87 protein-coding genes (1 of these 87 running past the window's edge) are annotated in these 89,819 nt (G+C 52.3%); 44 read left to right on the plus strand and 43 right to left on the minus strand.

Annotated features, from left to right (window positions below; genetic code table 11):
* Window positions 1-43: the beginning of a PAS domain S-box protein gene (locus ACVL1J_RS02775; protein WP_491665094.1), read on the minus strand. Its footprint begins 4,931 nt before the window's first position; 43 of the gene's 4,974 nt are visible here — the first part of the coding sequence; it begins with the start codon at window positions 41-43; its stop codon lies beyond the left edge, outside the window.
* Window positions 44-117: 74 nt separating this feature from the next.
* Here ACVL1J_RS02775 and ACVL1J_RS02780 point away from each other — a divergent pair, with 74 nt between their 5' ends.
* Window positions 118-993 (plus strand): DMT family transporter, encoded by an 876-nt coding sequence (locus ACVL1J_RS02780; protein ID WP_341237337.1) that lies wholly within the window; start codon window positions 118-120, stop codon window positions 991-993.
* 71 nt (window positions 994-1,064) lie between these two features.
* On the opposite strand, the gene ACVL1J_RS02785 is transcribed toward ACVL1J_RS02780, so the two are convergent.
* The 5 genes from ACVL1J_RS02785 to ACVL1J_RS02805 form a co-directional block, all read right to left on the minus strand.
* Window positions 1,065-1,631: a fasciclin domain-containing protein gene (locus ACVL1J_RS02785; RefSeq protein WP_341237338.1), complete on the minus strand. Its 567-nt coding sequence runs from the start codon at window positions 1,629-1,631 to the stop codon at window positions 1,065-1,067.
* Between the two features lie 145 nt (window positions 1,632-1,776).
* A complete protein-coding gene (locus ACVL1J_RS02790) occupies window positions 1,777-2,205 on the minus strand; it encodes a universal stress protein (protein WP_491665095.1) in 429 nt (142 codons plus the stop codon).
* Window positions 2,206-2,321: 116 nt separating this feature from the next.
* On the minus strand, window positions 2,322-2,864 hold the full coding sequence (locus ACVL1J_RS02795) for a histidine phosphatase family protein (RefSeq protein ID WP_491665096.1): 543 nt from the start codon (window positions 2,862-2,864) through the stop codon (window positions 2,322-2,324).
* A gap of 111 nt (window positions 2,865-2,975) precedes the next feature.
* The gene (locus ACVL1J_RS02800; RefSeq protein WP_491665097.1) at window positions 2,976-3,740 is read right to left on the minus strand and encodes a TerC family protein; all 765 of its coding nucleotides are present in this window, start codon (window positions 3,738-3,740) and stop codon (window positions 2,976-2,978) included.
* Between the two features lie 68 nt (window positions 3,741-3,808).
* Complete coding sequence (locus tag ACVL1J_RS02805; protein ID WP_491665098.1) at window positions 3,809-6,880, minus strand: ATP-binding protein; 3,072 nt, start codon at window positions 6,878-6,880, stop codon at window positions 3,809-3,811.
* A 215-nt stretch (window positions 6,881-7,095) separates the two neighbouring features.
* On the opposite strand from ACVL1J_RS02805, the gene ACVL1J_RS02810 reads away from it, so the two are divergent.
* From ACVL1J_RS02810 to ACVL1J_RS02860, 11 genes are all read left to right on the plus strand, one after another.
* Window positions 7,096-7,602, plus strand: a complete 507-nt coding sequence (locus ACVL1J_RS02810) for a YgjV family protein (RefSeq protein WP_341237342.1) — start codon at window positions 7,096-7,098, stop codon at window positions 7,600-7,602.
* Between the two features lie 305 nt (window positions 7,603-7,907).
* The gene (gene metH, locus ACVL1J_RS02815) at window positions 7,908-11,702 is read left to right on the plus strand and encodes a methionine synthase (RefSeq protein ID WP_491665099.1); all 3,795 of its coding nucleotides are present in this window, start codon (window positions 7,908-7,910) and stop codon (window positions 11,700-11,702) included.
* Between the two features lie 157 nt (window positions 11,703-11,859).
* A complete protein-coding gene (locus tag ACVL1J_RS02820; protein ID WP_341237344.1) occupies window positions 11,860-13,977 on the plus strand; it encodes an FHIPEP family type III secretion protein in 2,118 nt (705 codons plus the stop codon).
* On the plus strand, window positions 13,974-14,912 hold the full coding sequence (locus tag ACVL1J_RS02825; protein ID WP_491665100.1) for a hypothetical protein: 939 nt from the start codon (window positions 13,974-13,976) through the stop codon (window positions 14,910-14,912). The genes ACVL1J_RS02820 and ACVL1J_RS02825 overlap by 4 nt, the downstream gene beginning before the upstream one ends.
* Window positions 14,912-16,297: a FliI/YscN family ATPase gene (locus ACVL1J_RS02830; protein ID WP_341237346.1), complete on the plus strand. Its 1,386-nt coding sequence runs from the start codon at window positions 14,912-14,914 to the stop codon at window positions 16,295-16,297. Before ACVL1J_RS02825 ends, ACVL1J_RS02830 begins: the two co-directional genes overlap by 1 nt.
* Window positions 16,294-16,710: a hypothetical protein gene (locus ACVL1J_RS02835; RefSeq protein WP_159569207.1), complete on the plus strand. Its 417-nt coding sequence runs from the start codon at window positions 16,294-16,296 to the stop codon at window positions 16,708-16,710. Before ACVL1J_RS02830 ends, ACVL1J_RS02835 begins: the two co-directional genes overlap by 4 nt.
* Window positions 16,701-17,780: a FliM/FliN family flagellar motor switch protein gene (locus ACVL1J_RS02840; RefSeq protein ID WP_159569206.1), complete on the plus strand. Its 1,080-nt coding sequence runs from the start codon at window positions 16,701-16,703 to the stop codon at window positions 17,778-17,780. The genes ACVL1J_RS02835 and ACVL1J_RS02840 overlap by 10 nt, the downstream gene beginning before the upstream one ends.
* Before the next feature lie 12 nt (window positions 17,781-17,792).
* Complete coding sequence (gene sctR / locus ACVL1J_RS02845) at window positions 17,793-18,446, plus strand: type III secretion system export apparatus subunit SctR (RefSeq protein ID WP_008248351.1); 654 nt, start codon at window positions 17,793-17,795, stop codon at window positions 18,444-18,446.
* Between the two features lie 3 nt (window positions 18,447-18,449).
* Window positions 18,450-18,716 carry a type III secretion system export apparatus subunit SctS gene (gene sctS, locus ACVL1J_RS02850; RefSeq protein WP_008248350.1) on the plus strand — a complete coding sequence of 89 codons (267 nt, stop codon included), beginning with the start codon at window positions 18,450-18,452 and terminating at the stop codon, window positions 18,714-18,716.
* Window positions 18,710-19,510 (plus strand): flagellar biosynthetic protein FliR, encoded by an 801-nt coding sequence (locus ACVL1J_RS02855; RefSeq protein ID WP_159569205.1) that lies wholly within the window; start codon window positions 18,710-18,712, stop codon window positions 19,508-19,510. The genes sctS and ACVL1J_RS02855 overlap by 7 nt, the downstream gene beginning before the upstream one ends.
* Window positions 19,507-20,568, plus strand: a complete 1,062-nt coding sequence (locus tag ACVL1J_RS02860) for an EscU/YscU/HrcU family type III secretion system export apparatus switch protein (RefSeq protein ID WP_341237347.1) — start codon at window positions 19,507-19,509, stop codon at window positions 20,566-20,568. Before ACVL1J_RS02855 ends, ACVL1J_RS02860 begins: the two co-directional genes overlap by 4 nt.
* 28 nt (window positions 20,569-20,596) lie before the next feature.
* Here the strand turns inward: ACVL1J_RS02860 and ACVL1J_RS02865 are convergent, their stop codons facing one another.
* The 28 genes from ACVL1J_RS02865 to ACVL1J_RS03000 form a co-directional block, all read right to left on the minus strand.
* Window positions 20,597-22,381 carry a hypothetical protein gene (locus ACVL1J_RS02865; protein WP_491665101.1) on the minus strand — a complete coding sequence of 595 codons (1,785 nt, stop codon included), beginning with the start codon at window positions 22,379-22,381 and terminating at the stop codon, window positions 20,597-20,599.
* A gap of 26 nt (window positions 22,382-22,407) precedes the next feature.
* Entirely contained in the window at window positions 22,408-23,862 is a 1,455-nt protein-coding gene (locus ACVL1J_RS02870; RefSeq protein ID WP_341237349.1) for a hypothetical protein, read from the minus strand.
* A gap of 45 nt (window positions 23,863-23,907) precedes the next feature.
* A complete protein-coding gene (locus ACVL1J_RS02875) occupies window positions 23,908-24,648 on the minus strand; it encodes a hypothetical protein (RefSeq protein WP_341237350.1) in 741 nt (246 codons plus the stop codon).
* 26 nt (window positions 24,649-24,674) lie between these two features.
* Window positions 24,675-25,556, minus strand: a complete 882-nt coding sequence (locus ACVL1J_RS02880) for a hypothetical protein (RefSeq protein ID WP_341237351.1) — start codon at window positions 25,554-25,556, stop codon at window positions 24,675-24,677.
* Between the two features lie 10 nt (window positions 25,557-25,566).
* The gene (locus tag ACVL1J_RS02885) at window positions 25,567-26,760 is read right to left on the minus strand and encodes a hypothetical protein (protein WP_341237352.1); all 1,194 of its coding nucleotides are present in this window, start codon (window positions 26,758-26,760) and stop codon (window positions 25,567-25,569) included.
* A gap of 31 nt (window positions 26,761-26,791) precedes the next feature.
* On the minus strand, window positions 26,792-27,349 hold the full coding sequence (locus ACVL1J_RS02890; RefSeq protein ID WP_159569198.1) for a hypothetical protein: 558 nt from the start codon (window positions 27,347-27,349) through the stop codon (window positions 26,792-26,794).
* Between the two features lie 19 nt (window positions 27,350-27,368).
* Window positions 27,369-27,602: a hypothetical protein gene (locus ACVL1J_RS02895; protein ID WP_159569197.1), complete on the minus strand. Its 234-nt coding sequence runs from the start codon at window positions 27,600-27,602 to the stop codon at window positions 27,369-27,371.
* A gap of 60 nt (window positions 27,603-27,662) precedes the next feature.
* Window positions 27,663-27,809 (minus strand): hypothetical protein, encoded by a 147-nt coding sequence (locus ACVL1J_RS02900; protein WP_159569196.1) that lies wholly within the window; start codon window positions 27,807-27,809, stop codon window positions 27,663-27,665.
* Window positions 27,810-27,819: 10 nt separating this feature from the next.
* Window positions 27,820-28,035: a hypothetical protein gene (locus ACVL1J_RS02905; protein WP_008248331.1), complete on the minus strand. Its 216-nt coding sequence runs from the start codon at window positions 28,033-28,035 to the stop codon at window positions 27,820-27,822.
* Window positions 28,036-28,043: 8 nt separating this feature from the next.
* Window positions 28,044-28,385 (minus strand): hypothetical protein, encoded by a 342-nt coding sequence (locus ACVL1J_RS02910; RefSeq protein WP_491665102.1) that lies wholly within the window; start codon window positions 28,383-28,385, stop codon window positions 28,044-28,046.
* Window positions 28,369-28,905: a hypothetical protein gene (locus tag ACVL1J_RS02915; RefSeq protein WP_341237354.1), complete on the minus strand. Its 537-nt coding sequence runs from the start codon at window positions 28,903-28,905 to the stop codon at window positions 28,369-28,371. Before ACVL1J_RS02915 ends, ACVL1J_RS02910 begins: the two co-directional genes overlap by 17 nt.
* Before the next feature lie 3 nt (window positions 28,906-28,908).
* Window positions 28,909-29,250 carry a hypothetical protein gene (locus ACVL1J_RS02920; protein WP_341237355.1) on the minus strand — a complete coding sequence of 114 codons (342 nt, stop codon included), beginning with the start codon at window positions 29,248-29,250 and terminating at the stop codon, window positions 28,909-28,911.
* Entirely contained in the window at window positions 29,237-30,160 is a 924-nt protein-coding gene (locus ACVL1J_RS02925) for a hypothetical protein (RefSeq protein WP_341237356.1), read from the minus strand. Before ACVL1J_RS02925 ends, ACVL1J_RS02920 begins: the two co-directional genes overlap by 14 nt.
* Window positions 30,161-30,429: 269 nt before the next feature.
* Entirely contained in the window at window positions 30,430-32,157 is a 1,728-nt protein-coding gene (gene sctC / locus ACVL1J_RS02930; RefSeq protein ID WP_341237357.1) for a type III secretion system outer membrane ring subunit SctC, read from the minus strand.
* Entirely contained in the window at window positions 32,141-32,809 is a 669-nt protein-coding gene (locus ACVL1J_RS02935) for an HrpE/YscL family type III secretion apparatus protein (RefSeq protein ID WP_474563462.1), read from the minus strand. Before ACVL1J_RS02935 ends, sctC begins: the two co-directional genes overlap by 17 nt.
* Entirely contained in the window at window positions 32,802-33,545 is a 744-nt protein-coding gene (locus tag ACVL1J_RS02940; protein ID WP_341237359.1) for a hypothetical protein, read from the minus strand. The genes ACVL1J_RS02935 and ACVL1J_RS02940 overlap by 8 nt, the downstream gene beginning before the upstream one ends.
* The gene (sctJ, locus tag ACVL1J_RS02945) at window positions 33,542-34,339 is read right to left on the minus strand and encodes a type III secretion system inner membrane ring lipoprotein SctJ (RefSeq protein ID WP_341237360.1); all 798 of its coding nucleotides are present in this window, start codon (window positions 34,337-34,339) and stop codon (window positions 33,542-33,544) included. Before sctJ ends, ACVL1J_RS02940 begins: the two co-directional genes overlap by 4 nt.
* 3 nt (window positions 34,340-34,342) lie before the next feature.
* Window positions 34,343-34,867 carry a hypothetical protein gene (locus tag ACVL1J_RS02950; RefSeq protein ID WP_341237361.1) on the minus strand — a complete coding sequence of 175 codons (525 nt, stop codon included), beginning with the start codon at window positions 34,865-34,867 and terminating at the stop codon, window positions 34,343-34,345.
* On the minus strand, window positions 34,833-35,594 hold the full coding sequence (locus ACVL1J_RS02955; RefSeq protein WP_159569187.1) for a flagellar motor protein MotB: 762 nt from the start codon (window positions 35,592-35,594) through the stop codon (window positions 34,833-34,835). Before ACVL1J_RS02955 ends, ACVL1J_RS02950 begins: the two co-directional genes overlap by 35 nt.
* Window positions 35,591-36,610 carry a hypothetical protein gene (locus ACVL1J_RS02960; protein ID WP_341237362.1) on the minus strand — a complete coding sequence of 340 codons (1,020 nt, stop codon included), beginning with the start codon at window positions 36,608-36,610 and terminating at the stop codon, window positions 35,591-35,593. The genes ACVL1J_RS02955 and ACVL1J_RS02960 overlap by 4 nt, the downstream gene beginning before the upstream one ends.
* Before the next feature lie 113 nt (window positions 36,611-36,723).
* Entirely contained in the window at window positions 36,724-37,101 is a 378-nt protein-coding gene (locus ACVL1J_RS02965) for a hypothetical protein (RefSeq protein ID WP_341237363.1), read from the minus strand.
* Between the two features lie 146 nt (window positions 37,102-37,247).
* Entirely contained in the window at window positions 37,248-38,879 is a 1,632-nt protein-coding gene (locus ACVL1J_RS02970; RefSeq protein WP_491665103.1) for a FecR family protein, read from the minus strand.
* Between the two features lie 270 nt (window positions 38,880-39,149).
* The gene (locus tag ACVL1J_RS02975) at window positions 39,150-40,280 is read right to left on the minus strand and encodes an acyl-CoA dehydrogenase family protein (protein ID WP_159569183.1); all 1,131 of its coding nucleotides are present in this window, start codon (window positions 40,278-40,280) and stop codon (window positions 39,150-39,152) included.
* A gap of 11 nt (window positions 40,281-40,291) precedes the next feature.
* Entirely contained in the window at window positions 40,292-42,280 is a 1,989-nt protein-coding gene (locus ACVL1J_RS02980; RefSeq protein ID WP_341237729.1) for an acetyl/propionyl/methylcrotonyl-CoA carboxylase subunit alpha, read from the minus strand.
* Window positions 42,273-43,436, minus strand: a complete 1,164-nt coding sequence (locus ACVL1J_RS02985; RefSeq protein WP_341237730.1) for an acyl-CoA dehydrogenase family protein — start codon at window positions 43,434-43,436, stop codon at window positions 42,273-42,275. Before ACVL1J_RS02985 ends, ACVL1J_RS02980 begins: the two co-directional genes overlap by 8 nt.
* Window positions 43,437-43,471: 35 nt before the next feature.
* Entirely contained in the window at window positions 43,472-45,100 is a 1,629-nt protein-coding gene (locus tag ACVL1J_RS02990) for an acyl-CoA carboxylase subunit beta (RefSeq protein WP_341237731.1), read from the minus strand.
* A gap of 96 nt (window positions 45,101-45,196) precedes the next feature.
* A complete protein-coding gene (locus tag ACVL1J_RS02995; RefSeq protein WP_341237732.1) occupies window positions 45,197-46,105 on the minus strand; it encodes an SDR family oxidoreductase in 909 nt (302 codons plus the stop codon).
* Between the two features lie 120 nt (window positions 46,106-46,225).
* Window positions 46,226-46,855 (minus strand): hypothetical protein, encoded by a 630-nt coding sequence (locus ACVL1J_RS03000; protein ID WP_341237733.1) that lies wholly within the window; start codon window positions 46,853-46,855, stop codon window positions 46,226-46,228.
* Window positions 46,856-47,027: 172 nt separating this feature from the next.
* Between ACVL1J_RS03000 and ACVL1J_RS03005 the strand changes: the two genes are divergently transcribed.
* Entirely contained in the window at window positions 47,028-47,717 is a 690-nt protein-coding gene (locus ACVL1J_RS03005) for an SDR family NAD(P)-dependent oxidoreductase (protein WP_341237734.1), read from the plus strand.
* A 7-nt stretch (window positions 47,718-47,724) separates the two neighbouring features.
* Here the strand turns inward: ACVL1J_RS03005 and ACVL1J_RS03010 are convergent, their stop codons facing one another.
* Complete coding sequence (locus ACVL1J_RS03010) at window positions 47,725-48,342, minus strand: TetR family transcriptional regulator (protein ID WP_159569177.1); 618 nt, start codon at window positions 48,340-48,342, stop codon at window positions 47,725-47,727.
* 125 nt (window positions 48,343-48,467) lie between these two features.
* Here ACVL1J_RS03010 and ACVL1J_RS03015 point away from each other — a divergent pair, with 125 nt between their 5' ends.
* The 12 genes from ACVL1J_RS03015 (at window position 48,468) to ACVL1J_RS03070 (ending at window position 62,703) form a co-directional block, all read left to right on the plus strand.
* Complete coding sequence (locus tag ACVL1J_RS03015; protein ID WP_341237735.1) at window positions 48,468-49,733, plus strand: efflux RND transporter periplasmic adaptor subunit; 1,266 nt, start codon at window positions 48,468-48,470, stop codon at window positions 49,731-49,733.
* A gap of 10 nt (window positions 49,734-49,743) precedes the next feature.
* Complete coding sequence (locus tag ACVL1J_RS03020; protein WP_341237736.1) at window positions 49,744-52,908, plus strand: efflux RND transporter permease subunit; 3,165 nt, start codon at window positions 49,744-49,746, stop codon at window positions 52,906-52,908.
* Window positions 52,901-54,346 (plus strand): efflux transporter outer membrane subunit, encoded by a 1,446-nt coding sequence (locus ACVL1J_RS03025; RefSeq protein ID WP_159569174.1) that lies wholly within the window; start codon window positions 52,901-52,903, stop codon window positions 54,344-54,346. Before ACVL1J_RS03020 ends, ACVL1J_RS03025 begins: the two co-directional genes overlap by 8 nt.
* 146 nt (window positions 54,347-54,492) lie before the next feature.
* Complete coding sequence (locus ACVL1J_RS03030) at window positions 54,493-54,828, plus strand: YegP family protein (protein WP_341237737.1); 336 nt, start codon at window positions 54,493-54,495, stop codon at window positions 54,826-54,828.
* A 148-nt stretch (window positions 54,829-54,976) separates the two neighbouring features.
* A complete protein-coding gene (locus tag ACVL1J_RS03035; protein ID WP_341237738.1) occupies window positions 54,977-55,939 on the plus strand; it encodes a metal-dependent hydrolase in 963 nt (320 codons plus the stop codon).
* A gap of 15 nt (window positions 55,940-55,954) precedes the next feature.
* Window positions 55,955-58,147 (plus strand): acetyl-CoA hydrolase/transferase C-terminal domain-containing protein, encoded by a 2,193-nt coding sequence (locus tag ACVL1J_RS03040; RefSeq protein WP_341237739.1) that lies wholly within the window; start codon window positions 55,955-55,957, stop codon window positions 58,145-58,147.
* A gap of 56 nt (window positions 58,148-58,203) precedes the next feature.
* Window positions 58,204-58,596: a hypothetical protein gene (locus tag ACVL1J_RS03045; protein ID WP_341237740.1), complete on the plus strand. Its 393-nt coding sequence runs from the start codon at window positions 58,204-58,206 to the stop codon at window positions 58,594-58,596.
* Between the two features lie 63 nt (window positions 58,597-58,659).
* Window positions 58,660-58,947, plus strand: a complete 288-nt coding sequence (locus tag ACVL1J_RS03050) for a hypothetical protein (RefSeq protein WP_341237741.1) — start codon at window positions 58,660-58,662, stop codon at window positions 58,945-58,947.
* Window positions 58,944-60,368: a TolC family protein gene (locus tag ACVL1J_RS03055; RefSeq protein WP_491665104.1), complete on the plus strand. Its 1,425-nt coding sequence runs from the start codon at window positions 58,944-58,946 to the stop codon at window positions 60,366-60,368. The genes ACVL1J_RS03050 and ACVL1J_RS03055 overlap by 4 nt, the downstream gene beginning before the upstream one ends.
* Window positions 60,369-60,385: 17 nt before the next feature.
* Complete coding sequence (locus ACVL1J_RS03060; protein WP_491665105.1) at window positions 60,386-61,798, plus strand: multicopper oxidase family protein; 1,413 nt, start codon at window positions 60,386-60,388, stop codon at window positions 61,796-61,798.
* 27 nt (window positions 61,799-61,825) lie between these two features.
* Window positions 61,826-62,320: a cupredoxin domain-containing protein gene (locus ACVL1J_RS03065; RefSeq protein WP_341237692.1), complete on the plus strand. Its 495-nt coding sequence runs from the start codon at window positions 61,826-61,828 to the stop codon at window positions 62,318-62,320.
* Between the two features lie 20 nt (window positions 62,321-62,340).
* The gene (locus ACVL1J_RS03070) at window positions 62,341-62,703 is read left to right on the plus strand and encodes a copper-binding protein (protein WP_341237691.1); all 363 of its coding nucleotides are present in this window, start codon (window positions 62,341-62,343) and stop codon (window positions 62,701-62,703) included.
* A 2-nt stretch (window positions 62,704-62,705) separates the two neighbouring features.
* On the opposite strand, the gene ACVL1J_RS03075 is transcribed toward ACVL1J_RS03070, so the two are convergent.
* From ACVL1J_RS03075 to ACVL1J_RS03085, 3 genes are read right to left on the minus strand one after another with little or no spacing between them, the layout of a single operon-like run.
* The gene (locus ACVL1J_RS03075; RefSeq protein ID WP_159569166.1) at window positions 62,706-63,470 is read right to left on the minus strand and encodes a histidine phosphatase family protein; all 765 of its coding nucleotides are present in this window, start codon (window positions 63,468-63,470) and stop codon (window positions 62,706-62,708) included.
* A 6-nt stretch (window positions 63,471-63,476) separates the two neighbouring features.
* Complete coding sequence (locus ACVL1J_RS03080) at window positions 63,477-64,565, minus strand: phosphotransferase family protein (RefSeq protein WP_491665106.1); 1,089 nt, start codon at window positions 64,563-64,565, stop codon at window positions 63,477-63,479.
* Window positions 64,565-65,794 carry an acyl-CoA dehydrogenase family protein gene (locus ACVL1J_RS03085; protein WP_341237690.1) on the minus strand — a complete coding sequence of 410 codons (1,230 nt, stop codon included), beginning with the start codon at window positions 65,792-65,794 and terminating at the stop codon, window positions 64,565-64,567. Before ACVL1J_RS03085 ends, ACVL1J_RS03080 begins: the two co-directional genes overlap by 1 nt.
* Before the next feature lie 84 nt (window positions 65,795-65,878).
* Between ACVL1J_RS03085 and ACVL1J_RS03090 the strand changes: the two genes are divergently transcribed.
* From ACVL1J_RS03090 to ACVL1J_RS03105, 4 genes are all read left to right on the plus strand, one after another.
* Entirely contained in the window at window positions 65,879-67,000 is a 1,122-nt protein-coding gene (locus ACVL1J_RS03090) for an SMP-30/gluconolactonase/LRE family protein (RefSeq protein WP_341237689.1), read from the plus strand.
* A gap of 31 nt (window positions 67,001-67,031) precedes the next feature.
* A complete protein-coding gene (locus ACVL1J_RS03095) occupies window positions 67,032-67,538 on the plus strand; it encodes a Dps family protein (protein WP_159569162.1) in 507 nt (168 codons plus the stop codon).
* 91 nt (window positions 67,539-67,629) lie between these two features.
* On the plus strand, window positions 67,630-68,178 hold the full coding sequence (locus tag ACVL1J_RS03100; RefSeq protein ID WP_159569161.1) for a sigma-70 family RNA polymerase sigma factor: 549 nt from the start codon (window positions 67,630-67,632) through the stop codon (window positions 68,176-68,178).
* On the plus strand, window positions 68,175-68,888 hold the full coding sequence (locus tag ACVL1J_RS03105) for an anti-sigma factor (RefSeq protein ID WP_159569160.1): 714 nt from the start codon (window positions 68,175-68,177) through the stop codon (window positions 68,886-68,888). Before ACVL1J_RS03100 ends, ACVL1J_RS03105 begins: the two co-directional genes overlap by 4 nt.
* Window positions 68,889-68,954: 66 nt before the next feature.
* Here ACVL1J_RS03105 and ACVL1J_RS03110 read toward each other — a convergent pair whose 3' ends face one another.
* Together ACVL1J_RS03110 and ACVL1J_RS03115 are read right to left on the minus strand one after the other, a co-directional pair.
* Window positions 68,955-70,742 (minus strand): DUF4394 domain-containing protein, encoded by a 1,788-nt coding sequence (locus ACVL1J_RS03110; protein ID WP_341237688.1) that lies wholly within the window; start codon window positions 70,740-70,742, stop codon window positions 68,955-68,957.
* Between the two features lie 88 nt (window positions 70,743-70,830).
* Window positions 70,831-71,541 carry a Crp/Fnr family transcriptional regulator gene (locus tag ACVL1J_RS03115; RefSeq protein WP_159569158.1) on the minus strand — a complete coding sequence of 237 codons (711 nt, stop codon included), beginning with the start codon at window positions 71,539-71,541 and terminating at the stop codon, window positions 70,831-70,833.
* Between the two features lie 143 nt (window positions 71,542-71,684).
* Here ACVL1J_RS03115 and ACVL1J_RS03120 point away from each other — a divergent pair, with 143 nt between their 5' ends.
* Window positions 71,685-72,206 (plus strand): Mpo1 family 2-hydroxy fatty acid dioxygenase, encoded by a 522-nt coding sequence (locus ACVL1J_RS03120; RefSeq protein ID WP_159569157.1) that lies wholly within the window; start codon window positions 71,685-71,687, stop codon window positions 72,204-72,206.
* 18 nt (window positions 72,207-72,224) lie between these two features.
* Here the strand turns inward: ACVL1J_RS03120 and ACVL1J_RS03125 are convergent, their stop codons facing one another.
* Window positions 72,225-72,596 (minus strand): DUF1840 domain-containing protein, encoded by a 372-nt coding sequence (locus ACVL1J_RS03125; protein ID WP_341237687.1) that lies wholly within the window; start codon window positions 72,594-72,596, stop codon window positions 72,225-72,227.
* Window positions 72,597-72,647: 51 nt separating this feature from the next.
* Here ACVL1J_RS03125 and ACVL1J_RS03130 point away from each other — a divergent pair, with 51 nt between their 5' ends.
* Both ACVL1J_RS03130 and ACVL1J_RS03135 read left to right on the plus strand, forming a co-directional pair.
* Complete coding sequence (locus tag ACVL1J_RS03130; protein WP_341237686.1) at window positions 72,648-73,190, plus strand: hypothetical protein; 543 nt, start codon at window positions 72,648-72,650, stop codon at window positions 73,188-73,190.
* The gene (locus tag ACVL1J_RS03135) at window positions 73,190-74,500 is read left to right on the plus strand and encodes an MFS transporter (RefSeq protein ID WP_341237685.1); all 1,311 of its coding nucleotides are present in this window, start codon (window positions 73,190-73,192) and stop codon (window positions 74,498-74,500) included. Before ACVL1J_RS03130 ends, ACVL1J_RS03135 begins: the two co-directional genes overlap by 1 nt.
* A 7-nt stretch (window positions 74,501-74,507) precedes the next feature.
* Here the strand turns inward: ACVL1J_RS03135 and ACVL1J_RS03140 are convergent, their stop codons facing one another.
* Window positions 74,508-76,073, minus strand: a complete 1,566-nt coding sequence (locus ACVL1J_RS03140; RefSeq protein WP_341237684.1) for a YifB family Mg chelatase-like AAA ATPase — start codon at window positions 76,071-76,073, stop codon at window positions 74,508-74,510.
* A gap of 87 nt (window positions 76,074-76,160) precedes the next feature.
* Window positions 76,161-76,391 (minus strand): accessory factor UbiK family protein, encoded by a 231-nt coding sequence (locus ACVL1J_RS03145; RefSeq protein ID WP_159569152.1) that lies wholly within the window; start codon window positions 76,389-76,391, stop codon window positions 76,161-76,163.
* A gap of 211 nt (window positions 76,392-76,602) precedes the next feature.
* On the opposite strand from ACVL1J_RS03145, the gene ACVL1J_RS03150 reads away from it, so the two are divergent.
* The 12 genes from ACVL1J_RS03150 (at window position 76,603) to icmF (ending at window position 89,570) form a co-directional block, all read left to right on the plus strand.
* Entirely contained in the window at window positions 76,603-77,322 is a 720-nt protein-coding gene (locus ACVL1J_RS03150; RefSeq protein ID WP_159569151.1) for a TorF family putative porin, read from the plus strand.
* A 70-nt stretch (window positions 77,323-77,392) separates the two neighbouring features.
* The gene (locus ACVL1J_RS03155) at window positions 77,393-77,731 is read left to right on the plus strand and encodes a P-II family nitrogen regulator (RefSeq protein ID WP_159569150.1); all 339 of its coding nucleotides are present in this window, start codon (window positions 77,393-77,395) and stop codon (window positions 77,729-77,731) included.
* Window positions 77,732-77,752: 21 nt separating this feature from the next.
* Window positions 77,753-79,207 (plus strand): ammonium transporter, encoded by a 1,455-nt coding sequence (locus ACVL1J_RS03160; protein ID WP_341237683.1) that lies wholly within the window; start codon window positions 77,753-77,755, stop codon window positions 79,205-79,207.
* A 162-nt stretch (window positions 79,208-79,369) separates the two neighbouring features.
* Window positions 79,370-80,659: a glutamate--cysteine ligase gene (gene gshA, locus ACVL1J_RS03165; protein WP_341237682.1), complete on the plus strand. Its 1,290-nt coding sequence runs from the start codon at window positions 79,370-79,372 to the stop codon at window positions 80,657-80,659.
* On the plus strand, window positions 80,656-81,618 hold the full coding sequence (gshB, locus tag ACVL1J_RS03170) for a glutathione synthase (RefSeq protein WP_341237681.1): 963 nt from the start codon (window positions 80,656-80,658) through the stop codon (window positions 81,616-81,618). The genes gshA and gshB overlap by 4 nt, the downstream gene beginning before the upstream one ends.
* Window positions 81,618-82,082, plus strand: a complete 465-nt coding sequence (locus tag ACVL1J_RS03175; RefSeq protein WP_341237680.1) for a PTS sugar transporter subunit IIA — start codon at window positions 81,618-81,620, stop codon at window positions 82,080-82,082. Before gshB ends, ACVL1J_RS03175 begins: the two co-directional genes overlap by 1 nt.
* Window positions 82,051-82,320, plus strand: a complete 270-nt coding sequence (locus ACVL1J_RS03180; RefSeq protein WP_159569145.1) for an HPr family phosphocarrier protein — start codon at window positions 82,051-82,053, stop codon at window positions 82,318-82,320. The genes ACVL1J_RS03175 and ACVL1J_RS03180 overlap by 32 nt, the downstream gene beginning before the upstream one ends.
* Before the next feature lie 3 nt (window positions 82,321-82,323).
* Entirely contained in the window at window positions 82,324-84,075 is a 1,752-nt protein-coding gene (gene ptsP, locus ACVL1J_RS03185) for a phosphoenolpyruvate--protein phosphotransferase (RefSeq protein ID WP_159569144.1), read from the plus strand.
* A gap of 119 nt (window positions 84,076-84,194) precedes the next feature.
* Window positions 84,195-85,331, plus strand: coding sequence for a homoserine O-succinyltransferase MetX (gene metX, locus ACVL1J_RS03190; protein WP_341237678.1), 1,137 nt, complete (start codon window positions 84,195-84,197; stop codon window positions 85,329-85,331).
* Window positions 85,328-85,969, plus strand: coding sequence for a methionine biosynthesis protein MetW (gene metW, locus ACVL1J_RS03195; RefSeq protein WP_341237677.1), 642 nt, complete (start codon window positions 85,328-85,330; stop codon window positions 85,967-85,969). The genes metX and metW overlap by 4 nt, the downstream gene beginning before the upstream one ends.
* A gap of 9 nt (window positions 85,970-85,978) precedes the next feature.
* Entirely contained in the window at window positions 85,979-86,308 is a 330-nt protein-coding gene (locus ACVL1J_RS03200) for a DUF4212 domain-containing protein (RefSeq protein WP_341237676.1), read from the plus strand.
* Window positions 86,268-89,570: a fused isobutyryl-CoA mutase/GTPase IcmF gene (icmF, locus tag ACVL1J_RS03205; RefSeq protein WP_341237675.1), complete on the plus strand. Its 3,303-nt coding sequence runs from the start codon at window positions 86,268-86,270 to the stop codon at window positions 89,568-89,570. The genes ACVL1J_RS03200 and icmF overlap by 41 nt, the downstream gene beginning before the upstream one ends.
* The last annotated feature ends 249 nt before the right edge of the window (window positions 89,571-89,819 follow it).

Below are 89,819 nucleotides of genomic sequence, written 5' to 3' on the forward strand. Positions count from 1 at the left end.
GTTTTTCATCATCCACGACGATTATTCGGAACTGCTCGAGCATTCAAAACTCCGGTCGTCGGCTTGGTTAAGCGGATTCGCTGATTACAATGTCTCACAATTACTGGATTTCATTGAATGAATCAATACCCTCTTTTGAGAAACGCTTCATTGGCGTTTCCCTTTGTCCTGATCTGGACCAGTGCGTTTCCTGCTGCAAAAATCGGTCTCATCGACAGTCCCCCCTTGTTGTTTCTAACCTTGCGGTTTTTGGTGGCCGGCACCTTGATGCTGGCCTGGGCGCACTGGCGCGGTACGCTTCGCAGGTTGACCCTTCAAGAGTTGGGCGTGTTAAGTGCCTTGGGTTTGTTGAACCATGCACTTTATCTGGGTCTGAGCTGGACGGGTATGGGCAGCCTGTCTTCGGGTTTGTCCACGATCCTGATTAGTGCAAACCCTATTGTTGTGGCCGTGCTTTCGTCGTTTTTGTTGCGTGAACCCCTCACGCGCCAAAAAGTGCTGGGTTTGGCTCTGGGCTTTCTGGGGGTGGCCTTTATTGTTCGAAACCGGATTGGATCAAGCACCGATACCCTGGAGGGATTTTTGCTCGTGCTGGCCGCACTGCTGACCTTGGCATTTGGCACGGTGCTGTATAAAAAATGGCCAGTGCGCACCGACATCGTGACCGGAACCGGTTTCCAGATCATTCTCAGTGGTCTCATGCTGTTGCCCGTTGCTGTCTTCATGGAAGACTGGTCCGCAATTGCCTGGACGCCATCGTTTGCAGGCGCATTTGCCTGGTTGGTGCTGGTGGTGTCCATTACCGGGTATCAACTGTGGTTCAACTTGCTCGAGCGTGGCAGTGCCAGCGCGGCCAGCGTGTGGTTTTTCCTCACACCGCCCCTGGGTTTGCTGGCGGGCGCCTGGCTACTTGACGAGCCCCTGAACTGGATCGATTTCATCGGGATCGTCCCAGTGGTTTTGGGCATTGTTTTGGTGACCAGGTCCCGTTAGAAAGGGCGCAAAAAAAGGCGAACCACGAGGGCTCGCCAAAACAGCAATTTTAGGTCGAAGATGACGACAGATCAGGAGTTGGGCAGCAACACGCTATTCACCACATGAATCACGCCATTGGATTGGGTGACGTTGGCAATGGTTACTTCAGCAGTACCGCCTTTTTCGTCAACCAAGATCACTTTGTCGCCCTGCAGCTTTGCGCCCAGTGAGGCACCCGAGGCTGTTTTCAGCGTGGCCATGCCACCCGCCTGAACAATCTTGTTGCTCAAATCAGCCGCTGTAATATTTCCGGGGACCACATGGTAGGTGAGCACACCCTGCAGCGCAGCCTTGTTTTCCGGCTTCAAGAGCGTATCCACTGTGCCGCTTGGCAATTCCGCAAAGGCAGCATTGGTTGGGGCAAATACAGTGAAAGGACCTTTGCTTTTCAACGTATCAACCAAGCCGGCAGCTTTAACTGCCGTGACCAAGGTGGTGTGATCTTTTGAATTGACGGCGTTGTCGACAATGTCTTTGCTTGGCAGCATGGGTGCACCGCCCACCATGATTTCGGCGTGAGCAGGCAGGCTAAAAGCGGCGGCTGACAGTGCAATGGAACCGATCAGGCTTGCTGTCGTGAGTTTTGATTTCAACATGTTTACTACCTCCAGTTGGAATTTCAAGCTACAAGATTTTCCAAACGTCATGGCTCGCAGGCCAGAATCGTTAACAGTTCGAGGTCACTGAAGGCAGTAAGTTCAAAGCATGCGGGTTAAGTTTTGTTAAGGATGCCTTATCGTATTATTTGGTGATCAACACGGCACATTTGGCTTGGGTCACTACTTCATTGGCAACACTGCCCAACATCAAACGGTTCAAGCCGGAATGGCCGTGCGAGCCCATGATGATCAAATCCGCGTGTGATGCCTTGGCCACGTCCAGAATGGCTGTCGACGGGCGCTTGCCTTGTTTGATCACCGTGTCAACGGAATCAGCAGACATTTTGCGTTTGGGCACCATGGCCTTGATTTGCTCGAATGCCTTGTTGGCTGTTTCTTCCGAACGTTTGTTGAATTCAGCTTTCTCAGCCTTGTCCAGGTAAAAATAAGGGGCAGACACGTACACCACGGTGAGCTGTGCCTTGCTGCTGGCAGCCAATTCCACGGCCTTGGCTGCAGCGGCCATGGAGCATTCAGACGCATCGGTGGCCAATAAAATACTGGTGAACATAGTGTAAATCCCCTTCTTGTTGAATATTGTTTGCTTCAGGGCATGCCTGTTTGTGAAATTCGAGTGTACAAGTTGTTAAAGGTTCAGGCAAAACCACAGGCGCACCGCAATGTCAGCTAATCAGAATTGATTGTGCCCACCACTTGAATTTCCCCATTCTGACCAAGCTTGAAAAGAATGATCTGGCCTGATGCCGGGTACACACCAGTCAAAGCGGTGGTGTTTACCTGGTGCGTCACATAGAGTATTTTTTCTGTTGGTCCAAGCGCAGCGATGTGCTTTTTCAAGGCAGCGGTTTGGTTTTTACTGTGGCTTCGGTCTCGAAAAAATGAATTCAAGGCGGGCAATTCCTGCACTTTGCCAAGTCTTAGTTCTTTGGCGGTGTCCAAACAGCGGCACCACTGGCTTGAATAAACCGCACTCAGCGCAATGCCTTGTTTTCGAATGGTTTCTCCCAGTGCGCGGGCTTCCTGTCGCCCTGTTTCATTCAGATTACGTTGTGTGTCGCAACGGCCAAGCGTGAAATGTTCCGGGTCACCAAAGCCGGGTGCCGTGGCATGTCGCATGATGGCGTGCACCCCTTCTTGTTTCCACACCGCCCAGACGTTTTCACTGTTGGCAACGGTTTTGGCTGGAAGCAAAGCCAGAGGAAGCCACATGAAAAGGACTTTGAATACACGAGAAAGCATGGGCATTGCCTGAACTACCAGGTACCAGAAAAACAAAAAGCCAGTTTACACTGGCTTTTTGTCTCGGAAACTACAGCGCTTTTACACTTCGGCTTGCGCCATTGCTTTCAGCTTTTCACGCTTGGCGCGTGAGCGCAGGTTCAGCAATTCGACCAGCAAAGAGAAGCCCATTGCGCTGTACAGGTAAGCCTTCGGTACATGTTGACCAAAGCTTTCTGCGATCAGCAACATGCCCACCATCATCAGGAAGGCCAGGGCAAGCACCTTAACCGATGTATGGGCTTCCACGAACTCGCCAATTGACTTGGCAAACACCATCATGACGCCCACGGCCACCATCACCGCAGCGATCATAACCTCGATGTCATCTGCCATACCCACCGCAGTAATGACCGAATCCAGGCTGAACACGATGTCCAGAATACCGATCTGAATGATGGAGTACCAAAACAGTTTGGCACCGGTTTTCTGAATTGCGGCGCCGGCCTCGAGTTCTTCTTGAACCTGGTGCGGGGCTTCCACTTCCAGATAAATTTCTTTGGAGGCTTTCCACAACAGAAACAGACCACCGAAGAAAAGCACCAGGTCTCGGCCAGTAATGGCCTTCTCCAATACGGTAAACAGCGGTTCGGTCAAACCGATGATCCAGGAAAGCGAAAACAGCAGGCCCACACGGGTGGCCATCGCAAACATCAAACCAAATTGGCGCACGCGGTCACGAATGTCTGCGGGTAGCTTCGACACCAGCACTGTGATGAACACAATGTTGTCGATACCCAGCACAATTTCCAAGGCCGTCAAAATCGCAAATGCGACCCAAACGTTTGGATCCATTAATAATTCCATAAAACACCCCGTTTTTTAGTCAATTTCAACAGCCCGCTATTTTGCACCACATTTCGCATGGTGGGTGATCATTTCGTATTCTGACTGCTTATTGCCAAGCGATTTAACAACAAATTGAACTGAATGGGTTTTGCAAAGTGATAGTTAAATCCAGCAGCAACCGCCCGTTCAATGTCGCTGTCAAATGCATACCCGGTTAATGCGGCCGCCTCACAGTGTTGATTGGGGCCAGCGTTTTCCCGTATTTTCTCAATTACTTCATAACCCGACAGTTTGGGCATGTCGATATCAAGCAGGATAAAGTCATAGGGTTCGGTCATGGCCTTATTCAGGGCTTCTTTGCCGTCTCGGGCCACATCCACAGAGTGAGCATCCTTTTGCAAAAAGGTCTGAATCAGTTTGATATTCAGTGGCGTGTCGTCTGCAACCAGAACCCGCAAGGGTCGGCTTGGCAGGATGCGCTCCTGACTTTGTTCGTTGAGCTGGTATTCCCGTTTCAGGGTTACTGAAAACATGACCTGAGTGCCATGGCCCGGCTCCGATTCAAGTTGTATTTCTCCGCCCATGGCATTGACCAGGCTTTTCACAATCGACAAGCCCAGTCCTGTGCCGCCAAACCGGTTCTCGCGGTCGGTGTGTACCTGTGAAAACGGTTTAAACAACTGCGATTGCTTTTCTTTTGGAATGCCGAGTCCGGTGTCGCTGACTGCGAAAGTTAGCAAGTCTTCCGTGGCGTTAAGTGGCGTATTGATTACTTTTAGGCTAACTTTGCCGTGAGAAGTAAACTTGATGGCGTTAGATAGCAAATTTTGAAGTATTTGCCGCAAGCGACCCATGTCGCCTGAATAAATTTGATGATCCTCGAGCTTGTTCTCAAGCTCGAATTTGACACCTTTGGATTCGCAAGTCAGGCGAGGAAGCTCAGTGCTGCCCTTGAGTAACTGGTCCATCAAGAATGGTGACTCAATCAGTTTCACCATGCCTGACTCCAGTTTCGAGAAGTCCAGAATGTCATTCAAGATGGCAGACAAGGTTTCCGACGACTGAACGAGATAACCCGCCTGCTCTTTCAAGTCGCCTGGTGGCAAGTCCATTTCAAGCAAACGAGCAAAACCCATGATGCCATTCAGGGGGGTGCGAATCTCATGACTCATCGTGGCCAAAAAGCGGCTCTTCTCCGCGTTGGCGTCTTTTTCAGCCTTGGCCGCAATGGCCGTTTCACGCAACCGGCCCTCCAGTTCCAGCTGCACCGTGCGGTCCAGGTGGGTACCCACTACACGGGTGGGTCGGCCATCTTGATCCCGCACAACCAAGGCTCTGGCCAGTATGTGCACCCAGTGACCCTTTTTGTGGGCCATGCAAAACTCGGCTTCGTAGGAGTCTTTTTCCGGGTCGTCCAGGGCATCTGCCAGTGTCTTCTTGGCAACCTCCAGATCATCCGGTGCGGTCAGCCGCTCCCAAGTGTCAAAGTCGTTGCTTAGTTCATGGTCTTCGTAACCCAGCAAGCGCTTCCAGCTGGGTGAAAAATACACTTTGTCGGTGCCCACTTGCCAATCCCACAGGCCATCGTGAGAGCCCTCCATGGCCAGCTTGAAGCGTTCTTCACTTTCTGCGAGGCTGTCGCGCATCAGGCGTTCCTCGGTTACGTCTTTGCACATCAAAATGATGCCGCCGCGGTGCCCGTCGGGTCGAAGCCAGGGCTCAATGGCCCAATCCAGCCAAATGGTCTGGCCATCGGGGCTGGTCCAGGGGTCTGATGTGGCCGACAGGCTTTCACCCGCCAGGCCAGCCCTGTGCGCCTGGCGCCAGCGTTCATGCAGGTTGGGTACCACATCGTAGTGATTTTTACCCACCAGGCTTCCATTGTGCCCGGTTGCAAAAGTTTGTACCCAGCGCGCCGATGCCGCTACATAGTTCATCTCCGTGTCGAACATCGCAATTGGAACGGGCGCTTGTACAATCAGGGCCTCGACAACCCAATAACTTTCTTTGGTTGATTTCAGCGCATTTTCAAGCGACAGGCTTTTTGCAGTCAGCCCACGGGTCAGGTCCAGAATGTCTCTGGAAATGGGTTGCAACTCGGTGGGCAACTCATTCATGGAAGCCTCGAGTGCCTTCGGATCATTTTTGCGCACAAGATCCAGATAGGCGCTTGCTTTGGCAGACAAGCTGCGGCCCAAAGCCAACACCAGCAAGAGCGTGGCGACTGTCCCGATAATCAGGGCCAGAATTGCACCGATCAGCGCTTTCGAGATGGGCGAGGAAACCGTGTCCAAAGACGTGACTGTGGCAGAAATCCAGCCCAAATCGCTGGTTTCCGCGCTTTTGTTGGGCGCAAAGGCCACCAGGTAGTTTTCCCCGTCACTCAGCCTTTCAATCGACCAGTTGCTTTCTCCGGCCACGGCCTTTTGAAAACCTGCCATGGCAGTCCAGGCTGTGCTGTCTTGAAAGTCAGCCAAATCCAGCCGGTTGCCCATTCTTAAGGTCCCGTCTTTGGCCAGAATGACAGTGGGCGCAGACGGGTTAATGGTGTTGAATACGTCCTGCTCAATTTCGGAAATGAAATATTTCCAGTCCAGATGAATCCCGATCACGCCAATAATTTCGTCTTGCCGGTTTCTCAGTGGCGTTGTGAAATCAATAAACTGGTATTTCTCTTCGGCCCGGGCAGGCAACAGGGCCGCCAACAATGCAGCCTCATGCACATCCATGATCGCGGGTTCGGTCAAACCTCGCTTGAACCACGGGCGTGCGGCCACGCTTTTGCCAACCAGCAGGTTGTCAAGCGCTGCCAATACCGTGCCATCTGGCGCAGCCACACCAATCCACAAGTATCCCGGCGTGTGGTCACGCATAATTTGCAGCAGCCTGGTTTGTTCCTCCGGCGAGTAGTTTCCGAAAGACTGCTCGATCCGGCTGGTGTAGACCAGGTCGCGCAAGTGTGCCTTCAGGTGGCGGTCAACAGACTGAGCGACTTGCTCGGTTTGCGCCGTGGCATTCACGCCAGCCTGATTGATGGTGTTGTTGCGCAAAATCCAGTGGGCCGTAAAGGCCACAGGAATTGACAGCAGGAACAGGGCGATCAAGCTACCTGCGATCAGGCGGCTGGTGAAGCTTGCCCGAATATTGAAATTAAGCATGAAGCTGAATGTATGTAAATTGTGGATGGGTCACTGTAACTCACCACACGACAAGGCTCAATCGTTAAACAGGATCAATTTATGTTGTAGATCAAGGGATTGAATCAATTCAATTTGATTTCTGCTTTGTACGAGCCTGTTAACAATTCAAAGGTAGTATGTCGCTCTAACTTGAACACTGAGCGGAATCTTTCGAATTGGACTCTTGGGATCTGTTGACCAGAGCAGTTGGTATTTTGGCCTTTGGTCTGAGTATTGCGGGTTTTTGCGTGATCTCTGAACGTGGCACCAAGCTGTTGTTCGCAATTTCTTCAATGGCCTGGGGATTTCAATATTATCTGTTGGGTGTTCACACTGGTTTTCTGATCATGCTGCTTACGGGCGTGCGCCAAGCGGTCACCATCTATTCAAATGTCATGAGTCGTCGCTTGCGCATGGCATTGGTTGTTGGCTTTTCCAGTGTGGCGGTGGGCATTGCCGCATTCACCTGGCAGGGCTGGCTGGCCAGTTCTTTGCCTCTTTTTGCTACCTTGTTGGGCACATGGGCCTTGTTCATGATGGGCAATGTGGGCATGCGCAAAGCCACATTGGCCACCAATGCGTTGTGGGCAGTGCATGGCTATCTGTTTGATTCCTGGGAGTTGTGCCTGACCATGATCGTGATTACGGTGGCCAATCTGTATGGTCTGTACCGTTTGCGCGGGGCCACTGCGGTGCCGTGAAATGGGGAAAAGCGGGAAATTCAAGGATGCGGGGGGAAGCAAGTGTGCTGTGCTGTTTTGCCGGCTTTGCAAGGCTTCCCGGCGGATTCGCAGCGCGGGGCGGTTCCGACAGGAACCGATGCGAAGACGCCAAAGCGTTTCGCATGCCCCAAGCCAGAAGCATCAAGCCGGAATCAGAAGCATTGCTTAGGCAAGATTGCGCAGCACACTTGCTTCACCGTATGTCCAGAGTGCAACGCTTCTTAGCATTTCCCTGCTAAAATGCAGCCTGTTTTCAAACCCTTGCATCATATAGAGGCCCCGCGATGAACACGCGCCCCGCTTCTTCGCCTGCCGAGCACAACAGCCTTGTTGTCAACGGCGCCGCAGTCGAAGCCCAACTCCGTGAATTACTCCAAAAACGCATCCTGATTCTGGACGGTGCAACCGGCACCATGATCCAGCAGTACAAGCTCACGGAAGCCCAGTACCGGGGCGAGCGTTTCGCTGATTTTCACCGCGACATCAAGGGCAACAACGAGTTGCTGGTGCTGACCCAGCCCGCCATCATGACCGAAATTCATGAGCAGTACCTGGCAGCCGGCGCCGACATTCTGGAAACAAACACCTTTGGAGCCACCACTGTGGCGCAGGCCGACTACGAGATGGAACACCTCGTGGACGAAATGAACCGTGCGGCGGCCCGCCTGTGCAAAGCAGCCTGTGTGAAATATTCCACACCGGATAAACCCCGTTTTGCAGCGGGTGCCCTGGGCCCCACACCCAAAACCGCGTCGATCAGCCCCGATGTCAACGACCCCGGCGCGCGCAACATCACATTCGACCAACTTGTTGAAACCTACTACCAGCAAACCAAAGGCCTGGTCGAAGGCGGCGTCGACCTGCTCTTGGTTGAAACCATTTTCGACACGCTGAACGCCAAAGCTGCGCTGTTCGCGATCGACCAGTATTTCGAAGATTCCGGCAACAAGTTGCCCATCATGATTTCCGGCACGGTGACCGATGCCTCTGGCCGCGTGTTGTCAGGCCAAACCGTTGAAGCCTTCTGGAACTCGGTTCGCCACGCCAAGCCCATCACCATTGGTTTGAACTGCGCCTTGGGTGCATCCCTCATGCGCCCCTACGTGGCCGAACTCAGCAAAATTTGCGATGTTCCCATTTGCGTGTACCCCAACGCCGGTTTGCCCAACCCCATGAGCGACACCGGCTTTGACGAAACACCGGAAATTACCTCGAGCCTGGTGAAAGAATTTGCGCAAGCTGGCTTCCTGAACGTGGCTGGTGGTTGCTGCGGTACCACGCCCGATCACATTGCCGCCATTGCCAAAGCCTTGGAAAACAAACAGCCGCGTGCCATTCCCACCGTGGAACCCAAGTGCCGCTTGTCCGGCCTTGAGCCACTGAACGTTGACGATTCCAGCCTGTTCATCAACGTGGGCGAGCGCACCAACGTAACGGGTTCCAAAGCATTCGCTCGCATGATTTTGAACGAGCAGTACGACGAAGCGCTCAGCGTGGCCCGTCAGCAAGTTGAAAACGGCGCGCAGATTGTCGACGTGAACATGGACGAAGCCATGCTCGACTCCAAAGCCGCCATGGTGAAGTTCCTGAACCTGATGGCGTCTGAACCTGATATTTCACGCGTGCCGGTGATGATCGATTCTTCCAAATGGGAAGTGATTGAGGCCGGCCTGAAATGCGTGCAAGGCAAGGCGGTGGTCAACTCCATTTCCATGAAGGAAGGCGTCGACGAATTCAAACGCCAGGCCAAATTGTGCAAGCGCTACGGCGCAGCCGTTATCGTCATGGCCTTCGACGAAAAAGGTCAGGCCGACACCTACGCCCGCAAAACTGAAATTTGCGAACGTGCTTACAACATTCTCGTGAACGAAGTCGGTTTCCCTGCTGAAGACATTATTTTCGACCCGAATATTTTCGCGATTGCCACCGGCATCGAGGAACACGACAACTACGGCAACGACTTCATCGAGGCCACCGGCTGGATCAAGAAAAATCTGCCGCACGCCAAAATTTCCGGTGGTGTGTCCAACGTGTCCTTCAGTTTCCGCGGCAACGAACCCGCACGCGAAGCCATTCACACCGTGTTCCTGTACCACGCCATCAAGAATGGCATGACCATGGGCATTGTGAATGCCGGCATGATGGGCGTGTACGACGACCTGGAGCCCGAACTCAAAGCCCGCGTAGAAGACATTGTGCTGAACCGTCAGCCCAAGCTGGCCGAGAACGACCCCGATTTCGGTAAAACCGCCACCGAGCGAATGATCGAATTCGCAGGCACCCTAAAAGCGGGTGGCAAAAAGCTGGAAGAAAACCTGGAGTGGCGCAACCAGCCAGTACAGAAACGCCTGGCTCACGCCTTGGTGCACGGCATCACCAACTTCATTGTTGAAGACACTGAAGAATGCCGGGCTGAAATTGCAGCCAATGGCGGGCGTCCAATCAATGTGATTGAAGGCCCCCTGATGGACGGCATGAACGTGGTCGGCGACCTGTTCGGTGCCGGCAAAATGTTCCTGCCGCAAGTGGTAAAAAGTGCCCGCGTCATGAAGCAGGCGGTGGCCCACCTGATTCCCTACATTGAAGAAGAGAAAAAGCAATTGGTGGCTGCCGGTGGCGATGCCAAAGCCAAAGGCAAAATCCTGATTGCCACCGTGAAAGGCGATGTGCACGACATTGGCAAAAACATTGTCACGGTTGTTCTTCAGTGCAACAACTTTGAAGTTGAAAACATGGGCGTGATGGTGCCCGCTGAGCAAATTCTCGCCAAGGCCAAAGAAATCAACGCCGACATCATTGGCTTGTCGGGTCTCATTACGCCGTCGCTTGAAGAAATGGCTTACGTGGCAAGCGAAATGCAACGCGACCCCTACTTCCGGGACCGTGGTATTCCCTTGTTGATCGGTGGCGCCACCACCAGCCGCGTGCACACCGCCGTGAAAATTGCCCCGCATTACGAAGGCCCCACGGTGTATGTGTCGGATGCAAGCCGTTCTGTGGGCGTGGCCTCCAATTTGTTGTCCGATGAGTCGGCCGACACATTCAAATCGGATTTAAAAACTGAATACGAACGCGTTCGTGAACAGCACGCCAACAAAAAGGCACAACCGCTGATCAGCATTGGAGCTGCGCGCGCCAACAAACAGAAAATTGATTGGGCCAGCTACACACCACCCAAGCCCAAGTTCATTGGCAAGCGTTACTTCAAGAACTACGACCTGGCCGACATTGCGCAGTACATCGACTGGACCCCTTTCTTCCAAACCTGGGATTTGCATGGCGGTTACCCCCGCGTATTGCAAGACGACCTGGTTGGTGAAGCTGCCCGCAAAGTGTTTGAAGACGGCCAGGCCATGCTGAAAAAATGCATCGAAGGCCGCTGGTTGCAAGCCAATGCGGCAATCGCCTTCTACCCGGCCAACACCGTGGATGATGATCACATTGAAGTGTATGCCGATGAAAGCCGCAGCCAAGTGCTGTTTACCTACAGCCCTTTGCGCCAGCAAGGCGAAAAGCGCGAAGGCATACCCAACAAATCACTGGCCGACTTCATTGCACCGAAAGGCGCAGGCGAAGACTACATCGGCATGTTCGCGGTAACAGCCGGTTTGGGTGTGGAAAAAAAGGAAGCGCAATTCCAGGCTGAGCATGACGACTACTCCTCCATCATGTTCAAAGCCATTGCCGACCGCTTGGCCGAAGCCTTTGCCGAATGCCTGCACCACCGTGTGCGCAAAGACCTTTGGGGGTATGTCGCCGATGAAGCCTTGAGCAATGAAGAACTGATTGCCGAGAAGTACCAAGGCATTCGCCCCGCACCGGGTTACCCTGCCTGCCCCGAGCACACCATCAAGCGCAATATGTTTGAAGTAATGCAGTGTGAAGAAATCGGCATGACCTTGACGGAAAGCCTGGCCATGAACCCGGCTGCAAGTGTTTCAGGCTTCTACTTCGCCAATCCCGAAAGTGATTACTTCAATGTGGGTACGGTTGGGCAAGATCAATTCAGAGCCCTACTGGAGTACTCGGGCCGAAGTGAAGAAGATTTGAAAAGGGCATTGAGCACCAACCTGACCTGACATGTCGAGCATCCACAGCGTCGCCCCACCCGGCGCTGTGTAGTCGAAATCGATTCATCGCAATTTTTGTCCAGAAAAGACGAACTTTGTTGAGTTTGAACGCCACCTAGTAAGCACTAGAAAACCGAATTCAAGGTTTGTTGGCTGAGGACTCGCGATGATCGAAGTGTTAAACAGGTTTGCAAGGCTGGCTTCTGCACGGTCCGAGGTGGTTGGTGCATCTCTCATCATCCTCATGATCGTCATGATGGTGATACCCATGGGCCCGGGCATTCTCGATGTACTCCTGGCCATCAATATTTCTGTGTCGGTCGTGCTTGTAATCAGTGCCGTACTCATTGAAACCCCGCTGGCATTTTCTTCATTTCCTGCGCTTCTTTTGATGACAACCTTGTTTCGGTTGTCTCTCACCATTTCCACTACACGACAAATTCTACTAGAGGGTGATGCCGGACATATTGTCCAAACCTTCGGTGAGTTCGTCGTGGGCGGCAATGTAGCCGTTGGTTTAACGATTTTCCTCATTATTTCTGTTGTTAATTTTCTGGTGATTACCAAGGGTTCCGAGCGTGTTGCTGAAGTGGCTGCGCGTTTCTCACTCGACGGCATGCCCGGAAAGCAAATGTCCATCGACAGCGATCTGCGTGCCGGGTTAATTACTCAAACAGTTGCGAAACAACGCCGTTCCGACCTTGAAAAAGAGTCGCAGTTATTTGGTGCAATGGACGGTGCGATCAAGTTTGTAAAAAATGATGCAATTGCCGGGCTCGTTATCACGGTGGTTAACCTGCTGGGTGGTTTAACGGTCGGCATGATTCAGAAGGGAATGACCTTTTCTGAAGCGGGGTCGGTGTACACCATTTTGTCAGTAGGCGACGGACTGGTCGCTATCATTCCATCGTTGATGGTTTCCATCGCGGCCGGTTTGATTGTGACGCGTGTTACCAAAGGCGAGGCTGACGGATCCAACACTGCGCAAGACATGTTGAAAGACCTCAGCCGAAATTCAAACGCACTTCAAATCAGCGGCATTTTCTGTTTTCTGTTCGCATTCGTTCCTGGCATGCCCAGTTATGTATTCCTCGCCACTTCGGCAACGCTGCTGTGTGGTTGGTACTTCATCTCGAGAAAAACTGACAAAGCCGCAGACGTCGATGTGTCCACGCAGTTCAGCGACATGCTGTCTGCCAGCGGTAAAAGCGTCAAGATGGACGACATCTTGCACACCAATACTTTCGCACCCCTTGAGGTGCGGTTGCCTGTAGACATCGAGCCCACTGCTGCCAATCAAATTCAGAATATTTGCAGAATTGCGAGAAACCGGCGAGTAGAACATTTGGGCATTCTGTTTCCGTTGTTCGAGTTCACCAATCACACCGAGAGTTTTGTCGAGTTCTATGTGTACGGCGTACCGGCCATGTCCATTCATATCTCCGAAAAGCGGCTCAGCATTCGCAGCGATCAGTCACTGGTGCAGGCCGTGCCTGGTATTGAATTCGTGATTGAGAAAGATGTTGTTACCGGTAAATACGACATGCTGTGCGACCCCCTTCAGAAAACACTTCTCGATCAGCACAAGCTGGAATACCTGACATTCGAAACAAGATTGGTATCGCAAATTGAAGCGTTGTTGGTCCAGAAGGTCGACCAGCTATTCACCTTGAATGAATATCAAAGACATATGACCACTCTGGGTGACAAGTACACAGAACAACTCAAGGAACTTGAGCGCGTGTTACCCGTTACCAAAGTGGTGGAGGTGTTGCAACGCTTGCTTGGCGAATCAGTTTCAATCAAAAACATGCGTTCAATTTTGAATTCATTAATTGAATGGGGGCAACGCGAGCGAGACCCCATGGTTATCGCCGAGCAGGTACGCCGTGGCTTGTTCGAGCAAATATGCCATCAACATACCCACGAGCGAAAACTCAAAGTCTTTATGTTGGGCGTGGAATTTGAGCAGTTGATACGAGAGTCGAGTCGAAGTGACGGCAATGGATCATTTGTTGACATTGATTCCAGCTCTCTCAATGAACTAATCGAAATTGTCGAGGAGCAGTGCATGCCGCATCTGGTTGGAAACTATGTGCCCGCCATTGTGTGTTCAATGGATTGCCGGGTGTTTTTTCGCCAAATCATTCAAGACTCATTGTTCATCATTCCGGTTCTTTCTCATCAAGAAATTTCTTCAAACATGGAAATTCAAGTGTTAGGCAACATCAATCTAAATCTTCAAGCGAGAAACAATCCATTTGCTGACGGAGTCACATCATGATCCACATTCAGGTTAAGGCCAAGTCAGGATTGCATGCCGGTGCAGTCTGGCGACTGGACAACTCGCTGGTCAGCCTGGGTGCAAACTCTCAGTCAGATGTATTCCTGTGCGATCCTGAAATTCCGGATACCTTGATCACACTCAGAAAAAGCGGGCGTCGGTTCAACATCGAGACCCTGCATTCAGAGGCCAGGTTAACCGCACCTGATCAAAAAAAGGTAGACAACACGCTTTTCCCCTCGCAACTGCTCACGCTTGATTTCAAGCACATACAAATCGAGTTGCAGATCGTCAACGGCACCAGTGGGCTGATGTCGTCATTGAATGACGGGTTCGCCAGAACTCTCCATCAATTGGTGCAACTCTTACGGGGCATAGGAGCCAGGGCAATCGTCGCCTTACTATTCATTATCGGCTTGTTGTTGACCACAGTCGTTTTGTTCTTCGGCACGGCGGGTGTTGTCAAGTCAGAGGCCAGCGTTATCAAGAAACCAAACTTGAACAACACCTACAAATTGAAACCGCTTTCTACCCTTGAGAGTCGCATGGCAGAGAACGTGGCAAACGAGATCAACGATTTTGCAATCAGAGCCTCCACGAACCAGCTCTCGGTAAAGGTGGATGATGACCGTGTGGATATCGACGCGGAGTTGTCGAGGGCGCAGTCCATCAAGTTTGAAAAACTCCTGGATCGCTTGGTCATCGATTACGGTGAGAAAGTGGATATCCGTGCCCGCCTGGCGTTGACTGAAGAGCAGCGTCGTATCGATGAAATCGCCATTGAGCAGGTTGTTCTTGGTAGTCGCCCTGTCGTTATCCTGCGAGACGGGGCAAGGCTGTACGTCGGCGGGCAGTATCAAGGTGTTAATTTGCTCAGCGTCGATTCCCGAAAAGTAGTTTTTCAGGGCGAAGCCGTTTATGAGGTTGTCCTCTGATGCGCAGCGCCACGGCCCTGTTGGCACCTGCAATCGTCAATCAGCTTCAAGCCAGGATTGGGCAGATCAACCCCGTGAAACGTGTTGGGTATGTCAGTGAAATTATTGTTTCTACAGTCAAGGCGATTTTGCCCGATGTGGTGCAAGGTGAGTTGTGTGAAATTGAAACGTCTGGCGGGCATAAAATCCTTGGCGAGGTTATCGCGTTCTCTGAAAATATTGTCACCATCTCGTGTCTTGAGTCTGTCGCCGGAGTCGCTTTGGGTTCCCGAGTGTTGCCCTTGGGCCGAGCGCACAGCATTAAGGCGTCAGATCACTTGCTTTCATCGCTCCTCGATGGCATGGGCCGCAATCTGGATCACCCGTATGACCGTCGATCCGGCGTCTTGTCGGTCGATTCCGATGCACGACCTGTTATTCAGGTGGCACCTCCAGCCAGTAAAAGACCACCCGTTAGCGAGCCGCTCGTCACGAAAGTGCGGGTCATTGATGGACTGCTTACCCTTGGTATTGGCCAAAGGGTGGGTATTTTTGCACCCCCTGGTTGTGGCAAAAGCACCTTGATGGCCCAAATTGTTCGCGGTGCGAATGTGGATGCTGTGGTGTTTGGTCTTGTGGGTGAACGTGGTCGTGAGTTGAGGGAGTTCATCGAAAAAGAAATCACCGATGAAATTCGCAAAAAAAGTTTTTTTGTGTGCGCTACTTCTGACCGATCGGCAATCGAGCGTGTTCGCGCTGCGTTTACCGCCACATCCATTGCCGAATATCTAAGGGACCAGGGAAAGTCTGTTTTGTTGGTTGTGGATTCGTTAACGCGTCTTGCCCGCGCGCAGCGTGAACTGGGTTTGATGGCCGGGGAGCCTGCCACACAGGCGGGATTCACGCCTTCTGTGTATTCAATTTTGCCGGAATTGATCGAACGTTCTGGTCGAACGGAACAAGGGGATATTACGGCCGTTTTCACAGTACTCATGGAAGGCGAGCGGATTGAAGACGATCCAATTGCCAGCGAGGCCAAAAGCCTTCTCGATGGGCACATTGTACTCAGCACCAAACTGGTCGAACGAAGTCATTTCCCCGCAATTGATCCCTTAAAAAGTCTGTCTCGTGTCATGGGTTCAGTCAGCAGCGCCAAAACCCAGGAACTGGCCTCACTGGTCAGGCGCGCCTATTCGCTTTATCAGGAAGTTGAGCTGTTGATTCGGCTTAATGAATACCAGCCAGGTACCGATCCATTGGTTGATGAAGTAGTGAACATCAAGGCCAGCCTCGATGAATGGTGCAAACAGTCCCGGTCTGAACCCGAGTCACCTACCGTGGCATTGTCGCGTCTCGGTACGCTGATTGTCGGGTTTGAGCGACTGGTTCAAGAGGCGAAAGCGTGAACACCTTCACCAAAGACCTCCAGCAAATCATGGCGATCCGGAAGCTACGGGTGGATTCATCGCGCCGTAAACAGAAACTCAAAGCGCTTGAGCAAGATCAGGCCGCGCGAACCATTGAAAGTACCCAGGCGCATTTTGAGCAAATGGAGCAAAGGCTCATTCAAATAGAAGTAGAAACCCTGCAACGTTTGACCAATGGCAACTTTGTCAAAGTGGATCAGCTGCTCAGCTTCACAAAGCTTCAGCAACAGGGCATCAAAAAAATAAAAAACATCCAGCAGTCCATCGATCAATCTCATCAACAGTACGAGTCAGCACAGCTTGCGTACCAGGAAAGTTGCTTGAAAGTGAATCAGGCCGAGAAAAAATTATTGGGAATAGAAGAAGTACTTCTACAGAAATTATGGAAATAGCTGAACACATCAATGAGCAAGAAGTGGCGCAGGTTTGGGCACTGGATCGACTTCGAACGGTGCGTTACGACGCGACCAGTTCCACAATTTTTGCCCGATCAAGATCAATGTCTCAGCGCATTTATTACTTTGATACCGACAGGCATTCTGATCTGGTGATTCGGCGCACAACTGGATTACCCCACAAAAGTACGATCAGCGACCTGATTTGGGTCAGTGCTAATTTCCCTGAGGGAAACGAGATTCAGATTGGTCTGGATTCAGCTTATATTTTTGAGCAAACTGGCAGTTTGATTACACCCCAAACCGTGGATTGGGGTGGTGAGGGCATCGTTCCGCTAATTGATATCGTCAGTGCCGTCCTGAACGAACTCGAGTCAATTCTCGGGCTTCATGTCGAGGACTTTTTGCCGGCACATCAAATGCCCACCTCAAACCCCAGCGACTACCTGGCCGTGGATTACAAGCGCCAAAACAAACTCATTCTTTTGTCAGACAAGCAAACACTGAAGCTGCTTGAAGCAAAGGCACGGAACTATTGCCTGCGCTACTGGAATGACTACGAGTCCATGGGGAAGAAAGTATTTTTCGAGTTGAGTGTTTATTTGTATCCAACAAAAAGAAAGTGGTTGAGTACCGAACTCGCAGAACTTGAACAGGGTGATTTGGTTGCACTGCAAAATTTTAGGGTCAATGCATCGTCTCGATCAATACGCGGTTCACTGCGATTTAAAGGCGATAAATTTTCAAAAAGAAACTATGAGGTATTCATCGAAATGAACGAAGACGACACACGACTCCACTTTGGTAGCGACGATCTTTCCGACACATCCAGTCTTGATGAAGAGAATCTTCCACCACACGAGCAAATCGAACTAGAGATTCATGCGGGTAAAACCAAGATTCTTTTTAATGAGTTGTGCAGCGTCCAAGAAGGCACCTTGATTGAATTAAGAGAGCATGCCTTGCCAATGGTGACCTTGTGTGTAATGGGTTCGCCAATACTTGAGGGCGAGCTGGTGCACTTTCAGGACCAATTGATGGTTCAAGTCACAAAAAGACTCGACTAAGAGAATTTCAACATGGATCAAAGCATCAATCCAATTGGTCTGATTGTCACGATAGCCTCGCTATCCGTATTGCCATTGGTGGCGGTAACGGCCACTTCATTCCTGAAAATATCGGCGGTGTTGCTCATATTGCGCAATGCAATTGGTGTGCAGCAAGTGCCGTCAAACATGGTGCTGTACGGAATTTCCATGGTGATGACCCTGTTGGTGATGGGCTCTATATTGACTGAGGCTGGCCAACGTTTCGCACCAGACGGCAAAATGCCGGTCAGCGGAACCGAAGTGCTCGAGTCGATTAATGCCAGTGTGCCGCCCTTTAAAAAGTTCATGTTGGCCAATGTCAATCCGGGTTACCTCAACAGCTTTCATGAAACGGCACAAAAATTCCAGAAAAAATACGATGCACCTGAAGTCGAGAAAACAGATCTGTTTGTTGTGCTTCCGGCTTTTGTTGCCTCCGAACTTGCTGAGGCTTTCAGAATCGGATTGTATCTTTACCTGCCTTTCGTGATCATTGATCTGGCCGTTTCAAGCGCCCTGATGGCCTTGGGCATGATGATGGTGTCACCCATGTCACTCACCGTTCCCGCAAAAATTGTTTTGTTCGTCGCAGTCGAGGGATGGGCAAAGGTACTCCAGGGTCTGGTCAATTCTTACTTGGTGTAAATCATGCTGATTTATTACGTCAATCAGGCATTGTGGATTTCATTGCTTGTTGCCGCCCCTGTGGTGGTTGTCACAATGGTTTTGGGGTTATTGCTTGGTTTCCTGCAGGCTATTTTTCAGTTGCAGGATCAAGCCTTGCCTTTTGGTATCAAGTTAATGGGGGTTGTACTTATCCTGTTTGCCTTGGGTTCCTGGCAATCTCAAATGTTGGTTCAGTTTACGCAAACCATGTTTGATTTAATCTCGGTTCCGCATCGTTCTAAATGGTAGAGCCACTGACCGACACCGGCGAGCAACTGCGGCAGTTTCTTGCGGTGCTCTCGTATTATTTACCCAGAACTGTCAGTTTTATGGTGTTTTTCCCTTTGCTCTCGAAAGGTCTTTCCAGCAGTCTGATCAAGATGTCGGTCGGCTCTGTTTTGGTTCTCTACCCGGCATTTGCGTCAACCACCCTGTATTTTTCGTCAATGAACCCACCGACTTTCACCTTGATTACCTTTCTCAGTGAGGTGGTTTTGGGTGCACTACTGGGGCTGACCATTGCATTTCCCTACTACGCGTTCAAAGCATTCGGCGCTTTAGTCGATGTTTACAGAGGCGCAACGTTCGCCGCACAGGCGACAGGTAGTGATAGCGGGGAAGAGCTACCCATTGAGCAATTGTTTGGTCTGCTTTTTGCAGCACTGATTTTTGCCGGGCCGGGTTTGCATGCAGTCTCGGTGCATTTACTCAACAGTTATTTGATTATGCCACCAGGTACCTTGACCCTACTTAGTCTGGACAGTTGGCTGACCACCATGCTGCGCATGGCCGCCGACCACATCACCTTTGCAGTCTTGTTGAGTGGGCCGGTATTAATCGCAATCTTGGCTGTAGAACTCGTGGTCGAAATCATATCGGCGTTTACCCAGCAACTTCAAGTTTACAGCCTTGAGTTCGGACTCCGAAGCGTGTTTGGCATTGCCGCACTCATCACACTCATGTTCTTTGCGGAGCAGGAAATACTGACAATGTTCTGGCAATACAGTGAAAGCTTGAATTTGCTTCTCGGAGATGTTCAGTGAGCGGCGAAAAAACTGAAAAACCCACCCAGAAAAAAATAGACGATGCCAGGAAGAAGGGGCAGGTCAGTGTCAGCAAAGACGCCCAGATACTGTTTAAACTCCTGATGTTTTACATGTTTTTCTTTTGGCTTTCGCAAGACTATGCGGCACGTTTCTCTGAATTACTTGACTTGATCGTGACTGCCGGGTTCAAGCAGCCGTGGACTTTCTCAGAAAGCATCTTTTCAATGTTCTTTGATGTTTTCGTGGCAATCACTGTGCCCTTGGTCGCTGTTTGTGCGATAGCCGCCACCCTGATTACCTGGGCTCAAATCGGATTCCTCGTTTCGCCAGAAGCGTTAACGCCTTCATTCAAGAAGTTCGATGCCGTATCCAATATCAAGAACATGTTCTCGAAAAAATCTTTGGTGCAGTTGCTGTTGTCCATCGTCAAAGTACTGATTTTGTCTGTGGTTGGGTATCTTGTATTCAAAGACAATATGGGAGACATGATCTACAGCTATCGCGCTGGGTTGACTCAGTTTTTTGACGTGCTGGTTCATGTGTTGAAGGCAATCATTTTTGTGTCGCTGATCATTTTTATGGTCATCGCTGCGATCGACTGGTCTGTGGAGTACATGCATCACATCAAAAATCTACGGATGAGCCACCAAGATATTGCTGATGAACGAAAGCAGTCCATGGGAAATCCACAACTAAAGCAGCGAATGAAAAGAGAGCACCGTAGCATTCTCAATTCATCACTTACCCGGGTTGCTGGCGCAAAGGCGGTCGTGGCCAATCCCACGCATATTTCTGTGGCTTTGGATTATGAACCGGGCAAACACGACTTGCCTTACATTCTCGCCATGGGAACAGACGACGAAGCATTAAGAATTCGTGAATTTGCCAAGAAAAACGGAATTCCGATTATCGTGAATGTGAAGTTGGCCAGAATGCTATATCAGGACTGCGAAGAAGATGAATACATTCAGAAAGAACACCTGGAGCTTGCAGCCCAGGTATTCCGGGCTGTCATGGAAATGGCGTCTGATCAGGATAAGGGAGTCAGTCATTGATTTTTTTACCAACCCCTTGCGCTTAGACTTAGTTGGTGGATTTTGGAATGTAATGCTCCATCAGCTTGATTAGGGCATCCAGGTCACCCCCGCTGTTCTTACCATCACCAATAAAAAGCAATTCGTTTAGCCATTCATTACCGCCGGAATCCAATTCTCGGAGCAAGACTTCAGCTGTCTCTTTCATCGCGGGCGTGCTGCTCGAGGAATTCCTGATTGCTTCCAGATCATCCCTGGAGAGTTTATTGTCTTGATCTCCATTCTTGGCAGACTCAAACTCTCCCCAGTTGCTTTTCAAGAACTTCAAAGCATTCAAAACTTGTTCTGTACGGGTTGTGTTCAGGGGCGGGTACCCGTCTTGGCCGGCAGCTTCGTTTGTGGTCAACAGATTTGTTTTAATGTCATTCAAACCTGCCCGAAACTGATCGAAATCACCTCGACTGAATTTGCTGTCTGTTTTGTTTACATTTCCACGAAATAGAGAGTCAATATTCCCTGAATTCCTTGCGTTCAGAATAATTTGAGCTGCCTTGCCCTGGTCACTGTCCGCCCCATATCGTCGGATTATTCCTTCGAGGTCTTCGACCGATACAACGTTGTCCAAGCCACCTTTGCCAGCCCCTTGATCAAATGTTGCCCAGTTTGCATCCATGATATTCAATGCCCAGATCAGGTCATTCAGTTCTTTTATTCTTGGGTTGGTATTTGGGTCTTTGTTGTTAGTGGCTTCTGCGGCTGCGTTTTTGTCTGCAAGATAAATGCCGCCATTTGTTGTCATGGCAATTGTGTTCTCGACGGGGTTGTAAGAAACAAGTCCCATTGAAATTGCAGTGTTGAGCTGGTTGGTGGTGAAGTTGGTGTTGTCTGCTGGCAGGCCAAATAAAAAATTCAGCATTTTGCGCGTTTCTTCGTCTGGCGCCAGTCCCGGTGGCAATGTTTCATCCGGCACTTCCGCCATGCCTTCAAGAATCGCCTTGGCATCTTTTTCTACTTGCCCCGAACCGTAATTCGGTGCGTACCCGGTGGCAGTGAAATAGCCAGGCACTTCACTGGCGGTGTTCATCAGTGTTTGTGTCATGGTTAACAGCCCCATGCTGGGTATCAACGCCAAAGTATTGTTGGCAAACGCCTCCACCACCGTGGTGCCATTCTCGTTGGGCGTCCAGGTGCCAGGCGCCTGGCTGGCGTCTCCCTGAAGCAGCCCCATCATTTTCAGTGTGTTCAAGTGCCCCTGATTGAATTCCGTGTTGGGTCCAAACATGTTCTCGAGCAGAGTCAGGGTGTTCGGATCAAGATCGCTGTCTTGTATCGGACCAAGCTGATCAGACTCTGCAGAGTAATTGGCGTTGTAAATGTATTGCGCCGCACCCATCAGGCCGCCCAGTTGTGCGCTCATGGCTGAGCCGGTGGCCTCGGTATTAAATCCGGAGTTTAGGTAAGTTGCACTGCCGCTTGGAAAGAAAGGAATTTCATCGCCGAAGAAGGCAGTGTCGTTGTAGTTCTGAACGAGACCTTGCCCTTCTGTTGTTAGCGTGAAGGTGTGGGTGATCCCATCTTCGCCAAGATTTCTTTTGTAGTTGAAGTAATCGTAGTCCAAGGTTAGGGTGATGTCGCGAACCTTCAGTTCTTCGACGGGCTTGTTATTTTTTAAAGCCAGAAAGTTCAGGATTTCTTGCAGTTCTTCTTCGGAGGAAGCGGAAATGATGATGTCTTTGATGCGGTAAGTGAACTGACCATCGGGCTGCGCATTGATGCCTGGAGCATCCGCTGCTGCCACGTCTTCACCATGGTAACCTGGGCTAATGGTTGTCATATTTTTTCATTCCTCCAATTTAGAAATTAATTGCTGTTTAGCCAAGTCGACATGTCGTTCTTTTCAAAGATTTGATCGTCGCCGCAAATTTCGAGGAGCATTGAATGATTCTCACTGGATAGTGCAGCTTTTGCAGCTTCAATAAAGGCCGCCCGATTTTCAGGTGGTATACCCATCTGGTCCCAAAGAGGGTCTGTTTCGCTCAGTTCTGACAGAAGCCGCATGCCTTGTGTGCCGAATCGATCGTTGTCTTTGACTGCGGCGCTGTTCTTGTAACGCCATTCAAGGTAATCCATCATGTCAACCGCTTTCGGATCGGACAATGTGGTGATAATTGCCTTGAATGCATCGCGCTTGGCAACTTCTTCGGCCTCTGCGGCTGCCGCTTCTGCTGCTGCCACCGCAGCATTTTTGTCTGCAAGATAAATGCCGCCATTTGTTGTCATGGCAATTGTGTTCTCTGCGGGGTTGTAAGAAACAAGTCCCATTGAAATTGCAGTGTTGAGCTGGTTGGTGGTGAAGTTGGTGTTGTCTGCCGGCAGGCCGAATAAAAAATTCAGCATTTTGCGCGTTTCTTCGTCTGGCGCCAGTCCCGGTGGCAATGTTTCCTCCGGCACTTCCGCCATGCCTTCAAGAATCGCCTTGGCATCTTTTTCTACTTGCTCCGAACCGTAATTCGGTGCGTATCCGGTGGCAGTGAAATAGCCAGGCACTTCACTGGCGGTGTTCATCAGGGTTTGTGTCATGGTTAACAGCCCCATGCTGGGTATCAACGCCAAAGTATTGTTGGCAAATGCCTCCACCACCGTGGTGCCATTCTCGTTGGGCGTCCAGGTGCCAGGCGCCTGGCTGGCGTCTCCCTGAAGCAGTCCCATCATTTTCAGTGTGTTCAAGTGCCCCTGATTGAATTCCGTGTTGGGCCCAAACATGTTCTCGAGCAGAGTCAGGGTGTTCGGATCAAGATCGTTGTCTTGTATCGGACCAAGCTGATCAGACTCTGCAGAGTAATTGGCGTTGTAAATGTATTGCGCCGCACCCATCAGGCCGCCCAGTTGTGCGCTCATGGCTGAGCCGGTGGCCTCGGTATTAAATCCGGAGTTTAGGTAAGTTGCACTGCCGCTTGGAAAGAAAGGAATTTCATCGCCGAAGAAGGCAGTGTCGTTGTAGTTCTGAACGAGACCTTGCCCTTCTGTTGTTAGCGTGAAGGTGTGGGTGATTCCATCTTCGCCAAGATTTCTTTTGTAGTTAAAGTAATCGTAGTCCAAGGTTAGGGTGATGTCGCGAACCTTCAGTTCTTCGACGGGCTTGTTATTTTTTAAAGCCAGAAAGTTCAGGATTTCTTGCAGTTCTTCTTCGGAGGAAGCGGAAATGATGATGTCTTTGATGCGGTAAGTGAACTGACCATCGGGCTGCGCATTGATGCCTGGAGCATCCGCTACTGCGACGTCTTCACCACGGTAACCTGGGCTGATGGTCGTCATGTTTTTTCATTCCCGAAGTAAGATTCTCAATTTTAAAAATAATTTTTACGTGCCACGCGTTTGTTCTTTTTCTGTTTCCGTGGTGGTTTGGTACAAACTGACAAGTTGCTGATACAACGCATTTGCTTCTTGTGCCTTGATGTCGTCTTTTGCACCTTCATATTGATAGTTGGCGTTGCCATACTCGCCACTTGCATTGATTGGTGCCGTGATCAGGCTGGCGCCGATTGGGCCTACCCATTGATTGCCATGGCCAGTTTTGCTGTTTTTGGCAATGGTGGCGTTGGCCGCGCCCAAGCCAGCTGTAATCACTGCAGACAACATCGCGCATGCGAACTGTACGGTGGCACCTTTCAAGCGCTCTTCTGCGGCGCTTATTCCCAGCTCCACCTGCGTTTCAAGTACTTGAGACATCAGTTGTTTGATATCCACTTGCATGGCGTAACTAAGCATCAAAAATTCAAGAAATGCGTCGCCAAAGGGATTTGTGTGAATCCCGATCCTTTCGGAACCGCCGAAAAGAATGTCCGCCTCGTCGTCGGTAAGACCCCAAAGTTTTTTGGCCTCATCACGCGTAATGGTGTCTTTGCCACTGGCCAAACCAAGATACGTTTGCACTTCTTCCGGCGACAGGTTGGCGAGCATTCGGTTGGCTTGCTCTTCAGTCAAGCCGAATTTGTCCATCATGTACGCCAGAAATTTTTCTTTTTCAGTCTGGGTTAGTTCGTTGGGCTTATCGACATTGCCTGTGCTTAGGGAGTCGGTTCTTGTTGCGACGTCTACCATTGTTTGTTCTCCTGAATAGGTGTGTTTCAAACACCAAATAGTTGCGCAATCAACATTTGAAAACGTTGCAGCAAATCTTGGTAATTGGAATTTTCCTGGCTCAACATTTCAATAATCTGGCTCCAGCCATCAATAATTGCCTGGGCTACTTCTGCTTCTTTCAGTAGTTTTGCACCCTCGTACTGCAGCTGACCCATTTCTGCCTGAAGGCCAGCTTGTGCCATCAGGATTGCGGACTGCGCATACTCAAGAAAGCGGGTTAGCGCTATTGTTTGCGCCTCGGTGAGTGAACCAGTCAACATTTTGGCGATGTAGGCTGGAAGCGACGATGCAAACTCCCTGGCTGCTTGTACGCCCGCTGAAACGCTTGACGACATGGCCGACAGGCCACCTGCCATCAAGGCTGTGCAAACTACAACAATCGCGATCATCAACAAAGTGCCGACCACAATGGCGCCGATCGGTCCCAAAGCGTCGCTTAACGCTTCGAACATTGCACCCATCCCTTTTTCAATGAAAGACTCAGAGCCAGCTGCTTCGCTGATCAAGGGCTCGAGAAACATGACCAAGGTCACAACAAGAATCGCAATGGTCATTGGCGTTGGAATCAAGATGGCTGTGATCATTGCCAATGCCACACCCAATGCACCGAGTGCTTTGAAAAACTTGGCCAATCCACTCATCGCTTTGGCTTTGCGCAACTGCTCGAGATAGTCTTCAATTTGTTGCTTGACCTTTTCAACCTTGGCGCGTTCCGCGCCCTCGAGGCCGACCAGGTAACTGCCGATGACATCTCGGGTTTGCTCAAGCGCCGCGATCATGTATTCGGCCAAGGTTTCTGTCAGTGGCCTACTTGCGCCGTTGTCAATCAGGCTTGCATAGCCTGTGTCTCTTACTTGATCAAGCATCTGGCGTACCTCAGAATGCGGATTGATAGGCTTGTGATGCAACCTCGGCGAGTTTGCTCATAATTGCAGAAAACTCACTCATGACCGCCTCAACCAGTTTGCTGATGGATTCAATTTCTTGGTCCAGCTGGTCTACAAGTGCTTGATCGCCATTTTTGAAAGCTTCGTCTCGCAGGCGGGTTTTTTCAGCGATGTCAGTTCCTTTCAGATCCAAAAACAAATTAATGCTGACACCGAATCCGTCATTCCCTTCTACTAGGCTATTCAATGCGCCTTCAATCTGACTCATTTTGGTAGAAATGTAACGTTGCGCATTTGTGTCGCCCCGGTCGACAGCAAAGCTGTATTGAAGCTTCAGTTCATCAAGATAGGTTTGTAATTCTTGCTCGCTGTATCCTTCCGGACCGGGAATTTCACTCACATCCCAATTTGTTTCAAGGTTGTACTGCCAAAGATCTTCGCTGCGCATCACCTTTTGCTCAGCTTGAACTTTCGGGTCTGACGCGCTGAGTCCCGTGGACAACAAATAATTCATCTTGGCTTTTGCGACCGATTCGCGGAACTGGGACAAGGCCAATTGTTGGTTTTCTGCGCTGGGGTCTGCTGCAATTGATGATTCGTATGCAGCTTTCGCGGTAATCAGTTCTGTTTTCAAGGCGCCCAGGCCCACCGCGTCAAGGTCTACGCCACTGGCTTCCAGTGTGTCCAGTTTTGCCAGCAGTTCATTGACCTGGTTTACAGTTTTGATGTTGTTCTCTGCACTCCACGAACTCGTCGAGGTTGAAATTGCCGACATTACTTCAGCCACGGCATCGGCCTGCGGTTGCAGTTCAGCAATTGCGGTGTCCAAGGCATCTGTGCCTTGCGTGTGCTCCGCAAGCACTTTTAACAGTGCCAGCTCACTTTTCAGTTCGCTGTCCAATTGATTCAATGGGGCTGTGCCGGTGGATGAGTCCCAGCTGTTACGAATTTGTTTCAGATCGGTAATCAGGGCATTGAGATCACTTCCCCGAGCCCATGGTTGATTTGATTGGCTTTGTAAAAAGTTGATTAGTTGCGTCAACTCTGATTTGGACATGTCGGCCAGGTTTACGCCCGGGTTCTGATTAAGCCATGCTTGAACAGCCTCCTCGGCTGTATCGACTTCACCAGCAATCGTTGTTGGTTGCCACTGTACTGATTGGTTTGGATCTACGCCTGCCATGATAAATACCTCAATGTGTGTTGTTGTGTGTTTATCGAACCGAGAAACTGGACAGTCGTTTTGTGCCCGAGTCTACTTTTTGGTCATATTGATCGCGCAGGCGTTGCAACTGCTCTCCAATAATTGCGGAACGGTAGTCTGAAGGAATGACCAGTTCTTTCGCCTCAAGGCACCATGAGTAAAGTTTCTTTGCTTGTTCTTCATTGACCTTCTCGCCATTCATGACTTTGTTGAACACTTCAAGAACATCGTTCGGAATCGGTTTTCCGGAAGCACTCATCTGCGCGCGGGCTTCATTCAAATAGCGTTTCATGTCTTCGTTGGCTTCTACCGCGCCTTCTTCATGTGTCTGAAGGAGAGATATCAAGGCATCGCCGTTCGTCTCGAGTGGGCCGTACCATGCTGCCAGCTCGGTGAGGCGTTCTATGTCATAGGTGTACCCCCCCAATTGCAGACCTGTAGCCAGTAGTAGCACTGTTTGAGTGTCTCCCCTTGCTGCCGCTTCAAACATTTGATCGACTTTGCTTTCATCGATCTCGTAGGGTTCGGTCAATGGTTCGGGGTTCGTAATTGGGGTGGTAGCAGTCATGATTTTCCCTTTGGATTTATTAGTTAAGTGCCCGGGAAACAACGTCGCGGTAGAAGTCGCCAGACTTGCCCGCAGCATCGAAAATTGCCTGGGCCGAAGCGAGGTCAATTTTCAATTTTGCCGCGGCTTCCACAATGTCACCAGGCTCTACATCGGGGTCATCCAGTACATCTTGAAATTGCTGAAGCGCGTTGTCCTGGAAATCCTGACCTGTGGTTGTCATTACGCCGATTGGACCTTCGATTGCTGCCATTTTGATTCTCCTGATTAATATGTAAACACCATGCACACCAAATACGACTGATCTGTTTGATCAGTCGTCATCGTTACCACCGACAGGGTCGGTGGCCTCGCTGAGAAAGTCGTCCAGAATGAAGCCCACTGTGATTTCCTCCAGAGCATCTAAAAGCTCTGGTGAGTAGGCCCCTGCGGGCACCGACGCTGTTCCTTCAACCGCCATAATTGACTCCTTATTTGTTGACGATACTTTTTAATGGCTCGGTAAGGTCTTTGACCAAACCAGCAGCCAATTGCCACAATGAACCCATCATTTGAATCTCGTAGTTCAACATCACAGAGTCGACTGGAGAATCACCAAAATCTGAACGGGCAAGCATGTTGTTGACGTTCTTGCCGTGTCGATCTGCAAAGTTGAATACGCGATCGCCTGCTTGAATAACTTCCACAATACCTCCTACTGTTGTTTAACCAATTGCTCAAAACTTTCCGAAACTTTGCTGCCAATTTTCCCTGCCAGCTGAATTGACACAGACTTCATGGAGCTTTCGTGAATTGATTCAATCAGACTGAGTACGTTGTCATTGGCGTCAAAATCTTTGAGTTTTTGACCCATGTTCATGTCACTCTGATTCAGCTTTGTTTGGGCATTTTCAACAAAACTTTTCACTGTGTTGTTGATGGGCCCGGCATCGTTGATCATTGCTTTGAAGTCAGCAATATCGTGTAGCGGTGGTTGAGGTGTTTGTGCGCCCGGTGGCGAAGCAAGCATTGCCATGTTGTTAATTGCTGCGACCAATTTTGACCTCCAGAGCGACGCCAAGCTGCTTAGACAATTTGGCCTCTAAAATTTTAATCAGTACTTTCTGTTCGTTAAGCCCCATTGCTGGTGGCAGTTCGATATTGAGAAGCAGGTTTCCCTGGTTGTAGCTTCCTTTCACTTCCAGTGCACCAAGTGCAGAGTTATCAATTTGGAAGGAAAATGAGTTTTGTGTTTCTGACAAACCCTTTTCTTTTACTTCTCCTTTTTTAAGTGGAGAAAAAAGTTCTTTTGTTCCGTTTGTTTGAAAATTTCCTGTGTTTTTAGGTGTTTTCTCTGAGTTCGAGTGTGTGTGACTTTCAGGCGATACCGGAAACAGCATTTCCAGAAAATCATCTTTGAGTGAATCTTGTTGTGGCCTTGGCATGGAAGGGTTTGACAATGCGAGCGGCTTTGAGGCCTTGCTGATATTGACAGTGCAACCACTTGCTTTCTTGTCGATGCGTTCTTGTACGCTGACTGATAAACACAGCGGATCATATTTGTTGTCAGACTTCATTGTTTACCTTTGGCTCAAACGGTCAATTTCCCAAGTGATCTTGTCGAAAGTGAGTTGCATTTCCCGAAGGGTTTCCAGATGCCAGTTTTTTGTGGTGCGAAGAATGAATCCCAGTTCGGGTTCGAGTTGGCAATTAATATGAATTCCGGGGAGGGGGTTTTTCATTTCTGCCAGGGCCTTGGACGCCTCTGTGATGCGAGTCGATGGTGGAGTTTCGGAAACCCAGACCATAAAGTATTCTTGATGTTGAGCTGAGAAATGATTTGTCCTGTTCTCGCTTTTCACCATGACCCAGTCGCTATTGGAAACTGACAGTTCGGCTGGTTCGATCTCATGACTGTGCATGCGAAGCTCCTACGGATAGAACTCCTGCAGCCTTCAGATTTTTGTCAATTCCGTCGGTTACTTGTTTTCTGTGAGATCCATTTTTGTAAAGATCTTCAAGCAAGTCACTTTTAAGTACCAAGCGGTTGTAGTTCGTGATGAATATGTTTTTACCGGGTCGGTTGTTCGCACTTACGGCCGAGGCAATTCTTACCAGCGAATTCAACCCTGTGACAACTTCCGCCGATGCAACAGTTTGCAAGCAACTTTCCAGCAAGTTACTCAGCGAGGGCAGACCACTCAATTTTGCCGCGGTGCAGCAGTTGAGAAATTTTTTATGGATTCCCTGAGCCTTGATTAACAGATTGATTTGATTGATTCGGCTAAGGATCATGTAGTGCCGAGGTGCGGTAATTTTCTTGGGGTTTTGTGTTTTCTCTCTCGACAGGATATTGATGAATCCATCGCGCATTTTATTCATGTCAGCGCTGAAATCTTCTTTTGTTACATTGTTCCTGATTGCCTTGAACAGTGACAATATGTCTGGTGCGTCAACGTGAGGTTGTATTTCAATTGTTTGGTATGCCTTGATGAATTCACGAAGGGTCGCTTGTGAAAGTCGACTTTGTTTGCCTACTTCAAACGCAGAAATGGAGCCCGAGATGAAGTCACCGTGTTCTGAGTTAAGTGATTTTTTATAAGTGTTTAAATCTTTGATTTCTGTTTTGCTCAAGCCTGGCTCTTCAAGCAACAGGCTGACAAGCAAGAACTTGCGCAATGCCTTTTCTTCCGGCCGCAAGTTTCCCGCCAGGTCGACCAAACTTTTACTTTTTGTCTTGACTGCTGTGTTTAGCGAAATCAGGTCTTTACTCAGAAATGTCATGTCCGAAGTGAACATAACCCGATACGCTTCTTTGTATTTTTCAGACACGCGCTTTGCTTGTGCGTCTTCCCGGCTGCGGGAGGCTACTGCAATGGCCTGTTCTTCAGCCGTAACTTGTGGCTTGCCTTCCAGCCTGTTTTTTTGGGTTACCTCAACAGGCGGCTCGCCTGAACTGTTGCGTTGTGCATGTGCGCGAATAAAGTTATTGAGTTTTTTCTGCTCAACTGCACTTAGTTGCTTTTTTGCCAAGGCGCCACTTTGAAGCGCTTCAGCTGTTGTGACCTCTTGAACAATTGGTGGAATCGTAATTGCCATGATTACCTCGGAATAGTGCTGTCGAGTTTCAAAGAGGGAGTTCCTTCAAGGTTGTCTCCTTTCAATTTGAATGACATCTGGAGTTCTTTCACCGCTTTGCGTGTGGATTCCGAATCGTGAATTGGCCGGTCAATCAGTCGTGGCGTAATCAGGAAAAGCCTTGCAACAGTTTGTGTACGCTTTTCCGTGGAAGTGAACGCCTTTCCGATATAGGGTATGTCTCCGAGCAGGGGGACTTTGTAGTCATTAACTTCAGTGGATTCTCTGTTGTATCCGCCAATTAGGATGGCCTTTTCCCGTTGAATTACAGCCTGGGTGCTTAGTGATGTGTTCTGCACCCTGGGCATGTTGATTCCTTGCGTATTTTCGGTAAGGCTGCCGTCTTGAATTTCAATGCGCAGGAAAATCCGCTCTTCCTGTTCATCAATGACTACTCGGGGAGTGACCTGCAACAGGCTACCTGCTGTAATTGGAATAACGTCGGCAACGCGTTCGCCAGAAACCTGGATATAAAGTGTTTGGCTAAGGTCGATGTAAGCGGACACATTGTCTTGGGTCACAATTGTTGGGCGCGCAAGTACTTTTGCGTTTTCATCGGCAGAGAGTGCTTTTAACCTGGCCATAAAACGCATTGGATCAACGATGGAAGTGGCGCCGGCTGCGATCAAACTTGGCCGGCCAACGCCGCTGCCGGGAAAGTCGTAGGCAAACCGATCCGACAGCAAACCAAATTCCAGACCCAATTCATTGAGTCCTTTTTGATCGACCTCGACCATCATTGCTTCAACCTCGATCATCGCCACCTGACGGTCCAGTTGATCAATCAGATTCTTGTAGTAGTCGCGCTTACTCTTTGCGTCACGAATCAAGATTGAGTTGGTACGCGGGTCCGCTGTGACGCTAACAAACTCTGCTTTCTCAGGGTCGTCATCGGCTTTCTTTTTCACCCCGCTACTGGGTGAGACAGGCAAAGCACCAATTCTTTCCCCCATCATCAAACCTTCGCCAGGACTAAGGCTGTAGGGGGAGCGTTCAACGTTCATGCCCGGTTTTTTTGCTTCTGGAGAGTTTGCCATTTGCTGATTTGGAAGCCCCAGCAAGTTCAACAGCACCGAGAGTGCACCCGGCGTGGTAACCATGGTTCCACGCAAGTTGGTTTGCCTGTCTTCGACGGATGCGTGCTTGAGCGGAAAAACCATCAGTTGCGTTCCGTGCTTTGCGATCTCGGATGGATCGGGCCGGTCCTGCTCAAAGGAGTCTTCTATTAATGACAGGTAGCTGGCGGGGCCGGAAACAATGAGTTCTTTGCTGTCCATATGAAATACAAACGGGAACTCTTTGTAGTAAAGGCCTGCTGAAGTAAGCAGTTCTTTCCAGTCGTCGTTGGAGCGATCGCCACCCACATAAATGCGCTTTGTTCGCCAGTTTCCTGATCTGTAGGTATACACATTCAGGCCGTTCTGAAACCAATTGATTTGATAGGCACTTTCAAAATAGGCCATCACGTCATTCACTGTTTTAACTTCAAATCGACCACTGACTGGCGAGCTTGGAATACTGTCTGCAACCAAACGCTTTCCAAACATCGACAACATTTTTTCAATAACCCGTTTGGCACTCTCGTCTTGCGCAAGATAGACTTTTGTTTCGACTTTGTCTGTTGTGGCTGCGCGTGATGCAAGCGGGGCGAGGACTAAAGCAAGAATGAGTAATTTAAGAAATACTTTCACTGTTGACCTCAAGATTTTTTATCACAGGTACCAATGCAGGTTCGAGACGTTCAATCTCTTCTTTGTACATCGCGATCAGATTATTCAAAGACACATTGATTTCGGCTCCGTTTGCAGTGCTTATTTTCAGTTCAAATGGTTGTAGTTCTTCATCGGCTTTTACATTCCACTTTCTAAGGTTCATTTGTTCAGCGAGGACTTCGGCAAGTACCTTTTTAACCAAATCTACCTGGTCTGGATTGGCTTGAAGATTCAGTTCCCGTGCGCTGTGAGAACGGATGACCAGCGCTTCGGCAAGTGTTTTGATTTTGAGAAAATCGGATGCAGTTGAAATGAACTGCTCAAGAACAACCACGCAAACTTCTGTGCAAATTGACGAGGAATTATCGAGCAGATTATTTTCTTTCCGGGCAGTGATCTCTTTGAGGGACACCAGGTCTTCGCGCACTGAGTTTGCAGCAAGCTGCCGGGATTGTTCCTTGATTCGTTCAGCTTCGTCATTTGCATCACGCAAAATGATTTGGGCTTGCCTGTGCGCCTGATTCAGTAAATCGTGATAGGTGCTTACGTGATTTAACAGGGCCGCTTTAACGACACCGCCTGATATTTGAAGGCCTTCAGGAAAATGCACCCGCTTGATGAGGTTAAGCATGATCTTCCTTGTGTAGAAAATCGATTTCCTCAAATGAATTGTCGGATGTGTCGTCTGGGTCGAAGTGAAGTTCCATGACTTCGTGGTGCGAATAGACTTCGCTGTGCAAGGCGCAGAAGGCGGCTTCACTCCAGTGGTCAATCACGTCCCACAGCTCTTGTGGAATGGGCTCAAGATCATTGCTCCAGTCGATGATCTCTTTGGCTTGTGTAAGTTGCCAGCGCTGATAGATTTTCGGAAAGTAGCTTCGGAGGTAAACCGCAAACCCCAGTCGTATTCTGTCGTGAAGAAACAGTTGTTTCTTCAAGGTGTTGGCCATATGGCGCGCCGCCGATTCCTGCCATTGGATCAAGGCCTCGGGCAGATCGTTTTTCAATACAATGATTTCGCGGATTACTTCGGGCGAGTTCACGCCAAAACTACTTTCCCAGTCTTGTGGACGTGCGTGAAGAATACTTGCGTCCAGGCTGAACAAGGCGAATCGTTGAAGATGTTCTTCAAGTACGTTGTTTGTCGCGATGGCAATGCTGCGTAACTCTGGACGCAGGATCAGGCGATCATCGGGTAGTTCTGGCATATTCAATGTACTTCGCAATTGAAGCAAGTTGAAATAATCGATGTTGTCGAGCTGCTCTTTTGTCAGGGGCAGTGAGACGCGATGTTCTTCGTGAATTGCGATGAGCGGGTTCGACCACCATGCCCACCAGCGACTCGAAAATGTGAGTTCACCAGTCATTTGAAGATCCTGAGTTTTAGTTTGCGCAATACTTCGGGCCACTCATTTTCGTCTTTGGCCTGGAGCCACACTATCCCCAGTGAGAGTACCCAGAGCGCCACGATCATATAAACGATGCTGAGAAAGTAAATGCGGTCTTCTTCACTTAGCGCCAGCGGGCCATACCAAAGAAGCGGTAAGCAGGCATCGCCACGCGGTTCTGAAGGAATGGCGGCCACGGAGATACTTGTATTGACTTCGCCTGTTATTCCGGGAATGCTTTTGAATATCAGTTCCCTGACGCGTGGAACGTAAGCTGGAAAGGACGATCCGTTCTCGTATTTAACGAACACAGCAGCCGACGAGGGGGAGAGTACTTCACCTGGGTTGGCACGTTCCGGCAGAACAATGTGTACTCGGGCAGATAAAACGCCATCCATGCTCATCAAGGTTTCTTCGAGCTCCTGGGACAGTGCATACAGGTATCTGGCACGCTCCTCCAGTGGTGAGCTAATCATGCTTTCTTTCTTGAAGACCTCACCCATCGATGTTTTTTTCGCTCGGGGTAGTCCTTGCGACTGAAGAATTCGGAGTGCGTCAGAGGACATTTGCTTGGGTACCGAGATGATGACTCCCTCTTTGCCCGATGACTTTTCTACGGGAATGCCGGCCTCTAGAAGACTGGAGTAAATTTCATTGCCTTCTTCTTGCGACAATCCACTGAAAAGCTGACTGTTGCCGGAACAGGCTTGCAAGGCACCGATAAGAAAGAGGTAGCCGATTGAGCGGATGATGAGTTTGAGCGCGGTTTTCAAAATTTAGCGCCTTTTGGTAATGGAATTCATTTCTTCGGAAATGTTCTCGCCCCGGTTGCTGATTCTGCTCATGCTTACAAAATAGGCTGTGGCGGTAAATTTCTGGTAAACAACGGATTGCGTAAATTCGGAGTTCAATGCGAGCGAACCCTTCAGCTCAAAAGTGCTTTGATTGACCTCTTTTTCAAGTTCCTTGATGGCGAGTTCCGCTTCGTTGACACTTGCGGCAGTCTCTTCGATTAGCGTGCCCTGGCTGCGCTTGGTATCTTCTACGGATCGTTTGGAGAGACTTTGAGTTCCACTGCTTAATGCACCATTGATGCTTTTCAGGAGTGTTTGAAACTGATTGATGTTGTCTTGGGGGGCCTGAATTTGACCTGCTTGGCCAAGTGCGATGGCTGATGTTGCTGCGGCGGAATTAATCATTGAAGGTGCTCCTGATGAACTCGTGTTGTCTGAGTTGACGGATTGGGCTAAAAGTTCGCGTGCATGGTCACAACCAACAACGTTCTTTTGCGTCGTCTTCAAACTTCGCATCGTATTGGGATCGATTTTTTTCGGCTTTGTCTACCCCGTAGAACTGGAGTCGAAGTTCTACGCGTCGACTTGCATCTTTGGAGTCGCGCACGTGGTTGAATGCAACACCGCCGGCGAGAAAGAGTTTTTTGACTTGCTGCCTTTGGTCATTGTTTAAACGCACTGCGGTGCTTTGGTCGTTTCGCAGCAATGTGCACATCACCCATTCTGAGCGTTTCAGGCTTAGGTTCAGGTTGTAAAGGTAGGAGCCATCGGTGTCGGTAAAGCCTTCAATCAGCACCTGTTTTAACCATTTTTGTCCTGTTGGCGTGTTCGCTGTGCTCAGAATTGCAGGTACAACTTGATTGAGTGCCTGTTCACCTTCTGCGCTCAATCTGAATTGGTCCGACTGAAATCGACCGACTTCTCCGAAATTGATTCGATTCAGTTTGCAATCGACTTCAACGGATGTATTTGTTTTTGCGACTTCCTCGGATAAGTGTTGACAGATATTTGAAATTTCTTGAAGTCGAACTTTAGTCATGTCCACTTGCTCTTTGATCTCTGGAGTTTCCTTGACTGTTTGCTCCGCTTTTTTTGTGATCGAGGCCAGCGCAGTCACCATGATCACCAGAAAGAGAATCATTAGGGCGGTCATTAAATCGGCGTAAGAAATCCAGAAAGGTTTTTCAGCTTCTTCAGCGTTTCTTGATGGCTGTTGATATTGCCCGAAGCTCATACGGCCTCCTGGCTGTTTTCTATTTGACCGTCTTGCTGTCTTGCCCGAATGACCTTTCTTGCAAGATCCTGGGGATTGCTTTTGATGTGGCTTAGTCGGTTGTCCATTTTTTTGCCCATGTCTTCAATTGGACTTTTGACTTGACGGATCAGTGCGGTTTCTATTTGACTGGCCAGTCGTCGATTGGACTCGGTAAGCGCTTGTTCAAGCGCACCGCCCATGCTGGCGACTTGTTGTGACTGAATAGATTCCAATTGCTTGATCACAGGAACCATGGCTTGAATCAGTTCGTCTTTCAGGCTTTTTGCTTGATCACTTGAGTTTGCTGAGTGATGGACAAGTGTGGCCAAATATTCTTCTCCAACGCCGGCTTCAAAGAGGCTGCTGATTGCATCGACGAGATCATCGAGCGAGCTCAGGCATCGGCGGTAAAGCATCTTTTCCCAGTGGGTGATGATCATTGCGATTGTGATGGCCGCTGCTGATGCATAGAAAGCGTCGCGTACGCCGCCCAGTAAAAGAGAGACGCTTTGTGCCATCAGTTCGGGATTGGACGCGTCAAAATTGGATAGTCCGAATAGCAAACCTGAAAATGTTCCGATAATTCCGATGCCTGTCAGAATGCCTGGCAGGTGCTTGAAGTAATCAACTGCAAGCGGACGATCGACAACCGATGAGACGGAGAAGTAGTAAGAAACGGGGACTGTCAGGCGTGATTTTTTGTTTTTTGTAATTCCGTTGATGAGACCTGTTTGTGTGTGCAGTGTTTTAGAGAAGTCTCGCCAAATGGGTTCGAGTTGTGTGTTTTGAAAAACTCGACCTACGCCGGTTTTTCTGATCATTTCGTCACCGTCGCTCATCGAGCGAATCGTGGTGCTGATTTTTTGCAGTGTCAGGCAAAGTGCTTTGGATACTTTGACGTAGCGCGTGTAGAAAAAGAAACAGGCAGATACCAGTAAGACCATGACGGCGGCAGGAGGCACAAGTTGTAATAAATTAAAGTTTGAGTTTTCCAATTCTTATGCTCCTGCAGCGGAAGGTGTAGCCGGGTGGTACACGTCAAAACAGAAAAAAGATACCTGCCCATCTAGGTTTCCGCCCAAGGGGCAAAGTTCCATTTGTTGCGGAGCTAGCAGTTATTGTGGTTGTTGTCAGGGGACGAGTGTTCGCAGTTGTCGTAGTAGTGGGAAGGCGGAACGAATGTATCGTTGTTTAACCCATTGAATGGGCTGGTGTTGGCAACGGCAGAGGCAGGCGATTTGTACACTACGCCTCCGGCGATCATTAATGCGAGGCCAAGCGCGATTATTAATGGGCCTGTGGGTGCAGCAGGTGTAAAACATATCCCTGCTCCCAAGGCGGCTATGGCAAGCCCTGTGGTGGCCATGACCATGGCGGTTTTTTGACCGAGTGCCTGTGCTTTGGGGGCTGTCGTGTTTTCTATTGGCTGGGTACTTGGCCGTTGACTGTTTGATTGAACCTGATTTGAGCCTATTGAAGCTGGCATGATGAATGTCCTGATTGTCTTTTTGCGTGGTTAATCTCCAAGGAAAGTTCAACTTATTTAAGTGGTGTAAAAACGCAAAAAGGCACCCCGAAGGGTGCCTTTTCACTTTGCGCGGGGGTCGGAGCCCCACGCAATACTACAAAAGCTTAAATGGGCAGGCTGTCTGTGGGCAGCGCGCTGGTTAGTGCATCCAGCGGGCTTGCGCCAGAGGAGATTGGCAGGCTGGACGGGTCGAGCAACGAAGTTACATCGTCCAGTGGTGTGCCTGTCGATGGGAAGCTTGGCAAGCTGCCACCTGCATCACCACCTGCTGCCAGGTCGGTCAATACGCTTGGATCGAGCAGCGAAGTAACCATGTCCAACGGAGTGCCGGTTTCGGGAATGCCACCACCACCGCCGCCAGCCAAGGCGTCAGTTACTGGGCCGAGTACTGCGTCCAAAGGTGTTCCAGTGGGGCCGTCAGAACCGCCACCACCACCGCCAGCCAGGGCGTCACTTACTGGGCCGAGTACCGCGTCCAAAGGTGTTCCAGTGGGGCCGTCAGAACCTCCACCACCACCGCCAGCCAAGGCGTCAGTTACTGGGCCGAGTACTGCGTCCAAAGGTGTTCCAGTGGGGCCGTCTGAGCCACCACCACCGTCGCCGCCTGGCAGGGGCAAGCCGCCTGACAATGCGCCGATCAACGGGTCTGTTACTGGGGTCAGTGCGTCGAAAGCCTGGTTCAGGCCATCGGCCAAGGGTTGGGAAACCATGGGCAGGGCATCAGTTGCTGTGGACAAGCCATCAAACAGGGGGGCCGCCGCGTCAAAACCTTGGGTTAGACCGTCGTTCAAGGGGGACAGAATTGGGTCGAGTTGACCAACCACTTGCGACAAACCGTCGGCCAGTTGGGGAGTCACCATGCTCAAGCCACCACCCAGTTGCTCTGCAACCACGCGCAGGTTCACTGGCAGTGTGTCTGCGGCAGCAGTCACCAATCCATCTTCGTTGCCGGCAATCACGTCTACCAACGGTGACAGCGCTGTTTCAACCGCTTCGGTCACAGGGGTAAGGTTTTGGTCCAGTGAATCAGTTACGGGCTCAAGACCGGTGAGTGCGCCGCTCAAGGTGTTGTTGACTGGGGTCAGCGCGGGTTCGAGTGCGTCAGTGATTGGCGCTGTTTCATTCAGCACGGGGTCGAGTGCTTCGGTAACCGGTTCAAGGGCACCTACAGGCGCATCAACAACGGTTGTCACTGGTGAAAGTGCATCTAGCGTTTGTTCCAGAGCAGGGGAAGCGGGGCCTGCAGCATCGGTAACAGGCTCGAGTGTGCCTGCGGTTGCTTCGCCAGATCCGCCACCTGTGGAGCCGCCACCTGCACCGCCATCGCTGTCATCACTGCCCAGCACGAATGCGGCACCTGCTGCTGCGGCCAATGGGCCAGCCAAACCGCCGGCAGCCAAACCTGCACCAAACAAGCCAAACATGCCGCCTGCGCCGGTGACTGCAACTGTTTCGCCTTCAGTCAGCAATTCGAATTCGCCCTCTGCGACTTCAAATTCTGCACCAGCCTCACCTTCTTTCAATGTGGCTACTGCATTGGATTGCAAAATACCTTCGGTGGCTGTTTGACCATCTGCACCGGGAAACTCGATGTATGCCGAGCCTTCTGCACTGGTGGTAACGGTGTCGCCAGCAGAAATAATGTCGCCTTCTTTGAGAAGGACTTGTTCTCCGTCGGGACGGGTTACAGAAACCTCTCCCAACACGCTTTTGATAACTCCAGTGATATTAGCCACAGTGCATTCTCCGACAATGGTGTGTTCATTTAAAAGTTCGGCAAAAGTTTCGCCTTGTGAGAGTTTTACTGGCGTCAATCAGGAAATGGATGCGAATATTGCTTAATAATTAACAATGTTTTACATTATGTGTAAGTTTTATACTTACAAGTTCTGATTTGCCGCATGTAAAGAACGCCTCGGGGGAAGCCGATCGAACCTAATTTTTTTTAGTTCAGTCGGGTAGTGTAACTCTTTTGGGGGGTGCCTGAGGACACCCAAAATTGGTTCTCACCAGGCCAATTGCCGAATGGCCAACTCTTTCATGATTTCCTCGGCACCACCGCCAATGCACATTACCTTGACTTCCCGGTAAATTCGCTCGGTAGAGCTGCCCCGCATGAAACCCATGCCCCCCAAAATTTGTACGGCCTCGTTGGCGCAATGCTGCAGGGTTTGTGTGGCCTGGTTTTTCAGCAAACAAATGTCTGCGACCAGTTCTTCGTTGATGTCGCCCCGGTCGATGCGCGAAATGGTTTCGTCAAACCAGGCTTCGGTGGCGCGAATCTTCATGCGCATGTCGGCCAGTTTGTGAGCAATCACCTGGTGGTCCATCAGGCGTTTGCCGAATGTTTGGCGATTTTGGGCCCAATCCAGCGCTTCGTTCAGGCACACCTTGGAGAACCCGATGCAGGCACCTGCCAACATGAGGCGTTCGGTGTTGAAGTTTTCCATGATGATGCGAAAACCTTTGCCCTCTTTGCCCACCAAATAGCTTGCGGGTACTTCCACATTGTCGAAATAGATACTGGCGGTGTCGCTCATCCACCAGCCGGTTTTCTTCAACAGACTGCGGGTGAGGCCTTTCGCATTGCCGGGCACCATCAGCACTGAAATACCGCGTGCACCAGGTTCACCGGTGCGCACTGCCACGGTGAGCCAGTCTGCACGCACGCCACTGGTGATGAATACTTTTTCACCGTTGATGCGGTAGTGGGGTAAGCCGTCTTTTTGAAACAGCTCGGCTTTGGTTTTCAGATTGGCCACATCGGACCCACCCGAGGGTTCGGTAATGGCCAAGGCACTGATGGCTTCGCCTTTCAATACAGCAGGCGCGATCATTTGTACCAGTTCTTCACTGCCATGGTTCAACAATGGAGGCAAACCGATGTTGTGACTGAACAGACCTGCCAGCAAGCCGCCACTGCCGGCGGAACACACCAGGTTGGACAGTTTCAGGCGATCCGCCAGTGTGCACTCGAACCCCCCCACTTCTTCCGGGTAGCCCAAACCAAGCAAGCCAAGTTCACCGGCTTGTCGGTAAAGTTCGCGCGGAAACTCACCCGCCTCATCCCAATCGTTGATATTGGGTTTGATTTGTTCATTCACAAATCGCTCGACGGAGCGGAAAAAATCGTCCATGGAGGGTGTCCTTATTGGGTAGGCTTGAGTTGAACCATGATCTGTTTCAATTTCATTTGATCGCCCACATTCACGTGTACCGCCTCGACCACCGCTGCTGATTTCGCTGTAATGCGGTGTTCCATTTTCATGGCTTCCAGACACACCAACACTGTGCCAGCTTCAACCTGTTGGCCGGGCTGAACCAGTACTTGTGTAATTTTGCCGTTCATGGGGCTGGTGATGTTGGGCTGAAATACCCCCTCACCCAGGGCAGAGGCGCTGAGCAAGCTTTCATCTTCAATGAATGCGACCTGTGGGTTGAGCCACCGCTGAACCCAAATACCATTGCCGTTCAAGGCAACAAGATATTGGGCTGAAGTGCCATTGATTGTGGATTGAATTTTGTGAACATTCTGGCCTGTGACCGCGTGCTGCCAGTTGGCGAGAAGCAAGGGTGTATCACCGAGCCCGTCCACTGTGTAGTCATTACTGATTTTGTTGACTTTGATCTGGTGTGTGTTGCCATTCACCTTTAATTTTAGTGGTCGTGGCAATGCGCGTGTACTTGAAAACCCACTGAGTGCACTGGGCCAGGCAGCCTGAGTCGTGTTTTGTTGATGTGCCAGAAAAACAGCGGCCACTGCGCATTCCAGTATTTTGGTTTGGGCTTGAAGCAGTGCTTCGGCGTGTTCAGCCAAAAAGCCTGTACCAAACTCACCGCCCTGAAACACGGGGTGGCTGGCAATGCGCTGCAGGTAAAGCGCGTTGTGCTCGAAGCCAACGAGCACAGTCCGGTTCAGTGCATCAGCCAGTTTTTCACAGGCGGCCAAGCGATTGTCGGCATGCACAATGACTTTGGCCAGCAAACTGTCGTACCAGGGGCTGACCTCGCCACCCATTTGCAGTGCATGGTCGCAGCGGCTGTGTGGGTCTGCTTGCCAGGCCAGTACTGGCCCGGTTTGTGGCATGAAGTCGCGTGCCGGATCTTCTGCACACAAGCGACCTTGAATGGCATGACCGTTGAATCGAATGTGTTCCTGTTGCAGGGTGAGCTGTTCGCCGGAGGCAATGCGCAACTGCCACTGCACCAAATCAATCCCTGTGATTGCTTCGGTGACGCCGTGCTCAACCTGCAGGCGGGTGTTCATTTCGATGAAGTAGAAGTCACCTTGGGTGTCGAGCAAAAACTCCACGGTGCCCGCACCGACGTAATTTGTGGCATGCACCAGCTTCAGTGCGGCCTCGCCCATGCGTGCGCGAAGTTCGCTGTTCACTGCGGGGCTGGGCGCTTCTTCTACAATTTTTTGGTGGCGGCGTTGTACGGAACAATCGCGTTCGCCGAGGTGCACGGCGTGGCCGTGTGTATCGGCCAGCACCTGAATTTCAATGTGGCGCGGGTTGATGATGGCTTTTTCAAGCATGACCCGGTCGTCGTTGAAAGCGTTTTTCGCTTCAAGCTGTGCGGAGTGCAGTTGCGATGCAAACTCGGATTCATTCAGTACCAGGCGCATGCCACGCCCACCACCGCCAGCGAGTGCTTTGATCATGACCGGGTAGCCAATGCGCTGGGCTGCAGCCATTAAATCGGCAACGCTTGCGTTGGGTTCGCTGAAACCGGGTATGCAGGGCAGGCCCGCCTGTTGTGCGATTTCTTTGGCACAGGCTTTGTCAGCCATGTCGGCAATGGCTTGGGGTGTGGGGCCAACCAGGGTAATGCCAGCCTCGGCGCAGGCCTGTGCGAAAGCCGGGCTTTCAGACACAAAACCGTAGCCAGGGTGTATGGCATCTGCCCCGGCTTTCAGGGCAGTTTCAATCAGCTTGTCGATTCGCAAATACGATTCAAGCGACGGTGCGGGGCCTATGCAGTAGGCCTCGTCCGCTTCTTGCACGTGCAGCGCTTGGGCATCGGCCTCGGAATACACCGCCACCGTTGCAATGCCCAAGGGTTGAGCGGCGCGCAAAATTCTGCGCGCAATTTCATTGCGGTTTGCAATCAGCAGTTTTTTGATTCTAGGCATTCTTTTTCTTGCCCGGCAAAATACCCATGAACTTGCAGATAATGCTCAACATCACTTCGTCTGCACCGCCGCCAATGGAAATCAGGCGACCGTCGCGATACAACTGCGATGCCGGGTTTTCCCAAGTGAAGCCCATGCCGCCCCAGAATTGCAGGCATTTGTCGGCCACTTCGCGCACCAAGCGGCCGCTTTTGAGTTTGCACATGCTGGCCAGTTCAGTGACTTCGCCACCTGCTACATATTCTTCAGTGGCTTGCCACACCAAAGCGCGCAGGGCTTCAATTTCGGTTTTCAATTCAGCCAGTGTGAAGTGCACCACTTGTTGGTCCAACACAGTGCTGCCAAACAGGTTGCGTTGGCGGGTGTAATTAATGGTTTCATTCACCACATGCATCATGCCTTCAATGCTGTTGGCCGCGCCCCAAAGGCGCTCTTCCTGAAACTGGATCATTTGGTACATGAAGCCCGCACCTTCCATGCCGATCAGGTTGCGTTGGGGTACGCGCACATTGTCGAAGTGGATCAGGCCGGTGTCGGAAGCCCACATACCAATTTTGTGAATCTTCTTTTCGATCGTAATGCCGGGTGTTTTCATCGGCACGATGATCAAGGATTTATTCTGGTGCGGTTTGCCGTCGCTGGTGTTGGCCAGCAAGCAAATCCAGTCGGCTTGCAAGCTGTTGGTGATCCACATTTTGCTGCCATTGATGACGTAGTCGCTGCCGTCTTTTTTGGCGGTGGTTTTTACACCGGCAACATCGGACCCAGCGCCGGGTTCGGACACGCCAATACACGCCACCATGTCGCCCGCAACGGCAGGAGCCAGAAATTCACGACGCAGTTCGTCGCTGCCGAACCGTGCCAAAGCGGGCGTGGCCATGTCGGTTTGAACGCCGATTGCCATGGGTATGCCGCCACAATGAATTTTTCCCAAAGCTTGCGCCGCCACCACGGAATAGCTGTAGTCCAAACCCATGCCGCCAAACTCTTCTGGTTTGGTCAGGCCAAGCAAGCCAAGATTACCCATCTTTTTGAACAGTTCGTGGGCGGGAAACATTTGTTCCTGTTCCCAGGTGGCCACGTGTGGATTGATCTCTTTTTCCACAAATCGTTCGATGGTGCGTTGTAGTTCTTTGTGTTCCTGGCTTAGTCTCACTGCACTTCCTCCTCGTTATTGGGTACTGATACGCATTAGGGGCGGGCCACGCCAAATTGCATGGGCTGCACACTGCGCTCTTGTTGCAGGCAGGTGATTAGCGCGAGCGCCAATACCTGCCGGGTGTCTCTGGGATCGATCACGCCGTCATCCAGCAGCAGGCCGCTGGTGTGAAATGCGCTGGTTTGCGACTCAAACGTGTCGATGATCTGTTTCTTCATGTTTTCAAGCATGAATTCGGGTACTTCAATGCCTTTGCGGGCTGCGCTGGCCTGCATCACAGTGGCCATGGTGCCCGCTGCCTGCTCGGCACCCATAACTGCTGTTTTGCTGTTGGGCCAGGCAAACACAAAGCGTGGGCCAAATGCGCGACCACACATGCCATAGTTGCCGGCACCAAAACTGGCGCCACACAGCAAGGTGATTTGCGGAACGGTGGCGTTGCTCACTGCCTGAATCATTTTTGAGCCGTGCTTGATGATGCCGCCCTGCTCGGCTTCCTTGCCCACCATGTAACCCGTGGTGTTTTGAAGGTAGATGATTGGCGTTTTGGTTTGGCAGCAGCTTTGAATGAAGTGTGTGGCTTTGGTGGCACCTGCGGTGTCGATTGGGCCCAGGTTGCTGATGATGCCGATTGAAACACCCAAGAGTTTGGCGTATCCGCACAGGGTGGCTGAACCGTAATTGGCTTTGAATTCCAGAAAATCGGAGTCGTCCACGATGCGTGCAATGACCTCACGCATGTCAACCGGGGTTTTGATGTCGGCAGGCATGACGCCCAGCAATTCCTCCGCGGGATAGCGCGGGGCAGGTGCATTGGAATTCAATGCGGGTAATACCTGCCGGTTGCTGTTGTTCCAGTCGATTTTGGCCATCACTTCGCGGGCGAGAGCAATGGCGTGGCGGTCGTCATCGGCGATGTAGTCACCAAGGCCTGAGATGGAACAGTGCATGTCTGCACCGCCCAATTCTTCATCGGTGGCAATTTCACCAGTGGCGGCCTTCAACAAAGGGGGGCCTGCGAGAAAGGCGCGGGCGCGTTCTCGCACCATAATCACCACGTCGCTTAAACCGGGAATGTAAGCACCACCTGCTGTGGATGAGCCGTGCAGCACGTTGACCACAGGCAAACCCGCAGCACTTAATTTGGCCAAACGGTAGAAGTTGCCGCCGCCCAGAATAAAATGCTCGACCTTGTACTTCAGCAGGTTGGCCCCGGCGGATTCGCCCAAATTAATAAAAGGCAGTTTGTTTTCCAGCGCAATGTCTTGGGCCCTTTGCATTTTCTCAATGCCCATGGCTTGGAGCGCGCCTGCCTCAATGCCGGAATCGCTGGCCACGACCATGCACAGGGTATTGGCCACATAGCCCAAGCCGGCAATGATGCCGCCGCCTGGAATGCTTTTCTCGGCTTTTTGGCCGTCTTGCATATACCCAGCCAGTGTGCTGAGTTCCAGAAAAGGGGAGCCTGAATCGAGCAGCAATGCCACCCTGTCACGCGGCAGCAGTTGCCCCCGCTTGGCAAACGAGGGAGCCGCTTTGGCCGATGCGTCGCGGGTGCGTTGTTCCAATGCCCGAAGTTCATTCAGGGCCGTTTCCATGTTGGCTTTGTTGAGTTCAAACTCGGCCGAGTTTGTGGTAACGGCGGTCTCTAAAATTGGCATTGAATTCTGTGCTCTTGGTGTAATTAAAAAATCAAACGTTTGTTTGATTTTGAGGGTGAGGCTTGGGTGTGTCAAGCCTTATGCATGAACTGCGGCTTATTTCTTTTGTTGGGCTGCGCGTGCCGCATCGCGACGTTGGATCACCTCGGGTACGCCACCCAGATGGAAGCTGTTGAATGCCGGGTTGGGTTTGCCAGTGCCAACTTGCCAGATACGGCGGGCGTTGGGGGCTGCGCCGTCAATTCGAATGCAGGAACCGGAAATGAAAGAGGCTGCCGGGCTGCACAAGAAGACCAGTGCGCCAGACACTTCCGCTTCAAGACCCAAGCGGTGTAGCGGAATGGTTTTGTCCAGTTGCATGATGGTTTGCTTCATGGGTTCGGGGTAAGTGTCCATGCCGCTGGAGGCAATGAAGCCCGGGGCAACAGCATTGACTCGCACGGGCGCCCATTCATTGGATGCGGTCTCGGAGAAGTTCAACATACCCGCGCGTGCGGCGCCGGAGTGGCCCATGCCTGGCATGCCGTTCCACATGTCGGCAATGATGTTGGTGATGGACATGTCTGCTTCACCGAGGTGCAACATCATGTACTGGTTGAACACTTCGCGGGCCATGAGAAAACCGCCTGTGAGGTTGTTGCGCACCACGGTTTCGAAGCCTTTGCCGCTGATCATGTTCAAGGGCGATGGAAATTGCCCGCCAGCGTTGTTGATCAGGTGGTTGATTTTGCCGTGAATTGCCAACACTTCCGTCACGGTTTCTTTCACGCGTTCTTCTTCGCGAATGTCGCAACTGTGCAGGGAAATTTTCACAGAACAGGTTTGCTCGATTTCCGCTTTCACGGTTTCCAGCTTTTCCATTTTTCGACCAACCAAGGCGAGGTCGGCACCCAAGCTGGCCAGCTCGTGTGCGGTGCAGCGACCAATGCCCGAGCCGCCACCTGTGACCAGCACCGTTTGTCCTGCAAAAAGGTTGGGGCGAAAAACGGATTGGAAGCTGTTCAAGAGGGTCACCTGTGAATTGTGCTTGTTAATTATTCAAACGATCGTTTGAATTTAAACATGCTTTTTGAATGTGTGCTTGATTACAAGCCAATTCACAGAAGTTTTTTTGTATTGTGATGTTTATCGGCTACCCGCATCCGCCAAACGAATGTTCTCAGTTTTACTAAACATTTGGTCTGCAAACGCAATGGTGGGGGCATTCAGTGCGCGTGAGCTGTCGTGTTCGGGGTCGCGGTTGGAAAAGTCTGTGCGAATCGATTTCACACGCTTGTACACCACGTCAAAGTACTCTGGCATGACTTTTTGAACATAAGCCAGGCCGACCAGGTCGGCCAGCGTTTCTTCAAAATGCACATTGTTCTTGAATTGAATGCCCAAATGGTCTTGAAGTGCTTTCTTTGTGGCGGCCCGTTTGCCTTTCTCGGACATCAAGCAATGGGTCAATTCATGCGCAGAGGTGAATGCGAGAAACGCGGGTTCTGCGCCTTCATGGCCTGAGTCAAGGAAGTGTGACCACACCCGCTTGGCGTCGGCATGTTGGTTCACATGAAGCACGCAGGCCTTGATACCGCTGTTGGTGAGAAACGGGGAGGGGTTGTTCATGGTGCTTTCGCGAACATGAATGCGATCGGTGTCAATGGCGTAGACCTGTGCAAACTGCTCGATTTCCACCTTCATGGCGGCCGTGTCGGGCAGGGTTGCCTGGGGCGTGAACAAGCTCACCAAGCCAAAAAATAAACCGTTCCACATGACATGCTCCAAAAATTCCGGTGATGTCTTGTGAACGGCAGGTATTGATTGCTTCAGTATTGCACCAATGCGTTGCCCTTAAAGGGGGTATTCAAAGGGGGTGGGGGCGTGAAACGGCTGTGCTCGTGTCAAAATGCAAGCAGTCAACTATTCAACGCAGGGGTCGATTTTCATGAGCAACAGCAATCCAGTGGCGATCATTACAGGCGCAGCGGGCAATTTGGGACAGGCCGTTGCCACCCATTTGGGCAGTTTGGGTTACCGACTGCTGTTGATCGATTTGCACCAACCCGAGTGGGAAGGCGAAAGCGATGCGGTGTCGATTGGCAATGTGGATTTGACTCAGCCCGAGCATGCACAGGAAGTGGTGAATCAGGCTTGGGAGTACTTTGGCCAGATCGACGCAGTGGTGAATATTGCAGGTGGTTTTGTGTGGGAAAAACAGGCGGACAGCAGTCTGGAGTCCTGGAATACCCAGTACGCCATGAACGTTCAAACCACGGTCAATATGTGCCAAGCCATATTGCCGCAGTTTCAGGGGCAGCAAAGCGGTGCGATTATTAACATTGGCGCAGCTGCCGCAGGCAAGGCAGCCGAGGGCATGGGCGCGTATGCAGCGGCGAAGTCAAGTGTGCTTCGGTTGACCGAGGCGCTGGCCGCAGAGAACAAACATTTGGGTATTCGGGCCAATGCGGTGTTGCCCAGTGTTCTGGACACGCCCGCCAATCGCGAAGCCATGCCGGATTCCGACCCTGCAGACTGGGTTCGCCCTGAATCATTGGCGGGCGTAATTGCATTTTTGCTGTCAGACGCAGCCCGCGATATAAACGGCGCAGGTCTTCCGGTGACTGGCCGGGTGTAGTTGGGCTTTACTTTCGGCTGGCCAGGCCATTGAGGTAGTTGTCGATGGTGAATTCAGCTTGTTCCATCAAATCAAACAAATTCGGGCTGAGTACAAAATTGGCAAATAGCCCGTCAATCAAGGCATGTAAACCGATGGCGGCCTGACGGGCGTTGGTTTTTGTGGGCAATTCACCTTTGTCGATGGCGGCTTGAAAGTCTGTTTCAATGGTTTGAATACAACCTTGAATGGCTTCCAAATGCCTGTCTCGAATCGGCAACATGTCGTCGACCATTTCCGCTTTGTGCATCACGATGTCGAACACCCGTTGTGTACGTGGGTCTTCGGCCAGGGTGCGCACAACATGCATGGATCGCGTGCGCAGGTAAGCCAGCGGCTGCTGCTCAGGGTGCAGGTCAGGCGTGGCGATGAATTCATCCATTGGTAATATGACGCGCTGTAACATGGCATCAAACAGGTCGGCCTTGTTCTTGAAGTGCCAATAGATGGCCCCCCGCGTCAGGTCCGCAGCCTTGGCAATGTCGTTGAGCGTGGTCCTCGACACCCCTTTTTCCGAGAACACGGCCTCTGCTGTGTCCAGAATCAGGTTGCGGGTTTCCTGCGCTTCTTCCTTCGTTTTTCTCACCACAATCGTCTACGCCAAATTGAAAAATTTATTTACATACACTCATGTATGTATGTATTATCTGACTTCTCGGTCATTAAATCAACCCCGAAAAATTCCCACAAGGATAGTACAGGGCACACATCATGCACAGCAACTCATTGAATTCAAAGCAAACTCAAGCTTCCCCTTACAGCCGCGCATTTGCAGGAGCCACCCTTCTGCCTGCGCTGCTGGTGACTGTTCTGTCCAGCGCTTTGCTGCTGGGCTGCGGCCAGGGTGCCGATGCACAAGCACCCGGTGGTGCCGGCCAGGCCGCACCTGTACCCGTTGTCGAGGTGAAAACCGAAGCACTCGAACTGACCTATGAATACCCTGCGCAAATTGCAGGCCTGCGCGAGGTTGAAATTCGCGCCCGCGTGGCGGGTATTATCGAACGCCGTCTGTTCGAGGAAGGTGGTCGCGTGAAGAAAGGGCAATCTTTGTACAGCCTGGACAACGCCCCTTACCAAACTGCACTGGCCCGTGCTTTGGCCGATGAAAATGCAGCCAAGGTTCGCGCAGCTCAGGCCGAGCGCGATTACAAACGTGTTTTGCCTTTGGCAGACAGCAAGGCTGTTTCCCAATCGGAACTGGACAATGCGCAATCCGCATTTGAAGTGGCCAAGGCCGATTTGCTGGTGGCCAGTGCTGCCGTGCGCACTGCGCGTTTGAATCTGGAATATGCGCGGGTTGAATCGCCCGTGAATGGATTTGCCAGTCGCTCGCAGTATTCCGAGGGCAGTTTTGTATCGGGTCCCTCCGAGTTGTTGACCACGGTAACCCAGATTGATCAGGTGTATGTGAATTTTGGTATTCCTGAAAAAGACCATGAGCAATTGCGCAAAGGCATTGCCAGCGGTGAGATCAGCCTGAGCAACGGCGACCTGGTGGTGGAAGTGCTGGGTGCCGATGGCAAGCCCATGGGCTTTAAGGCGAAGCTGGGCTTTCAGGATGTGCGTGTGAACCCGGCCACTGGCACGGTAGATGCGCGTGCGGTGCTGGCCAACCAGAAAGAAGTGCTGAGTCCGGGGCAGTTTGTGCGCGTGCGTGTCAGCGGCGCTGTGCAAAAAGATGCCGTGTTGTTGCCCCAACGCGCCGTGCTTGAAAACCCGGCCGGCGGCAAGGTTGTGATGACTGTTAGCCCTGAAAACACAGTGGCTCCGCGTCCCGTGCAAGTTGCCCAGTGGAAGGGTGATCAATGGGTAATCACAGATGGCTTGGTTGCAGGCGACAAAGTGATCACCGACGGATTCATGAAAGCGCCCCCTGGTACGCCCGTAAAACCCGTGATTGCAGGCGCCGATGTGCAGCCTGCGCCTGCCGAGGCCGCTGCTGCTGCAGCGCCAGCAGCCACTGAGCAGAAGCAATAAGGGGTAACACATGTTTTCAAAATTCTTTATCGACCGGCCTGTGTTTGCGGCCGTGTTGTCGATTTTCATCATGCTGGCGGGTTTGGCCGCCATGCGTGGTTTGCCGATTGCGCAGTACCCTGAAATTGCACCGCCCGTGGTGCAGGTGCGTGCAGTTTATCCCGGTGCCTCGGCCGAGGTAATTGCCAGTACCGTGGCTGCCCCCATTGAAAATGCCATCAATGGTGTTGAGAACATGATGTACATGAGCTCAACTTCGGCCAGCAGTGGCGTAGTTGAGATTGTGGTCACGTTCGAGATTGGTACAGACCCCGACCAGGCCGCACTGAACGTGAACAACCGGGTGAAGCAGGTTGAGAACATTTTGCCGCAGGAAGTGCGCAGGCAAGGTGTGACCGTGAACAAGGGTTCGTCGTCGTTCTTGCAGGTGTTGGCGTTTTATTCTGAAGACGGCCGTTTCGACGACTTCTACACCTCGAACTATGTGACCTTGAACGTGCTCGACCGCATCAAGCGAATTCCCGGTACCACCAATGTGCAAATTTTTGGTGCGAAAGACTACGCGATGCGTATTTGGATCAAGCCCGATCGCATGGCCCAGTTGAAGCTGACAGCGGGCGACATTGCCGCCGCGTTGAATGAGCAGAATGCTCAGTTTGCCGCAGGCAAAGTGGGCCAGGCGCCCAACAACAATGGTCAGGAGCTGGTGTACACCATTACGGCGCAAGGTCGCCTGCAAGATGTTGAAGAATTCGAAAATGTGTTGATTCGGGTGAATGCCGACGGTTCTTCATTGCGTCTTAAAGACGTGGCCCGCGTTGAACTGGGCTCGAAAGACTACGACTTCACCGGTCGCATCAATGGCAAGCCAGCCACACTGGTGGGCGTGTTCTTGCAGCCAGGCGCCAATGCGCTGGAGGTAGCAAAAACCGTACAAGGCACGGTGGATGACATTGCAGCAGATTTCCCGGAGGGGCTGGATTATGCGGTGCCCTATGACACCACACGCTTTGTTGAGGTGTCGATTCGTGAGGTTGTAAAAACGCTGATTGAAGCGATGATTCTTGTGTTCATCGTGGTGTATGTATTTCTGCAAAACTGGCGTGCCACATTGATTCCTATCATGGCAGTGCCGGTTTCTTTGCTGGGTGCCTTTGCTGGTTTGTATGTGCTGGGGTATTCGATCAATACGTTGACGCTGTTTGGCATGGTGCTGGCCATTGGTATTGTGGTGGACGATGCCATTGTGGTGCTGGAGAACGTTGAGCGCATTATGCACGAGGAGGGTTTAAGCGCCCGCAAAGCCGCCATTAAGGCCATGCAGGAAGTAACCGGCCCGGTGGTTGCCATTGTGTTGGTGTTGTCGGCTGTGTTTATTCCAATTGGTTTTCTGGGTGGTTTGACCGGTGAGCTGTATCGTCAGTTTGCAATCACGATTTCTATCGCGGTGATTGTTTCCGGCGTGGTGGCGTTGACATTAACCCCCGCATTGTGTGTGTTGATGTTGAAGCATGAACACAAAAAGCCAGGCAGGTTTTTCACGGCATTCAACAATTGGTTTGCACGCGTAACCACCCGCTATGTGGGCGGTGTGAAGTTCATCAGCATGCGCCCAGCTATTGGTATCGGCCTGTTCTTGGTGATGCTGGTGGTGACTGCCGGTTTGTTCAGGGCCACACCGGGTTCACTGGTGCCCGATGAAGACCAAGGCTACTTTATTGCAGCGGTGTTTTTGCCCGATGGCGCAACCTTGCAGCGCACCGACAAAGTCGTGGCCGAAGTGGTGGATGCCGTGGCAGCCAACCCGGCCAATGAATATTCTGTGGCGTTTACCGGTTTCGACTTTTTGGGCGGTAGCTTCAAGAACAACGCCGCCACCATGTTCGTGACCCAGCGCCATTGGGATGAACGCGAGGCGGTGACCAAAGACCTGGTGGGCGAACTGTTCGGCCGCACAGCCGGTGTTCAAGAAGGTTTGGTGCTGGCATTTGCACCACCGCCCATTTTCGGTTTGGGCAATGCCGGTGGCTTTGAGTTTTACATTCAAAACCGGGGTGAAGGCGGCCCGGCCGAATTGGCCAAGGTCATGAATGATTTCATGGCCAAAGCCAATGCAGACCCACGCCTTGCGGGTGTTCAAACCTTGTGGCGCCCGGGTACTCCACAGCTTTATGTGGATGTGGATCGTGAACGTGCGCGCGCCATGGGTGTGAACATCAATGAGGTATTCGACACCCTGTCTGCAAGTCTGGGTACTTATTATGTGAACGACTTCAACAAGTTTGGTCGCACCTGGCAGGTGCTGATGTCGGCCGATGCGCAATACCGCAAAAGCCCGACTGACATTGGCAATATGTATGTGCGTTCCAACAAAGGCGAGATGATCCCCATTTCGGCATTCGCCAAGGTGGAGTTTTCACAAGGCCCGGAAACTTTGGAGCGTTTCAACAATCTGCCTGCAGTGAAACTGTTGGGCAGTGGCGCACCAGGGATCAGCTCTGGCGAGGCTATCAAAGCCATTGAAGACATTGCAGCCGAAGTGTTGCCCGATGATTTCAGTTATGACTTTTCAGGCGCGTCCTTTCAGGAAAAGCGTTCAGCAGGATCATCGAGCTTCGCGTTGATTTTGGGTGCACTGATGGTGTTCCTGATTCTGGCTGCCCAGTATGAAAAGTGGACCTTGCCGTTTTCGGTGCTGTTGGCCATGCCATTCGGCATATTCGGCGCCCTGCTGGCTGTGTGGATGCGCGACATGACCAACGATGTGTACTTCCAGATCGGCTTGGTGACCTTGTTGGGTCTGGCTGCGAAGAACGCAATTTTGATCGTCGAGTTTGCTGTGTTGAAACGTGAAGAAGGCATGAGCGCCCTTGATGCTTCTCTGGAAGCGGCCCGTTTGCGGTTCCGCCCAATCCTGATGACCTCGTTTGCGTTTATTCTAGGTGTGGTTCCGCTGGCGTTTTCCAGCGGCGCTGGTGCTGGCGCACGTACTGCGGTGGGTACCGGTGTCATGGGTGGCATGACCGCAGCTACCCTGCTGGCCATTTTCTTTGTGCCCCTGTTTTACCGTCTGATTGACAGAAGTGAGAAAGGTGGGCGACACCATGGTGATGAAGAGGAAGCAAATGATTCATCCAATCAATCTACAAGCAACAAAGGGGGCGAGCATGTTTAAAACCCTTCCAAAAACAGCAATTGCCTTGGGTTTGACCCTGGCCTTGACCGGCTGTGCATCCAGCATTCCTTTGCTGGAAAAATTCACCGCCAAGCCCGAGCAGCCCGTTGAGGTTGTGGTGCCTGACAACGTCAAGGGCATCGGCATGAAGGATGTTCAAAACGAGGCGTGGTGGTCACTGTTGGGTGATTCCAGTTTGATTGCCGTGGTTGAGCAGGCCTTGAAGAACAACACCGATGTGCGCCTTGCCAATGAACGGTTGAATGAAGCGGGTGCGGTGCTTGGCATCGCCAAATCGCAGCAATGGCCTTCTATTTTTGGTCAGTTCACCAGTGGCCGCAACCGCCCTTCGCAGGCCGGTAACGTGCCTGTGTTTGGTGGTCAGAACGTGTATCAAAGCAATCAGATTGGCGTTGGTGCCAGTTGGGAACTGGACCTGTGGGGCCGAATCGGTGCGCTCGAAGACTCAGCACGTGCCAGTTTTATGCAGCAAGGCTACAACGTGCGTGGCGCTCGTTTAAGTGTTGCCGCAACCGCTGCTTCCTTGCACACCCAGGTGCGTGTACTACGCCTTCAGGTGAAAGTGCTGGAACAAACACTGGAAAGCCGCGATTCCGCCTACAAGCTGGCCAAGCAACGTTACGACGTGGGTTTGAGCAATGAGTTGCAATTGCGCCAAACGGAAGCGGAGTTGTTGGCGGTGCGTGCGCAGTTGCCCGATACCCGTGAGCAGTTGTCCCGAGCTGAAAACGCACTGGCGGTGATTGTGGGTGGAAACACCCCTGAATTGCCACCGTTGGGTGTCGACAACCTGAACTTGACTACCCTGTTCATTTTGCCGGAGAACACACCCTCCGAATTGCTGTTGCGCCGCCCCGACCTGGCGGCTGCTGAACAACAATTGCTGGCCGGTGAGGCCAATCTTGAAGCGGCACGCAAAGCCTTTTTTCCCACCATTGGTTTGAGTGCGTTCGGTGGTCGGGAAAGTGCTGATCTGAGCGATTTGTTCAGTGGCCCGGCACGCATCTGGAGTTTTCAATCACAGATCACGCAGCCTATTTTCCAGGCAGGTCGTTTGACGAATGAACGAGATGCGGCCATTGCTCGCCGCAATCAAACCGTGTTGCAATACGAAGCGAGTGTTCGAAGGGCATTCCAGGAAATTTACGATGCCATCGTGGCACAACGTGAAGCCCGCGAGCGGTTGCAAGCCCGTCAGGAGCAGGTTCAAACCCTGACCCAGGTGGTGCGTTTGGCGCAATTGCGCGTAGACAATGGCGTGGCCAATCAGCTTGAGTTGCTGGACGCCCAGCGTAATTTGCTGAATGCACAGCTAAGCTGGGCCTCGGCCTGGCAAAGCCAGCAGGGTGCAACCCTGGCCATGATTCGCGCCTTGGGCGGTGGCTTTAATGCCGACCAAGTGGCCTTGAAGGAATAAGCTTTTAATTGAAGTTAATAGTCAAACGGCGACCGGGCAACTGGCCGCCGTTTTTGCTTTGTGTATTGAGCTTTCACCGGCCTGTGATATAACCAAATTGGGTTAACCCACAGCATTTACCAATAATTCATGCAAAGGAGTTGGAGATGGCAGGTTATTTTGATTTGAGCAAAAGCAGCGATGGTCAGTTCAGGTTTGTGTTGAAAGCAGGCAACCACGAAACCATTTTGACCAGCGAGCTGTACAAAACCAGAGCAGCGGCTGAGAACGGCATTGAATCAGTTCAGAAAAACTGTGGTGATGCCGCTCGTTACGAGAAAAAAGTGGCTGCCAACGGAAAGCATCATTTCAATTTGAAAGCTGCCAATCATCAGATTATTGGTTCCAGCCAGATGTATGCCACAGAATCAGGCTGCGACAACGGCATTGAGTCGGTGAAAACCAATGGCAAGTCGACGACTGTGAAGGATTCGACAGCCTGACATAGCGTGAGAATCATGCAGCATTCACGCTGCATGATTTGCCGCACTGCGGTAGAGCAAATCCCCTATCGGTTCTGTAACTTCACGGTTATGATTAAACCATGACATCAAAGAATGTCATCCTAAACATAGCTGTTGGAGACCCACCATGACCGCCACCACTGCTGCACGAAAAAAAACCGCGCGCCCTGCGTCGAACACAGACACCGTACTGAAACAGCGCAATGTGAAGTTTGACTGGTCGGAAACGCCGATCGACTGGTTACCCAATGAGCCGTTCTCCAGCTATTTCATCAATGAAATCAACCTGATTTTGCCCGCTGGCGAGTTTTGGTTCTGCCGCCTTTACAACAAGGCGTTGCCTTTCGTGACGGATGAAAAATTGAAAGCGGATGTGCGTGGTTTTATCAAGCAAGAGGCCATGCATGCGCGCGGACACAGTTCTGCCACCGAGGAATATCTGGCTGCGCGGGGCATCAACACCGAACGCAACCAGCAATTGATGAAATGGTTGTTTGACGTGGTGCTGGATGACAAGCCATTCGGAAAGGAAGTACCTGCGCTTTTAGAGCGCCGTTGGATGCTGGCCCGTTTGGGATTGGTGGCAACCATTGAACACATGACTTGCGTTTTGGGCATGTACGCCCTGGAAAACAAAAAGTGGGACGAGATCAACGCAGACCAGGTGATGCTGGACCTGATTCGTTGGCATGGCGCCGAAGAAGTGGAGCACCGAAGTGTTGCCTTCGACCTGTACAAACACCTGGGTGGGGATTACTTGTCGCGTTATTACCTGGCCGCGATTGTGGTCCCCATGATTATTGGTTTGTGGGTGGATGGTGCAGCAAATATTGCCGGGCAAGATCCCCGTTTTGCGAAGAAAAAACCTGCGGTGTACAAACCCTGGATGTGGGTGGAGTGGTTCAAGGCCTCGCGCAGGCAATTGCTGCCCAACCCCCTGTGGCTGGTGTTGCAACAGCTGCCGTATTTCAGCCCGTGGTACGATCCTTCAAAAGAAGGTTCAACAGACATGGCCCAGGCTTATCTGGACCAATCCCCAGCGGCTTTGGCTGCAAGCGCGATTGCCGCAAACATGAAGGTGGCCGCATAAACTGAGCGAGAATTCATGCCAACACAGTGCACAACGAAGCCCTTGATTCTGGATCATGTTGAGCAGTGTGTGGATGAAATCATCCAGCGCCTGGGCAAGGAAATTCGAGTTGGTTTGCCGCTGGGTTTGGGCAAACCGCCCGAATTGATCAATGCACTGTATCTGCGTGCCAAGGCCGACCCTTCAATCAACCTGACCATACTGACCGCGCTTTCGCTGGAAAAGCCGGTTGCTGGGTCTGCCGTAGAAGCAGCATTCCTGACACCTTTTGTTGAGCGTGTGTGGGGTGATTGCCCCGACTTGTTGTATGCAGTCGATGCGACCAACAGCCAATTGCCCGCCAATGTGAAGGTGCAGGAGTTTTTCTTCAAACCGGGTAGCCGCATGAACAATTTGGCGGCTCAACAAAACTATGTGAGCACCAACTACACCACTGCAGCCCGGGATATTTTCAACATGGGTTGTAACCTGACCATGCAGGCTGTTTGCAAGCCCGGCGATGGCCCGGCCACGCAGTACTCACTCAGTTGTAACCCCGACACATCCATTGAGCTGGTCCGCATGCTGCAGGCCAGTGGTCGCACACACCTGGTAGTGGGGGTGGTAAATCAACGTTTGCCCTTCATGGGGCACAGCGCAGTGGTTCCAGCCCATGTTTTCGATGTGGTGGTTGACCATTCGCGCTACTACACCACTTTGTTTTCTACACCCAAGTTGCCCGTTGACCTTGCCGATTATGCCTTGGGTTTTTACACCAGTGCGCTGGTGAAAGACGGCGGCACCCTGCAAGTGGGCATTGGCGCTTTGGGTGATGCCGTAGTACATGCGCTGGCTTTGCGCCAAACGGACAATTCAAATTACTGCAACGTTTTGAATGCGCTGAACCGGCCCAATGCCAGCCAGGTATTTGCCGAGCAGATCGGCGGACACACGCCATTTGATGTCGGGCTTTATGGTGCCACTGAAATGTTTGTGGACGGCTTTTTGCATTTGATGCAAACCGGGGTTTTAAAACGCAAGGTATACGGGCACTGGGCATTGCAAAAGTTAATCAACCGGGGGCGCTGTAACCCGCAGCAACTTGAGCCCACCGTGCTGGATGATCTGGCCGAGATCGGAGTTCGGGAAATTTCTCCCGATGACTTCTCGGTATTGAAACAACATGGCCTGTTCAAGGAAGGCGTGTTGCATGAGGGGGTATGGCTGGTGCTGCCCAACGGTCAGCGTGTTCTGGCCAATTTCGCCGACAAGTCCACCCGGATCGCATTACAGGCCAGTGGCCTTGGCCGCAGTTTGAAGCAGGGCATTGTGCTGCATGCAGGCTTCTTCTTGGGACCAGGCTCGATGTACGCCACATTAAGCAACATGCCCGAGACGGAACGTGATTCCATCCACATGCTGGGCGTGGAGCATGTGAACCAGCTCGACTTGAACCCCGTGCTGTATAGCGAACAACGCACACATGCCCGTTTTATCAATACCGGCATTATGGTGACTTTGGGTGGCGCCGTGGTGTCAGATGGCTTGGCCGACGGGCGAGTGATCTCCGGTGTGGGGGGGCAGTACAACTTTGTCTCGATGGCCCACAAGTTGCCCACGGGTCGAAGTGTTTTGATGATTCGTGCCGTACGGGAGAATGGGCAGGGCGATGCGCCAAGCAGCAACATTGTTTTCAGCTATGGACATTGCACCATACCGCGCCACCTGCGCGACATTGTTGTCACCGAATATGGCGTTGCCAACCTTCGGGGCAAGTCGGATTCTCAGGTGGCCAAGGCTTTGATCCACATCGCGGATGCGCGTTTTCAGGCGGACTTGCTGGCGCAAGCCAAAAAGGCCGGAAAAATTGAATCTGACTATGAAATTCCTGCTGAGTTTTTGAATAACACCCCCGGTGCGCTGAATTCTAGCTTGGGTCAGTTTGTCGGTTCAGGGGTATTGGCTCCTTTTCCGTTGGGAAGCGACTTCACGCCCGTGGAGTGGGCGCTGGCCAAAGCCTTGAAGCGAGTAAAGGCGCGTGCTGCGAGCACACCAAAATGGAAGTTGGCCATGAAAGCTTTGCTTGCGGCCAACCCCCCTGCTTCAGCCCAGCCATTTCTTGAGCGCATGAATCTGCTGCAGCCCGACAGCATTGAAACAAAAGTGGTGCGTGCCCTGCTGCTTGAAGAATTGAAAGCGCAAGGTGAAATCAATGAGGCTTTGGGGTAGTTACTGCAACTTTCCCTAACTTGCCGAGTCTGACCGACAATGTTATGTTGCGACCTATGACAAAAGTGGTACGAACCTTTCTGATGTGGATGATGCTGTTTGCGTTGCCTGTTCAAGGCATGGCGCAGGCCAGCATGTTCGCCTGTCATTTGAAAGGCGATTCGACCACCAGTGGGGCTGAAATGATGCACCACGACGGCATGGACCACAGCATGCATTCAATGGGTTCAGGTGATCACACCGACCCGGATTCCTCCAAAAAACTAATGAAGTCGCTGCACGGTTGCTGCAATTGTGCGCCCACCTGCGCGGTGGTGTTGTTTGCACCGGTTCAAACCAGTTTCGCAGCGGTACAACAGGCTACGCTACACCCAATTTCAGCGTCACAACTTCCCCATTCCGCCGACACGCGCCGAATAGACCGACCGCCCAAAACACTCGCCATTTGATTCGTGGGCATGCGTGGGATGAAAGCCCTGCATGCCTTGTGTATTGAATGATTGCGAGGATCTATGAAGTTCCAACCCTTATTCGTGCTGCCGCTGCTTGCCATGGCTTTGCCTGCACATGCAGAAACTGCCGCACCACAGCTTGAATACCAGTCTGCGTTCGAGGCTTATCAGCCCTACAACGACCCTGAAATAAAAAATTGGCCGAATGCAAATCAATTGGTTGATGAAATTGGAGGCTGGCGCGTTTACGCCCGGGAGCCTTACGAAAAAACCGAAAACAGCAAACCCACAGAGTCACAAGAACCTGCGAAGCACCAACAGGGTCACCAACACGGGGGCGCAAAATGAGCATGCCATTTGTGTTGAAAAAAACTGCTGCGGCCGCCGCTGTGTTGGTGCTGGCAGGTTGTGCAAGCGTGAATATCGATGAATCGGTGAGCCAAACCAATCAGGAATTGACCGGTTTCACCAATGGCAAATTGAGCCTTGTTCAAACCGATGAACAACGCCAGGCCATGGCGAGCAAAGCCAACGACATTCTGAAAGAGCCACTAAGCCAGCCAGCCGCCGTGGAGCTGATGTTGACCCACAGCCCCCAGTTTCAAACCGTACTGGCTGAAAACTGGGTGCAGGCTGCACAGGCCGCGCAAGGTGGCCGTATTCACAACCCGGTTTTTGCGTTTGAACGACTTCGTTTTAACAGCGAACTGGAAATTGGCAGATTGCTGAGTTTTGGGCTGTTGGATTTGCTCAGTTTCCCGGCCCGCCAGGGCATTGCCCGTACTCAGGTTGATCGTGCGCAGTTGCAATTGACCAGCAGTGTGGTGGACCAGGTAACACAGGTACGCCAAGCCTGGGTGGATGCCGTGGCGGCCAAACAGGCACACAGCTACGCCCAACAGGTTTTTGAAAGCGCACAGACCAGCGCAGAGCTGGCTCGCCGCATGCAGGAAGTGGGCAATTTCACGCGCCTTCAGCGTGCCCGACAGCAAAGCTTTTACGCCGATGCAGCCGTGAACCTGGCTGCGACCCGACACAAAGCCACCGCAACCCGAGAAGCCTTGGTGCGCATGCTGGGCCTGAACACTGAACAAACCACACAACTGAAGTTGCCAGAGCGACTACCCGATTTGCCTGAAGCGCCCAAAGCCCCTGCTGAGGTGGCCAGGCACGCAGAAGATCGTTTGGATGTGCGCATGGCGAAACAGGGTTTTGATGCCAGTGCCAAGGCACAGGGCTTGGGCAATGTGGCCAGTTTTCTGGACCTTGAGGCGGGTGTGCGTTACGACACGGTGTTTGACAATGAAAGCGGTGAGCGCGGCAATGTCAAAGGTTACGAGTTGGAGCTTAGCCTGCCAATTTTTGACTGGGGTGGCATGAAACGCGATGCCATGAATGCCAACACACTGGCTGCGGCCAACCGGCTGGAAGCCACATTGCGGGGCGCGCAATCTACCCTGCGTGAAAGCTATTCTGCCTACCGCACTACCTACGACATTGCACGCCACTACCGCGATGAAATCATCCCGTTGCGGCAAACCATCGCCGATGAAAATGTGCTGCGTTACAACGGCATGTTCATTGGTGTGTTCGAGCTGTTGGCAGACAGCCGTGATCAGGTGAACACGGTGGTTCAAGCCATCAATGCCCAAGCGGATTTTTGGCGAGCGGATGCCGCATTGCAAGCCACGGTCGTGGGCAAGCCCATGATGGTATCGGTCAGTGGCGCAGCAGCAAGTGCTGGCGGCGACGCTGGTGGTGGTCACTAAGTAAAAGGATTATAAACATGACTTCCAGACGAGAATTTTTTAAAGCCGCCGCCCTGACAGGTGGTGCAGTGGCTGCGGCCAGTGTCAGCAAGGTCGCCATGAGCGCTTTGCCTGAACCCATTTTGCAAACCTCGCCCGACACCATGCCGCCCTTGGTGCCGAACACGGGCCGACCCTATAACCCGGTGGTCACCTTGAATGGTTGGACCTTGCCCTGGCGCATGAACAAGGGCGTGAAGGAATTTCACCTGGTGGCAGAGCCTGTGTTGCGGGAAATGGCACCGGGCATGACAGCCCACTTGTGGGGCTACAACGGCCAAAGCCCGGGGCCCACCATTGAAGTGGTGGAAGGCGACCGGGTTCGAATTTTTGTAACCAACAAGCTACCTGAGCACACCAGCATTCACTGGCATGGCCAGCGCTTGCCCAACGGCATGGACGGGGTAACAGGCCTGAATCAGCCCGGCATACCGGCAGGCAAAACTTTTGTGTATGAATTCGAGGCACGCAGGCCCGGTACCTTCATGTATCACCCGCATGCCGATGAAATGGTGCAAATGGCCATGGGCATGATGGGCTTTTGGGTGACTCACCCCAAAAACAAAAACCCGTTGATCAGCGAAGTGGATCGCGACTATTGCTTTTTGCTCAATGCCTACGACATTGATCCTGGCGCTTACACGCCGAAGATCATGACCATGCTCGACTTCAATTTGTGGACCTGGAACAGCCGCCTGTTCCCTGGCATTTCACCGCTGGTTGCGCGCAAAAATGACCGTGTACGACTACGCGTGGGTAATTTGACCATGACCAATCACCCCATTCACATTCATGGCCATGAGTTTGAAGTGACGGGCACCGATGGTGGCCCAACACCCAAGGGTAGCCGCTGGCCGGAAGTGACGGTGGATGTGGCCGTGGGCCAAATGCGGCAAATGGAATTCATTGCCAACGAGGAAGGCGACTGGGCATTTCACTGCCACAAAAGCCACCACACCATGAATGCCATGGGCCACGATGTGCCCACCATGATTGGCGTGGATCACCGGGGCATGACCAAGAAAATCACCAACCTGATTCCAGACTACATGGCCATGGGTGAGCGTGGCATGGCCGACATGGCAGAAATGCAAATGCCCCTGCCCGACAACACCATTCCCATGATGACCGGGGAGGGCCCTTTTGGCTCGGTGGAAATGGGCGGCATGTTCAGCATGCTGAAAGTGCGGAAGGACCAAAAGCCTGGTGACTATTCCGACCCCGGTTGGTACAAGCACCCAGAGGGCACAGTGGCGTACGAGTTCACTGGTGAATTGGCCCGGCCTGCGCGCAGCAGCAATGCGGGTACGCCCAGCATGAAGCTTGCGCAGAAGAATCAGCCGCACATTGAACTGCAAGTGCGCAAACCCACCGGTCATTCCGGCCATTGAGCGTGTAACGCAAGTAAAGGAATGTAAATGTCGAAGTTGCTGGGTGTCTTAATTGCGAGTGTTGCGTTATTTGCAGGTGTGCAGGGTATTGCCCAGGCCCACGGCGAGAAAAAGCATGGCAGCGCCCCGGTTGTGAAAGAACAGACAGACTGGGGTATTGCGGGCGATGCAAAATCCGCCAACAAAACTGTGGATGTCAGCATGGGCGATGACATGCGTTTCAGCCCGGAAAAGCTGACAGTGAGGCAGGGCGAAACCATTCGTTTTGTGGTGCGCAACACGGGGACTTTGCTGCATGAATTTGTGATTGGCACCCAAGCCGAAAATACAAAACATGCAGAGTTGATGTTGAGGTTCCCTGGTATGGAACACGATGAGCCGTACATGGCCCATGTGGATCCAGGACAAACCGGGGAGATTGTTTGGACTTTTAACAGGGCGGGCACTTTTGAATTTGCCTGCCTGATCGCGGGCCATTTTCAGGCTGGCATGGTGGGCACAATTACTGTGATCGCCAACTAAATTTTTGAAGGAGCAATACCATGAACAACACAATCAAACTGAGTGCAATCACTTTGGCCTTGTTGGGCTCAAGCCTGGCTTATGCGGGCAACCATGCAGGTGGTCACAGCCACGACCATGGTGGTGCCAAAGAGGCGAAAGAAACCATGGCCGCCAACACTGAAATGGCCGATGGCGAAATTCGCAAGATCAACAAGAACACCGGCAAGATCACCGTGAAACACGGCGAAATCAAAAGTGTTGAAATGCCACCCATGACCATGGTGTTTGGTGTGGCCGACAAAGCCATGCTGGAAGGCCTGAAAGAAGGTGACAAAGTGAAGTTCAATGTGAAGCAGGAAGGCTCGAACTACACCGTGACCGAGATCAAGAAAGCCAACTAAACTCAGCGATAAGAGATCAGGCCATTGGGTTTGGCAGCGAATGCTTCCAGCCCGTTGGCCTGGTCTGCCAACACACCTGCAATTTCGCCTTCAAAGTGGGCTTGTTCGTTAAAACTTGCCAGGCTGATTCCCCGTTGCCCAAACAGTAGCTTGCTGACACTGCAATTGGTAATCATCCAGTTCAGGTTGAATGCGTTTGTATCCGGAAGTTGCAACAGGTTTTGCGCCACAGCCGTAATTGGCCCACCTGAAGTAAACACAATCACATTGGCCGAGGCCGTGCCTTGTTTCAATTGCGTGGCTTGCGCAGTCACTGCGCCCAAACCACTCATGACGCGGGTTTTAAACGCACGCCAGCTTTCCGGGTAATCGGCATCGTGTTCCCCGCTTACCCAACGCGCAATGGCTTTCTCGAAAATTTGCTGAAAAGCCTTGCGGGGGTCGGTGTTTTGCATCACCTGTTTTTCAAACGCATCGGAATCGTCGTACTGCCCAATCAGTGCCTGCAAAATGGCTTCATGGTCGTACTCATTGAGGCCCGCGTGTTGTATTGGTTCCTTGAACACGCCATAGGTGTTGGCAAAGGCCTGCGCCGTTTGTAAATGCCGGTTCATGCTGCCGCTGAAATAGCCATGCAGGTGAATTTTGCGCGCCCTGAACCAAGCGCCCAATTGCGCGGCTTGCAGTTGACCAAGCTCCGACAGTTGATCGTAATCTGCGCTGTCGAAGCTGGCTTGCCCGTGACGAACCAAGTAAATAGTGCCCATGTGTGTTCAGCCCAGTTTTTTGATCAGCGATTTGCAGCGCCAGTCAAAATAATTCACCATGATCCAGAAGTTTTTGAAAGCCGGGTTGCGTGTTTGCTTGTGGTAATAGCGGTAATAAATTTGCTGGGCAATCACGGCAATTCTGAACAAACCAAATACCTCGTAGAAGGTCCAGTTGTTGGTGTGAATACCGGTTTTTTGCATGTAGTAATCCACCATTTCTTGTCGGGTCATCATGCCTGGTAAGTTGGAGGGTTGGCGTTGCAACATCTTCATCAAGAAGTTGTCGTCGCCCTGCACCCAGTAGGTAATCCCACTGCCCAAGTCCATCAATGGGTCGCCCACCGTAGCCAGCTCCCAATCCAGCGTGCCAATAATTTCAGTGGGGTTGGTCGGACTCAACACCACATTGTCCAAACGCCAGTCGTTGTGAATCATGCACAGCTTCACATCCTCTGGGCAATTCAAATCAAGCCAGCGGCGCACTTTGTTGAATGAACTCACATTCCAGGTGCGTGCCTTGTCGTAACGCTGGTTCCAGCCATCTAGCTGGCGCCGTGTGTAGCCACCGCCTTTGCTTAAGCTGTCCAGCCCGCTGGCGTGAATGTCGATTTGGTGCAGCTCAATCAAACGGTCCAGAAAATTAATGCTCAGTTGCCTGGCCTGCTCACGATTCAGTTGCACACCGCGCGGCATGTGCTTGCGCGGAATAATGCCCTCAATGCGGTGCATCACATAAAATTCGCTGCCGATCAGTGACTCATCGGCGCAGTGGCCGACCATATTGGGCACATAGGGATACACGGGCCTCAACTGGCTTTGAATGCGAAACTCGCGGCCCATGTCGTGCGCGCCTTTTGCCTTGGTGCCTTTGGGTGGGCGGCGTAAAATCAAATCGGCTTCGGGATATTTTAGCCGGTAGGTCCAGTTCGATGCGCCGCCAGAGTACTGCGTCAATTCAGGCTCGTCGCTCAGTGTCAAACCCTGCGTGCGCAGCCAGCCCGTAACCACATCGGTATTTAGTTCTTCACCCTTTCGAACCGTACTGCCTTTGTCGAGCACCGAGTCACTGACTGATTTTGAAAGCTCAGTCATTATTTGAAACCTCGCTTCATCAACTCAATTCTGGCAATCACGCCTTTGTGTACTTCATCCGGGCCATCGGCCAGGCGCAGGCTGCGGGCCTGAATGTAAAAGCCAGACAATGGCGTGTCGCGGCTTACACCCGCACCACCGTGCATTTGAATGGCCATGTCCACCACTTGCTCCAGCACGTTGGGCGCCACCACTTTAATGGCTGCAATTTCAGTCATTGCACCCAGTGCACCAAGCTGGTCGAGCTTCCAGGCCGCATACAAGGTGAGCAAACGCGCTTGATCAATCGCCAAACGGGCTTCAGCGATACGCTCGCGGTTGCCACCCAAATTAATCAATGGCTTTCCAAATGCAACCCGACTTATGCCGCGCTTGATCATTAAATCCAGCGATTCTTCGGCTGCGCCAATGCAGCGCATGCAATGGTGAATGCGACCTGGCCCCAGGCGGCCTTGTGCAATTTCGAAACCCTTGCCTAGCCCGGCAATTACATTGATGGCTGGCACGCGAACATTGCTGAATTCAACTTCACCGTGGCCATGTGGTTCATCGTAGGTGCCGAACACGGGCAGCATGCGTTTGATGGAAACGCCAGGTGTGTTCAATGGCACCAGCACCATGGTGTGCTGGTGATGGCGGTCCTTGTCAGGGTTTTCGGTGCGAGCCATCACGATGGCAATTTTTGCACGCGGGTCGCCAATCCCGCTGCTCCACCACTTGGTGCCGTTAATCACCACCTCATCACCTTCCAGTGTGGCGGTGGCCTGCATATTGGTGGCATCGCTGCTGGCCACATCGGGTTCGGTCATGCAAAAAACAGATCGGATTTCGCCCGCCAACAGGGGTTCCAACCATTCTTTCTTCTGTGCGTCGCTGCCGTACTTCCACAGCACTTCCATATTGCCGGTGTCCGGGGCGTTGCAGTTGAACACCTCGGGTGCCATCAGGCTACGGCCTGTTTCCTCAGCGATCAGCGCATATTCCATGGTGGTCAAGCCTGCGCCCAGTTTGTCGTCGGGCAAAAACATATTCCACAAACCGGCTTCGCGCGCCTTGCTTTTCAGGGCTTCCATTTCAGGGGGAATGCGCCAGTTGACCCACTCCCGACCGTTGCACTGGGCCTCGATTTTGTCCCAGTAGGCTGCTTCAAGCGGGGCAATTTCATTTTTCATGAAGGCGCGAACGCGCTTTACAAAGTCTTGCGCTTTAGCGCTGGGTTCAAAATTCACAACCGGTCTCCTGATTATTTTGGCGGTTCGGCTTGTTTCCTCCGATATCATCCATGCTAACGGAAATTACAAGGTGTCAACAATATGCGTGCTTTGGGCAAAGTTTTGATTTCAGCAGTTTTGCTGCCTGTGGCGGTGATTGGTGGTGTTGTAGTGTTTGGTTCTACTCCTGTAGAGCCTGTGGCCTGGAATCCGGCGCCCATGCCCAGCCTGACTTCCGGCCCCTATGCAAGCAATAACTTGCTTGAAAAAGCCGAGGTATTTGGCACCTACAACCTGTTGCAGCCAGAATCGATCGCTCCGGGGGCGGATGGTTTGCTATACACCGGCATGAACACTGGCGAGATTGTTCGGTTCGACCCCGTCAAACTGCAAGTGCCCAAAAGTCCGCAAACAACCCCCTTCGATTTGATTGCCAATACGAAAGGCCGCCCCTTGGGTTTGGTGTTTCATCCTGACGGATTTCTGGTGGTGGCCGATGCAATCAAAGGCCTGCTGAAAGTGACGCAGCAAGGCGAGGTGTCGGTGTTGAGCACCGAGTCGCAAGGTTTGCCCTTCAAGTTTGTAGACGATGTGGCGGTGAGTGCCGATGGTCGCTACGCCTATTTTTCAGACGCGTCCAGCAAGTTTGATCTGAATAATTACGTGTTGGATATTCTTGAACATGGTCCAAACGGGCGCTTGCTTCAGTACGATTTTCAAACGGGCGAAACCAAGACGTTGCTCAGTGGCTTGCAATTCGCAAACGGTGTCACAGTGTCAAAAGCGGGCGACTATGTATTGGTGAATGAAACGGGTGAATACCGCGTGGTTCGATACTGGTTGCAAGGCGAGAAAGCCGGGACCAGCGATATTTTCATCGATGCCTTGCCTGGTTTTCCCGACAACATTCGCACCGACACAGACGGCAATTACTGGGTGGCAGTACCCAGTTTACGTGACCCTTTGCTGGATTCGCTGGCAGGCAAGCCAGCTGTTCGAAAAGCAATGGCAAAATTACTGAATTACGTTCAATTTCCGATCACGCCCAAGGCCATGGCCCTGGCGATTAATCCGCAGGGTACAGTGATTGCCAACCTGCAAGCCGAGAAGGCGGGGGCTTATTACCATTACATCACGCAGGCCACGCCCTTTGATGGCAAACTGTACTTTGGATCTGTGCACATCAACGGGGTGGCAACTATTTCCAACCCCTTGGGTCAATAAAGAATTCATTGGTACGTAAAGGAGTTTTCTGATGGCAAAAGCAGCAGCAAAAAAACCCGACATGCCTTCAATCAACATCGGCATTCCCGATGCCAAACGTGCAGCTATTGCCCAGGCCCTTAGCCGCCTGTTGGCTGAAACCTATACTTTGTATTTGACCACGCACAATTTCCACTGGAATGTGACTGGCAAAATGTTCAATACCCTGCACACCATGTTCATGGGTCAATACACCGAAATGTGGAATGCAGTGGACCCAATTGCGGAACGCATTCGAGCACTGGGTTTTCATGCACCGGGTTCTTACGCCGAGTTCGCAAAATTAAGCACCTTGAAAGATGCGCCCGCCAAGCCGCCAAAGGCCATGGAAATGGTGGAAATTCTGGCCAAGGGCCACGAGGCGCTTGCGCGTACAGCCCGCGAAATTTTTCCGATCATTGAAGACGGGGATGATCAGCCTTCTGCGGATATTCTGACCCAGCGCATGGACATACATGAAAAAACAGCCTGGATGCTTCGTGCTTTGCTTGAAGATTGATTCCGGTGTTGTCTGGTAACCCAAGCGGGTGGGCAAACCTGTTTTGCCCTTTCTTTTGCATCTGTTTGACCTTGCTGCGAGTAGTGTTAACGTGACCGAAAAAAATTCTCCAGACCCGAGCGACTTTGACTATGAGGCTGCGCTTCTGGCCTGTGCTCGAGGCGAAAAATTTGCGTTGCAGGCCATTTATGCGCGCGACAGCCGTTGGCTGTTTTCGGTGGCGTACAGAATCGTGAAACGGCGTGAATTGGCCGAAGAGGTGTTACACGATGCCATGGTCAAGGTCTGGAATCGATCTCGCTTATACTCACCCGCCTTGGGATCAGCGCGTGGTTGGGTGTACACGGTGGTTCGCAACCAGGCGTTAAACTCTGTACGCAAGCGTCTTATGGAAGTGTCTTCCGAAGAGTACGATGTGCCCGAGCTGTCGACCAACGACAATCAGGAATTGGCCCAGGAAGCTGAAAAACTAAGCGCGTGTTTGGGAAAGCTCGACGAAACCAAGCGCAACGCCATTGTGTTGGCCTTTGTTGATGGTTACACCCATGAGCAAATTGCACAGAGGCTGAATTCGCCCCTCGGCAGCGTGAAAAGCTGGATACGCCGGGGATTGTTGAAATTGAAGGAGTGTTTGTCATGACAGAGACGACGCAGACAGAAGCCAAGATTATCGAGGCTGGTGAGTACGTGCTCGGCGTAATGACAGACGCTGAGCGACAGGATTTTGAGCGCCGCTTGAACCAGGACCCAGAACTCGCCAAAGAGGTGAGCAACTGGACGGATCACTTTGCCGCCATGTCCCGAAAGTTCGAGCAAGAGCCAGTTAGTGCCAAAGTGTGGGCCAAGGTAGACCATTCATTGACCCGCGCAAGCGAGACAACAGCTTCAGTTGCTCCTCTGGCATGGCTTTGGAAAGGTTGGGCGGTTGCTGCAAGCACTGCTGCGGTGGTGCTGGGTGTGCAGTTGCTGGGTGCAGGCCAAGCGCCCAATGATGGCCCACGTTATGTTGCTGTGATGAAAAGCCCCGACAAAACAACCGAGTGGTTGGTTGAAGCCATGCCAGATGACACCATTCGTGTGTATCAAATCGGCAACCTTCCAATTGAGGGCAACCCGGCCAACATGGGCAAAACGCTGCAATTGTGGACCAAAGCACCTTCGGACCCAGCGCCCACTTCATTGGGGCTGATGGAATGGGGCAAGCCGATGGTGGTGCCCGCAAACAATTTACCTGAATTGGTAGAAAAGCAATTGTTTGAAGTCACGCTGGAGCCGGCAGGAGGATCACCTTTGGGCAATCGACCTTCCGGTGAAATCATGTTCATTGGTACGGCGGTGGCGTTGAGGTAATTCGTCGCAAAGTTGGAAACGTAAAAAAACCCCGGTCTTTTGAACCGGGGTTTTTTTTGCGTTGAATTACTGCTGGTTGTAAATAATCGCCAGGTCACGAAGATCGGCAGGCCCTGTCCCGCCACCGATTTGATTGGTGGCACCTGCACCAATCAAGGCGCCAGCTGGAGTCGCAGCACCTGTACTCAAGTTGATGTCAAACAGGCTGTATGGTCCAGTCGTACCGATACGTCCTGCAATCACACGGGCACCATCGTCACCACCCACCACATCGAAGCCGGCAAAGTTATTCAAACCGCCACCACCAACGGCGCCGATTTGCCTGAGCAAACCGGTGTTGGGTGGTAGCTGTTGCAACAATGTTGAGTTGACGGAATCAATATCAAACATTCTTGTGGATGGGGCTGGGCGAATGGTCGACGAGAAATTGCGGGTATACGCAATTTGCGTCACGCTGAAATCAACTGCGGCTGGCGTTGGTGCACCAGCGTCTGATCTAAGATCTCCGCCTGCCGGGTCTCCACCTGGCGCAGCCGTTTGGTCTCTTTCAACGATGGTTGCACCCGTGTCCACATTGATGCGATAGTTTTCGCCGTCACCATTGCCCGAGCTGACCAGTCGCAAACGATCTGCAGCCGGGTTGAAGTCAATGCTGTAAACCTTTGCGGCATCAAATACCAGCGCAGCACCTGCGGTGTTGGCATTGCTCAGGCTCGACTTCAAAGTCGATGCACCTGTGTCAGGATTGATGGTGTACAACTTGCCATTCGTTCCGTTGCGCACAAAGCCGTACAACTCGCCGGTGGCTGGGCGTACATCAATGCCTAGCAATTGGTCACCCGCTGCCAGGCCAGTCACCGCAATTGGTGTGCTAATGGTGTTTGGTGTGCGCAGCGTGAAGGAGAACAGCGTGGGGGCTGTCAATGTACCGTTCAGACCAACTACGGTTGGATTTTTGTTCAGTTCAAGAGCGAGTCCGATCACATTGCCGCTGATGTTCACATTGCCAAGCAGCGCAGCTGCGTTGGTCGCAATGGGCAATGTCTCTGCGGGGTCAGGAATCCGTACCGTGTACAACCCTTTGCTCGCACCCACTGTCAGCAGGGCATAGCCGACATTCGTTTCTGGATCGATGTCAAAGCCGTTAACAGCTGTTGCGCTCACTCCCAGGGGCGCAATGTCGGTCAAAGTTCCAGGGTTTGCGCTTTGTAGTACCAAGCGGCTGTTCACCGTGTCGATGTCAAACAAGCGAGTGCCACTGGTGCCGTCGAACGAGTTGGTGTACGCCGCGCCAGTGGTTTCAGCATTGGCCGGGCCGCCATTGATTTCCAGATCGGTAATGGTTTGCCCCGCTGTTTTTGTAGCGCGGCGATCGTTGTCCAGAAAAATACGCAGGTTCTGACCTGCATCGCTGACAACGCGCAAGGCGTCAGCCGCCGGGTTGAAGTCGACGCCAAAATTATCGCCCAGCAAAGTGGCGTACGCGGCATTTCCTGGCGAGTCGTCTGCAGGGTCAGCCACCAAGGTGGCAATAAAAGTCAGTGCGCCAGTGCTTGTGTTGACTGTGTAAGCCCGACCCACATCGCTGGCGTCTTTGGTGACCACGTACAGCTTACTGTTGAAAGGGCGGAAGTCCATGCCAATGGCGACTTCGCCGCTGCTCATGAAGCCACTTAGCTGGGTGCTGGTTCTAAGCTGAGAGGGGTTGTCACGGTTGAGCGACGCCAACTGGTTTGCGTCTGTCAGCAAGAACACATCACCGGCACTTAAGTTCAGGTTGTCATCATCTGAAAAACAACCACCCAACACCAAACTGGACAAAGCCAGTGCCACAAATTTTTTCTTGAATATCATTTTAATCCCTCTGTCGTTGATGCTTAAAACAGGTGTCAAATTACAAGTCGACAGAGAGGGAACACCCGGTGGCGGGTTTTGGATGCAGCTATATCACCTGGCCTTTTAGTTTCAAACCGTCAAGGTTCAAAATTTCAATATTGCCCCGTCCCAGTTGCAGCAAGCCGTCATTTTCGAGTTCTTTCAGCATTTGGTTCACGGTCTGCCGGGAAACTGACAGCATGGCCGACAGTTTTTCCTGCGACACATGCAAAGTTCGGGCGCTAACTGTGTTGCTGTCAGCGCGTATACCGTAACCCTCTGCCATTTGCAGTAATCTGCGGGCCAGTCGTGTGTGGGTGGGCAGCAGGGCCGCATCCTCAATCGCGCCAAAAATAAGACGCACTTTCTGAGTCAGCAACAGGCCAAAATCACGCCAGTAATTGGGGTTCTCTGCAATGAGTTGGTCGAGCAATGTTTGCCGAACGTGGAACACGGTGGCCGGTCCATCGGCCATGGCGTCGTGGGTTCTGGGTTGCCGGTCAAACAGGCAAATTTCCCCAAACCAGTCGGGCGGGTCGATCAAAGTCAAGATCACGTGTTTGTCTTCCGCGCCGTGTTTGCTGGCCCCTACAATTTGAACCGAACCACTGAGCACTGCGTACAGCCCGTCGGCACAGTCACCCCTCGAGAACAAGCGTTGCCCGTTTTGAAACTGGCGCAGCGCACCGTGTTTTAGCAAAGCCTGTTGAAGGTTACTTGGCAGGTTGGCAAACCACTTTCCGCGGTTCAAAATGTGTTGAATATTGAGTGTTTGCATTGTTGTTTTGTAAATGTCTCCACCTTTGCCACTAAATTAGCATCAAATGTCAGGCAATTGACAGACCTTTGGAGTGTGATTTGTAACCATATACCCTCAAAATCAAATATTTAGTGCAATTGCCGCTTCGAGGAGAACAAGCCATGAGAACCCTGGTTGACCAACTGGCCACGTATGCCACCTATCACCGTGACCCTCGCAACATTGCCACGCACTTTATTGGCGTGCCCATTATTGTGTTGTCGGTGCTTATTCTCTTGTCGCGTGTGTCGATCGATGTGGCCGGTATTGCGGTAACGCCAGCTTTGGTGGTGTTTCTGCTGTCCAGCCTGTTTTATTTCAAGCTCAGCTTGAGTTACGGCCTGGCCATGTTTTTTATTCACGGCGCTTTGTTGTTGACTGCCGGGCATTTCGCAACGTTAAGCACAGTGGCTTGGTTGGGTGCCGGCGTGGGAATTTTTGTGGTGGGCTGGATTATCCAGTTTGTTGGTCACTACTACGAAGGGCGCAAACCCGCGTTTGTGGACGATGTGATTGGTTTGGCAATTGGCCCTTTGTTTGTCGTCGCCGAACTGGGCTTTTTAATCGGCCTGGGCAAGAAAACCCAGTTGCAGGTTGAAGCAATCGCAGGGCCTGTTCGTCGCCGCGACACGGCGAACGCCTGAAGAAATCAGGGGGATTCTTTAGAATCCCCAGTGCACATCCACATTCTTCTTTTGCGCCTCTTCCAGCATTTTCAGCAATGGGAAGGCGCGCTGCTCAAGAGCCACATGGTTTTTAAGGGCAATCTTCTCTTCCACCGTCAGTTCGTCTTCATTGACCGGGTTCTCGGCTTTGGCCATGCGCTCCATGTTCACAGCAGCAACCAGTTGTGCATGCGCATGTGCAAGGTCCTGGGGCTCGATCACGCCGCATTCGCTGGCCTCAATTCCCATAATTCGAAATAGCTGCTCTGCGTTGGACTTGAACATCACAATGTCGCCGGCTGCTTTGGATTTAAATTTCACAATACCCATTCTGTTCACACTCTGGTTATCACTGCTATTGATCTGCATGAAGTGCCCCTACAATGGAGCACCTGCCTAATTTTCGCCTTAAAGCGTCTCATGAATAAAGCCTTTGCTCAAAGCCGCGCAATTTTTGTCACCTTGTTTGCATTATGCGCCCTGGTCGCTTGCTCGCCCCAGTTCAACTGGCGCGTGGTGCCCAATCCCGACATAGGCTACATGGCCACCTTTCCTGACAAGCCTGCACAAGTCACACGAACCATGGACCTGATTGGCCTGAAGGTGCCGTTGACTTTGCATGCTGCGCAGGTTGAAGGTTTGTACTTTGCGGTTGGCACCGTGCCTTTGCAGGGTGAGTTGGCAGCGCAAGGCGGTGTGTTGCGCGATGCGTTGGCACAAGCGGTGGCCAACAATATTTCCGCAGGTCAACCGGATCTGAAACCGATTCAATGGCTGGGTAAAACTGTGCATGAAATGTCAATCAAAGGCACTTTGCCAAACGGTGAAACTGCTTTTGCGCAAGCCCGTTTTTTTGAGCACCAGGGAATTCTGTACCAGGTAATGATGATGGGTCCCGGCGAGGCTGCCAATCCTGATTCGGTCACCTCATGGTTTGGCGGATTTTCGCTGTTGGGGCAGTAATGCGGTACAACCCTCAAGACGTGTCACATGAAATAGGCCCCGATGGCGTTGAGCATATGTATGTCAGCGGTGGCCTGGCCATGCGCGTGTTCATCATATTCGCTGTGGCCTACGTCATGTCCTATGCGTTTCGGGCCATCAATGCGGTGATCGCCCAACCTTTGGTTCAGGAACTGGGATTGACTGCGGGGCAGTTGGGTTTTTTGGCCTCGGCCTATTTCCTCTCGTTTGCCATCATGCAGTTGCCCGTAGGCGTGATGCTTGACCGCTATGGTCCCCGGCGCGTAGAAGCGGTACTCATTGGTTTTGCTGCCTTGGGTGCCTTGCTTTTTGCAGTGGCAGACTCCTACTTGGTACTGTGGTTGGGCCGTGCATTGATTGGCGTGGGTGTGTCAGCCTGCTTGATGGCGGCGGTGAAAGCCTACTCGCTGTACTTTCGACCGCACATGCAGGCCAGTCTGTCTTCATGGATGCTGGTGGCTGGTTCATTGGGTGCGCTTACCGTCACAACGCCCGTCGAGGCGGCTTTGCCCGCTTTGGGTTGGCGCGGTGTGTTTGGTGTGGCAGCAGTGCTGTGTGTATTGGCAGGTTTGGCCTTGTGGTTTGCATTGCCTTCGCTGTTCAAACCGCAAAAAACCCAGTCCGTTGCTGACATGGCCCAAGGCTACAAAGCCATTTATGCACACCCGCACTTTTGGCGTGTGGCACCCCTGGCCATGATTACGCAAGGCGGATTCATGGCGTTTCATGGTTTGTGGGTTGGCCCTTGGTTTACCAACGTGATCGGGGTGAGCAATGCGCAGGCTGCACAAAACATGTTCTGGATTTCCGCGGTGCTCATGCTTGGGTATTTGGCGCTTGGTTTTTTAACGCGTCGGGTGTCGAAGGCAGGGGGTGATGAAGACCAGATCATGCTGATTGGCATGGGGTTGTCGCTGGTGATCTTTGCGGTTCAAATTGTGCAGGGGGCACAATCGGGCCTGTGGGGTTGGCTGATTCATGCATTCCTGATTTCGTCAGGCATCATGACCTACGCAACTTGTAACAAGCCATTTCCAAAAAAACTCACCGGTCGCTCCAGCACAGCGTTGAATTTGTTGATCTTCATTGGTGCTTTCAGCATTCAATGGGGCATTGGTATTGGTATTGATTCATTTGCGGCATTGGGGCTCAGCAGCACCGATGCCATGCGGATTTCCCTGGCCATTTTGTGGGTCATGCAGTTGTGCAGCTGGGTTTGGTATGCGCGACCCGGCCGCAAGGTCAGTCATCTGATCCCATTCGGAGCAGAGCAACAACGCGGGGGTTGAGCATGGCTTACGGTGTATGGGTCACTGGCGACTGGCTGCTTGACTCGCCAGCTAGCGCCCTGCGGTACTGAATGGCTGTGGCAATGTGTTTTTTATCGATTTGACTGACCTCGTCCAGGTCCGCAAGCGTTCTGGCCACTCGGCAAATTCGGTGCAACGCCCGTGCAGAAAGGTGGTTTTTCTGGGCATAGGCCAGCAATAGTTTTTCTGCGCTGTTGGCCGGTTTGCAATGCTTGCTGATTTGCCCGGCACTCATTTCACCATTCAAGCAACCTTGGCGTTGAAGTTGAATGGCACGGGCCTTTTCAACCTGGGCACGCAGCCGTGCACTGCCAGCCTGTTCGTTGTGCTCTACTTCTGCGTGCAGCAGTGTACCGTGGTCAATGGCCTGCACCTCCACTGAAATATCAAGCCGATCGGCCAAGGGGCCAGAAAGCTTGTTTTGATATTTCCGAACCTGGTCTGGGGTGCAGCGGCATTCTCTGGCCGGGTGACCCAACCAGCCGCATGGGCAGGGGTTGTGTGCACACACCCACAGAAACCTGGCCGGGAAACTGGCTTGGTGGCCCGATCTGGAAATATTGACCCGCCCTGTTTCCAGGGGCTCACGCAACGACTCCAGGCAACGGCGATCAAATTCCAGCACTTCATCTGTGAATAAAATGCCCTGGTGCGCCAGGGTAATTTCTCCCGGAGAGGGCGGGTTTCCCCCGCCAATCAGGGCTGCCATTGAGCTGCTGGGGTGCGGGTTGCGGAAAGGGCGCTGCGGGCTGAGTAAATCGCTTTCGCCTTTCAAGCTTCGAATGGCGGAAATTTCAAGCGAGTCCTCGAAAGGCAAGGGCGGCATCAGCCCACCAACACGCTGTGCCAGCATGGATTTTCCACTTCCGGGAGGCCCCACCAAGCGAATGTGGTGCTGACCCGCGGTGGCGGTCAGTAGCGCATGTTTTGCCGTTTGATGCCCAATGACCTCGTCCATGTCAGGAAGATACGGCTGACTTTGACTGCTTTGTACACTGCCGTGTTGTTGCTCAAGCGGATTGCCATGCCCAACCAGATGCGCAGCTGCCTCAAACAAAGTGCTTGCACCAAACACTGCAATGTCAGGCACTGTTGCAGCAAGACTAGCCTGTGCTTTGGGCATCATTAATTTCAAGGGGCGTTGGCGCAATTGCGCTTCTTTTCGCGCTGCCACCGCCAGTGCAAACGGGCTGCGCATGCCGGTGAGTGCGCCTGATAGCGACAACTCTCCGGCGAACAGCCAGTCGGAAAGATCGGCCTTGGCCAGTTGCCCCGATGCGCTGGCAATACCCAACGCCACAGCCAAGTCGAATGCGGCACTGCCTTTGGGAAGGTCGGCAGGCGCCAGGTTGACGGTAATGCGTTGGGAGGGAAATTCGAAGCCGCTGTTGAGCAGTGCAGACCGAACCCGTTCTTTGGACTCGCGAATTTCCGTGTCGGGCAGACCAACCAGTGCAAATGAAGGCAAGCCCGCCGACAAATGGACTTCAATTTGTACTGCAACAGGGCGCACGCCCACAAAGGTAAGGCTGTGAAGGGTGGCTAAAGGCATGGTTGGGGGCGCAGTCAAACCCCGACGATTATCCCCACACCGCTTCGTTTGGCAAATGGGTGCTCATATTGAGGTCACCCAGTGGGGTCAGGTCCGCTTTTCGAGTTCCGCCACGCGCATTTCCAGTGCATGCACCTTTTCGCGTAGCCGGTTCAGCACTTCCTTTTGGATTTCAAAATCCTCCAGGCTGACAAATTCCATGTCCTGCAAACCCTGGCGAATCAGCTGTGTGACTGGGTTTTCCATGTTTTGAAGGCCTTTTGCATTCAGCAAATCACCAACTTTGGCCGCAATGGTGTCGAAAGGATTGTTCGCCAATGTTTCCCCCAAAAGAGTAGTCGTGCATCGCACCAAAGGAGTGCACCAAATTGGTGCCGCAGTGAAAAATTCAAAAAATTGCATCGCTATTGTGCCCGAAAAAGGGGGATTTATCGCGAAATTACTGACGAGTTCACGGCTGGCACGCTTCTCGCTAATAGACCCTTGCCAAAAAAACTTTACGGCATTCATCTATTTTTAGGAGAGTGAGATGAAAAAATTAGTAATGGTCGCTGCAATCGCTGCGTCAACCTTCGGGGCTGTTTCAACTGTCTCTGCTCAAGAGTCTGAGCACACAATGTCTGCAAACGTGAGTATGGTCACTGACTACCGCTTCCGTGGTGTTTCCCAGACGGACGGTGAGCTGGCTTTGCAAGGTGGTTTTGATTACGGCCACTCAAGCGGCCTTTACGCGGGTGTCTGGAATTCAAGTATCGACTTTCAGCCGTTCTTCGGCCTGGATGCCGGCGGCTTGGAGACAGATGTTTACCTTGGTTACGCTGGCGAAGCGTCCGGGATTTCCTATGATGTTGGTCTGCTTCAGTATCTCTACACTGGCGCTGAAAAAACAGACAACTTAGATACCCTTGAGCTATACGGTAGCGTTGGCGCGTACGGTTTCACTTTGGGTGGTGCCTATTCCTTGTCCAAAGATTATTTCGGTTTTACTGATGCGGACGGCTCGACATACGCGTACCTGAACTACGACTATTCAATTACCGACGACCTCGGCTTGGCACTTCACTACGGTACAACAAGTGTTGAAGGTCCTGGCAACGGCGATGCCGATTACGATGACTACAGCATTGGTTTGACCTATGCCTACTCTGGCTTTGACTTGGGCTTGACCTACGTTGATACAGACATCAAGCCAAAAGGCAAGAACAACACCGATGGCGTGCTTGTTTTCTCTGTTGGTAAAACGTTCTAAATCGTATCCAGACAGCGCTCTGAAGAGGGCGCTGTTTCCACCCTCTTCAAACTTAATTCAGGAGTGCGTAATGAAGCTAATTTCAGCAGTCATTAAGCCTTTCAAACTCGATGAAGTCCGTGAAGCGCTGTCTGCCATCGGCGTACAAGGCATTACGGTTACCGAAGTGAAAGGTTTTGGTCGCCAGAAAGGTCACACCGAGTTGTATCGCGGTGCCGAGTATGTTGTCGACTTTTTGCCCAAAGTGAAAATTGAAGCCGCAGTGGATGACAGCCTGGTTGATCAGGCTTGCGAAGCCATTGAAGGCGCAGCCAAAACCGGCAAGATCGGTGACGGCAAAATTTTCGTGTTTGATTTGTTGAGTGTTACCCGTATTCGCACAGGCGAAACCGGTAAAGACGCCCTTTAACCAGAGAGAAGTGAGGAAATCATGAAAAAACTTCTGACTGTCTGGCTGGCGGCCGCGGCACTGAGCTTCAGTGTTGCTAGTCCCGGTGTGTTTGCGCAAGAAACCCCGGCGGCACCTGCCACCGAAGCCGTTACAATGCCCGCAGGCGACGCAACTGTTGCCCCTGAAGCCGCACCTGCTGCTGAAGCCCCAATGGCCGCTGAAGCTGCACCAGCCGAAGAAGCCGCACCTGTTGTTGAGCAAACAGTGGACAAAGGCGATATTACCTGGATGATGATTGCCACCATTTTGGTGATTTTCATGACAATTCCAGGTTTGGCCTTGTTCTACGGCGGCTTGGTTCGTGCCAAGAACATGTTGTCTGTACTCATGCAGGTCATGTCGGTATTCTGTTTGATCGTTGTGTTGTGGGCCATTTACGGCTACAGCCTGACCTTCGGCGGTGGCGACAACCCGTTTGTAGGTAACTTCAGCAAGCTCTTCCTGAGCGGTGTAACGCCCGATTCCTTGTCGGCCACGTTCACTGAAGGTGTGATGATTCCTGAGTTCATCTTCATCGCATTCCAGTCCACATTCGCGGCCATTACCTGTGCCCTGATCGTGGGCGCATTCGCTGAGCGCATCAAGTTCTCTGCGGTGCTGTTGTTCTGCGCAATCTGGTTCACATTCAGCTACATCCCGATTGCACACATGGTGTGGGACGCTGCTGGCTTCATCTTCGCAGACGGCGCAATCGACTTCGCCGGCGGTACTGTGGTTCACATCAACGCTGCTGTGGCAGGTTTGGTGGGCGCCTACATGATCGGCAAGCGTGTTGGTTACGGCAAAGAAGCAATGACTCCACACAGCCTGACATTGACCATGGTCGGTGCCTCCATGCTGTGGGTGGGTTGGTTCGGCTTCAACGCCGGTTCAAACCTGGAAGCCAACGGCGGTACCACATTGGCCTTCATCAATACATTGCTGGCCACTGCGGCTGCAACATTGAGCTGGGCCGGCGCTGAAGCGCTGCTGAAAGGCAAGGCCTCCATGCTGGGCGCTGCGTCTGGTGCAGTTGGTGGTTTGGTTGCAATTACACCGGCTTGCGGCACGATCGGCCCAATGGGCGCGCTTATCCTTGGCTTGATGGCCGGCCCAATCTGCCTGTGGGGCGTAACTGGTCTGAAGAAAATGATGGGTGCAGACGATGCGCTTGACGTATTCGGCGTGCACGGCGTGGGCGGTATCCTGGGTGCCTTGATGGTGGGTGTGTTGTCTGCACCTAGCTTGGGCGGCACCATGGGTGACGACTTCGTGATCGCTTCCCAGTTGGCTGTACAAGCCAAGGGCGTGATCATCACCATCGTCTGGTCTGGCATCGTGGCCGCAGTTACCTTCAAGTTGGTTGACCTGATCGTGGGTCTGCGTGTAACTGAAGATGCAGAGCGCGAAGGTCTGGACATCACTTCACACGGTGAAACAGCCTACAGCAAGTAAGCACACTCTCCACTTCGGTGGATTCCTTCAGCCCGGGGTAAAGGGCTGATTCAAAGGCACCTTCGGGTGCCTTTTTTGCGTCACCCCCGATTTCCCTTCCCCAATGTGGCAGTGCAGCGTTTTGGATTACACTTGGCGAAGTGTCTTACCCAGGAAATGTTGATGGTTCCACATTTAGTAACAGCTTTAACCGGTCCGCTTCTGGATCTTGAAAAACGCATGCTCGACAAAACCACCGAAATCGAACGGTGGTTCCGAATGGCCTGGAACGAGAACACTCCGCCTTTCTATAGTTCAGTGGACGTTCGCAATGCGGGCTTCAAGCTGGCGCCGGTCGACACCAACCTGTTTCCTGGTGGGTTCAATAATTTGTCGCCTGACATGATGCCATTGGCTATCCAGGCGGCCATGAGTGCCATCGAAAAAATTTGCCCAGAAGCACGCAGCATGGTGTTGGTTCCTGAAAACCACACCCGCAACACCTTCTATCTCACGAATGTGGCTCGCCTGGCCGCCATTCTGAAACAAACGGGTCTGGACATCCGGTTGGGCTCTGTGTCGCCTGAAATCACCGAGCCCACGCGCTTTGATTTGCCCGATGGCCAGCACATTGTGCTGGAGCCTTTGAAGCGCAATGGCAACCGGGTTGGTGTAGAAGGCCTGGAGCCTTGCGCAGTGCTGTTGAACAACGACCTGTCTGCGGGCGTGCCGCATATTCTTCAAGGCATCAAAGATCAAATCTTGTTGCCCCCTCTTCATGCCGGCTGGGCAACCCGCCGCAAAAGTGCTCACTTCAAGGCCTACGATTCTGTGGTGGAAGCATTCTCTGAAATGCTTGAAATTGATCCTTGGTTGATCAACCCCTATTTCACCCACCGCAACCAGCTTAATTTTCAGGAACGTGTGGGCGAGGAAGCCTTGGCGCAAGCCGTGGATGAAGTATTGGCCAAAACGCGCTTGAAATATGCGGAATACGGCATTGATGAGCAGCCCTATGTGGTGGTGAAAGCCGATGCGGGTACTTACGGCATGGGAATCATGACCGTGAAAGATGCCTCTGAAGTGGTGGGTCTGAATCGCAAGCAGCGCAACAAAATGTCGGTGATCAAAGAAGGCATGCAAGTGTCTGATGTGATCATTCAGGAAGGCGTACACACATTTGAGAATATCGAAGATGCGGTCGCCGAACCCGTGGTGTACATGATCGACCGTTATGTGGTGGGTGGTTTTTACCGCGTGCACACAGGCCGTGGCCGTGACGAAAACCTGAATGCGCCCGGCATGCACTTTGTGCCCCTGGCATTCGAAACACCCTGTAACACCCCAGATTGCAGTGACCGCCCCGATGCGGCCATGAACCGCTTTTATGCCTATGGTGTAATCGGCCGGCTGGCGGCCTTGGCTGCGTCGCAAGAACTGGAGGCCACCGCCAGCGTGGAGTTGGCCGCATGAGCAGCCGAAGCTTTGTGTGTGTCATTGATCCGCTCACCAGCCTGAATCCAAAAAAGGATTCAACCATTGCCATGATGGAGTCTGCACAGTCCCATGGCTGGAAGGTGGGTGTGATCGAAGATGGTGGCATGCATTGGGCCAGTGGTTCGGGTGTGCGGGCGCAGGTGGTGTGGATAAGCCTTGATCGGGCCAACAAACCCTGGTACTCGGAAGTGGGCCGCGAAGAAGTGGCCTTGAAAGATCTCGATGCAATCATCATGCGCAAAGACCCGCCTTTTGATGCCGAGTTTGTAACGGCGACCTGGCTGCTCGAACAAGGTGAGCGCGAGGGCGCACGTGTGTTTAACAGCCCGCGCGCCATTCGTGATCACAATGAAAAATTCACCATTGCCCAGTTTGAGCAGTTCGTGGTGCCCACGCTGGTGTCGCGCAACGCTGCTCAACTTCGCAGTTTTCTGGAGCAACACCCCGATGCCATCGCCAAACCTCTCGACGGCATGGGCGGCACCTCCATTTTCCGTCTTAAAAAAGGCGACCAGAATGTGGGCGTTATTCTGGAAACACTGACTGATTACGGCAAAAAAACCGCCATGATTCAGCGCTACATTCCTGAGATTGTGGATGGCGACAAACGTGTGTTGCTGATTAATGGCGAGCCAGTGCCGTATTGTCTGGCGCGCTTGCCCAAAGAAGGAGAGCACCGTGGCAACCTGGCTGCCGGCGGTACAGGCCGGGCCCAGCCCCTGAGCGAAAGTGACTGGCACATTGCCCGAACACTGGGGCCTGAACTTAAAAAGCGTGGTTTGTTGCTGGTGGGTTTGGACATTATTGGTCAAAACCTCACCGAGGTGAATGTGACCAGCCCAACGTGCTTTCGCGAGATCATGGATCAAACCGGTTTTCCGGTGGCAGATACCTTTGTGCAAGCTGTTGAAACTGCCTTGAAGGAGACCCACTGATGCTGGGGCTCGTGCTGGTTACTCACGCCCCCTTGGGCGATGCAATTGCCCAGTGCGTGAGGCACGTCATGGGCTCTTTGCCCGATGGGCTGGCTGTGGTGGACGTACCGGGCGATGAAGACATCGAGCAGTCCGTGCAACGCATTCAAGCTGCCGCCAGGCAAGTGCATGCCGGTGACGGTGTGGTGTTTTTAACCGACCTGTTTGGTGCCACGCCTTCCAACGCGGCAGTGCGTGCCGGTATCGAGTCGCTCAACCTGCCGACCGTGTTGGTGTCCGGGTGTAACTTGCCGATGGTACTGCGTGCCCTTGGTTTTCGGGATTTGCCCATCAACGAAGTGGCTGAGCGATTGGTCATGGGTGGCCGAAACGGTATCGTAAGCACTGGTGCCACGGCGCCACAACGTCAAACCTTTAACCCGGCGAAAAACGATGATTCAGCAAGAAATGACCATCAGCAATAAATTGGGCCTGCATGCACGCGCGTCAGTCAAACTGACCCAAACCGCCAGCCGTTTTCAGTCTGAAGTGTGGATCGGCAAAGCCGGTCGCCGCGTGAATGCGAAAAGCATCATGGGTGTCATGATGCTGGCCGCAGGCAAAGGGCACAACGTGTTGCTGGAAGCTGAAGGCAGTGACGAAACCGAGGCCATTGCTGCACTGGTGGCTTTGATTGATGACAAATTTGGCGAAGGCGAGTAAACCATGACCCTGGCCTTGCATGGCATCGCAGTTTCACGAGGCATTGCAGTCAGCCGCGCCCTGGTGTGGGACACGGCCATGCGGGATATACCCCGCAATCGCATCGAGAAAAAGTCGGTTCGCTTCGAGAAGAAAAGGTTCGACAATGCCATTAAGCGAGTGGCTGATGAACTGGTTGAAATCCGCAGTCAAATTGCGGCGGACTCCCCGGCTGAGTTTGATGCTTTTCTGAATTTGCACAGCCTTATTCTGGCCGACCCGATTCTGTCGGAAGAACCCAAGAACCTGATTCAAAGCAAACTGATCAATGCGGAATGGGCATTGATCGAGCAAATGGAAGTGCTGCTGGAGCAGTTCTCTGCCATTGAAGACGACTACTTCCGTGAGCGCAACAGCGATGTTCGGCAAGTGGTTGAACGGGTATTAAAGTCTTTGCGCGGCCATGCTACCGCGCTGCCATTGCCACCCGAAGGCGAAAACGAAGACCCTTGGCTGATTGTTGCGCACGATATTTCCCCGGCCGACATGGTGCAGTTAAAGGGTCGCCGGGTGGGCGCATTCGTGACAGAAATGGGTGGTGCGACCTCCCACACTGCCATTGTCGCGCGCAGCTTGGGCATTCCCGCAGTGGTGGGGGTGCCGCGTGCTTTGGAGTATGTGCACAACGGTGACCTGGTGGTGGTGGATGGCAAAGTGGGGGCCGTGTTTCTGGACCCCGCGACCATGGTGGTGGAGGAATACCAGCGCAAACAGGCAATACTGGCGCTTTCCCGTCAACGCTTAAAGCGTCTGATCACCACAGAAGCGCGTACGCAATGTGGGCGCCGCATCGAGTTGCTGGCCAATATTGAGTTGCCCGAAGACATCAAAGGCGTTGTGGACGCTGGCGCAGACGGCGTGGGCTTGTTTCGCTCCGAATTCTTGTTCATGAATCGCAAAGAATGGCCTTCGGAGGACGAGCAGTACGAAGCGTACCGCAAGGTCATCAAGGCCATGAAAGGCAAACCGGTGACGGTTCGCACGCTGGACTTGGGCGCCGACAAAACCTTGCAGTTTGATGGCGCCAACAGCAGCGCGCCGCCTGTGTCCAGTACCTCTGCGCTGGGTCTTCGGTCTATTCGATTCAGCCTTTCCGAGCCCGCCATCTTTCTGACTCAAATACGCGCATTGTTGCGGGCAGCCAAGCACGGGCCGATAAAAATTTTGTTGCCCATGCTCACCAATATTCGGGAAACCAAGCAGGCATTGGCCTACATCGACATGGCGCGTGAGCAATTGCTCGAGCGGCGTTTTCAGGCCAATCAGGCCGTGCCCATTGGTGGCATGATCGAAGTGCCTGCGGCTGCGCTCAGCCTGCCACATTTCCTGAAGTATCTGGATTATGTGTCGATCGGTACCAACGACCTGATTCAGTACACATTGGCTGTGGACCGGGTTGATCACCAGGTGGCGCATCTCTACGACCCACTTCACCCGGCGGTACTTCGGCTGGTGTACGAGGTAATCTCGAGCGCAGAAAAAGCAGGGGTCCCGGTCAGTGTTTGTGGCGAAATGGCAGGCGATATACGCTTGACCCGCTTGTTGCTGGGCATGGGCTTGACCCAATATTCAATGCATCTTTCGCAGTTGCTGGATGTGAAAGAACTGCTCTTGAAAACCGATTTTGAGGCCACTCAAAAACTGGTGAAAAAGGTAACACGCAGCTTCGATATTGAAAAAATTGATGCATTGATGCGCCAGTTGCACGACGATTAAGGAAAACCAGGTGCCCACTGGGCGCCCAAGCCCGCACTCAAAGCACCGTCAAAGCCAGTTTGCGATTTATACTCAAAGGCTTGCGAAAACCAACAATCCAACCTAAGAAACGCCGAATTGTGTTTGCCAACCAGTCCGTGGGCTTCGTAAAGCCCGAACTTATTGAATTCACTGCACCGCTTTTGCTGGAGTGCGGAAAGTCTTTGCCCAGCTATTCGCTGATGGTGGAAACCTATGGCACCTTGAATGCCGACAACAGCAATGCTGTGTTGGTGTGCCATGCGCTTAATGCTTCCCATCACGTGGCGGGCCTTTATGAAGGGCAGGAAAAAAGCGAAGGCTGGTGGGACAACATGGTGGGCCCCGGAAAGCCCTTGGATACCAACCGCTTTTTTGTGATCGGCGTGAACAACCTGGGTTCGTGTTTTGGTTCGACTGGCCCCAGCAGCATGAATCCGCAAACCGGAAAACCTTACGGTGCTGATTTCCCGTTTGTGACCGTACAAGACTGGGTGAATGCGCAGGTGCGCCTGGCGGATTATTTCGGAATTCAGAAATTTGCAGCGGTGATGGGCGGCAGCCTGGGTGGCATGCAAGCCTTGCAGTGGAGCCTGAGTTACCCTGACCGTGTTGGCCATTGCATGGTGGTTGCGTCTACACCCAAGCTGAGCGCGCAAAACATTGCATTCAACGAAGTGGCTCGCCAAGCCATTGTCACCGACCCCGATTTTCATGGTGGCAACTACTACGAGCACAGCGTGGTACCCAAGCGGGGTTTGCGCCTGGCCCGCATGATTGGTCACATCACGTACCTGAGTGGTGACGACATGGCCGAAAAGTTTGGCCGCACCCTGCGCAACGGCGACTACAACTATGGGCTCGAAGTCGATTTTCAAGTAGAAAGTTACCTGCGCTACCAGGGTGACAAATTTGCCGATTACTTCGATGCCAACACTTACTTGTTAATTACCAAGGCGCTCGATTATTTCGACCCGGCACGCCACACCGGCGGCGATCTGGTCAAGGCACTTGAGGCCGCCAAAGCCAAATTTTTGCTGGTCAGTTTCACCACCGACTGGCGATTTGCCCCCGAACGCACCCGCGAAATTGTGGAGGCCCTGATGGCCAACCAGCGTGATGTGACCTACGCTGAAATTGACGCACCGCATGGCCACGATGCTTTTTTGCTGACCGATGAGCGCTACCACAACGTGGTGCGTGGCTACTTTGAGCGCATTGCCAAGGAGCTTGCATGAAAACCCTGCACGCTGTTCGACAAGATGTACAACCCTTGCCCATTGTGGTGCCAAGGGCCGACCTGGACTTGATTGAAAGCTGGGTGCCCATGGGCGCGCGCGTGCTTGATTTGGGTTGTGGTGATGGTTCGTTCCTGGCCCGCCTAATGAAAACCCGCAAAGCCACTGGCTATGGTGTTGAAATTGATGACATCAATGTGCAGCGCAGTGTGGGCAACGGCATCAATGTGATTCAGCAAGACCTTGAAAAAGGCTTGGCCATGTTCGAGGACCATGCCTTTGACGTGGTCATTTTGTCGCAAACCCTGCAAGCCATGCACAACACTGAGCGAATCCTGAAAGAGATCGCACGGGTGGGCAAGGAAGGCATTGTCAGCTTCCCCAACTTTGGCCATTGGTACCATGTGTGGTCGATCGCTTTGGGTCGTATGCCTGTGTCCAAGCAAATGCCCTACCAGTGGTACAACACACCCAATATCCATTTGTGCACCCCCAAAGACTTCGAAGCGCTGGTTGCTCAAATCGGACATAAAGTACTGGGCAAACAACTTTTTTTGAACGGCGAGGCCGTTGAGTTCCTGGGCAATTTGCGCAGCACTTTGGCAGTTTATCGCTTCAAACCCCAGTTTGTGGCCTAGGCCAACACCATGAAAAACCCGCAACCCACCCCACTTGAAACCGAGTATTGGCGGCAGGTTAAGCGAATTACCTGGCGTTTGCTGGTTGTTTGGATCGCCTTGATCCTCAGCGTGGTGCTGTTCATTCCCCGGCTCGGGATCACTGTTTATGGGGTCCCGTTGACTTACTGGGTCATCTCAAGTGTTCTGCTTTTGAGTTTTTTAGGATTGGTTGCGTGCTACGCCTGGCGCATGGATAGGTTAGAATCAAGATTCAAACGAGCGGTGGAAAACAACCGCAACTATCTTGGAGACACGAATGAAAAGCAGCACCGGCGAGGTGGGAAAACCCCTCACTGACACCAAAGGCACGCCCCTGCGTTTTGTAACCGGCTCGTCGCTGTTCGACGGACACGATGCCGCGATCAACATGATTCGCCGCTTGTTGCAAAGCCAAGGTGCTGAAGTCATTCATCTGGGTCACAACCGTTCTGTTCAGGAACTGGTCGATGCCGCCATTCAGGAAGACGCCGACGGCCTGGCCGTAAGCTCCTATCAAGGCGGGCACAACGAATTCTTTAAGTACATGGTTGACGAACTGAAGGCCAACAACGCCGGTCACATCCAGGTGTTTGGCGGCGGTGGCGGGGTGATTTTGCCGTCCGAGATTGAGGCGCTTCAGGCCTATGGCGTGAACCGCATTTACAGCCCGCAAGACGGCCAGAAAATGGGCCTGGAAGGCATGATCGGTGACATGATCGCCCGTGCTGCACAAGTGCGCGACGCCCGCAAAAAAGCCGAGGTGGCTTGCACATCGGCTGGCATTCAGGCTTTGGCCAACAATTGGCCCCTGCTCACCCAGCTGATTACCCGCCTGGAGCGCGACGAAGTACCTGCCGCAGATCTTGAAGCCATTCGCGAACAAGCCAAAGCCAGCAAAACTCCCGTGCTGGGTATTACTGGCACGGGTGGTGCGGGTAAATCGAGCCTGACTGACGAGTTGATTCGCCGCCTGCGCATGGACCACGGCGACGACCTGACCATTGGCGTGGTCTGCGTAGACCCATCCCGCCGCAAAACCGGTGGCGCTTTGCTGGGCGACCGAATTCGAATGAATGCAATTGGCCCTTGGGCTGGCAATGGTCCCAAGGTGTTCATGCGTTCCCTGGCCACACGCGATTCCGCGCAGGAAGTGCCCGCCACCCTGCCCGACATTATTGCGCTGTGCCGCGCCACGGGTTTTGATGTGGTGCTGATTGAAACCCCCGGTATTGGCCAGGGCGATGCCGCCATTGTGCCGCATGTGGATTTCAGCCTGTATGTGATGACGCCTGAGTACGGCGCCGCCAGCCAGCTCGAGAAAATCGACATGCTCGACTTCGCCGATTTCGTGGCGGTGAACAAATTCGACCGCAAGGGCGCGCTCGATGCCCTGCGCGATGTGTGCAAGCAAGTGCAGCGCAACCGCATGGCGTTTACCAGCATGCCCGACACCATGCCTGTGTATGGCACCTTGGCCAGCCGCTTTAACGACGATGGTGTCAGTGCCCTGTACAAGGCATTGCGTGCAGCCTTGCCCATTGCCAAGCCTTCCAAAGGGCTTTTCAATGCGGTTGACACCAAACACTCCACCACCATGAAGGCGGTGGTGCCCTCTGAGCGTGTGCGTTACCTGGCCGAAATTGCGCAGGCTGTGCGCAGCTACAAGGCGCAGGTTCAGAAAGACGTGGCCTCGATGTACGACCTGGAATGCATGGAGCGTGCGCAGGCTTTGTTGCTGGCCCACAAGCCTGACAAAACCAAAGCAGTTGAAGCACTGGACGACATTGTTGAGCTGATCAACACCCGCATCAGCATGGCGGCTCAAAAGGCCATGAAAGATTATTCCAAATTGGCCGAAGGCTACCAAGGCGACACGCTGACTTACGAGGTGCGCGGCAAAGCCTTGCAGGCACCGCTAACGGTCACATCCCTTTGCGGTTTAAAAATCAACCGTGTCAGTTTGCCGAAGTTCACCAGCCGTGCTGACTTGTTGAAGTTCGTGATGCTGGAAAACCTGCCCGGTTACTTCCCGTTCACCGCGGGCGTATTCCCCGTGAAGCGAGAGGGCGAAGACCCCACTCGCATGTTCGCTGGTGAAGGCGACCCAGCGCGCACCAACCGCCGTTTTAAAATGCTGAGCAGCGCAAGCGACGCCAAGCGCTTGTCCACTGCATTTGATTCGGTGACTTTGTATGGTTTCGACCCCGATTTACGCCCCGATATTTACGGCAAAGTGGGCACCAGTGGCGTGAGCGTGGCCACACTCGACGACATGAAAGTGTTGTACAGCGGCTTTGATTTGTGCGCACCCAGCACCAGTGTGTCAATGACGATTAACGGCCCTGCACCCAGCATTTTGGCCATGTTCCTGAACACAGCAATTGACCAGCAAGTGGACAAGTTCACGGCTGAGAACAAGCGCGCGCCGAATGCAGATGAATACGCGAACATCAAGGCTGCTACTTTGAAAGCGGTGCGCGGCACAGTGCAAGCTGACATTCTGAAAGAAGATCAGGGCCAGAACACCTGCATCTTCTCGACCGAATTCAGCCTGCGTGTGATGGGCGACATTCAGCAGTATTTCATCGACCATGAAGTGCGCAACTTCTACAGTGTGTCGATCAGTGGATATCACATTGCCGAAGCCGGAGCCAATCCGATTTCACAACTGGCCTTTACGCTGAGCAACGGCTTTACATTTGTTGAGGCTTATCTGGCGCGTGGCATGAGCATTGACGATTTCGCGCCCAACTTAAGCTTCTTCTTTTCCAACGGCATGGACCCGGAGTACACCGTGTTGGGCCGCGTGGCGCGCCGCATTTGGGCCATCGCCATGCGCGACCGTTACGGCGCCAGCGACCGCAGCCAGAAGTTGAAGTACCACATTCAAACCAGCGGCCGCAGTTTGCACGCACAGGAAATTGCGTTCAACGACATACGCACCACATTGCAAGCCTTGATTGCCGTGTACGACCACTGCAACAGCTTGCACACCAATGCCTACGACGAAGCCGTGACCACGCCCACCGAAGAAAGCGTGCGCCGTGCCATGGCCATTCAGTTGATTATCAACAAGGAATGGGGCTTGGCCAAAAATGAAAATCCAAGCCAAGGCGCATTCATCATTGAAGAGCTGACTGAACTGGTTGAGAATGCCGTACTGGATGAGCTGGATCGAATCAGCGAACGCGGTGGTGTGTTGGGTGCCATGGAAACGGGTTACCAGCGCAGCAAAATTCAGGAAGAGTCGATGCATTATGAAATTCAGAAGCACGACGGAACATTGCCGATTGTGGGTGTGAACACCTTCACCAATCCGAATGAGAACGCCGATTCCTTGAATTCGCTGGAGCTTGCCCGTGCCACCGAGGAGGAAAAGTTGAGTCAACTGGATCGCCTTGCGGATTTCCAGCAGCGGCATTCAGCAGAAAGCGCCGCCATGCTGGAGCGCTTGAAGCAAACAGCCATGGATGGTGGCAATGTGTTTGAGGTACTGGTGGATGCCGTGCGGGTTTGCTCGCTGGGGCAGATTACGCAGGCGCTGTTTGAAGTGGGCGGGAAGTATCGCAGGTCGATGTAAGAGTTGCCCATGGCGCATGTTGCTGCGGTTTATTGCGTAATTCAGTGTGAGCGACTTTTGATCTGAACTTGAAGGGTCACTGTTGCGGTTTCTTGCCAACCCGGCGTGGGTTACTCGTGCCGCACTGAAAACCGCTTGATCCCTCTTTGAATTTATTCTTGCTCACCGAGCTCGGCAAAAGGGCGGGCCGAGTCTCGGTGTCGGCTTGAAGCCGACCGCTGCGAATAAACTCAAACGGGGCGGTTTCCT

The sequence above is a fragment of the Limnobacter sp. G6BE5S genome (genome assembly GCF_058448965.1).

Bases quoted from the DNA above. Each gene is read 5' to 3' on its own strand.
- ACVL1J_RS02915 (WP_341237354.1), bottom strand. From the start codon at position 28,905: ATGAAGTCTGACAACAAATATGATCCGCTGTGTTTATCAGTCAGCGTA.
- ACVL1J_RS03200 (WP_341237676.1), top strand. From the start codon at position 85,979: ATGAAAAACCCGCAACCCACCCCACTTGAAACCGAGTATTGGCGGCAG.
- metH (WP_491665099.1), top strand. From the start codon at position 7,908: ATGAACACGCGCCCCGCTTCTTCGCCTGCCGAGCACAACAGCCTTGTT.
- ACVL1J_RS03175 (WP_341237680.1), top strand. From the start codon at position 81,618: ATGCTGGGGCTCGTGCTGGTTACTCACGCCCCCTTGGGCGATGCAATT.
- ACVL1J_RS03115 (WP_159569158.1), bottom strand. From the start codon at position 71,541: ATGCAAACACTCAATATTCAACACATTTTGAACCGCGGAAAGTGGTTT.
- ACVL1J_RS02900 (WP_159569196.1), bottom strand. From the start codon at position 27,809: ATGGCGGTTGAAGGAACAGCGTCGGTGCCCGCAGGGGCCTACTCACCA.
- ACVL1J_RS02800 (WP_491665097.1), bottom strand. From the start codon at position 3,740: ATGGAATTATTAATGGATCCAAACGTTTGGGTCGCATTTGCGATTTTG.
- ACVL1J_RS03130 (WP_341237686.1), top strand. From the start codon at position 72,648: ATGAATAAAGCCTTTGCTCAAAGCCGCGCAATTTTTGTCACCTTGTTT.
- ACVL1J_RS03105 (WP_159569160.1), top strand. From the start codon at position 68,175: ATGACAGAGACGACGCAGACAGAAGCCAAGATTATCGAGGCTGGTGAG.
- ACVL1J_RS02920 (WP_341237355.1), bottom strand. From the start codon at position 29,250: ATGCACAGTCATGAGATCGAACCAGCCGAACTGTCAGTTTCCAATAGC.
- ACVL1J_RS02980 (WP_341237729.1), bottom strand. From the start codon at position 42,280: ATGCCTAGAATCAAAAAACTGCTGATTGCAAACCGCAATGAAATTGCG.
- ACVL1J_RS02990 (WP_341237731.1), bottom strand. From the start codon at position 45,100: ATGCCAATTTTAGAGACCGCCGTTACCACAAACTCGGCCGAGTTTGAA.
- ACVL1J_RS02855 (WP_159569205.1), top strand. From the start codon at position 18,710: ATGGTAGAGCCACTGACCGACACCGGCGAGCAACTGCGGCAGTTTCTT.
- ACVL1J_RS03005 (WP_341237734.1), top strand. From the start codon at position 47,028: ATGAGCAACAGCAATCCAGTGGCGATCATTACAGGCGCAGCGGGCAAT.
- ACVL1J_RS03075 (WP_159569166.1), bottom strand. From the start codon at position 63,470: ATGGGCACTATTTACTTGGTTCGTCACGGGCAAGCCAGCTTCGACAGC.
- ACVL1J_RS03055 (WP_491665104.1), top strand. From the start codon at position 58,944: ATGAGCATGCCATTTGTGTTGAAAAAAACTGCTGCGGCCGCCGCTGTG.
- ACVL1J_RS03060 (WP_491665105.1), top strand. From the start codon at position 60,386: ATGACTTCCAGACGAGAATTTTTTAAAGCCGCCGCCCTGACAGGTGGT.
- ACVL1J_RS02825 (WP_491665100.1), top strand. From the start codon at position 13,974: ATGATCCACATTCAGGTTAAGGCCAAGTCAGGATTGCATGCCGGTGCA.
- gshB (WP_341237681.1), top strand. From the start codon at position 80,656: ATGAGCAGCCGAAGCTTTGTGTGTGTCATTGATCCGCTCACCAGCCTG.
- ACVL1J_RS03160 (WP_341237683.1), top strand. From the start codon at position 77,753: ATGAAAAAACTTCTGACTGTCTGGCTGGCGGCCGCGGCACTGAGCTTC.
- ACVL1J_RS02840 (WP_159569206.1), top strand. From the start codon at position 16,701: ATGGAAATAGCTGAACACATCAATGAGCAAGAAGTGGCGCAGGTTTGG.
- ACVL1J_RS02870 (WP_341237349.1), bottom strand. From the start codon at position 23,862: ATGACGACCATCAGCCCAGGTTACCGTGGTGAAGACGTCGCAGTAGCG.
- ACVL1J_RS03140 (WP_341237684.1), bottom strand. From the start codon at position 76,073: ATGCCTTTAGCCACCCTTCACAGCCTTACCTTTGTGGGCGTGCGCCCT.
- sctR (WP_008248351.1), top strand. From the start codon at position 17,793: ATGGATCAAAGCATCAATCCAATTGGTCTGATTGTCACGATAGCCTCG.
- ACVL1J_RS03020 (WP_341237736.1), top strand. From the start codon at position 49,744: ATGTTTTCAAAATTCTTTATCGACCGGCCTGTGTTTGCGGCCGTGTTG.
- ACVL1J_RS03135 (WP_341237685.1), top strand. From the start codon at position 73,190: ATGCGGTACAACCCTCAAGACGTGTCACATGAAATAGGCCCCGATGGC.
- gshA (WP_341237682.1), top strand. From the start codon at position 79,370: ATGGTTCCACATTTAGTAACAGCTTTAACCGGTCCGCTTCTGGATCTT.
- ACVL1J_RS03065 (WP_341237692.1), top strand. From the start codon at position 61,826: ATGTCGAAGTTGCTGGGTGTCTTAATTGCGAGTGTTGCGTTATTTGCA.
- ACVL1J_RS03110 (WP_341237688.1), bottom strand. From the start codon at position 70,742: ATGATATTCAAGAAAAAATTTGTGGCACTGGCTTTGTCCAGTTTGGTG.
- ACVL1J_RS03000 (WP_341237733.1), bottom strand. From the start codon at position 46,855: ATGTGGAACGGTTTATTTTTTGGCTTGGTGAGCTTGTTCACGCCCCAG.
- ACVL1J_RS03095 (WP_159569162.1), top strand. From the start codon at position 67,032: ATGGCAAAAGCAGCAGCAAAAAAACCCGACATGCCTTCAATCAACATC.
- ACVL1J_RS03040 (WP_341237739.1), top strand. From the start codon at position 55,955: ATGCCAACACAGTGCACAACGAAGCCCTTGATTCTGGATCATGTTGAG.
- ACVL1J_RS03180 (WP_159569145.1), top strand. From the start codon at position 82,051: ATGATTCAGCAAGAAATGACCATCAGCAATAAATTGGGCCTGCATGCA.
- ACVL1J_RS03050 (WP_341237741.1), top strand. From the start codon at position 58,660: ATGAAGTTCCAACCCTTATTCGTGCTGCCGCTGCTTGCCATGGCTTTG.
- ACVL1J_RS02865 (WP_491665101.1), bottom strand. From the start codon at position 22,381: ATGACAACCATTAGCCCAGGTTACCATGGTGAAGACGTGGCAGCAGCG.
- ACVL1J_RS03090 (WP_341237689.1), top strand. From the start codon at position 65,879: ATGCGTGCTTTGGGCAAAGTTTTGATTTCAGCAGTTTTGCTGCCTGTG.
- ACVL1J_RS03035 (WP_341237738.1), top strand. From the start codon at position 54,977: ATGACCGCCACCACTGCTGCACGAAAAAAAACCGCGCGCCCTGCGTCG.
- ACVL1J_RS02785 (WP_341237338.1), bottom strand. From the start codon at position 1,631: ATGTTGAAATCAAAACTCACGACAGCAAGCCTGATCGGTTCCATTGCA.
- ACVL1J_RS03045 (WP_341237740.1), top strand. From the start codon at position 58,204: ATGACAAAAGTGGTACGAACCTTTCTGATGTGGATGATGCTGTTTGCG.
- ptsP (WP_159569144.1), top strand. From the start codon at position 82,324: ATGACCCTGGCCTTGCATGGCATCGCAGTTTCACGAGGCATTGCAGTC.
- ACVL1J_RS02885 (WP_341237352.1), bottom strand. From the start codon at position 26,760: ATGGCAGGCGTAGATCCAAACCAATCAGTACAGTGGCAACCAACAACG.
- ACVL1J_RS02940 (WP_341237359.1), bottom strand. From the start codon at position 33,545: ATGACTGGTGAACTCACATTTTCGAGTCGCTGGTGGGCATGGTGGTCG.
- icmF (WP_341237675.1), top strand. From the start codon at position 86,268: ATGAAAAGCAGCACCGGCGAGGTGGGAAAACCCCTCACTGACACCAAA.
- ACVL1J_RS02790 (WP_491665095.1), bottom strand. From the start codon at position 2,205: ATGTTCACCAGTATTTTATTGGCCACCGATGCGTCTGAATGCTCCATG.
- ACVL1J_RS03025 (WP_159569174.1), top strand. From the start codon at position 52,901: ATGTTTAAAACCCTTCCAAAAACAGCAATTGCCTTGGGTTTGACCCTG.
- ACVL1J_RS02780 (WP_341237337.1), top strand. From the start codon at position 118: ATGAATCAATACCCTCTTTTGAGAAACGCTTCATTGGCGTTTCCCTTT.
- ACVL1J_RS03155 (WP_159569150.1), top strand. From the start codon at position 77,393: ATGAAGCTAATTTCAGCAGTCATTAAGCCTTTCAAACTCGATGAAGTC.
- ACVL1J_RS02880 (WP_341237351.1), bottom strand. From the start codon at position 25,556: ATGCTTGATCAAGTAAGAGACACAGGCTATGCAAGCCTGATTGACAAC.
- ACVL1J_RS03080 (WP_491665106.1), bottom strand. From the start codon at position 64,565: ATGACTGAGCTTTCAAAATCAGTCAGTGACTCGGTGCTCGACAAAGGC.
- ACVL1J_RS03125 (WP_341237687.1), bottom strand. From the start codon at position 72,596: ATGCAGATCAATAGCAGTGATAACCAGAGTGTGAACAGAATGGGTATT.
- ACVL1J_RS03120 (WP_159569157.1), top strand. From the start codon at position 71,685: ATGAGAACCCTGGTTGACCAACTGGCCACGTATGCCACCTATCACCGT.
- sctS (WP_008248350.1), top strand. From the start codon at position 18,450: ATGCTGATTTATTACGTCAATCAGGCATTGTGGATTTCATTGCTTGTT.
- ACVL1J_RS02965 (WP_341237363.1), bottom strand. From the start codon at position 37,101: ATGCCAGCTTCAATAGGCTCAAATCAGGTTCAATCAAACAGTCAACGG.
- ACVL1J_RS02890 (WP_159569198.1), bottom strand. From the start codon at position 27,349: ATGACTGCTACCACCCCAATTACGAACCCCGAACCATTGACCGAACCC.
- ACVL1J_RS02935 (WP_474563462.1), bottom strand. From the start codon at position 32,809: ATGCTTAACCTCATCAAGCGGGTGCATTTTCCTGAAGGCCTTCAAATA.
- ACVL1J_RS02795 (WP_491665096.1), bottom strand. From the start codon at position 2,864: ATGTGGCTTCCTCTGGCTTTGCTTCCAGCCAAAACCGTTGCCAACAGT.
- ACVL1J_RS02955 (WP_159569187.1), bottom strand. From the start codon at position 35,594: ATGAGCTTCGGGCAATATCAACAGCCATCAAGAAACGCTGAAGAAGCT.
- ACVL1J_RS02875 (WP_341237350.1), bottom strand. From the start codon at position 24,648: ATGGTAGACGTCGCAACAAGAACCGACTCCCTAAGCACAGGCAATGTC.
- ACVL1J_RS03070 (WP_341237691.1), top strand. From the start codon at position 62,341: ATGAACAACACAATCAAACTGAGTGCAATCACTTTGGCCTTGTTGGGC.
- metW (WP_341237677.1), top strand. From the start codon at position 85,328: ATGAAAACCCTGCACGCTGTTCGACAAGATGTACAACCCTTGCCCATT.
- ACVL1J_RS02805 (WP_491665098.1), bottom strand. From the start codon at position 6,880: ATGCTTAATTTCAATATTCGGGCAAGCTTCACCAGCCGCCTGATCGCA.
- ACVL1J_RS02975 (WP_159569183.1), bottom strand. From the start codon at position 40,280: ATGGACGATTTTTTCCGCTCCGTCGAGCGATTTGTGAATGAACAAATC.
- ACVL1J_RS03030 (WP_341237737.1), top strand. From the start codon at position 54,493: ATGGCAGGTTATTTTGATTTGAGCAAAAGCAGCGATGGTCAGTTCAGG.
- ACVL1J_RS03015 (WP_341237735.1), top strand. From the start codon at position 48,468: ATGCACAGCAACTCATTGAATTCAAAGCAAACTCAAGCTTCCCCTTAC.
- ACVL1J_RS03150 (WP_159569151.1), top strand. From the start codon at position 76,603: ATGAAAAAATTAGTAATGGTCGCTGCAATCGCTGCGTCAACCTTCGGG.
- ACVL1J_RS02830 (WP_341237346.1), top strand. From the start codon at position 14,912: ATGCGCAGCGCCACGGCCCTGTTGGCACCTGCAATCGTCAATCAGCTT.
- ACVL1J_RS02820 (WP_341237344.1), top strand. From the start codon at position 11,860: ATGATCGAAGTGTTAAACAGGTTTGCAAGGCTGGCTTCTGCACGGTCC.
- ACVL1J_RS02895 (WP_159569197.1), bottom strand. From the start codon at position 27,602: ATGGCAGCAATCGAAGGTCCAATCGGCGTAATGACAACCACAGGTCAG.